This window comes from Paenibacillus polymyxa (assembly GCF_018614975.1).
GTDB lineage: Bacteria > Bacillota > Bacilli > Paenibacillales > Paenibacillaceae > Paenibacillus > Paenibacillus polymyxa_E.
Window position 1 is genome coordinate 1 of the sequence record NZ_JAGGNR010000040.1, and the last position, 103,696, is coordinate 103,696.

At 44.9% G+C, this 103,696-nt stretch carries 80 protein-coding genes and 1 pseudogene; 13 read left to right on the forward strand and 68 right to left on the reverse strand.

The window, feature by feature from the left end; all coding sequences use genetic code 11:
* Positions 1–216: 216 nt before the first annotated feature.
* From J7E78_RS24510 to J7E78_RS24555, 10 genes are all read right to left on the reverse strand, one after another.
* A complete protein-coding gene (locus J7E78_RS24510; protein ID WP_017688457.1) occupies positions 217–1,119 on the reverse strand; it encodes a carbohydrate ABC transporter permease in 903 nt (300 codons plus the stop codon).
* A gap of 12 nt (positions 1,120–1,131) precedes the next feature.
* A complete protein-coding gene (locus J7E78_RS24515) occupies positions 1,132–2,097 on the reverse strand; it encodes an ABC transporter permease (protein ID WP_215078824.1) in 966 nt (321 codons plus the stop codon).
* Positions 2,098–2,209: 112 nt separating this feature from the next.
* The gene (locus J7E78_RS24520) at positions 2,210–3,865 is read right to left on the reverse strand and encodes an ABC transporter substrate-binding protein (RefSeq protein WP_215078826.1); all 1,656 of its coding nucleotides are present in this window, start codon (positions 3,863–3,865) and stop codon (positions 2,210–2,212) included.
* Between the two features lie 139 nt (positions 3,866–4,004).
* Entirely contained in the window at positions 4,005–5,546 is a 1,542-nt protein-coding gene (locus J7E78_RS24525) for a response regulator (RefSeq protein ID WP_215078828.1), read from the reverse strand.
* 13 nt (positions 5,547–5,559) lie between these two features.
* On the reverse strand, positions 5,560–7,341 hold the full coding sequence (locus J7E78_RS24530; RefSeq protein WP_215078830.1) for a sensor histidine kinase: 1,782 nt from the start codon (positions 7,339–7,341) through the stop codon (positions 5,560–5,562).
* A 4-nt stretch (positions 7,342–7,345) separates the two neighbouring features.
* Complete coding sequence (locus J7E78_RS24535; RefSeq protein WP_215078832.1) at positions 7,346–8,461, reverse strand: response regulator transcription factor; 1,116 nt, start codon at positions 8,459–8,461, stop codon at positions 7,346–7,348.
* 304 nt (positions 8,462–8,765) lie between these two features.
* The gene (locus tag J7E78_RS24540; RefSeq protein WP_215078834.1) at positions 8,766–9,605 is read right to left on the reverse strand and encodes a formylglycine-generating enzyme family protein; all 840 of its coding nucleotides are present in this window, start codon (positions 9,603–9,605) and stop codon (positions 8,766–8,768) included.
* A 133-nt stretch (positions 9,606–9,738) separates the two neighbouring features.
* The gene (locus J7E78_RS24545; RefSeq protein ID WP_215078836.1) at positions 9,739–10,374 is read right to left on the reverse strand and encodes a glycoside hydrolase family 11 protein; all 636 of its coding nucleotides are present in this window, start codon (positions 10,372–10,374) and stop codon (positions 9,739–9,741) included.
* Positions 10,375–10,445: 71 nt separating this feature from the next.
* A complete protein-coding gene (locus tag J7E78_RS24550) occupies positions 10,446–11,219 on the reverse strand; it encodes an alpha/beta hydrolase (protein WP_215078838.1) in 774 nt (257 codons plus the stop codon).
* 41 nt (positions 11,220–11,260) lie between these two features.
* Positions 11,261–12,538 (reverse strand): SGNH/GDSL hydrolase family protein, encoded by a 1,278-nt coding sequence (locus J7E78_RS24555; RefSeq protein WP_215078840.1) that lies wholly within the window; start codon positions 12,536–12,538, stop codon positions 11,261–11,263.
* 289 nt (positions 12,539–12,827) lie between these two features.
* On the opposite strand from J7E78_RS24555, the gene J7E78_RS24560 reads away from it, so the two are divergent.
* A complete protein-coding gene (locus J7E78_RS24560) occupies positions 12,828–13,970 on the forward strand; it encodes a glycosyl hydrolase family 8 (protein ID WP_215078842.1) in 1,143 nt (380 codons plus the stop codon).
* A 205-nt stretch (positions 13,971–14,175) separates the two neighbouring features.
* On the opposite strand, the gene J7E78_RS24565 is transcribed toward J7E78_RS24560, so the two are convergent.
* From J7E78_RS24565 to J7E78_RS24630, 14 genes are all read right to left on the reverse strand, one after another.
* A complete protein-coding gene (locus J7E78_RS24565) occupies positions 14,176–15,834 on the reverse strand; it encodes an ABC transporter substrate-binding protein (RefSeq protein WP_397330615.1) in 1,659 nt (552 codons plus the stop codon).
* Positions 15,835–15,855: 21 nt separating this feature from the next.
* The gene (locus tag J7E78_RS24570; protein ID WP_215078846.1) at positions 15,856–16,785 is read right to left on the reverse strand and encodes a carbohydrate ABC transporter permease; all 930 of its coding nucleotides are present in this window, start codon (positions 16,783–16,785) and stop codon (positions 15,856–15,858) included.
* A 27-nt stretch (positions 16,786–16,812) separates the two neighbouring features.
* Positions 16,813–17,787 (reverse strand): ABC transporter permease, encoded by a 975-nt coding sequence (locus J7E78_RS24575; RefSeq protein WP_251035245.1) that lies wholly within the window; start codon positions 17,785–17,787, stop codon positions 16,813–16,815.
* A gap of 155 nt (positions 17,788–17,942) precedes the next feature.
* Positions 17,943–20,294 (reverse strand): helix-turn-helix domain-containing protein, encoded by a 2,352-nt coding sequence (locus J7E78_RS24580; RefSeq protein ID WP_215078848.1) that lies wholly within the window; start codon positions 20,292–20,294, stop codon positions 17,943–17,945.
* 294 nt (positions 20,295–20,588) lie between these two features.
* The gene (locus J7E78_RS24585) at positions 20,589–22,295 is read right to left on the reverse strand and encodes an RICIN domain-containing protein (protein ID WP_215078850.1); all 1,707 of its coding nucleotides are present in this window, start codon (positions 22,293–22,295) and stop codon (positions 20,589–20,591) included.
* A gap of 275 nt (positions 22,296–22,570) precedes the next feature.
* Complete coding sequence (locus J7E78_RS24590) at positions 22,571–23,518, reverse strand: carbohydrate ABC transporter permease (RefSeq protein ID WP_215078852.1); 948 nt, start codon at positions 23,516–23,518, stop codon at positions 22,571–22,573.
* 17 nt (positions 23,519–23,535) lie between these two features.
* A complete protein-coding gene (locus tag J7E78_RS24595) occupies positions 23,536–24,381 on the reverse strand; it encodes a carbohydrate ABC transporter permease (RefSeq protein WP_215078854.1) in 846 nt (281 codons plus the stop codon).
* 53 nt (positions 24,382–24,434) lie between these two features.
* Positions 24,435–27,011, reverse strand: coding sequence for a DUF5696 domain-containing protein (locus J7E78_RS24600; RefSeq protein WP_215078856.1), 2,577 nt, complete (start codon positions 27,009–27,011; stop codon positions 24,435–24,437).
* Positions 27,012–27,028: 17 nt separating this feature from the next.
* Positions 27,029–27,664: a YIP1 family protein gene (locus J7E78_RS24605; protein WP_215078858.1), complete on the reverse strand. Its 636-nt coding sequence runs from the start codon at positions 27,662–27,664 to the stop codon at positions 27,029–27,031.
* The gene (locus J7E78_RS24610) at positions 27,648–29,111 is read right to left on the reverse strand and encodes an NHL repeat-containing protein (RefSeq protein ID WP_215078860.1); all 1,464 of its coding nucleotides are present in this window, start codon (positions 29,109–29,111) and stop codon (positions 27,648–27,650) included. The genes J7E78_RS24605 and J7E78_RS24610 overlap by 17 nt, the downstream gene beginning before the upstream one ends.
* Before the next feature lie 15 nt (positions 29,112–29,126).
* Positions 29,127–30,002 (reverse strand): carbohydrate ABC transporter permease, encoded by an 876-nt coding sequence (locus J7E78_RS24615; RefSeq protein WP_215078862.1) that lies wholly within the window; start codon positions 30,000–30,002, stop codon positions 29,127–29,129.
* Positions 30,003–30,004: 2 nt separating this feature from the next.
* Positions 30,005–30,961, reverse strand: coding sequence for a carbohydrate ABC transporter permease (locus tag J7E78_RS24620; protein ID WP_215078864.1), 957 nt, complete (start codon positions 30,959–30,961; stop codon positions 30,005–30,007).
* Positions 30,962–30,980: 19 nt separating this feature from the next.
* Complete coding sequence (locus J7E78_RS24625) at positions 30,981–33,878, reverse strand: extracellular solute-binding protein (protein WP_215078867.1); 2,898 nt, start codon at positions 33,876–33,878, stop codon at positions 30,981–30,983.
* A 105-nt stretch (positions 33,879–33,983) separates the two neighbouring features.
* Complete coding sequence (locus tag J7E78_RS24630; protein WP_215078869.1) at positions 33,984–35,339, reverse strand: extracellular solute-binding protein; 1,356 nt, start codon at positions 35,337–35,339, stop codon at positions 33,984–33,986.
* Positions 35,340–35,614: 275 nt separating this feature from the next.
* Between J7E78_RS24630 and J7E78_RS24635 the strand changes: the two genes are divergently transcribed.
* Positions 35,615–36,382, forward strand: a complete 768-nt coding sequence (locus tag J7E78_RS24635; RefSeq protein WP_047842955.1) for a helix-turn-helix domain-containing protein — start codon at positions 35,615–35,617, stop codon at positions 36,380–36,382.
* Between the two features lie 124 nt (positions 36,383–36,506).
* Here the strand turns inward: J7E78_RS24635 and J7E78_RS24640 are convergent, their stop codons facing one another.
* The 5 genes from J7E78_RS24640 to J7E78_RS24660 form a co-directional block, all read right to left on the reverse strand.
* Positions 36,507–38,132 (reverse strand): response regulator, encoded by a 1,626-nt coding sequence (locus J7E78_RS24640; RefSeq protein ID WP_215078871.1) that lies wholly within the window; start codon positions 38,130–38,132, stop codon positions 36,507–36,509.
* Positions 38,117–39,874, reverse strand: coding sequence for a sensor histidine kinase (locus tag J7E78_RS24645; RefSeq protein WP_215078873.1), 1,758 nt, complete (start codon positions 39,872–39,874; stop codon positions 38,117–38,119). The genes J7E78_RS24640 and J7E78_RS24645 overlap by 16 nt, the downstream gene beginning before the upstream one ends.
* Positions 39,875–39,931: 57 nt before the next feature.
* Positions 39,932–41,611 carry an extracellular solute-binding protein gene (locus J7E78_RS24650; protein ID WP_215078875.1) on the reverse strand — a complete coding sequence of 560 codons (1,680 nt, stop codon included), beginning with the start codon at positions 41,609–41,611 and terminating at the stop codon, positions 39,932–39,934.
* A 126-nt stretch (positions 41,612–41,737) separates the two neighbouring features.
* Entirely contained in the window at positions 41,738–43,288 is a 1,551-nt protein-coding gene (locus tag J7E78_RS24655; protein ID WP_215078877.1) for a glycoside hydrolase family 43 protein, read from the reverse strand.
* A gap of 7 nt (positions 43,289–43,295) precedes the next feature.
* Positions 43,296–44,813 carry a glycoside hydrolase family 43 protein gene (locus tag J7E78_RS24660; RefSeq protein WP_215078879.1) on the reverse strand — a complete coding sequence of 506 codons (1,518 nt, stop codon included), beginning with the start codon at positions 44,811–44,813 and terminating at the stop codon, positions 43,296–43,298.
* A 162-nt stretch (positions 44,814–44,975) separates the two neighbouring features.
* On the opposite strand from J7E78_RS24660, the gene J7E78_RS24665 reads away from it, so the two are divergent.
* Complete coding sequence (locus J7E78_RS24665) at positions 44,976–45,845, forward strand: AraC family transcriptional regulator (RefSeq protein WP_215078881.1); 870 nt, start codon at positions 44,976–44,978, stop codon at positions 45,843–45,845.
* Between the two features lie 120 nt (positions 45,846–45,965).
* Here J7E78_RS24665 and J7E78_RS24670 read toward each other — a convergent pair whose 3' ends face one another.
* The 4 genes from J7E78_RS24670 to J7E78_RS24685 all read right to left on the reverse strand — a co-directional run bounded on the left by J7E78_RS24670 (position 45,966) and on the right by J7E78_RS24685 (position 49,678).
* Positions 45,966–47,660, reverse strand: coding sequence for an ABC transporter substrate-binding protein (locus tag J7E78_RS24670; RefSeq protein ID WP_215078884.1), 1,695 nt, complete (start codon positions 47,658–47,660; stop codon positions 45,966–45,968).
* A gap of 274 nt (positions 47,661–47,934) precedes the next feature.
* On the reverse strand, positions 47,935–48,210 hold the full coding sequence (locus J7E78_RS24675) for a barstar family protein (RefSeq protein ID WP_215078886.1): 276 nt from the start codon (positions 48,208–48,210) through the stop codon (positions 47,935–47,937).
* A 14-nt stretch (positions 48,211–48,224) separates the two neighbouring features.
* Positions 48,225–48,659 (reverse strand): ribonuclease domain-containing protein, encoded by a 435-nt coding sequence (locus tag J7E78_RS24680; protein WP_215078888.1) that lies wholly within the window; start codon positions 48,657–48,659, stop codon positions 48,225–48,227.
* Between the two features lie 257 nt (positions 48,660–48,916).
* Positions 48,917–49,678 (reverse strand): alpha/beta hydrolase, encoded by a 762-nt coding sequence (locus tag J7E78_RS24685; protein WP_251035246.1) that lies wholly within the window; start codon positions 49,676–49,678, stop codon positions 48,917–48,919.
* A 138-nt stretch (positions 49,679–49,816) separates the two neighbouring features.
* Between J7E78_RS24685 and J7E78_RS24690 the strand changes: the two genes are divergently transcribed.
* The 3 genes from J7E78_RS24690 (at position 49,817) to J7E78_RS24700 (ending at position 52,726) form a co-directional block, all read left to right on the forward strand.
* Positions 49,817–50,428, forward strand: coding sequence for a TetR/AcrR family transcriptional regulator (locus J7E78_RS24690; protein WP_215078889.1), 612 nt, complete (start codon positions 49,817–49,819; stop codon positions 50,426–50,428).
* A gap of 27 nt (positions 50,429–50,455) precedes the next feature.
* Complete coding sequence (locus J7E78_RS24695) at positions 50,456–51,337, forward strand: AraC family transcriptional regulator (protein ID WP_215078891.1); 882 nt, start codon at positions 50,456–50,458, stop codon at positions 51,335–51,337.
* Positions 51,338–51,445: 108 nt separating this feature from the next.
* Positions 51,446–52,726, forward strand: coding sequence for a glycoside hydrolase family 27 protein (locus J7E78_RS24700; RefSeq protein ID WP_215078893.1), 1,281 nt, complete (start codon positions 51,446–51,448; stop codon positions 52,724–52,726).
* A gap of 58 nt (positions 52,727–52,784) precedes the next feature.
* Here the strand turns inward: J7E78_RS24700 and J7E78_RS24705 are convergent, their stop codons facing one another.
* From J7E78_RS24705 to J7E78_RS24720, 4 genes are all read right to left on the reverse strand, one after another.
* Positions 52,785–53,141: a hypothetical protein gene (locus J7E78_RS24705; protein WP_215078895.1), complete on the reverse strand. Its 357-nt coding sequence runs from the start codon at positions 53,139–53,141 to the stop codon at positions 52,785–52,787.
* 125 nt (positions 53,142–53,266) lie between these two features.
* On the reverse strand, positions 53,267–53,995 hold the full coding sequence (locus tag J7E78_RS24710; RefSeq protein WP_215078897.1) for an amino acid ABC transporter ATP-binding protein: 729 nt from the start codon (positions 53,993–53,995) through the stop codon (positions 53,267–53,269).
* The gene (locus tag J7E78_RS24715; RefSeq protein ID WP_215078899.1) at positions 53,988–55,433 is read right to left on the reverse strand and encodes an amino acid ABC transporter substrate-binding protein/permease; all 1,446 of its coding nucleotides are present in this window, start codon (positions 55,431–55,433) and stop codon (positions 53,988–53,990) included. Before J7E78_RS24715 ends, J7E78_RS24710 begins: the two co-directional genes overlap by 8 nt.
* A gap of 344 nt (positions 55,434–55,777) precedes the next feature.
* Positions 55,778–57,883, reverse strand: a complete 2,106-nt coding sequence (locus J7E78_RS24720) for a serine hydrolase domain-containing protein (protein WP_215078901.1) — start codon at positions 57,881–57,883, stop codon at positions 55,778–55,780.
* 285 nt (positions 57,884–58,168) lie between these two features.
* Here J7E78_RS24720 and pdxR point away from each other — a divergent pair, with 285 nt between their 5' ends.
* Together pdxR and J7E78_RS24730 are read left to right on the forward strand one after the other, a co-directional pair.
* The gene (gene pdxR / locus J7E78_RS24725) at positions 58,169–59,599 is read left to right on the forward strand and encodes a MocR-like pyridoxine biosynthesis transcription factor PdxR (protein WP_215078903.1); all 1,431 of its coding nucleotides are present in this window, start codon (positions 58,169–58,171) and stop codon (positions 59,597–59,599) included.
* A gap of 45 nt (positions 59,600–59,644) precedes the next feature.
* Positions 59,645–60,265: an NAD(P)-dependent oxidoreductase gene (locus J7E78_RS24730; protein ID WP_215078905.1), complete on the forward strand. Its 621-nt coding sequence runs from the start codon at positions 59,645–59,647 to the stop codon at positions 60,263–60,265.
* Between the two features lie 135 nt (positions 60,266–60,400).
* Here J7E78_RS24730 and J7E78_RS24735 read toward each other — a convergent pair whose 3' ends face one another.
* The 9 genes and pseudogenes from J7E78_RS24735 to J7E78_RS24775 all read right to left on the reverse strand — a co-directional run bounded on the left by J7E78_RS24735 (position 60,401) and on the right by J7E78_RS24775 (position 69,639).
* Entirely contained in the window at positions 60,401–61,645 is a 1,245-nt protein-coding gene (locus tag J7E78_RS24735; protein ID WP_215078907.1) for a serine hydroxymethyltransferase, read from the reverse strand.
* Positions 61,646–61,670: 25 nt separating this feature from the next.
* A pseudogene (locus J7E78_RS24740) lies at positions 61,671–62,875 on the reverse strand (benzoate/H(+) symporter BenE family transporter).
* A 19-nt stretch (positions 62,876–62,894) separates the two neighbouring features.
* Entirely contained in the window at positions 62,895–63,638 is a 744-nt protein-coding gene (locus J7E78_RS24745) for a YggS family pyridoxal phosphate-dependent enzyme (RefSeq protein ID WP_215078908.1), read from the reverse strand.
* A gap of 323 nt (positions 63,639–63,961) precedes the next feature.
* On the reverse strand, positions 63,962–64,894 hold the full coding sequence (rbsB, locus tag J7E78_RS24750; protein ID WP_036615972.1) for a ribose ABC transporter substrate-binding protein RbsB: 933 nt from the start codon (positions 64,892–64,894) through the stop codon (positions 63,962–63,964).
* 14 nt (positions 64,895–64,908) lie between these two features.
* On the reverse strand, positions 64,909–65,871 hold the full coding sequence (locus J7E78_RS24755) for an ABC transporter permease subunit (protein ID WP_397330616.1): 963 nt from the start codon (positions 65,869–65,871) through the stop codon (positions 64,909–64,911).
* 10 nt (positions 65,872–65,881) lie between these two features.
* Entirely contained in the window at positions 65,882–67,363 is a 1,482-nt protein-coding gene (locus J7E78_RS24760; RefSeq protein WP_215078910.1) for a sugar ABC transporter ATP-binding protein, read from the reverse strand.
* A gap of 14 nt (positions 67,364–67,377) precedes the next feature.
* Positions 67,378–67,779: a D-ribose pyranase gene (gene rbsD / locus J7E78_RS24765; protein ID WP_215078911.1), complete on the reverse strand. Its 402-nt coding sequence runs from the start codon at positions 67,777–67,779 to the stop codon at positions 67,378–67,380.
* A complete protein-coding gene (gene rbsK / locus J7E78_RS24770) occupies positions 67,779–68,657 on the reverse strand; it encodes a ribokinase (protein ID WP_215078912.1) in 879 nt (292 codons plus the stop codon). Before rbsK ends, rbsD begins: the two co-directional genes overlap by 1 nt.
* On the reverse strand, positions 68,650–69,639 hold the full coding sequence (locus tag J7E78_RS24775) for a LacI family DNA-binding transcriptional regulator (RefSeq protein ID WP_215078913.1): 990 nt from the start codon (positions 69,637–69,639) through the stop codon (positions 68,650–68,652). Before J7E78_RS24775 ends, rbsK begins: the two co-directional genes overlap by 8 nt.
* Positions 69,640–69,920: 281 nt before the next feature.
* Here J7E78_RS24775 and J7E78_RS24780 point away from each other — a divergent pair, with 281 nt between their 5' ends.
* Positions 69,921–70,889: a DMT family transporter gene (locus J7E78_RS24780; RefSeq protein ID WP_215078914.1), complete on the forward strand. Its 969-nt coding sequence runs from the start codon at positions 69,921–69,923 to the stop codon at positions 70,887–70,889.
* Positions 70,890–70,991: 102 nt separating this feature from the next.
* Here the strand turns inward: J7E78_RS24780 and J7E78_RS24785 are convergent, their stop codons facing one another.
* Positions 70,992–72,125 (reverse strand): serine hydrolase domain-containing protein, encoded by a 1,134-nt coding sequence (locus tag J7E78_RS24785; protein ID WP_215078916.1) that lies wholly within the window; start codon positions 72,123–72,125, stop codon positions 70,992–70,994.
* A gap of 295 nt (positions 72,126–72,420) precedes the next feature.
* Between J7E78_RS24785 and J7E78_RS24790 the strand changes: the two genes are divergently transcribed.
* Complete coding sequence (locus tag J7E78_RS24790; protein WP_251035247.1) at positions 72,421–73,635, forward strand: DUF418 domain-containing protein; 1,215 nt, start codon at positions 72,421–72,423, stop codon at positions 73,633–73,635.
* 204 nt (positions 73,636–73,839) lie between these two features.
* On the opposite strand, the gene J7E78_RS24795 is transcribed toward J7E78_RS24790, so the two are convergent.
* From J7E78_RS24795 to J7E78_RS24865, 15 genes are all read right to left on the reverse strand, one after another.
* Positions 73,840–75,873, reverse strand: a complete 2,034-nt coding sequence (locus J7E78_RS24795) for a peptidoglycan D,D-transpeptidase FtsI family protein (RefSeq protein ID WP_215078918.1) — start codon at positions 75,871–75,873, stop codon at positions 73,840–73,842.
* A gap of 228 nt (positions 75,874–76,101) precedes the next feature.
* Positions 76,102–79,461 carry an S-layer homology domain-containing protein gene (locus tag J7E78_RS24800; RefSeq protein WP_251035248.1) on the reverse strand — a complete coding sequence of 1,120 codons (3,360 nt, stop codon included), beginning with the start codon at positions 79,459–79,461 and terminating at the stop codon, positions 76,102–76,104.
* Positions 79,462–79,506: 45 nt separating this feature from the next.
* A complete protein-coding gene (locus J7E78_RS24805; protein WP_215078922.1) occupies positions 79,507–80,499 on the reverse strand; it encodes an LCP family protein in 993 nt (330 codons plus the stop codon).
* 41 nt (positions 80,500–80,540) lie between these two features.
* Positions 80,541–81,236, reverse strand: a complete 696-nt coding sequence (locus tag J7E78_RS24810; protein ID WP_215078924.1) for an SGNH/GDSL hydrolase family protein — start codon at positions 81,234–81,236, stop codon at positions 80,541–80,543.
* Between the two features lie 43 nt (positions 81,237–81,279).
* On the reverse strand, positions 81,280–83,112 hold the full coding sequence (locus tag J7E78_RS24815) for an acyltransferase family protein (RefSeq protein ID WP_215078927.1): 1,833 nt from the start codon (positions 83,110–83,112) through the stop codon (positions 81,280–81,282).
* A gap of 178 nt (positions 83,113–83,290) precedes the next feature.
* Positions 83,291–84,439 carry a WD40 repeat domain-containing protein gene (locus tag J7E78_RS24820; RefSeq protein WP_215078929.1) on the reverse strand — a complete coding sequence of 383 codons (1,149 nt, stop codon included), beginning with the start codon at positions 84,437–84,439 and terminating at the stop codon, positions 83,291–83,293.
* Positions 84,432–85,898 (reverse strand): HAMP domain-containing sensor histidine kinase, encoded by a 1,467-nt coding sequence (locus tag J7E78_RS24825; protein WP_215078931.1) that lies wholly within the window; start codon positions 85,896–85,898, stop codon positions 84,432–84,434. Before J7E78_RS24825 ends, J7E78_RS24820 begins: the two co-directional genes overlap by 8 nt.
* A gap of 1 nt (position 85,899) precedes the next feature.
* Entirely contained in the window at positions 85,900–86,598 is a 699-nt protein-coding gene (locus J7E78_RS24830) for a winged helix-turn-helix domain-containing protein (RefSeq protein WP_215078933.1), read from the reverse strand.
* 150 nt (positions 86,599–86,748) lie between these two features.
* The gene (locus tag J7E78_RS24835; protein WP_215078935.1) at positions 86,749–89,403 is read right to left on the reverse strand and encodes an ABC transporter permease; all 2,655 of its coding nucleotides are present in this window, start codon (positions 89,401–89,403) and stop codon (positions 86,749–86,751) included.
* Entirely contained in the window at positions 89,396–90,085 is a 690-nt protein-coding gene (locus J7E78_RS24840; RefSeq protein WP_215078936.1) for an ABC transporter ATP-binding protein, read from the reverse strand. Before J7E78_RS24840 ends, J7E78_RS24835 begins: the two co-directional genes overlap by 8 nt.
* 80 nt (positions 90,086–90,165) lie before the next feature.
* Positions 90,166–91,440, reverse strand: a complete 1,275-nt coding sequence (locus J7E78_RS24845; protein WP_215078937.1) for a HAMP domain-containing sensor histidine kinase — start codon at positions 91,438–91,440, stop codon at positions 90,166–90,168.
* Position 91,441: 1 nt separating this feature from the next.
* On the reverse strand, positions 91,442–92,137 hold the full coding sequence (locus tag J7E78_RS24850) for a response regulator transcription factor (protein ID WP_215078938.1): 696 nt from the start codon (positions 92,135–92,137) through the stop codon (positions 91,442–91,444).
* 425 nt (positions 92,138–92,562) lie between these two features.
* A complete protein-coding gene (locus J7E78_RS24855) occupies positions 92,563–92,757 on the reverse strand; it encodes a hypothetical protein (RefSeq protein ID WP_017688524.1) in 195 nt (64 codons plus the stop codon).
* Positions 92,758–92,911: 154 nt separating this feature from the next.
* Complete coding sequence (locus J7E78_RS24860) at positions 92,912–93,784, reverse strand: YitT family protein (protein WP_215078939.1); 873 nt, start codon at positions 93,782–93,784, stop codon at positions 92,912–92,914.
* 90 nt (positions 93,785–93,874) lie between these two features.
* Positions 93,875–94,231, reverse strand: a complete 357-nt coding sequence (locus J7E78_RS24865; protein WP_215078940.1) for a MerR family transcriptional regulator — start codon at positions 94,229–94,231, stop codon at positions 93,875–93,877.
* Between the two features lie 111 nt (positions 94,232–94,342).
* Between J7E78_RS24865 and J7E78_RS24870 the strand changes: the two genes are divergently transcribed.
* Positions 94,343–95,116: an SDR family NAD(P)-dependent oxidoreductase gene (locus J7E78_RS24870; RefSeq protein ID WP_215078941.1), complete on the forward strand. Its 774-nt coding sequence runs from the start codon at positions 94,343–94,345 to the stop codon at positions 95,114–95,116.
* Between the two features lie 164 nt (positions 95,117–95,280).
* On the opposite strand, the gene nspC is transcribed toward J7E78_RS24870, so the two are convergent.
* The 6 genes from nspC to J7E78_RS24895 all read right to left on the reverse strand — a co-directional run bounded on the left by nspC (position 95,281) and on the right by J7E78_RS24895 (position 100,388).
* Positions 95,281–96,408, reverse strand: coding sequence for a carboxynorspermidine decarboxylase (gene nspC, locus J7E78_RS24875; RefSeq protein WP_215078944.1), 1,128 nt, complete (start codon positions 96,406–96,408; stop codon positions 95,281–95,283).
* Between the two features lies 1 nt (position 96,409).
* Positions 96,410–97,648: a saccharopine dehydrogenase family protein gene (locus J7E78_RS24880; protein WP_215078946.1), complete on the reverse strand. Its 1,239-nt coding sequence runs from the start codon at positions 97,646–97,648 to the stop codon at positions 96,410–96,412.
* A 531-nt stretch (positions 97,649–98,179) separates the two neighbouring features.
* On the reverse strand, positions 98,180–98,326 hold the full coding sequence (locus J7E78_RS24885; protein WP_215078948.1) for a hypothetical protein: 147 nt from the start codon (positions 98,324–98,326) through the stop codon (positions 98,180–98,182).
* Positions 98,327–98,390: 64 nt separating this feature from the next.
* Positions 98,391–99,131 (reverse strand): cytochrome P450, encoded by a 741-nt coding sequence (locus J7E78_RS24890; protein WP_251035249.1) that lies wholly within the window; start codon positions 99,129–99,131, stop codon positions 98,391–98,393.
* Positions 99,082–99,399 carry a cytochrome P450 gene (locus tag J7E78_RS29545; RefSeq protein ID WP_251035250.1) on the reverse strand — a complete coding sequence of 106 codons (318 nt, stop codon included), beginning with the start codon at positions 99,397–99,399 and terminating at the stop codon, positions 99,082–99,084. The genes J7E78_RS24890 and J7E78_RS29545 overlap by 50 nt, the downstream gene beginning before the upstream one ends.
* Positions 99,400–99,494: 95 nt before the next feature.
* Positions 99,495–100,388 (reverse strand): TetR/AcrR family transcriptional regulator, encoded by an 894-nt coding sequence (locus J7E78_RS24895; protein WP_215078950.1) that lies wholly within the window; start codon positions 100,386–100,388, stop codon positions 99,495–99,497.
* Between the two features lie 234 nt (positions 100,389–100,622).
* Between J7E78_RS24895 and J7E78_RS24900 the strand changes: the two genes are divergently transcribed.
* A complete protein-coding gene (locus J7E78_RS24900; protein WP_215078952.1) occupies positions 100,623–101,270 on the forward strand; it encodes a TetR/AcrR family transcriptional regulator in 648 nt (215 codons plus the stop codon).
* 19 nt (positions 101,271–101,289) lie between these two features.
* Positions 101,290–103,614: an MMPL family transporter gene (locus J7E78_RS24905; RefSeq protein WP_215078954.1), complete on the forward strand. Its 2,325-nt coding sequence runs from the start codon at positions 101,290–101,292 to the stop codon at positions 103,612–103,614.
* The last annotated feature ends 82 nt before the right edge of the window (positions 103,615–103,696 follow it).

Here is a 103,696-nt window from a genome sequence, read left to right on the forward strand (position 1 = left end):
TGTGGATTTGCTCGCACTTCGTGTTGAAGTTACTTTGTCACGGGGCTTCAACCTTAGGATTTCTCCACCAGCTGCCCGTCAGCTACGAGGCGACTTGGCTCTTACCTCGACCGGACTTTCACCGGCTAGTTGTGTCTAGCTTGGCTAGGCGCGCAAACATGAAAAAACGGTCACCTAGTGACCGTTCATGATCGGTTATCTGGAACTGCATTTAGTTTACTCTTTTACCCCTCCAAGCTGCAAGCCATGAACGAAATACTTCTGCAAAAATGGATATACAACTAAGATGGGTAATGCGGCAACAATCGTAATCGCTGCCCGAATAGATACAGGTGTGACCATGTTGCGCGCAGCGCCAAGATCTGCACCATTGGCAACGGCTGCACTGCTGTTGGAATTCATGGAAGATGATAATAGCTTCATCAACTCATATTGCAGCGTGCTGAGGTTTTGTTTGGAAGATGCATACAGAAACGTATCAAACCAAGAGTTCCATTGACCGACTGCAATGAACAGTGCAACAGTAGCAAGAACCGGTTGGCACAGCGGTAGAATAATGGAAATGAATGTTCTGAAATCTCCAGCACCATCAATTTTGGCGGATTCGATCAATCCCTCGGGTAGTGTCTGGATATAGGTTCGAATAACAATCATATTAAAGGCACTGATCAGCCCAGGAATAATGTACACCAGGAAATTGTTTAACAAATGCAAATCTTTCATTAGGAAATAAGTTGGAATAAGACCTGCACTAAAATACATCGTAAGAACAACTGTAATGGTAATGGGCTTTCGTAATATATAATCTTTTCGGCTTAATGTGTAAGCCAGCATGGAGGTTAAGAATAGACTTAAGACTGTCCCCAAAACCGTTCTCGCCACAGATATACCAAAGGCGCTGAAGATGGTCCCTCCTGCAAATACTGCTCTGTAGTTTTGATCTGTCCATACCCGAGGCCACAGATATATCCCACCCCGGATGGTGTCATTACCGGCATTGAATGATACGGCGAGTGTATTCACAAACGGATACAGGGTAACAATCGCGATTGCGATCATCAGTATACCATTTAACGTATGGAAGACAATCGGTTCAAGCCGAGATTTATTGATTCCCATCTCTAGTCCCCCTTATATTAATCGGTCTTCCCCGAGTCGTTTGGAAATTGAATTCGCCGCAAAGATCAGCGTGATACTAACTACTGTTTTGAAGATACCTGCCGCAGTAGCCAAAGAATAATTCCCGATCTGTAGTCCGTATTTCAGGACAAATATATCTATCGTCTGTGACCAGTCGACAACCACACCATTACCTAACAGATACTGAACCTCGAATCCAGCTTCCAAAATCCAGCCCATATTCATGATCAGCAAAATGATAACAATGGATTTGATTCCGGGTAAGGTCACATACAGCATTTTCTTATATCGGTTCGCACCATCAATCTCTGCCGCTTCATAGAGGGAAGGATCGATAGACGTGATGGCCGCCAAATAAATAATGGCATTCCAGCCAACTTCTTTCCATACATGCGATGCGCCTACAATGCCCCAGAAGTATTCCGGAACGCTAAGCCACATGATAGGTTCTTGAATGATATGCAGCTTCATGAGTACCACATTCACAATCCCACCATCTACAGATAGTGAACTTGCTACGATACCTGTCACAATAATCCATGAGAGAAAGTGAGGTAAATACGATATTGTTTGAATGGTTCGTTTATATAACTTATGTTTGATCTCATTAAGTAAAATGGCAAATATAATTGCTGTCGCAAATCCGAGCACCATATTGATGACGCTCATCGCAATGGTATTACGAAGCACGTTAAGAAATGCATCGTCTGTTAGCAAAAACTTAAAGTGTTTGAGCCCGACCCATTCCTGCTGGGTGAAACTCTTCGCAGGACTGTAATTCTGAAAGGCCATAACCCAGCCCCAAATGGGATAATACGAGAATACGAGAATGTACGCAACGATGGGCAATGACATGAACATGAGTTGTCTTTGTCCGCGCAATCGTTTTAACAGTGGTGCTTTGGTAACGACTGTACGGGTAGTTTGCTCTGGTATGGCTCCAGGCGTGTTCGCCATCTTTCACTCCTCCTATTGGCTTGCAGCGACTTTAAGCATGATCTCCCCGGAAGGCACTAGCCTGAGTAATCCTTTGGTTGATACCTTCCGAGAGAATCATTGCCGCATTTTTTTATTTAACAGACCAGTTCTCGATTCTCCATTTCAGTTGTTCATTAATCCGGTCTTCATAGGATTTAACATCGATCTTCTTGTAAGCGTCTACATATTCAGTCCAAATGTTATCGAACTCATCCGGTTTTGACATGATCGCTTTAGGCAAGAATTTTAATGAAGTGTCTGTCATTTGTTTGTTCGCTACCGCAGCATCAGAGCCTTCTTTCAGATCGACCTGCCATGCTGGATAGTACACTGGATTCTCTGGTGCAGGAGAGAAGAAGTCACTCCACGTTTTGAAGCCATATGCATCCAGAAGTTCTTTATCTTCCGGTTTGAGGTTGTCATAGAATTCCTCAGGTTGGTTGATCGCTCCAATTGCATTGCCATCTTCAAATGTTCCTTCGAGCTTTGGTGCCGCAGCATAGAAACCTTCTGCTTTGTTAACCAATCTCCATGCCGGATCATCCTGCTCTTTACGTTGCTCTGGTGTACGATAGAATCTTCCCTCTTCATTCACCTGATAGTCTACACCCTCTTCACCCCATGACAAGAGCTTCTGGTACTTCTCGTCCATAAGCTTATCGAGGAATTTGATGAGTGCGACTGGGTCTTCGGCATCTTTACTGATACCAAAACCATTGTTCAAGTTAATGACCGGACGATCCAGATAATGATCTGTGATACTTGTATCATAGACTAGCGGGAAGCCTACGTAAGTCTGGCCAATTTTCCCTTGTGCTACGAGTGGGTCTTCGCCGGCTTGGAAATTCCAGTGCTGGTCGAACATACTAAGCACACGTCCCGAAGAAATTTTGGCCAGATATTGATCATAATTCTGAACAAAGGCTTCTTTATCCAGCAATCCCTCATTATACAGATTGTTTAGTTCTTTATAATACCGTTTGGAGATATCTTTGTCGGCAAAAACGGTTGCGACTCCACTATCATCTACGACTACGCCGCCGTCATTGGGGTGACCCATAAGATGTTCAGGTGGGTTAAGCAAAGGGAACGTCCGCCAGTCTGAAGCCAATGTAGTGAAACCAATCGTCGGTTGACCATCAATCGTTGGATTCTTGGCTGCATAATCACGGATCAACTTTGTGAAATCATCCAACGTTTTAGGAGTCGGGTACCCGGCATCCTTCAGTATGGACTTTTGAATCCAGAATGCAGGACCAGAATAATAGTTACTAATGAACTCCCCTGTATACACTCCATAGTTAGGCAACCAGTAAATATGTCCATCACTGGAGTCTTTCATCCGGTTCCAGTCTTTACCGAAATGTTTCTTCAGATTAGGTGCATGCTCTTCAATGAGATCTTCGAGCGGAATAACCGCACCGGCTGATACCAATTTGGTATCTGCTGTGATCAAGTCAGGGAAATCGCCACCGGCAATCATAACGCCGAGCTTCTGTTGAAGATCACCCACGAGAAACTCCATCTCAAGATTGACGCCGAGTTCATCCTGGATCTTCTTGTAGATTCGGTTATCTTTAGCTGGCGCCTGATTTGGCGTTCCGATAAAGGCCGTGATGTTCAGTACCTCTTTCCCATCCTTTGTAGTCGCTTTCTCATTGTCACCGCTGCATCCTGCAAGTGCCAAACTCAAAGCCAGAACGAGTGATACGGAACCCCAAAGCTTCTTTTTCTTAAGTCCCCCCATGTACTTGCCCTCCTTGGAAGTGGTATGTCTTACTGTTTTTAGTATGAAGAAATGTATGCGGTTACAAAATATATATATTTAAGGTCCACCCCCCTGTAATTGCAGGTCTTATTCAGGAGGGGTTCTTCTTTTTCATGGATCAATTCGCATACTTTTTCCTGTATTCTACAGGTTTCATGGCTGTTCGTTTTTCGAAGTGTCTGAGAAAATGCTGGTAACTGCGGTACCCTACCTGCTCTGCAATCGCACTTGATGTTTGATTCGTCTGCTGGAGCAGACGCTTCGCTTCTTCCATTCTTAGATCATGTACTACCTCAATTACACCCTTACCATACTTTCGCAAAAAGGATTGCCCTAAATGGACAGGATTCACGTAGAATCGTTCTGCGAGCTCCTGGATCGTAAATGTCTCCCTGTAATGCATCTGCACATATTCAGCAACCGTCGCCTGGATGCCACCCATTTGCCTCTCCCGGAAAACAGCCAGTTCTGACTTGCATTGCAAACAGAAATGTTCCAGATTGCTAGCAACCTCTTCTATGTTTCGATGGCCCTTCTCCAGAATTCCGCTCGCCAATTCGTTCATTAGAGCATTAGGTTCTCCTCCTAATTCTCTACACAGGGACAGTCCGCGGAATATAATATGGGTAGAGAAAATATGTACAATCTCTGGCGCAGCCTTCATCTGTATAAACAGTTCAAAAGCACTCCGAATCGCAGACGAGAGTTCCTCTACAGAACCGTTTTCAAGCAAATCGCTAATATGGTCCACCTCTGACAGCGTTTCCGGATCAAACTGCCAATTCTCCAACTGAATATCTTCGGCAAACAACAGACGCTCTTGATTAAAAAACAAATAACGCCCAACTTCCTGAGCGGAGCGGAAGGATTCAGATAAATGCTCCAGTTTGTTGACCGTTAATCCAACCGCGATATGAATATCTTCACAGCTGTTATGTTGCATGTTGTTCATCAAACGCTGGGTAAAAGCTTTAATTGCTTCAAATGTCTCATTTCTATCATTCGTTTCCTCCCCCCATACAAGTCCCAATGAGTCTCTTGTTCTGTCAATTACATAACAGCAAGTTGTTTCTTCAGCCGTTTGTTCGGCTACTGAACAGGCTTCCTGAATATCTCCCTGAAAGGCTATTCGCAAGTATGCCCAATGGGACTTGTTTAAACGAGGAAGGATCTCTGACATCTCCTGCTCCGATATGTTCTGTTTATCCTTAATCAGTGCAGACAAAACCGCTTTGATCCTTTGCTCATTTGCCTGTTCCCGATTGCGCTCCTGGTTTTCACGCTCCTGCAATTGCATACGTAGACGGATCAACATATCCTCTGCTTCTGTACTATCAACTGGTTTGGTTAAATAATTGGAGACACCTAATCGAATAGCTTGTCTGGCATAATTAAAGTCACTGTATCCACTCGTGATGACAAACAGCACAGACTCATGTTCCAATCGTCGTGCTTCTTCTACAAGTTTCAGCCCATTCATCAAAGGCATACGAATGTCTGTCACCACGAGATCAGGTCGATCTTGTTCCATCATCTGAATGGCTTCCTCACCGTTGGCGCACACGCCTCTGATTTCAAAACCATACTTTTCCCAATTGATCAGAAGCTGTAACCCTTCAATAGCATACGGTTCATCATCGACTAACAGTACTTTATACATGAGAGTTTACCTCCTAGTTCCTCTGTTCCAGCTTGGAGATCGGTATACGGTACCCTGCAATGGTTTCCTTTCCAGGTACACTGTTTAGATCAAATATCGCATTTCCTTCATAAAAGAGTTCCAACCTGCGGTAGACATTGCGGAGTCCTACATGCTCGCCGTTCCTGGGTCTTTCAGAACGAATATCTCGCAGGAGCTCGGTTAGTCTCCCTGCATCCATACCGATTCCATTATCGATCACCTGAATAACCAGTTCAGTAGCGTTTCTTCTCGCCGTTATCTTGATCTCTCTTCCATTTTTTCGCGCCTGCAAGCCGTGTTTGCAGGCATTTTCGACGAGCGGTTGAATACTCATGCGGGGAATGAGCAACGAAGCTGCATCAGGATCAACCTCGAAGGTGTAATCAAACAGCTCTCCAAAGCGAAACTTCTCAATCTGGAGATAAAGATTCGTAAATTGCAGCTCTTCTTGCAAAGGAATCAGATTGTCAGAATGACTGAGCAACTGTCTCATCAGCTTGGACAGACTTTTAATAATCTCAATTACTTCCGTATATCCATTCTTCGTACTAACGACCAGCAAGGCATTTAATGTGTTAAATAAGAAATGTGGATTCATCTGACTCTGGAGCATAGACAATTCAGTCCTCACTTGATCCAACTCCAAATCTTTTTGACGGATTTCCAGTTTATATACGTCATTAATCAGCGTATGAATTTTACCAATCATGATGTTAAATGTACGAATAAGCCCGCCGATTTCGTCGCGGCCTTCGTGAATTTCAATCAGATCAAATCGTTCGTTACGAACCTTCTCCATATGTCTGGATAGCTTGCGAATCCGATAGTGGTAGGAACGCAAAATAATGTAGATCAATACAGAGGGGACCACGATACTTAGTGCGAGCAAACCCAGAATTGATTTAAAAGCTTCTTGCAGCAGGTGGTCAAGGTGACGCGTATCGGCAACTCCAATCAATTTCCATCCCTTTAGGTAGGCTAGATTCCCTAACGACTTTTCGAGCGTGTAAGCAGAATTTCCAGATTCCTGGAGCATTGATTCATTATCAAGGGAGGATAAGTCGGTTTCGCTGAATCCCCCACTTGAAACGACAGTTCGATTGTTGCTGTCCACCAGACGCAGCTGAAGACTGTCTGATTCACGATTTAAAATGCTATACACCCGGCCAAGTTCCAGATCAATCTTGGAATACTTGTTGTAATTGGCATAGGAGGTATAAGTATCCATTACACCAATCACACTGATTCTTCTTCCCGCGTTAAATCCGGATGGCTCAATATAATCAACGACAAGAATGCCTCCACTGGTGGATTTCAGTTGTTTCAATCCAGGGAGTACATTCTTGTCTTTCATCACGATATAATGACTGCCCGTTTGAATGGTATCGTTATCCGTATAGATACGCACCTCCAGAATATTCGCTGACATATACCGTGTTAATTTATCTCGCAGGAATGCATGATACACGTTGTAATAATCAACGGGCGAGTGATAGGTCCGATCCAGTGCCTCATAGAGCGAATCGTCTGCTGCAATAATTCGGCTCAGAGCAACGCTCTCATCAATCATGCCAAGCAGTTCCCCCGCAGCCCTGTCGATGGATTTACGCAGATTTTCCTGTTCTCTAATCTTGATATCCGCGGAGGTTCGTTGATAAAAGAAGATATTAATCGTTATTACAGGAAGGAGAATACTAAGGACATAAATAAGCAGAAATTTGGATCGGAGAGGAATATCATTAACCTTACGGAACATCCAGAATTTATGACGCATATGATCACCCTTGATTTTTGTTTTTATAGACGGACGGAAGCTCCCCTGTATGCGCTCTGAACTTTTGGGTGAAATATTCAGCATCATGATATCCTAACCTGAATGCAATGTCAGTGATCTTCATATTGGTACGTCGCAGGAGTTTACGGGCCTCCTCAACACGAAGCTTGTGCACATAGTCACTGAAACTGACCCCCATCTCCCGCTTGAACTGTTGACCCAAGTAGGCAGAATTCACGTGAATACGATTAGCTACATCTTGTAATTTAATTTTACTTCGATAGTGTTGCTTCAATTCATTCACTGCTTCTGCAACAAGCCCTCCCGTACCCGTCTTTTGCTTCAATTCAGACTGGGAAAGTTGCTCGGACAGTCGAATACACAGGTCTTGCAATGTGCCTGAAGACCAACTCGCAGCCTCGTGCCATTCTTTTGCACATAGTATTTCTCTGCAATCCTCTCTTTTTCCATATCTCCTTAGCAACTCCCCATGGATATATCGGATGACATGATGTACCCATTCCAACGAAACCTCTGCTTTCTCACTCTTCTCTAACAGTGCACTCACTGCAATATTGATGGAATACGTGTTTTCTGCTTCAATCAACGCCAAGATCTCTTTAGAGATGTTCATCATTTGCTCTAAATCATATTCTTGGCTTATTCGATATTCATTAAGATGATTTTCATAGGCTTCATCTGTAACCATGACTCCATTTTGCTGTTTTTGCTCATTTCTGCGTTTGTCCAGAGGTTCAATCATTTCCATAAGGATTTGATGAATCTCCTCGGGAACAAGAGGTTTAAGCACGTACTGATCGACCTGATACCGTATGGCTTGCTTTGCGTAATTAAAATCGGAGTATCCTGTAACGATAACAATTTTAGAGGTATAGGCGAGATCTTCTCGCAAGGTGTGAATCAAACCTAGACCATCCATAACAGGCATTTGAATATCAGTGACGACAAGATCCGGTTCAACCGAGTTGAATAAAGCCAGTGCTTCCTCCCCATCCGTTGCCGTTCCGCAGAGTTCATATCCACAAGCTCGCCAGTTAATCATCGTTCTCCATCCTTCTAGCATAAACGGCTCATCATCCGCGACAATGACCTTGTACATTAGCTCACCTCTCTTTTGTCCGTGATCAGCTGCATGTATTTTATCTATATCTATGGGTAGATTCCAGTTGCTGTGAAAACGCTAAACAGCAGAACAACAGCAGGATTGTTGTCTGCTCGCACAACTTGGGGAACAAAATTTCCACCAGACCGTACTATAAGAGCACTCCGATTGCAGCGAAGCGTCGGATAACAATTCAAGTGTAACGCTTACATTTTGGTACAACAACCTGATAAACTATAGGTTTTCACCCGACAAAGTATAGATTTAACTCAGAAGTAATCTACTGTCAGGAAAAAAAATTTCATTCTCCACGTACAATACGGAATCCTTGATCGGGACCAAAACCATTAGCATCAAATTTGCCACGGAATGATATTTCATTGTTATTAACACCGCCAATCCAGCCTCCGCCTTTCACAACTCGCCAAGTTTGATTTGGACTCTCCGAATCACTGTACCAGTCCCAGCACCATTCTCTCACATTCCCAGACATATCATAGATTCCTAACTCATTCGCCTTCTGAGTTCCGACTTTTTTGGTTTGATTACGGTTGCTCTCAATAGCTGGCCAGCTCCAGTCACCCGTCAGAATGTTGTCGCCGGCATTTACCCAGTACCAAGCAACTTCATCAGGATTATTACTTCCACTGTATGTGTAATTCAAGCTCTTTTGACCTCCGCTTGCAGCGTATTCCCATTCTGCCTCTGTGGGTAATCGGTAACCGTTGGCGTCCTCGTTGATCGTTACATTCCATTTTATATTGTCGTTTTCATTGTGATTATTCGTGTCCTGATTTTCCTTGTCTATATTGTAATAAGGTTTCAGGTTTTCTTTTATACTTTTTTGATTACAGTATTCCACTGCGTCATACCAGCTGACCATTTCAACAGGCAGGTCATCTCCCTTGAAGCCAGAAGGGTTTTCCCCCATAACTTCCATCCATTCTTTTTGGGTCACTTCGTATTTACCAATATAGAAGGAATCCAACGTTTCATTTTTATCAATCTGACTCGGCTTACTGCTCTTGAAGGCTCCCCCTTCGACGAATACCAAGTCATCGTTTAATTTGGTATTACTTGCTGAACAAGCACTTAGACTAACAACTATAGCGATTAAGGTTAACCATACCAGCTTCCTCATTCAATTATTCTCCTTTACTAAGCTTAAATCCGGCAACGTCGAGGTCCGTTAGTCTGGAGAATAACGTTACCCAACGCTACCGGAAAATTGAATTCAAATGCAGGTGCAGAAGTTGAACTGCATCACATCATTTTTACCAAACCGTCACGTTTGCACTTCCGCTGCTTTGATAACCTTCCGTTGCCATCACCTGATAGGACCAGCTGTTGCCTAAGTACATCCCTTTGCTCGCCCATGCATTCACATGATTACTAAACGTGATGGTAGAATTGACTCCAGTCGGTCTCTTGGACTGTCTAACACTCCAATACTGAGGGAAAGTCTGAGTACCATCAATGGAAGGTGCATTGTATCTCATCGTTGTATAGATGTCATATGTGCCGCCATCACTAGTCATCGAGCCCTTATACGTTCCGGTAGGACGATACGTTCCCCAGCTATCCACCACGTAATATTCAATTAGAGCGTTTCTAGTCCAACCATAGAAGGTGAGATAGCCGTTACCTGAAGGAGAGAATACGCCGGCATTATAATTGACCACTCGATTAGGCGTACCGTATGTCCACCCTTTCCCGACAACAAAGTTCCCGGTATTTTGCCAATTCACGCTGTAATTCCCGCCCGATCCATTCACGGCGTTGACCGTTCCTCCGCCATCTGTCCAATTTTGCCAATAATCTGTTGCTGCGCTCGATGTTGCTGCGAAGACACCAAAACTCATGGAAGCTGCAAGAACAACGGTTAACAATTTTTTGCCAAATTTGAACATAGATGATACCTCCTGATATTTTAATAGATTTGGTTGATGCTACAATCCGATATGAATGTTCCTCAGCAAATTCACTTGAAAAGACGTTGCGAAAACAGATACAGATCGTTCTTCCATACGGGCCAATCATGTCCTCCACTTTCCTTATGCCAGATGTGAGGCACTCCGTGTTGCGCCAAATATTGGTGAACCCCAAGACTAATCTCTATAAGATTGTCCTGTTCACCGCAAGAGATCCATAACAGCGAGAGTAATGAAGGCGCTTTCGAAAGATCAGGGACAAGTAGCTCCGGGCTTCTGGTGTTTGGGGCTGCGGAGAAAGCACCGATCCATGCAAAATGGTCTAGATTACTTAATCCGATATTTAAGGATTGACCTCCGCCCATGGATAAACCAGCAATCGCCCTTTTATCCCGGCTTTTATGCAAAGGGTAGTTCGACTCCATGTAAGGTATCAAATCGTTGAGCAGATCGGATTCAAACCGTTTAAATGCTTTGATTTTCTCAGGTTCAAACAGGTCTCCTTCGGCTCGGTCATTCGACATCGCGCGACCGTTGGGGAAAACAATAACCATCGGCTCAAGCAAGTTATCGTTGTACAGATTATCGAGAATAATTTGCGGAGAACCATGAGTATGCCATTCGGTTTCGTCTCCACCAATACCATGCAACAGAAAAAGTACAGGATACATCGTTGTCGAAGAAAATTCTGGCGGGGTGTACACCATCGCTTTACGGGAAATGCCAACCGTGGTGGAAGGATACTCTACCGTCTCCATGACTCCACGTGGTATATTCTCCCGATACTGGTCATATCCCGTTACTGCTGATGAGATCAATTCCATTCTCTTTTCCTCCGAACATATGAGTGACTATCAGTCTTCAGTTAATCCACATAGCCAAAACCCAGAATGGTGAAGCATTTATGTTCATGACCTTCCGCCATTTCGATCTCGATGGAGTGCTCCCCCACATGCTCTTCGTTAAGCAGAAGTGTGGCATGGCAATGGGTCCAGTTCACTTGACGCGGATCGACTTTTTGGACGAATACCCCATCTACCTTGATATGTGCGGTTCCGAATTCGTCGTTACCAGAGTCCTTGAAGATCAGAATGAGGCGTTTGCACTGCAAACTTATCCGAAAACTGCTCTGATCCTCTTTTCCCTCTCCTGTACGCATCCAGTTGTTGGGAAACTGAGGTGTACCATAGTCATGAGCATCCATCTCAGCCATCTGCAGATCCGTGTCCGTTTTACAAAAGGAGCCTGCATCAATTCGGGCAATGTGATTGCCGTTTTTCCGATCCAGCAGCTTCACATGAACAAATTCATTTCCAATTAGCGGAGCTTTTTCAATATCATGATCTTTCTCATCCCACTCAGAACGATTTGTCACGTCGAACAAATATTCCAAACAATCGGCCATAATTCGATGCCCTGTGTTAGTCGGATGATATATATCATGGAAAAATTGCTTTTTGGAAATAACGTTACCCTCACCTTTTGTTTTGTTAAACTGATCTACGACAGCATCTTTCACACTTACCATTGGCAGATCATAATGCCAGCCTACCGGAGCGAGACGATCCTGTAGATTCCAGTCATTTTCGAATACACTGAACAACAAGATCACCGCTGGCTTGTTATCGGCCGCAAGTGCTTTAAGCACCAGACTCTCGTAACATTTACCCTGGGTTTCATCATCTGCGTCATTGACTGCGAATTCGATTATGACAATATCCGGCTGAACGGCACCTCCCCTCAGCACATCCCGATCATAACGTACAATCCCCAGTTCTGAAGGAGTTCCACCCACACCTGCTTTAATCAGATGAATCGGACTATCTTTTGAAAGCGCAAACATAAACTTGAACGACTCATACGACCGATAAGCGTAACTTTGAAGATGAATAGGTACTGAACCAGCACCTTGGGTAATGGAGCCTCCAATATAAGCAATAACAACAGGTTCGCCGTTTTTTGCCTTCTCAATGGCTCGTTTTAATCTGACATTACTCCCTTTGTTCAGAAGAGATCGGCCAATCATATCGCGATATCCATGTGATTCAAAGTTAATAGCGGCTGCTGACGCTGTCACTCCGACTGGATCGCGCGGTGCAGTGAATTCTGTGTTTTCACCTGCATCTTCTGAATCCTGGAGCATAAATCACCATCACATCCTTTCGGCTAGATTCTGATCATCCTCAAACAGCATTTAAAGGATCACAGCTTGACTATGATTGGATCAAGTGTGATCCTTCCCCCAAAGTGTATCCCTTACATAATTTTACAACAACCTGACAAAGTATAGGATTTCCACCACTATATCATTTTAATTCGACTACAATCACATGCAAATTAGAACACCTATAATTTTTCATGTAAACGCTTTAATTTGTATACTATTTCCATGTTATAATTTTGAAAAACCGCATTGATAAAGGAGGATTATCATGAATATCACGGGTCAAGGCGCGTGGGATACGGGTACATATACAAATCTGTTTCTGAAGCTAGGCTACGATGAGAATGAGATTACGAACAGATTGGAAGAAACATGGAACGAGCTGTTTTATGGCGATGAACATACTCGAATATATTACCCCATGGGTGAGGACAAGGGTTATTTACTGGACACTGGTAATCTCGATGTTCGCTCCGAGGGCATGTCCTATGGCATGATGATGGCTGTTCAGATGGACAAAAAGGAAGAATTTGATCGACTCTGGAATTTCTCCCACACGTTTATGCAACATAAAGCGGGACGTTATAAAGATTATTTTGCCTGGCATTGCAAGCCTGACGGAACCCGACTCTCGCAAGGTCCTGCTCCTGATGGTGAGGAGTTTTTTGCCATGGCGCTATTTTTTGCCTCCAACCGCTGGGGCGATGGCGCTGAACCTTATGATTACAAGGCACAAGCCCGCAAGATCCTTTGTGCATGTATACATCAGGGCGAAGACGGCGAAGGCGATCCCATGTGGGACCCGGAAACAAAACTGATCAAATTCATACCAGAAACACCGTTTAGCGACCCGTCCTACCATCTGCCTCATTTTTATGAACTATTCGCGAAATATGCGGATGAAGAAGATCAGAGCTTCTGGAAAGAAGCGGCGGCCGCTAGTCGGACTTACCTGCATACAGCCTGCCATCCCGTAACCGGACTATCACCTGAATATGCGAACTATGACGGCTCTCCAGCTCCAATACAGCCACATGGGGATTTCAGACATTTTTACAGTGATGCATATCGTACTGCTGCAAATATTGCGCTGGACTGGGAATGGTTCCGCAAGGATCACTGGCAGATCGAGCAATCCAACCGGATTCAATCCTTCTTCAGTGATATTGAAATGTCCGATTATCGTCGTTATACAATAGAAGGTGAACCTTTCGACGAACCTTCACTGCATCCTGTAGGTTTGCTGGCTACCAATGCCATGGCTTCACTGGCTGCGGACGGTCCACATGCTGACACATTCGTTCGCAAGTTCTGGAACACACCTCTGCGTCAGGGAGAGCGACGTTATTACGACAATTGCCTGTATTTTTTCAGCATGCTGGCTCTAAGCGGAAGATATCGCATGTACTGAACTAAGAGAATGTGCACGAGCCGTTGAATCTGTCCTGTGAACGTTTGGCTTGCAGGACAGGTTCAATCACAGAATTTTAAGAGGATGCAAATGATATTACGATTTAATCTATATCAACAAAAAACGTTCCCGGCTCGCATATGCTTACTGCGAACCGGGAACGTTTGTATGTGCCAATACAGGTAATAACCTCTATTCTCTTCAATTATTTGGAGACAGAAGAAGTATCATAGGAAGACTGCATAATCTCCAGATATCGATTAATGTTCAGTCCCTCCAGGCCTTTCACATATTCGTCCCAATCCTTATCCAGACTTTTGGCGCCAGTAATAAATTGCAGAGCGTTCTGATCGATGTAATCCTTGAGATTGGTCTGCATCATGCTGGCTTCATCAGCTTGGGACGGATCTACCCACAATGCCCAATGAGGGAAAATCTCTTTCGGTTCCTTGCCCTCCATTAACAATGTCGCCTCATAGAGACGTCGCTCACCACCATCATTGGCATAGATGTCTGTCCCCTGTACTTCGGAGTCCCGATATGCCTGAAAATGATTGTACTGACTCAATGCAGCCCAACTGTCATTACGAGGTTCTTCTCCAGAAGGAAGCGGAATGGCTTTATATAACGGCTCAATCTGATCATTGAGCGCCACTTCTCCTTCTTGTGGTTTGCGCCAGCTTACGCCCTCTTCTCCCAGATATGATGCCATGGTTCCTTCCTGGGTATAGAGATAATCCAGCAGCTCTATGGCCGCGATCTGCGTTTCCTCACTGGCTTTGTTTGTCAGTACAAAAGACGCTCCGGGATCAATCGGATAGTTGTACGTAGCATAAGCAGCATGGGGTCCCTTCAATGGAGGGATGGGATTGTAATCATTGCCGTAAGGAGAACCTTCGGCAGTCGTTACGAATAACGATGGATGCATGGCTGCTCCCGCACCCAGAAGCTGTGCATCAGCGTTATCTCCAATTTTTTTGAAGGCCCCGACGTTTTGGGTAAATGCCCCTGGATCAATCAACCCTTCATCGTACAGGGATTTAATATAGGCAAGCCCTTCTTTCCACTCCGGTTTGTTCACTACGGTCTCCACTTTCCCCTGATTGACAATGAGATAATTCCGATCGTCGTCATAGATAAAACCGTTCATCAAGTACGGAATAATGTGCACACCGAAATTTTCAGTCGAACCGCTTAGCGGTACTTCGTCGGCTTTGCCGTTCCCGTTTGGGTCTTTCGTTTTAAATGCCCGAAGCATTTCCTTAAATTCTTCTGTCGTCGTGGGTTCGCTCAGGCCCAGTTGTTCCATCCATTTGGTGTTGACCCACATCTTGTTCGGGTATGAACAGTGAAAGCATTCATTCAGACCCGTCAGACCATAGATATTTCCGTCGGGAGCAGTGTTCATGGCCCGATAATAGTCATTGCTTTCAAGCACTTTTTTAATATTGGGAGCATGCTCCTCAATCAGATCATTCAGCGGCAAAATAACCCCCTGCTGACCAAACTTCAACAAGTCTGTCTGAGAGAAACGATCTACCCAAGGGATGAGCAGATACAAGTCTGGATAATCACCGGAAGCCAGTGAAATCTGTCTTTTCTCCGCTGCACCGTCGAATGGAACCGTAGTCCAGTTGAACTGAATATCAAACTTCTCTTCCATTTTCTTCGTGAATTTATTAGTGGACAGGTTGGTATCCGAACCCTGGTGGGCAAACACATTAATGGCAATCTTGCCTGACGGATCGCTGCCTTCCCCGTTCCCCTTATCAGAACTTGAACATCCGGCAAGTACCAACGAGGTAAACAGCATACAGGCAAGAATGATGAATCCCGCTTTTTTCAATACAATCCTCTCCCTCATGAATAATAGAAAAAAATGAACTTATCCTTTGACTGAGCCAATCAGCATGCCTTGCACGAAATACCTTTGAACAAAAGGATAAATGATTAGCACCGGCAAGCTGGCCATCACAATTAACGAGTACTTCATGAGTTCAGCCATCTGCTGCTGTTTGATCATTTCCGATGCATCCATACTCCCCGTACTGCTGTTCAGAATAAGAATACTGCGCAGTATCAGCTGTAGCGGATAGAGCGACTGTGATTTCAAGTAGATGAGGGCGTCAAAGTATGCATTCCACTGACCGACAGCGTACATAAGTGACAACACGGCGATAATCGGTTTGGCGAGTGGCAGGATAATACTGAAGATAAACCGGATGTCACTGCAGCCATCGATGTCTGCTGCTTCGGACAATTCTTCCGGTATCGAATTCTGAAAAAAGGTACGGGCAATGATGACTTGCCATACCCAAACGGCATTGGGAATCAGCAACGCCCAGCGGGTATCAATCAGTCCCATGGTTTTGACCACCAGATAGGTAGGGATCAAACCGCCCGAGAACAGCATGGTGAAGGTAATAAACATCATTAACGAACTGCGACCAACAAACGTTTTTTGGGATAATGGATAAGCAATCATAATGGTCAGTGCCACGCTGATGAAGGTGCCGCAGGCTGTATAGAAAAGGGAATTGCCATAACCGGTAAGGACTTGATCATTCCGCAATACAGACTTGTAACCGTCAAACGTCAGGTCAATGGGCCACAACCAGACTTTTCCCGAGGAGACGGCAGCAGGGCTGCTGAGCGAAGAACTCACAATATATATCAAGGGATACAGCACGGCAATCAGCACAACTGTCAGCATGAAGTAAACAACCGTTATAAATACGCGGTCTCCCCAGGATTCACGAATCGTACTGCTGCTCTTGATCCGCGAACGTCCTGCATTTGTCTGTGTGTTAGGCATGGGTTGGTTCTCCTCCTTTCGCTCCCGTTACCATAAGCTTGTATTGGACAGTCGCTTGGCGACCGCGTTTACGATTAATAGCAGAATCAGGTTAATCACCGAGTTGAACAGGCCAACCGCAGTAGCGAAGCTGTAATTGGCATTCAGCAATCCTATTTTATAGACATACGTGGAGATGATCTCCGAAGCAGACAGGTTGAGCGGATTTTGCAGCAAATATATTTTTTCGAACCCAACAGCCATGATATTTCCTACACTCAGAATCAGAATGATGACGGCTGCCGGAAGTAGTCCAGGCAGATCAACATTGATGATTTTCTGTATTCGGTTGGCTCCGTCCACTTTAGCGGCTTCATACAGGGATGGATCAACACCTGCCAGAGCGGCCAGATATATCACAGCGGAGTACCCCATTCCCTGCCACACATCAGAGAATACGTAGATGGATCGAAACAGTCCGGGCTCACCGAGAAAATTCACCGCTTCGAAACCAAGGGCGCCTGCAATCGTGTTGACAATACCCAGCCTAGGAGACAGAAATAGCATAATGATGGAGACCATAACAACGGTAGAGATGAAATATGGAGCATACGTCACCATTTGCACCGTTTTTTTGAATCGTATGTTTTTGATTTCGTTCAGCGCGAGCGCCAGTAATATAGGAATCGGGAAACCAACGATCAGGCTGTAAAACGAAATGTAGAGTGTGTTCTTGATTAGCATGACAAACGCCGGATTTTTAAAAAGTAATTCGAAATACTTGGTTCCGGCCCACGGACTGCCCCAGATCCCCTTGATGACGTTGTAATCTTTAAATGCCAGAACCGCATTCACCATGGGTACATACTTGAAAATAATAAAGTAAGCAATCGGTGGCAGGATCAGCAGATACAGCTGCCAATGTCGCCTCCAGCTTCTGGATAATGCTTGCTTCAAGAGAGACGGTTTACTTGGTTTCACCACAGACTTTGATTCCCTGCTCATTGTTGTTCTCAGAATCATCCCCCCATTCATGTCTCCCAATCGTGCTGAACTTCAGCCCAATTTGGTAGCGCTTACTTTTTTGAGTAATCATAAGTTTGCGCTGGGGATGCGTAAAGGTACAGTTACGCTGAGAAGTACAAAAAGCGAATATAGTTCCCGAGAAACAGCCTACATTAACCGCTATGAACGTCCATTTTCCGAAACACACTCGGAGAAATCCCGCGTACCCGCTTGAAAGCTCGGCGGAATGAATGTGCACTGTTATACCCGGTGGCCTCCGCTATCTCGTCAATGGTCTGACCGGTGGACTGCAACAAGTTTGAGGCAGCATCAATGCGTACCCGTTCTACATAATCGGAAAGATTCTCTCCCGTATGTTCTTTGAACAGTTGGGATATAAACTTCTCGGACTTGCTCATGTGCTCCGCAATCCGATAGATCGTCAAGTTTGCATCCCCATAATGTTGTTGGATAAAACATATCATTTCGTTTACAGTATCTGCATGTGCTCCTGCTCTTCTTCTCTGGAAATCACCGCAGATGTCTTCTGTTAACTGTTTGAATTTTTCACGCAGCGAAGTGATCGTTTCTGTCATCTGAATGGATGTCACCCGAGTTTTATATTCCTCCAGCAGGGAAGCATCCAGCTTGAATTTTGGTTCGTCCAGCTTCAGAAAAGTCCCCTTCAGCTCCATAATGAACTGCTGCGTCATCTCGTAGGAAAGTTCCCGCTCCTCTAAATTGCGAATAAACAATTGCTCCAGAATACGTATCGCCTCTTCAGGCTCACCGACTTTGATTGTGTTCAGCAGGCGCTGTTCAGACTCAATCGGATAATAGAACATTTCATTTTCCTTCATCGTATCTTCAAATCTCACCAGATGATCTGTTCCCATATGAATGGCATAATCCAGAGCTTGTTTGGCTTCGTCAAAGGAACGCCCTGCATCATTCCAGACCTCGTAAGCTGTACCTGTGCCAATTGTTGTGGATATCCGATGCTCCCGGTAGATCACTTCCATCAAGGTGTTCAGCTCTTTTTCACATCTCCCTATAGCTTCATTTAGTGGGCTTCCATCCAATGGACAGGCAAAAGCGATCTGGTCGGTTCCCCAATCCGTGATCAGCAGCTGCGCATTCCATTCTGTAAGTACTTGTTTGACGAGCAGCCTTGCGACACCCAGTTCATGGATAGTTTCTTCACTGTCCGGATTGGCATATCCGTTTACCTTCACTAAGCCTGCCAAGCCCTTGCTGCTATGAAGAGAAATGTGCGCTTGGGATGAGATAACCTCCAACTCAAGTGAGGTATAGACTTCTCCGGTTAACAAACGTTTGATAAAACCGTCTCTCAATAACGGAATCTGCTCATTCATGGCGTTTTTAAGTGAGTCATTATTAGCTATCAGATTGTTAATATGGCTTGCCAAAAAATCATATTCATTGCCCCGTCTGCCTGGAGAATCGGTGATTTGTTCCCGAAAAGAGGCCAACAACCTGTATATGGGTGCACTATTCCGATAAGCCAGAACCAGCCCGAATAGCAGTCCCAAGGCAATGGTTGCCAAAGTAAAGGCCAGCGTGACTTGTTTGATTTGGTCCGCTTTTGTCATGAGTGCTTTCTCCGGAATCCCTGCCATGTAATTCCATCCATTTTGACTGGACTGCATCGATATCAGCAGCCGACCATCACTTCCAGGCTGCACGTTCTGCACGTTCAGCTCCGTTTCCGCAGCGTTACCTTCTCTCCGGTGAATCTGTGCCATTTGCTCGGCCTCGGTTTGTTCCATGCCAAGGGAGAAAATAATCTGCCCTTCCGCATCGGTGACGAGAGTCCAGCCGCCATATTGATCCACAATATTTTGAGTAAGGCTGGCCATCTGACCCTGATCAATCATGACACCAATTGTTGCTTGCGGTTTGTTGAAGCTGTTCAAAGGCAGAGATTGCAGAAACGTAATGGCGGGAACGTCTGCAAGCACAGTGCCGAGTATTTCACGTTTATAGTTTCGAAGCGGTATGATTTCGTTAAAGTGTGGTTGTTTAAGAATTTGGTCATGCCATTGTTCAAACGACATACCGTCCAGCTGATTGGCAGCATAATAATGCTCTGGACGATAATACACGGTTCTTGGTGTGATGATGGCATTGTAGTTCGGAATGTGAATGAAGAAATGGGACAAGTAATCATTGGTACTGCTGTACATGGAGAGACTCCGCTGCATGCGGTTCATACCGTAGACATTGTAGAGATCATACGGCTTCGGGCCAGTAATTAAATTTTGCAAATCGGGATTGACAGCAAGCTGCCTGGTAAAGGCTTCAACTTGAAGAAGGTTACGCTCAATGATCTCTTTCCCGAGACTCAGCGACTTCAAGCTGTTCTCAATGGAGCTGGAACGAGCCGCTTCAATGGAAGCTCGGTAAGAGGCATATCCCGCAATTTGAGGAATCATCAGAATGACAAGATACGAAATGAGGAATCGGCGGAACACGGGTGAAAATTTGGACCATAGGAGCTGCATATGTACCCTCCCTTTTTTATCAAGCGCTTACATTTCTCTGTGATAAGGTAGCTGTTCAATGATACACCGGGCATTTCTTCCTGGTGAAGGTACAACTTCTTCCTTATGGTACATTTACGTACTGCAGCCTACAATGCATACTCGAAAATAATTGTCTCTCTGCTGTTTGGCGCACAAATATAGTTGTATCTTACCTTGGCATGGCCTCCATGCCAAAGTATCAAAAAATAAACGCAAAAAACCTCCCCGAGACATGGAATGACTTGGGGAGGTTCTTGTTTAACGTTTTGCTTATTAATTGCTAACGGCAACAAATTTCCATTGTTGGTTTGTAGCACCTGTGTAGGTGTTCTGCTGCAGCTTGGCTCCATCCGAAGTGGAAGCGTTTGCCACTTCAATCGCTTTATTGCTGTTCACGTTGATGATACTCCAGTACCCGTTACCAAGATCGTTGACCTTAAAATGCTGAGCAGTTGTGTTCAGATTGCTCATGAGTTGAACCGCTTCCCCATTGGTGAGGGTACCATTGCGAATGTCGATGACTTTGTCCGGCGAGTTCACACTTGTCAGTGTATAGTTGCCGCTACCGATCGAAGTCAGAACCCACTTCTGAGGGTTACCGCCCAGATCACTCCACTGCTGGAGCTGAAGATTATTTTCATTTTGACCACCAGGGACATCAATAACTTTGTTGGAATGCCGGGCTACGATTTTATAAGTTGCACCGGATACAAGACCCGTTGTTGGTCCGCCGCCTTGTCCACTGCCCGGGTAAGTCTGAGCACGTTCATGGTACCAGTTAAACAGGAATCGTCCCATGGCACTCCGTGAAGCATCTCCATCCCATTTCAGGCCAGCTGTTGGGTCGGCAAAAGAGCTTCGTGGTCCTTCACTTAGAATGAATCCGTTCATATGAGCTGCAATGCTGACATTGCCTGCTGCGTTGAAAATCGTTTTGGTATTGGTGCCAAACCCTTCATTGCTGCCATTAAACAAGTTCCAATAGGCTGAATCTCCAGGTTTGTTTTTGAACCAGGTTACCTCGGTAATGTTAATCGGATATTTGTCAGCGGCTGCCTTCACGTTGGTATTCCACTGGTCTTGCAGGATAGAGAAGTTGTCATATGCGCCATAACCAGGGTACCAGTGAACCGCATATCCATAGTTATTGAGCGGATCAGTCAATGGATGGCTTGCCGTCAAGCTGTAAAATTGGTTGTATCCCAGACCTGCCGCCCAGATAACGTTGTCTGCACCTTTGCTGCGAATTGTTGAAATCATGGAATTTTGGAAATTACGCAGGTCATTCCAGTGATCCACAAAGTCATTTTCCCCGTTGTATCCACCCCAATGTCCATTGGCATAGGATTTCACCGGTTCGTTGATCAGTTCGAAGTGAACGTTGTCTGCACTTTTGATCTCCGGGCGTGAAGCGAGATAACCCCAGATTTCGTTGAATTTTTGCAGGTTGGCAGGTGTTGTTGCCTGATCATCCTTCAATGTGAAGTCCAGTCCCAGGACAACGTAGACACCTTTTGTTTTGGCATATTGAATGTACGGAATAATTACATTTTGCGTAACGGTCTGCACACCGGCAAAGTTATATGTACCAGCAGCCACATCTCCCATGTCCTGACGATCGATGAACAGACGTACCTGATTCATATTCCAGCCATGATTGCTTCCGTACTTCGCGCTGGTGTCAGCAAAAGTATCGGTAATGTCTTTCAGATAAGCCAGTGTAGCTGCATGACGGTTATTGCCGTGCAGATTGAGATAATAATTGCTGTCCTGATATGTCCAGTAGGCACCTGAGGGTTGATGCCAACCGTTCAGTAGCACAGGCTGGTTGTTGCTGTTCACTAGGTTTTTGCCGTTTACGTGCAGCTTGCCCATCGGCATGCCCACCCATGCTTCGGCGCGACTGCCTCCCCATGGAGCAATTGTGATCAATAAAGCCAGAATGAGTACAAGTTTACAAGATGTCATGAACTTCTTCACTATAATTCCTCCTGATCTGATATATTGTCTTGCAATATTGCGAGGTAAGCTCCGTCAGAGTATCTCTGATCAAACAGATCGCTCAGGTCGGAGCCCGCTCCCGCAGCCCGTTCCACACCAGCAGGGGAATACTGCGCAGGTAAGGATCACGGTTCTGCTGTGAGCAGACGTTCATGAGATCGTTACAAGCCCCCTTTTGACAGGTGGAATGTTGCATGAAATTCCTCCTTCCTCTTCCAGTCTGATCCCACTCCAAACGTACAGGAAAACTTAACTTAACCGACGATTCCCGTACGCTCTACACTCTCTACGAAATATCGTTGCACAAACAGATAGATGACGATCAAAGGCAGTATGGCAAGAAGAATTCCTGTATCCTGGATCATGCTCAGATAGAACGGATCGGCCTGGGAAGCTGCACCGTCAGTAACCTGCTGGGCCAGATTATACGGAAGGGACGATAACTGGGTCGACATGACTTTACTTGAAGTCAGATAAGTCGTCGTATAGAAGCTGTCGTTCCACTGCCATACGAAGGAAAACAGCATGACTGTTACCATGGACGGAATGGCATTGGGCAGCATGATTCTTGAAAATGTTCGTCCGATGCCCGCGCCGTCCACATAGGCCGCCTCCTCCACTTCCTTCGGAATACCTCTGAAGAATTGCCGGAAGATAAAGATGTACAAGCCGGCTTTAAGTGAATTGGCCGTAATGGCCGTCAAAATAAACGGCCAATAGGTATTAAGCAAATTAACAGGTTTGCCGGCTATAAGCGTCATAAGTCCCATCAGGTCAAAGCTTTTCAAATTCAGGTATACCGGAATGAGAATGGTCGTTGGCGGTACAAGAATCGTCAGAATTACACCGGCAAACAGCCAGTTGCTTCCCCTGAATTTCAGTCTGGCAAATCCGTATCCTGCGAGTGCACAGGATGCTGTAGTCAGCAGTGTAGTCGTTGCAGACAGGGCAAACGTATTAAACAGCGTTGCCCAGTAATCCATTACGCGTATCGCCTGCTTGAAATTGTCGATGGAGAAGTTCTGTGGAATCCATACCACCACTGCCGAATACAGATCGCCTTTATCCTTGACGGATGTGGAAACCTTCTGAAATATGGGAAACAGGATAACGAAGGAAAGTCCGGTAATCAGAACGAATCGGATCATGGCCCACAGCCAGCCTTTCCAATGCTCCAGCGATAATAATCGTGATGTTGTCACGTGGGACACCCTCCTTTCTAATCTTGATAGAAGACTCGCTTCGAGAAAATGATGTTTACGATAACCAGAATAATGGCAATGGCCAGAAAGTAGACCCATGCCATGGCAGAACTTAATCCAAAGTCAAATTTGACAAAGCCGGTATCCCGGATCAGCTCTGTCATGGCGTTATTGGCAAACGAATCAATGATTGTATAGATCGCATTGACAAAAATAAGCGGGCTGACCATTGGGAACGTAATTTTCCAGAAGGCTTCATACCCCGTCGCGCCTTCCATCTTCGAAGCCTCATACAGTTGAGGGGAAATCGTCTGGATCCCTGCCAAAAAGATCAAAATCTGTACACCGGATTGACTCACGATCTGATAGATCCGATCTACGGCGCTGCTCAGATACGTGACGATCCAATCGCTCACTCCGGCGTTAACCATCAGATTTTCGAGTTCAAATGTCCCGAGTGAGCTTCCACCTGTGCTGCTCTGATTAACCGCTTCAATCAGGCTGGTGCTCTCCAGTGTCATAATCACTCCCGATGCCAGAATAACGGGCAGGAAAAAGATCGACCGCGCTACAGCCCGGCCCCTGAACTTCTGATTCAGGATGACGGCAAGGAACAGACTGAATATAACGATAAGCGGTACGTTGATGAGTACATCTGTGATCGCCTCAATTAACGCACGGTTAAAGCTTGTATTGACGGTGAGCGCCTGAATGTAATTGGCGACACCGGTGAACTGAATCGCTATGCCTTCCGCGTTAGCCTGAATTGTACTCATGCTGTATCGCAGAGAGGCTAACAGCGGAATGAAGAAAAACAACACAAAACCAATGAGCCAGGGAAGCACGTAGATTACACCCCACATGGCTTTCTGCTGAGCATACGTACGACTTCCCCATTTCCATTTCAGGAGCGTCTTCAGAGCTGCTCACCACCAGTCACATAGCTTTGGGCTTCCACTGTATCGTTGTCAACTTCTACAGGGAAGTCGTTATAATTGACGATTACGAACCCGCCACCTTCATATGTTGTCCGGAAGACGCCCTCCTCCAGGGATTCATGGGACATCATGGAACGTCCGGCAAACGGCTGGTTCACCTGGTTCACCTCATTGTAGATTTCAGCAGCCAGATCGATCCACTGTTCATAATTCGCCGCGTAGAGATCATCATAATCCGTTTCTTTCACAACATGGTTTGGCGCATTAAACCATGCAAAGTATGGACTGGCTCCATATTCAATCAGTTTCAGCACATATTGCCTTGCATTGGTATATGTGGAGAGATTGTATGGCGTCCCCGTATAACCGATGCTGCCGTGTACAACGAGCTGATAGAACGGAATCTCTTCATCCTCTAGTTTGAAACGGCTGCTGGTCATCGGCGCATCTGTCAGACCAGTTACATACGGCAGGGCATAAGCGTTCCCGCCTTCAGCAACAAGCGAGCCAGCCTGCTGCTGAATCTGTTCAAGTGCCTTCTTCACGGAGCTGAGCGCTTGTGTTCGGTCCACCAGCTTTTTCGGATTCATATCGCTGTTTAACTGAGCTGCCAGATCATTCAGGCTCAGCGACAGTCCGTCCTTTTGAAGGGACATGAGCTCATCTAACATGTCTGCCGTCACGGCCTCCAGCAAGTTGGGCGAAAGCACATAGGAAGGTGAACGATCCCGGTCCCGCCGCTGGATGGCCTGGTTCATCGGATACATGACCGCCGGTTCCTGAGTTAATGTGCGTGAAGCTTCTTTGGACGGTTTAAACCCTTTTTTGGATTGCACATTCAGCAGAGCGATATCTGGATAGAAGCCGATGCCCGCTTCTTGTGTGTAGGCGCTGAATTCCCGCAATCCCTTTTTCCCGCCTACCGCGCCGTCTACCTGGATGGAATCCGGCAGTCGATGATGAAGTCCGCCGTTAAACCATCCCGCATAGCGAACCTGAATATTGGATACCTTCTTCTCCGTCAAGGCGGAGAGAATGTTTTGGGCTTCATCAAACGTCGTCAAAGCCTCCGTCGAATCGTACGGTATGCCCAGCATATGCTTCCGTGTTGTCATGCCGCCGAACAGTTGCAGGTAAAAGGGAACGTTACTCTGCTCCTTGCTGGCATTCAGCTCGGGAAGTCCGCCGTTCTGCATCAGATAATCCCGATAGAGAGATGCAAGCCCCGAATACGAGGCCTTATCCGCCCCGACAAAAGCATATCGAACAACGAAGTCGGACACAGTCGGTTTCTTCTGGAATTTCGGAAGTGTACGGACCATATCGCTTGCCTGAAGCGTCACATCGCTCTTATTAACAACGTAGAAGCTTGGATATACGTTGTTGTAACTGTTCAGCTTGCCGCTGATATCGGCATTCACCACTGCAACGGCATCCCCTTCTTCAATAATGCCCAGGAAAGCTCCCTCTTTCCGAATCAGTCCAAATACCGGCAGCCTGGCTCTGGCTTCATTCGAACTTGCTTCCCGCAGTTTCATGGTCATATCCGGTCCGTATATGTCTTGTTGATAGGCAGGATACTGCAACTTGCGATTGTTAAAATGGATCAGCGCTCCCGAACCGTCTGGCACCAGTATGGAGCCCTCTTCATCTGAACCCCCGGCCCCGAAATAATCCAATACAGATATGCTGTTGATCGGATATTCCTCCGGAAAATGAATGCCTGAGGACGGAACACGCACGAGCAGATCCTCTCCATCCAGCTCATATTCCATCGTAAGCATAAACAGACGTGGTCCACTTCGTTCCTCTTCAATGCCAAACTCGGCATGATCCTGAGCCAGATCCTCCGATGTGTAACCGGCTGTGTCAAAAGCCTTCAAGGCCCGGGACAGCTGCAATCCTTGCATCGCCTTATCAATCCGGACATAAGCGCCTTCATCCTTGTCTTCCGCATAGCCCACCTTCAAGGCCCGCTGCCCGGCCTTGTCTAGCTGTGCAAGCAGCTTTTGTTCAAATCGCTCCTTGCTGATCTTCATCGGCAAGTCTTCGATGGATCGCTCAGTGCTCCCAAACTGGTAGTGGACCCGCACGCCGCCTGGCAGCACCTCGTAGCTTATCTGCTTGTGTGCAACACTATCTGTGAAGGAATTCACGGTGCTGCTCTGTCCAAGGCTGTTGAAGAAGCTGAGCTTCGTTTGTGATGACAAAAGGTCTTTATTTATCCCGGCTGCAACCCCATCCTGCTCACGATCTGCAGGGTTGCTGCGCCAGATCTGGCCGCTATGCGTGTGAATCACTGCAATCTCGGCAGTCTCTTCGTGAATAAACAACTGCAGCGCAGCATTCTGCGCAATGCCTACCATGCCGGGAAGGCGGACATCGCTGAACGATGATTTCAGTTTCTCTCCGGGAGGCAGGGAGGGAAAGTCCGTCGAATCAGCGGCAGTCACTGTCTCGTAAGCGAGCGGTGTTGGCGAGAATTGACAACCGCCAAGAAGCAGACTGCCCGCGAGTAGCATTCCTGTTATTTTTTTGGCTACGGTATAATTCATAACAATTTCCTCCTCCCTTAGCCCCGAAGCACTAATTCCTGATAGATGGTTACGACAAACGATACAATCTGCTGTACAAGACTGAAGAATAACAGGCACAGAAATGCCATAAACGCCATCGCTACAAGTGTAAGCAGCATCGTGAGCACCGTTTTGGCTGGTGTGTACTGATGAACCGTCATATTCCCCACAAATAACAGATATACCGTCCATGCAACGGCAAGTGCATTGGAGAAATAATAAAAGGCAGTTTCCTGCGCAGAGATCACAAGACTCAGCCAAATCCATGGAAAATGAATGAGGAACATCGGTACCAGTGCAAAACATGTTGACATGAAAATTTCGGAGAACTTCCCTTCTCCGTCCATCAATGTGGTTAACGACCAGTTAGCCACACACCAAAACAGCACCGGTATAATGACATACACCATTTCAAGCAGACTGTTCAGGTACTTTGGATTACTGAGGTTAATGAGAAAACCGCTGTACTGGGCATGCAAAATTTTGGTGATGACCAGAAGCACCAGAATCATAAAAGCAATCAGCAGTGAGTTTCTCTGGTTCCGTTCATATTTCAATTCCCAGTATCCATCAAACGGATGAAAAATCAGATGCAGTGGGTACTGGTATAGTTGCTTACTTGATGCCTGCATTCGTAGTCCTCCTTTTCTGCCTGCGAACGATGATGACGGTGACAATCGCAGCGACAGCCAGGAATAGTCCGGACATCATCCATGAAAAATGCTCACGCATCAGCTCTTTGCGGTACAAAAGAAAAGCTTTGGAATACCCTTTGGGCTCCATGCTGCGCTTGAAATATTTCGCAGACTCGGCGTATTCCTTCTGACGAAGCAATGCTTTGCCAATTCCCGCATACGCATATTCCAAGTTAGCGTTCATCTCGGCAGCTTGGGCAAACAGCACCGAAGATTGATCTTCATCACCGTTATAGTAGCTGCGCACCGCTTCGTGAAGCGTACGTCCGTATTCAGTTGTTTGAAAGACGGTGATTTCACCCAGCGCTTTATCCAGAACTAACATCCGGTCTCCCGCACGTTCCAGGGCAACAGGTGTATTGAATTGGCCCAGCCGGTTCCCGATGCCGCCATAAATATGGAGCAGATATCCGTCTCCATTGTAGGTGAAGATTCGGCCCTTGCTCGAATCCAGTACGGAATACATGTCACTGTCACCCACATCCACATCAATCAGGCGAGATGGCCCTGCTTCCTGGGTATACAGCAAGTCACCCTGCGGAGTCTGATAGCCTTCTCTGCGCAAAATGTCTGTGCCCTGGGCATTCAGCTTCTTGACCGGATCTTTGCCGCGATCCCCGCTAGTGGCGTAGATAAAGCCCTCTTCATCCATATCCAGATTGGTAAATTCCGTTGGAGTGAACATCACCATCTGGCTCCGCTGCTCCCGTGTTGCGAACCGTTTCCATAGATACTCCACCGGGTCCACCTGAACTCTGTTCGCTCCAATGAAGGAAGAGAACGTACCGTCGACGCTGAACTCCATGAATCCATCAAATACGCCTTCGGCCATGACGTAGATACGCTCCCCTTTGTCCATAACAATCCGTATCGGTTTAAACTGGAAGTCTGCTTTTAGCAGATCCGATTTTGGTTCAGACACGATCTTGACCAGCTTCCCCTGTTTATCCAGATGCACCACCCGGTGATTATCCGAATCAGCGACCAGCAGATGGCCTTTTTCCGTGACGTACAATCCCTGTGGATTTTTGAAATGATCTTCCTTGCCTTCCTGCTCAAATGAATCAATTGTCCGTACCAGCTTGAAATTGCGATCCATCTCAATGATGCGGCCATTGCCCGAATCGAGCACAAAGACGTGCTGATTGGCGGTAACATGCATGTCACTTGGCTCTTTCATAGGAGTTGTGTTCAGCTTCTTGCCGGTGATAATGGTTGTTGCCTCATATGCCGCGGGTGAAGGAACTGCGTCACCCCAGAAGGAATAATGATACGCATCTGTTTTACCGTCTGCATTCACGTAGGGCGCCTCTTGAACGAACAACAGGAGGCAGATCATGCCCATGATGATCGATTTACGTTTTTTCCATGTGCTTCTCCGCACCTCGCTGCCTCCTTTCTACTCTTTCATGCCCGAAGTGGCCATCGTCTGTATAACACTGCTCTGAGAGATGATAAACAGGGTAATTGGTACGATCATCAGCAGCAAGGCAACAGCCGCACCTACACCGGCTCTTGCAATCCCTCCCTGCACAATCTGACTGAGCGCATAATGCAGCGTTTTGAGATTTTCACTGTAAATGAAGCTCCCGCCATCCGTTCCCCATAACGCTGGAAACTGCAGGATCATGAGCGTGAGCCATGCCGGCTTCACATTGGGCATTACGATGCTCCAGAATATCCGATATTCATTGGCCCCGTCGATTTTGGCCGCCTCCAGCAAAGCATCGGGAATCTGCTCCATGAACTGTTTCATCAGGAAAAGTCCCAGCGAGAACGCAAGTGATGGCACAATAATGGACGCGTGAGTGTTAATCCAGCCAAGCCAGGACATGACCATGTAGTTCGGAATCGCCGTAACATGCGGCGAGAACATCAGGGACAGAATGACAATGGTGAACAACACTTTGGAACCCGGAAAACGATATTTCGCCAGCGGATAAGCCGCTGCAGATGCAAGAAGGATATGCCCCGCTGTGCCAAGTATCGTAATGAGCAATGTGTTGGCAATATAGCGAGATAACGGCACCCACGAATTGCCCATGAGGTTGATCAGATCGGAAAAATTCTCTGTTGTTGGATTGTTCACCCAGAAGCGCGGCGGGAAAATAAACAGCTCATCCAGCGGCTTGAATGCATTGTTGACAGCATAGATGAGCGGAAGCACCATAAAGGAGCCGAACACGCCCAGCAATGCAAATAACATCAGGCTGACGGTAAATGACCGATTAAGCCTTTTTGGCATGCCAAACACGGCACGTACTTTGCTGGTCATCGTCATTCACCTATCTTTCTAAGCATTTTTTGCGTGAAAACGTTTGTACCCAGCATCAGGGCAAACAGAACCGTTGCGATGGCCGAGGCATACCCCATTTCGAAACGGATGGTTCCGAAGTCCATCAAATGCGTGACAACTGTGTGTGCCGCATAGTTTACGCTCGGAAAACCTGCCAGCGCGATGGAGATCTCGGCTACGGCGAAGGAAGCCGTAATCTGCATTACCGCACCAAACATCAGCTGCGGTCTCATCGAAGGCAAAGTGATGTACCAGAGCTCCTGCCAGCGGTTTTTGATCCCGTCTACGGTTCCTGCTTCAACCAGAGAACGATCAATGGTTTGCAGTCCTGCAATAAAGGCCAGGAAGCTGGTTCCCAGGCTCAGCCACAGCTGTACAATAATGACGATTGCCAGTACATACTTCTCGTCTGCGAGCCATTGGATCGGTTCCAGTACGACGCCAAGGCGCATCAGGAAGCCGTTCATATACCCGTAGCTGTCACCCGAGAAGATGATCAGCCAGATGAAAAAGACGTTGCCCGATATGGATGGGGCATAGAAAACCAGCGTCATGACCGCCCGAATTTTAGGAGACAGCTCATTGATGATCCACGCAAACAAAAAGCAGGCAATATAACTGAGAGGACCTGTAATTACGGCAAAAAGCAGCGTGTTTTTGAGCGCGATCAGAAATACGTCATCGTTCAGGAAAAGCCGGGAATAGTTCTGCCAGCCGACAAATCGCGGCAGCTCCAGCATATTGAAGTGAAAAAAGCTGAGCCCAAGTGAAATGCCAACCGGAATGACAGTAAACATGAAAAAAATCAGCATAAACGGTGCCATCAATACATAATAATGCCTGCTGAGATACAGATCCCGCTTCAATAGGGACCACCAGCCGACCTGGCGGGTCTGGACGGCAGGAGCGGCGGCTGTCTTGGTAGTTTTAGCTTGCAACCGTTACCCTCCCTTTCCTCTATTTCAGATTAAATTCCTTACGTTTCAACTCTATTTCATCATCAATGTACAACACATAGTCCGATAAGGCTTCACGCGGATTTTCATTAGCATTGACCACCTTGCGGAAGGCGTTGTCCAGATGTCGTCCCGTGAAATAACCTCCAGGAAGCTGCGGGATTCCCTGTACCCATTCCCATTGTTTCTCGAGATTTTGATAATCCTTCACAGGCCAAGGCAATTGCTTCAAGGCTTCGATATTGGCCGTCGGGTAACGGGCAGCCGCTCCCATAAGACCTTCCATTTCTCTCCCGTATTCAATCTGGGTCTGCTCAGCAGTCCACCACTTCATGAACTTCCACGCCGCTTCCTTGTTGTCGGCATTTTCGAGCATCATCACCGCACTCGTAGCGCTGGCCACTTCATGCCGTATGGACCCATCCGGAAGCTGTGTACCCGGAACAATCGTAAAGTCCCAGAGATTGCGGATTTCCGGAGCCATAACCGTCAGCATGTTATACGTGGTGTAATCAGCAATTCCGATCGGCATTTCCCCTGTACGGAAGCGGTTCGGAAAATCGGCTTTGAGTGGAAACTTGTAATTGGTATAAAATTGCGTCCAGCGTTTGAACGCGTCCATTGAAATCTCCGAATCCAGTGCACTTTTCTTCTGGTCTTCGGTGTAGAACGTTCCGTCATTCTGATATAACAACATGGCAAAGGTTGAATTCGGAACCAGGTTGGCATTGTTCAGCGTATCCTCTATCGGCAGATAAAACTCCATGTTATGCTTCTGCAGCACGGCGATGGCGTTATATACGTCCTGCCACGTTTTCGGCGGTTCGAGGCCCAGTTCGTTCAGAATATCTTTGCGGTAAAAGAGCATTGGAAAATGCTGCTGCTCTGGAAGGGCATATACCCCGTCGTTGTAGCGGTAAGGCGTCAATCCGCTCTCACGGAACCTGCCTGAAATTTCCTCGAAATCGGGGAACTGGCTCAGATCCGCTGTTGCATTCCTCATCGCATAGTTGACTGGAATGTCTTCGCCCATCTGCATGGCTACATCCGGTCCTTCTCCCGAGAGTGTTGCGGGCAGCAAAATATTAGGCGGAACGAGACGTAACTGCACGGACACATCCGTATCCGGGGTAAACGAATCATCGATCATGCCTTTCAGTACTTGGGCCTGATCCCGTCCGGTCGTGATCCATACGGTGATGGCATCCTTCTTTTGTTCCACGTTACCAATGCTGTCATAATCTTCAGTATACGAGGCAATATATGCGCCCAGTTCGTGCTTCACCTGCTGGACGGTGCTCGCTTCCGCTTTTGGCAGCGATTCACCCGGCGGAGATACGACAAGGTAATCCAACGTAATCGGCTGTTCACGTACCGATAGAATCCATGTGCCGAGACCGCCTACATTAATTTTGAACGTATCCAGCCGTTTGGGAACCGTCTCTGGTCTGGCCGCCATATCTTCAAGCTGTAATACCATGGCGTGCAGTACGGCCACTTTGTCACTTTGCTCACCCGTGGCTTTTTCCAGGTAATCTGCAACGGAGCGCAAGGTGACGGCTTGTTGTTCAAACACCTCCGTCATCTCCGGAATACGCTGTTCCAGCTGGTAATCCCGCAGTGGGTCCGGACTGTTGGAGGTGATCATTAATATTTTGCGATACATCTCATTCAGTTCCAGCACGCTGGATTCCACGGTCCGAAGCAGCGGAGCGATATCGCCAAGTGTAACCGTCATTCGGATTCGGTGTTTTCCTTTTTCCAGATGAAACTGATATGGCTGATCTTCTCCCGAACCCAACACCTGAGTTTGCCATGCCGGGCTGTAGTTAAATCGGATTCGTTTCATTTCTTTAAACGGAACTTCGCCGTTAATCGTCAGACTACGGGTGGCATAGATGCCACGCAATTGATCCTGCTTCACCTTAAGCGCGATTTGATACAATCCGTCTTCAGGCACGTCAATTTCCCATTCAATCCATTCGCCCGGCAGTTTCCAGTTAATGCCCCCGATGGCGTTCATCCGAATTTTCGATACATTATAAGGCTCGAGTGAAGGGCTTGATCGGTCCGAGACTGGTGCCAGTGTAGGGGATGACTTACTGACAGCTTCCTCCCCCTGTACTTTCAGCATGACAGGAGCGGCTTGTTTCAAGCCGAGTGAGGCATAGGTCTGCTCCAGCTCTGCATAGGAAGGAACTTCGCTTTCTTGATACAGCTCGATATAATCAATCGCCATGCTTTCTCTTAATGAAGTGAGCGATAACTTCTGACTGCCTTTCTCAAAATAAAACTGAAACGGTTCCTCGAAGTACCCTGCGCTGTCCTTGAAGGAAGTCAGTTGCCATTCGGGCTGTTCCACTTGTCTTGGTCTAAGCTCGTTGCCACGATCGTCCTGTCGGACGTTATCCTCACGATTCCCCCATACTCTGTCAAACAGAAGAATATCGGCCCCTCTGAACGGGACCTTGCCGTTAAGCTCAAGCCTGCGTTCGATCCCGGAGCTTTTGCCTTCTACGGGATAATAGTGAATGCGAATGTTGTACAAACCGCTCACTTGAACGGGAACATCCCAGCGAATGGTTCCAGTTTCTGGCGTAATTACGGCACTTCCGTCTAATCCGGCGTACCCTTGCACAACCTCAAATTCCCCATCCTCTGCCTGAACATAAGATTCGCCTTCGATGCGTACAATATCATCCGGTTTGGCCGTATTGTCATAAGCAGTCAGATAATGCTCATAACTGAATGAATCCTCGGTTCCCGATACCGCCTCAAAGTCCTCAAGCGCATGTACCGTTCCCGGATTACGATCCCGCGATGGATATAGTGTCCATATGGAGAGCACCAAGGCCAGGACAAGCACCAGGATTAGTCCCTTTTTCTTACGTGACCGCATGTTTGAATGTATCCCCTTTCCTCTAAGTGTTGCGAGAACTGGACGATTGACTAACCCGGACAGACCGCACCTTCACTGGTGCGTTCTGCCCGTGTAACGTGATACTTATTTGTATACCTCATCAATCGAAGCCTGGAAAGGAGCCTTGTATTTCTCAATCAGCGTTGACACGGATACCCCTTCTTTGAGCTCCGCATCAAAGTCCCAGAACGGCAAGGACGGGAATGTGTTATGGTCGAGAACCAACATACCTTCCGCGACCTCTCTGGCATTGTTGATATCTGCTTCATCGGTCAGATGTGTCTCCAGTGTCGATTGTCCCGGATACTCATAGATCGAATCGATCTCGTTAATTTTCTCCCAGATGTACATCAGTTGTTCCGGATTTTCTACCGCTTTTGGAATCGTTATAGCTTGGTAACGTGACTCACCGGAGTGATACGCTGTTGCACTTGGACCTTTTGGAAACGGTACAAAACCAATATCGTAGTCCTTCATATCCGTCATAATGCCTTCGACTTCGTACATGGCACCTGAATACATCAAGGTGTTACCTTGACGGAAGAACGTGGATGGCTCTGTCCAGTCGCCGCCCTCAGAAGCCCTTCCGACCTTCTCGGTAGCCAGTTTGGACAGGAAGTTCAACGCTTCTTTCGTTTTTGGATCTTCCAGGTTCTGCTTATCCTCTTTGGTCAGAGAAGCCTCGTTGGAATACAGAATCGGTTCCAGCAAGCCCGTTTGAGCGAGTCCCCAAGTGTCAAGCTTGCCATCATTGTTTCGATCCTTGTTTGCTTGTTTGGCAACACTGAGGAACGTATCCCAGTTCCATTCATCGGCATCCACATACTCCTGAAGTGGCTTCAAGCCGAGCTCTTGCATGAGCGTGCGATTATAGAAAATCCCGTTGATAAACGAGGACTGGTCCTCGGTAAAGCCATAACCTTTGCCTTCATACTGCATGTATTCCTTGGTTGTTTTCTGGTTGAATACCTTGTCGTTTTTAATATAATCATCCACCGGCCATAACAGATCCTGTTTGGTCAATGCCGGGATGGCATAGTTTTTGCCCAGTCTCACAAGATCGCCAAGCGGTTCACCGGCCATCAGAGAAGCAACTACTTTTTCCTGATATTCACCAAAATCGATGGAAACATATTCAATATTAAAATTGTGTTTTTTCTTCAGTGCTTCGAGATTCTCAAGGCGTTGAATGTTGTCCGGGTTGTTCCCCTGTATTTCCATGTCCCACCAAGCAACAACCTTGATCGTTCTGCCGCCCATGTCAAAATCCATTTCTGGCGTTGAGTTTTCATTCTTGGGCTCGGTTTCCGCGGATGTTTGTTCCTCCTGTGGTGTTGTCTTTTCCGGCTCGGGTTGAGCGGTAGGTGCAGAACTGCATGCAGCAATCACCAACAAGACCGCAAATACCAGGCTCAGTAGCATAAACTTGTTTTTTCTCATCGTCTTCCCCCCTGATTGTCGTTTGCTATCACAGTGTATCGTTCAAATGAAAGCGTAAACAACCTGCCAGAATACAGATGTTTACCCGGGCTGAGTATAGATTCGCGTAATTTTGTGCGAGCAAAGTGCATTATAGGTTTTAATTGGTAAAGAAATGCACTGTCTACAAAAATATGCACATTGTATGCGCTTTCTTTTATTACCATAATGAAATTAAGTCAAAATTTCAGTTAATCTAGCGCATTACAATTCAGCAGAAGGTGAGGTATTGCTTCATGTATGATATTTTACTTGTGGATTTCAGCCGTCGTTTGTGCGGAGAGTTGCAACAGATGTTGCTACGGAGCAAAGCTCAATATACTATCGCAAATTGTGTGTTCTCATCGGCCGAGGCTTTGACCGCATTGTCAGAACGAGACTTTTCCCTTGTTATGGTACATACAGAGAGGTTTGATACCGCAGGGCTCTGGTTATGCAACGACATTCGAAAAAAAAGTCAGATACCCATCCTCCTGATGGGTGGAAGAGATCACTTCAGGTTTGTACGTAAAGCCCTGACGTATCAGGTAAATGATTATCTACCGTATCCTGTTAGTCCCTCTTCTTTACTTAACAGTCTGCATGGACTTAGATCCCACCTTGAAACGGACCCGGCACACAAAACGTCGTCGTTCTTCAAAACCCCCGTTCAAATGAATGGTAAGCCCATGCACTCCAGTCATGTTATTCGTATCGTCAAGGCTTATGTAAGGGATCATCTGAGTGATGAAATCACGCTGAAGAAGATCTCTGACATGCTTCATTTTAACTGTGCGTACCTTGGACAGAAGTTCAAGCTGGAAGAGAAGATGTCTTTCAATGATTATATGCTCCAGCAACGTATGGAAAAGGCCCAGCAGTTGTTGTCTTCCACGAATCTGCGAATATATGAGATTGCTATTGAGGTAGGTTATAAGGATATTGATTGGTTCTATAAAAAGTTCAAAGCGTATGCCGGATCAAGTCCCAATGCTTATAGACGACAAAAAATCCACACGGCCTAAAGGTGGATTGCCGAATCGGTTTGTTTATCAATTGGATAATAACCACAAAAAAACGCAGGATGTATTCTTCTTCCTGCGTTTTTTTGTGGTTATTTGGGTTTGGTCAATTCCAGAGTATTCACCATTAACGTACCAAAAGGGATTCCCGGTATTCTTGGGGAGTCATTCCCGTTATTTTCTTGAAAAGTCGGGTAAACGAATGTGCAGCCTCGTACCCCACTTGAAGTGCGACCTCACGTACCATAAGATTTGTGTTCTGAAGCAATTCTTTGGCCCTCTTTATTCGGCAGTCGTCAATAAATTCTGACAGGTTTATTCCCATTTCCTGCTTAAAGAATCGCGACAGATAGGATGGATTAAAATGATGAAGTTCTGCCAATTTCACCAGAGAGAGATCTTTCTCCAGGTTCTCCTTGACGTAACTGCATAAGGAATGAATGACAACGTTAGCGCGTTCCTGTTCATTTGATCTTTTGTAGCGGACTAATTCATCGGCAGCACGATATAGAAATTGTACTGCATCCTTCATGCATGTATACTCCCCTAAGTGCAGCAAGCTTCGTTGATCCGGGATCTTCTGTTGAAGACCCCAACGATTGATTGTTGAATGCAATAATAAAGCCAGATTGTAGTAAGTCTCCATGGCACGTTCCATCGTAATATCCTGTTGCAGCAGTTCGCCTGCAAGCTCCTCAAATATATCGTAAAATGGCTGAATTCGTCCCGTTTCCAAATATCCTGACATAATCTCGATCCGGTTTGAGATCCGCATGGATTCTTTGGGTACATCAGATGAGAGATCATTGCGATGATCCGTGAGTACCATGGATACACCATCCCCAATTTTCATCCACTGGAGTAATCTCAGACGTTCATATTGTTTGGTTAACACGGACCAATTGCAGCTTCGACTACTTAATGAAAAAGCAATGGATACGCCGAGTGATACCATGCATGCTTCCTGTACCAGTTCCAGTGTACCTTCTAGAAATCGCACAAGTTTATCATTTGTCATCTCTTCCTCCTGCTTCGGCTGAAGCAGCCAGATCGTATCCCCATAATGGTCCGTTACACTTGCGCACACTGTACGCTCATTCATCAGAGAAGAGCCGATAATGCGAACAGATTCCTGAACTTGTGTGAGGTCCGAACCTTTTTCTGGCAGATTATTGAACCGACCCAGTATGAGATAAACAGGCGAGTGGACCTGTAATTTTATATCTCGTCTGAATAATTCGTCCTGCATATCCATAGTAGAATCTATAACCGCTGTACAGTCTTGAAGTAGTTTCCGCAAATATTCTTTTTGCTGAATCAGTGCAAGCTCCGAGTTGACTTTATGAGAATGTTCCAACAACTCAACCATGCTGTGACTTCGCCGGATCTCTTCCATCACATCTTCTACAACCGACATCACCTTGTCATAGCCCTCCGTTTTGAGCAAGTAACGCACATTGGCCATCTGAAAAGCTTGATATGCATAATCAAAATCGCTATGTCCTGTCAGAAAAATGACGCGACAATTCGGCCAACTGGCTTGAATCCGCTCTGTCAGTTCCAAGCCACTCATGCCCGGCATACGGATGTCCGTTAGAACAATGTCAATTCTCGAACGCTGCATCCAGGACAAGGCTTCTGTTGCAGAGTAGGCCTTACATACGTCAAGCTGGTCGGGTATATGTCTGGCGAACGTTTCATAGAGACTATCCGTAATAATCTCCTCGTCATCTACAATCAAAAGTCGATACATTCGTTTTCTCCCTCTTTCCACTGGATTCGAATTGTGACTTTTAATCCTTGCAGTTCACTTCTGGATAGGAAAAGGCCACTTCCTTCTCCATACGTCAGGATCAGACGTCGATGAATATTTGTTAACGCGGTCATTTCTTCTGTACCTCCGTCCTTATGCAAGCGTTGTTGAAGAGTTTGAATGTGTTGCTCGTCCAACTCATTTCCATTATCCTCTACGGTGATCTCGGCATATGAACCTTCCATATTAAACCCAATAATGAGAAGACCGGAGTCCGTATTCTTTTCGAGGCTGTGTTCGTAGGCATTCTCAATAATGGGTTGAATAATGAGTCTGGGGACTTTAATGTGTTCCATCTCAGCAGGTAGTGACCCAAAATCAACTTTGATTCGTCTGGAGAAACGTAATTGTTGAATCTCTGTGTAGATTCGTGAATGCTCAACTTCCACTTTCAACTTCACATGATCGGTTTCATTCCGGGTAATGAACCTGAAATACTCTCCAAGCATGTTCGTGAATTGCTCAATACGTTCGGTTTCTCCTGTCCTTGCCAGTGAATTCAGAATAAAGAAGCTGTTGTACAGAAAATGAGGATTAATCTGCGATTGAAGCTGTTTCAACTCGGCCCGCTGCATCATCAGTGTTTTCTTGAAATCACGGTCGATCAGGGATTGAAGATTTTCAATCATTAGATTGAAACGGGTGTAGAGGAAGCCAAATTCATCCTTTCGGTTATGCGCAATGGGGACATCAAGCATGCCTCCCTCCATTTTTTTGAATCTTTTCACCAACAACAGTAACGGGATATGAATTAACTTGTAACTTGAATAGAGATACGCCGTGATGGCAACAAATGATGTAATTGCAAACAGCCAAGCCCAATGATAGAACTTGCTAAGTGGCTTGGTAACAATTGCCTCGGGTAGATATGTAGCTACGGATAAGCCCAGGGAGTCCATATGCAACTGACTAACATGGTACATGGTGTCCCCCACCTTCATCCGAAATCCATCAAGTGTGCCCTTTACACTGTGCTCACGGTAATTCGCGAGAATAACACTAGCTTGATGTTTATCTGTGATGGCATGCCCCGTTTTGTCCTCAATCAGAAAAGTTGAACTCTCCGGGTACAAATTAAGCCGTGTAAGTTCATTCTGAAAATGGTATGTATCCAGCTCCACTTGAATGACAAAAAGCGGGGGGTCTCCTCTCGTGCCTGTCAGCCTGACGGCACTTAAGTTCAAGGCGTCCTCTTTCACAGTAAAACGTGTACCTTTTCCTTGCATGCCTGAACTGAAATATAGATATGAACTTTTATCGAAATCATCGATGCCTTGGATCGCGGATATACTCTTGCCAACCGAAGGGATATGTACATGAACGTTTTTGATATAAGCAGTACTATTCTTGAATGAAGCGAGTCGTTCAGTCAGGTAATTTAATGTATCACGCCGCTCAACCTGATCCATCATGTCCCAGAGAATGGCCAGACGATTGAGTTTTCGATCCTCAACGATATCAAACTGCTGTAATTCCATCCATTCCATCTCTCTGTTCAATTCCACCACGTATTGGTTCAACCGTCTCTCCGTTGACAACGATATTTCCTGGCTTGCATTGTCATAACTCCAATGATACAGATACACGCCAAGAAGAATAAGGGGGAGCACAAATACCAGATAGGTGATTATCAATCGCGCAAATATACTGTTAAGCCATGATTTAGCAGGGATCTTGATCAATGCATTCACCTCCAATGCCAAAGGCTGAGTTGGTTCCTCGTATGAGTAAAGTGAACATTAGTGCTCCTTTGGCTTACTGGTGCGAAACCACGCGTTAACTTCCGATGTGATCTGATCTCCCCCCAGCTTGCGCCAGTTCTCAACGAATTGATCAAACTCATCTATCGACCTGCCTAGAATAATGTTCATATAGGCTTCCAGCTGAAGATCCCGAAGAATAATTTGCCGATCAACCATTGTGTCCGTAATTCCACCCGTGAACTGATCATAGAGAAGTTGGCCGTTCTTCTCGTAAGAATCTGCAATGCTAAAAGCACCCGAAGGCCCATAGGTTTGTTTCCAGCCCCAGCCGCTCTCTACATCTTCCAATTCATAGGCCACAATGCGTTTGTGAATGGCGAGAGCTTCATTCTGCAGAGCCGAGAAGTCTCCTGTACTTCTGGCATCACGAATTTGTTTGTATGCATCTATGTTTTTATTACCGGGAAATGGAGTCACCGGTGAAAGCATCCATACAGCTCGGGAGTCGTCATTATAGTACGTTTCGTACTGTGCCTGATCGCCCCAGTTGATGTCCAGATGCAGATTCATGAGCTTTACAACTACCTCCGGATGAGCGAACCCCTTTTTTACAGCAAAGTATTGCCCGGTATTGGAACGTAGCGGTACGAACAGTCTCCGGTCCGACTTGGAAACAATGGGATATGCCTGCCATTCTACATCTATATCTGTATCACGGGTGGTCTGAAGCATAAAGGATGTCCACTGTTCGCCGTAGAGCATCCCTATTTTTCCATCCTGAACCAGACGAAAGGCCTTGCTTCCACTTTTATAACCGAAATCCGGATCAAGTTGGCCTTCACGATACATCGTTTGCAGTGCTTTCAGAGACTCCCGAACTTCAGGCTGTATGCCTCCATAAGTGAGGTTTCCTTCTGCATCTTTAACCCATATATTAGGGTAGGCACCGTAGCCTGACATCAATCCTGCTGCTCCCATAACTGGATCCCATAGATGATTCGTTAGCGCAAGTCCATACGTATCCTGCTCTCCGTTCCCGTCGGGATCACCCTCTGTAAACGCTTTCGAAATCTGGAGAAGTTCTTCCATCGTTTCAGGTGGCCGTAGCCCCAGATGCTCCAACCAATCGGTTCTAATCCACAGGTACTGTGCAGTCTCAATGGAGGAAGATGATTCAGGAATAGCCATGAGTTTGCCATCAATGGTTGCCGCATCAAATGCGCCTCTTCCCTCCGCCTCCAATATACTCTTCGTAAGTGGTGAAGCATGCTCTTGGTACACATGGGTTAAATCTTCGATCATTCCAGCGTTGCTCAGTTGTCTAAGTTGATATGGATTTACTTTTACCACATCTGGGAAACCTCCTGCAGCAAGGGATACACCCAATTTCTGATTGTATACATCTCCATTAGCAATCCAGTCATAGTGAATTTGAATACCTAGCTCTTTCTCGTACAAACGAGTCCAGCGATTATCCAGTATCGTCTCACCAGGTAACTGACTAATCATGCGCTCAAGGTCATCTCCGGTTTCCCTGACAAAAGAGACCACGATGGGAGGAGAATACTTCTCATACGTACCTGGAAGTTGAATCTGCTGCCCATCTTGCTGCGGATGATGTTGTTTGGTATTACCTTCAGTATGACCTGCTGGTATGGACACAGCAAGGAACAGAATGAAGGTCCATCTTGTTATGTCCAGACATCTCTTGTACATGACGACATGCCCCCAGTTCGGTTTGAACAACTCTCTTCTCTCTGTCAACTTTGAATCCATATCATTGTACAACAACTTGTACTCATTGAATATGAAAAGCCGCCGTTGGGCGGCTTTTACGTATTTTCATTGTTTCTCATCAGGATTAATCACGCGATATTCGAAATTTGAAAAGTCAGCTGTTCCTCCAACCATTTCAGTTGAATATACAAACACCCCCGTTCGGCAACCCATAAAGTGATCCAGTTTATATATCATTTTGTGGACAATCCCTATATCTCTCCATTCATCCCCATCGAAATAGGCAAAAGAGCACTCATCCAGATTGTTCTCAAAATTTCCGAATGCTTTTAGTTTAACTACTGGATCTGAAACCGGGATACGTTCATGTTCAGTGGCTGGCTCCTGGTCGATCAGATTGCCAAATATGGTTGAATCCTCACTATCTCTGGCATGCATGACCAAGTAAAACTTGCTGTCCTGCTTCGTAAGAGCGATCATACCGTACGAACCGATCAGAAAGCACAACCCGGCATAATCCCCATCATTCAGACGACTGCCGTCAAGCGTAACCATTGCTTCGCAAGCGGGTCCCATTGAACGCTGGGTCAGTGTGTTTACCGCAAACGTCAGATTGGGGCTGATCTGTCCCGTTCGAACACGATACACCCCCGATTTCTCTGTGACGGACCAGAGTTCATGATTAGGTGTATGATTCCATTGCCAAAAATCACGGAGGCGGATGCTTCCATCTTCCTCAGGTTCATAATTGAAACTGTCGCTACCCACTAAAGGGTTATAACGGTGCTCTGGTCTAGTGCTCGGGATATCAATCTGTTTCGGCGCTTTGCTTGCAAAGACCGGTTTACCTTGATCAAAGTGTAGCGGAACCAAAACAGGAACCCGGCCAACAGCCCCATGATCCTGAAACAGCATTGCATACCAGTCTCCATCCGGCGTATCCACGATACCGCCCTGAGCAACACCTGAATTGAAATAATCCATATCGTCATTGAATACTTCTCCACCAGTGAAGACATCTTCCAGAGAGTCTGCCATATAAAACGCCTGTGTTCTCCGTCCGGAAGCTTTTGTTATATGAATCAGGAACACAATATATTTACCATTGATCTTGTAAAAATGTGCTCCTTCATAACCAAGGTGATGAGGCTGCTCGTCTTTTACAATCAAGCGATGCACTCCACCAGGTTTGGGCCCGGACAGATCAGAGCTTAATTCGGTAAGATAGATCTCGGTATTACCGTACACGAGATATGCTCGTTCATCATTGTCAAAAAATAAGGAGCAATCATGGTAAAACCCTTCCACGATCTGTTTCTTCCACACTCCCGAGATGGAAGTTGACGTATACAAGTATGTCTTACGGGTATCATTCGCCACAAAGATCACATAGAACATCCCTTGATGATAGCGGAGCGATGCAGCCCACATGCCTTTGCTATAAATGTGCTGACCATCCACCAGCCGCTGAGCAGGCGTATCGTCCAATGTGTCGTATACATATGTGGCTACTTCCCAATGGATCAGGTCATATGAACGCAGGATGACACATCCCGGCATCATATGCATGGTTGTACTAACCATATAATATGTGTCCTCTACACGAATAACGTCAAGATCCGGGTAATCAGCCCAAATAATCGGATTCGGATACATGTTTCAATTACACCTCATTTTTTCTGTTAAACTTCCATTCTCTTAAAAGGATGGTTGAGCTGTCTGTTGAATTTTCAAACTTAATATACAAGTCTTGCACACCTTTCGCACCCGTAACATTCGTTGTTAGTTCCATCCATTGAAGGGATTCGGTCGCAGTCGGAACAATGATTTCGGCAATTAATGGTCCGTCTGCACGATCAAGCCGAAGTTCCAACGTACCTTCGCTTCCTTGATTCGCAATAATGGCCGTAAAGGTTGTGGGTCCTTCACTTTCAAAGTCGACCTTGGATAGAGCTATCCAGCTGTCATTTTGCAGCTTAGCGGACATGATATTCGAGTCGGATGCAGATATCTCAGCAGAGTCAAGATATTGCTCTGTTGTTACGCTACTGCTCCATCCAATCGTCGAACCGCTTACCCACCCATAGGGATTGAAGCACTTGATTTGAGGTACGCCCTGATAATCTGCATGTACCTTCTGGATCTTACCCGTGACCTCATCATGCTCGACTCGATTCAGATGTGTCGAACGGTAACCATCGGGAATATTCATGGCCTGGCTTAATGTCTGAGCATGATAGGCAATGTACCACTGATCGGCCAGTTGGAATATAGCATGATGGTTATTGCCGCCAACATCAAAAAAGTGGCCCGGATTCTGGAGCAACGTTCCCTGATATGTCCATGGCCCCATCGGCTGAACACTGGTCATATATGCAATTTCACCGGGTGGTGGACTGCCCTCTGGCCGATTACCCTCAACAAAATTGGAACAATACGTAAAGTAGTAACTATTATTATATTTATGTATCCCTGCATCTTCAAACATATAAGGCGCCTGAATCACCTTCGCTATGCCAACAACGCTGATCATATCGTCTCCCAATCGCATAACTCTTGCCGTATCCGGTCTTTCTGCTTTCCCCTGTGGAATACCACCGCCGAAGTATATGTAGGCCTGATGATCATCATCTACAATGACAGCCGGATCGAATAGCCAGGTTACTTCCTCCACTCCCGGAGTCTCTCTTGTAATAAGTGCTTTTCCTATAGGGTCTATCCATGGACCTACAGGTGTGGGTGCAGACAGGACACCTATTCCACTGGCATTGTTGGCGAAATAAAGAAAGAAACAGTCCTCGCCATCCAAAATTCGATGAGCAGCTGCCGGAGCCCAAGATTGCGAAGCCCATGTTGCTGCGCCTTGAGGTCCAGCAACTCTAATCTCCCCATGATCGGTCCAGTTGATTAAGTCATCCGAAGAAATGACCGTAATCCGGTTGATTGAACTGTAGCTGTTTTTCTGAGGAATACCGCCCTTATCATATTCCAGCTTATCACTAGTCATATATAAGTAGACTCGATTGTTAAATACCAAAGCATAGGGATCGGCTCCGAATTTGTGGGCCACCAGAGGGTTACCGTTGGGACGAAGCTTTCCAATCTCACCTGGAATACTCTCCAGATTGGCGGCTTGGTCTTGCTTTTGCTCACCAGCATGTGGTGTAGAATGATGATTCATCGAAAGAATCCCCCTATAATCGTTTTTAGTTGTTCTTTTTACAAGAAAGCGTTTGCAATACAAAGGGTATCATGATAGGATGATTACATTTTAAGGTAAGCTGAGTACAATTTCATTGCGTTAACCGCTCTATTTATTGCTTGAAATGACGGGAGGTACTTCATGAGTGGATCCTCTGAGTGTTTTTATGATCCCATCCAGCCTGAGCTTTTATATCTGCACCGCGTAACAACGTATAAGCTGGAAACGATCTATCATCGACATAATGCATATGAGATCTACCTGTTTCTTCGTGGCAACGTTCACTTTTATATAGAAAATCGATGTTACCATGTACAGCCGGGGGATTTGCTTGTGATGTCACCCGAGGAGATGCACCGAGCCTTTATTCTGGATGAATCTGAATATGAGCGAATTACCATCAATCTCAAAAAAACTTATCTATTTCAGCTTTCCACACCATCAACCAATCTATCGTCATGTTTTGATCATCGCCCCAAAGGAACAGGCAACATCGTACATTTAAACGACTATAGCTTGAACCAAATGCTGCAATGTACGAACGAACTGGAAGGATTGCTTGCTTCCGATGCTTATGGTACTGATATCAAAATAAATGCAGCCGTCGCCCAATTGTTGGTCATGATTAACGTCTGGTTTCATAACAACTCCTTTGTTCCCAATGACATCATGCCTGAACTGGTTCGTGAAACCATGGATTATATTGAAACACATCTAAATCAAGACATTACACTTCGCAAACTTGCCGAAGTGTTCTACATGAACAGTACTTATATCAGTCGCCAGTTCAAAAAGCATACTGGATTGACGATCCGTTCCTACATTTTGGGTCGTCGTATTGAACGGGCCAAATTCCACCTGTCTGAAGGAATGAGTATTACGGATGCATGCTTTCAATCGGGCTTTAGTGACTATGCCAATTTCATTCGCAGTTTTACCAAAATGGTCGGCATCTCCCCCGGTAGATATATCAAACAAAGACGTGATGTAATTGAAGCTTTGCCAAAATAATGACTAGCTCATTCAATGTAAACTAAAAAACATCAAGCATCCTGCATGGCTCGATGTTTTTTTAGTTCTTGACATACTTCGTATCTGCAAACAATTCATTGTTGTGATTATATCCGCAAGTTAATTGATCTCTTTCCCCGTCCACAATCGAACGCGATCTTTAATCCACTCTGTATACTGCTCTTCCATAGCTACTGCACCTGCATTATCAAGTTCGGTAATCATATTGTCATATATGCCTTCAAAGGCACTCGGAGAGGATGTAATTGCTTCGGCGATCCGTTTCTGAATAATATCCTGCGTTTTCTGATACACAACGTTATAATCCCCGCTATCCGAAGGAATCGGCATATTGTAAGCAGCGCCCCACTCTTTCACTGGAAACTCCTCTTCGGAAGGGAACAAGTCCTTCCATGTGGTGATGCTATAACCTTTCAAAGCTTCTTTTTCCTCATCGGAATAACCTTGCTGAATCTGTTCAGGATAATTCGTAGTATAGTAGTTATTCGTTGAATCTTTGACGCCATCCCCGTAGTGAGCACCAAAAATGTAATACAAGCCTACTCCGGTTTCTTTGGTGAATGTGTTATTGTCTTTGTTTTTACGTTCCTGTACATCGGCCGGGATGGTGCGAACACCGTCTTCCACGTTATATTGCTCGCCTTCAACGCCCCAGTTTCTCAATACTTGCCCTTCTTCAGAAGACATCCAGTCCAAAAATTTGATGGCACGGACAGGGTCTTCACAATCGACTGTTATGCCAATGCCATAACCATCAAAGCCGATATTTTGGAAATCTTTACGCTGAAAACTGTCATCTAGCGTTACCGGATAGAATCCGTAGGTCATATCGTCCTTTCCAGCGCTTTTCAACGCATTTTCCGCATCACTGAATCCCCAGCTTGGATCAAGCAAGGATAACACGCGTCCACTGGCGATTTTGGACTTATACTGGTCATCCTTCTGAACAAAACTGTCCTTGTCCAGCAAGCCTTCATTGTACATCTTGTTCAACCACCGGAAATATTCCTTCTCCTCGGGACGTTTGTAATGCAGAACGGCTTCGTAGGTGTCAGGATTGATGAAATACTCGCCATCTCCAGGTCCTCCAGTAGACATGACAGCGGGATCAGTAACCGTGATCATTCGCCGCCATCCATCTGCACTAAGCGTCAGTGGAATCGTGGGTTGGCCATCATCTGTGGTCGGATGTTTCTCGTAATATTCACGTAGCACATTTTCGAAATCGTTTAAGGTTTTGATCTCAGGATACCCGAGTTCCTTGACTACACGATGTTGAATGGCGGTACCATTCGTGGCATCGAAGCTGACCTGATCGATCGCACCATTTGTCGGAATCCAATAGATTGAAGGATCGTTATTGCTGTATTTCAACCGATTGAATTGCTCACCGTAGATCTTTTTCAAATTGGGTGCGTGTTCTTCAATCAGATCCGTCAAATCAATCATTGCACCGGCATCAACGAGTCTGGTCAAGTTACCTTTGGGAAAGATCAAATCCGGATAATCGCCACTGGCAGCCATCAGGGAAATGCGGTCGTTTCCGCCTCCGCTCGAAATATCGAATTCTGCATCAATACTTACACCGGTTTCTTCCGTAATTTTCTTCCCTACCGCATCCTGCATTTTGTTCCAGTTGGGACTTGCATCTGCGCCGAAGTAGGTGAATGTGATTGGGCTGTTGGGGTCACTCGTATTAGATTCGGAATTCTCTCCAGCGTTTCCGCAACCGGTGGAAACTAGCACAACACTTGTTACGAGACATGCTCCTAGCATTTTTGAAATGGCTTTCATTATTTTTCTGCCCCCTAAATGGTGTTAGTCGTATAACCAATCCAGACATTACGATGGTTCGCTTTGAAATAGTATACGCTTACATATTTAACTGTTAGTAAACGAATACAATCCTGCCTACCCTATTCCATGTTTAAAGTATAAGGAAATCTAATAACCCCAACCTTGATTATTAAGCCATGAAAATAGCATGATCTAGACATGAGTCTCCGTAAAAATGTGAAGACCAAAAAAGCGATGGTTGCCCATCGCCTCATAAAGCCAAACCTACTTTTCAATAATATAATTCCACCGTAAATCCTTGGATCTCCCCTTCCACATCACGCAACAATTCCATGACTTGGTCAGCGTAATCTCCAAGAATCTCTTTGCTTTTCTCAAAACCAATCCATTGAACAGTAAGCGGCATGCTTACAGCCCCAGTTAAGACATCCCATAGTGCGTCCAAATTGCCTCCATAGCTCTCGTCTAACTCAAGCTGGTTCTGCAAAATTTGATGAAGCTCTTCCTTGCTGTGAAAGTCGTTTCCGTTAATCTGAATGATGCTCATATCATTTCCTCCGTTTATTTTAACTGTTCAAATGACTTATAATGATCTGTCGTCTGGTAGATTAGACCGTCATTCGAGTATAGAATTCGGTCGCTTCCGCGCCGTCCTCCTGAGTAATTTATATCGGCTTCGTACCATATCCTGCCTTTTTTGTTGGGGAGTAACCCTTCCCGGTTCCTGAACACGTCGCCGCCGATGCTTTTGCCTGGGGCTACTTCATGTAAATTCCCTTCACTTGGTTCCCAGCCCAGTTCTCTGGCCTCTTTCTTGGTCATGTAATTTGGTGGGAGCTCATTGTGCTCCGAGATATAATTCGCAACCTCATCAAATCCCATATCCTTCGAAACTTGTGGTGCTCCGAGATCAAGCACAGACTCTGATGTACAACCCGAGAACAATAATGCGGCGATGACGATCAATAATGTGTAAGCAAATTTTCTGAAAAACATAATCTTTTCTCCTTTTGATGTTGTTGCTCTTGCTGTCTTCCGTTTTGCTACTATTTCGATGACAATGCTTATAATGTTAACGATTTGTGGTAATTAAAGCAATTCTGTAAGCCTATTATGAAGTTGAATTTCAATTAATAAAAGCAATTAACCCTGCTCTATTGAGGCATACTCGTATGCCTACAACAAAAAAGCCGCTAAAATAGCGACTTTAATCGTACCGCGATCATTACCATTCAATACATTCATTTAATAGTTTATTTTAATTTATCCATCCAGTTCTCCAGTGCTACGACAACCTCTTCCAACTGCTTTTCTTCCGTAATTGCAGGTTGATTATCTCCTTTTTGCATGCCATATGAGCCAAATTGACCGTGATTTCCACCCTCTATACTCACATATGTCGTGTCTTCCGGAAGATTTGCTTTGGCCTTCTCCCAGTCTTCCCTGTTAAGGACTCCGTCATCCGAGCCTGTAATCTGTAAGATAGACAATTCCGTAGTTTTCAAGCTGCCTCCTTCATCAGCATAGGAAGCCAAGAAAAAGACGCCTTCCAGCTTATCGCTGTGCTCTGCAGCATACCGTGCTGCGAATGACCCTCCCAATGAATGGCCGCCAATAACAAACGCTTCGTTAGGATGTTCCTCGATAAAGGAATCAGCTTTATTTTGACCGAAAATCGCCAAGTTTATTGGCATGTTTGCGATATATACACGGTGACCCTGTTCTGCCATTTCTCTCGCAAGTGGAGAATAACTTTCAGGTTCAACCAGACCGCCTGGATAAAAAATAATATTCGGCTCTGTTACCTTGGTACCCACGGGTTCAAATCGGTAACCGTCCTTAATCTTGGTGACATTAACCTGAGCATCACTTGTCATCGCCGTTTCAGCTCGCTCAGAGGGACTATACGTAACCGAATTGAGATATACGTATACACCGGCCACGATGATAACGATGGACAAGATTGCCCACATGATTATCTTTTTCCATTTGTTTGTACGTTGTGCTGTTTTCAACCTTAAAACCACCTTAGTATGAGGATAATGATATGTCTTTTTTAACTCTTCATAATTATACTTACCGGTAAGTATAATAACAAGATGATTTTGCTTACTATCGTTATTTGTCATAAAATATTCATGGAGGGAAATCCAATGACAGAAAAATCAACGAAACGTTTACCTGGAAGACCGAAACACGCTGACGACGATATCTCTATTCAGCAAACCATCATTCAAACAGCTTCAAAGCTATTCATGGAGTATGGCTACGAAACAGTCACGCTTCATCAAATTGGCAAAGCATGTAACGTGTCAAAACCAACGATTTATTATCATTTCACCAGCAAACCAGAGCTTTTTAAGGTTGCCTTTACAACGATGCTACAGAATGTGAGTCGGTTAACCTCGCATATGCTTGATCAAGCCGAGAATCTGGAGTCGGGGCTTGTGCGATTGGCAGAGGCCAGACTGGGAAATCCACATGCGGAGATTGAAACCATGCTCAGAGAAGCTGAGCCTTTTCTTGAACCAGCTCAAATTCAGGATATACGCAACGCGGAGCATCAGATTCACGAAGTGTTAGCCTCCCATTTCCAACGGGCAATGGATGAAAACAGACTGCGGAAGGACGATCCGTATTTCCTGGCAGAGACCTTCTCGACATTGATGTTAATGGGTAATCGGGAAGATAACCTGCATAAATATGGTTCCAATTTTTCACTAGGCCAAAGACTAGTTGATATTTTCATTCGCGGAGCGCAGTAAAAATTCAGGGCAACAAGGAGAGCTGACATGAATATCCCTAGAGGAACCTATGGGTTTCGATTTGCGGAAGACAAGGAGCTCCAACTATGTGTACTGTATGCGGCAGGATGTGATTCAATAACCGATCCTTCTTATCATTGGGATGGACTCGAACGTTCGGACGGGCCTCTCCTGTTATTCCAATATACAATCTCGGGTGAAGGGGTATTTGAGTCGAATAATCGCATTCATCATGTTACCGCAGGACAAGCTTTTTTGGCAGAAATTCCAGGAGCACATCACTATTACTACCATTCAGCATCAAAAGAACCTTGGGAGTTTCTGTTCCTGCTGTTCAGGCCAACTCTTATTCTGCCCCATTGGCGAAAATTCCTTCGGGAAGCTGGAGAAGTTCCCAATTTACCCGCTGATTGTACACCGATCCGACTGTTGCGGATGATCGTGACTGATGCGGCGGCAGGTAGAATCACTGATCCTCTGATCGCATCATCGAGCGTATATCAATTCATGACAGAATTGACGCGATTACAGAAAACAACATTGCGCAACAGGGAGAATTGGTCTGAAAACATTCAAATAGCCGTTGAATACATAGAACACAACTACTCCAAGATGATCAGTATCGATCACCTTGCGGAGCATGTTTCCCTTTCCAAATATCATTTTATACGTCGCTTTTCCTCCAGTACAGGTTTGACGCCAGGTGTTTATCTGACCCGTCTACGTACCGAGAAAGCAATGGAACTGCTGCGCGGAACTACGCTTAGCATTGAAGTCATCGCCGAGCAAGTCGGGTATTCCAGCGGAAGTTATTTTATCAAAGCCTTTCGCAGCTTAACCGGCGTTACGCCAGGTGAATTTCGTAGTGGAGGAGAAAGCCTTGTGTACCGTAAATTGTTCTTCGACTAACCGCAATATTTTGCTATTCCACACTCAACATTACTGTAGATATTAATAAAATCCTTTATTATGATGAATTGAGCGAGAGCAATAATTAATCCATAAAGGAGCATTCCCATGAATCATACGCTTGCAGCATCAACTCCACCGCTTGGCTGGAACAGCTGGGATTGTTACGGCGCGGCCGTTACGGAAGACGAAATTCGTGGCAACGCCGAGTACATGGCAGAACATCTTAAAGACTTCGGCTGGAGCTATATTACAGTCGACATTCAATGGTACGAGCCTTTGGCCAATTCTTCGCAATATCGTCCGTTCGTTCCACTAATCATGGATGAATATTCGCGGCTTATGCCTGCCGAGAATCGGTTTCCCTCCGCTGCGAATGGACTGGGATTTAAGTCATTAGCGGATTACGTCCATAGTCTTGGGCTGCAATTTGGCATTCACATCATGCGTGGTATTCCACGTCAAGCTGCACATGCGGGTACTCCGATTCTGGGTACAACCGCCACTGCGCGTGATATTGCTCATCCGAACTCCATATGCCCCTGGAATACAGATATGTATGGTGTCGATAGCTCAAAAGAAGGCGCACAGGCGTATTACGATTCGCTTTTTGAACTGTATGCACAATGGGGCGTTGACTTGGTGAAGGTTGACGATATTGCCGCTTCCCGGCTGTATGATACCCATCAGCCCGAGATCGAAATGATATCCAAAGCGATTAAGCGCTCCGGCCGACCGATGGTACTTAGTCTCTCTCCTGGGCCTGCTCCGGTGGAATACTCGGAATTCTTAGCCAAACATGCGAACATGTGGCGTGTCACGGACGATTTCTGGGACCTTTGGCCGCTGTTATTGGATATGTTCGACCGCTGCCGGACGTGGCAAGGTGTTCCCCAAGCAGGCTGCTGGCCAGACTGTGATATGTTACCTTTGGGTCATATCGGTATCCGTTCTGTAGACGGTGGTGGAGCAGATCGCTGGACTCGGTTCACGCCTGACGAGCAGTTGACCATGATGTCGCTGTGGAGCATCTTCCGTTCCCCGCTCATCTTTGGTGGTGAACTGCGAGATAACGATGATTGGACACTATCCCTGTTGACCAATCGTGAGGTTCTGCGAATGCATCGCGAGAGTTACGGAGCCAGAGAAGCCTTACGCAAAGAAAATCTTATTGTGTGGACTGCCCAGCATGCGGATGGCTCCTCTTACGTCGCTGTGTTTAACATCGGTGAGAATGCTCTACCTGTGGATCAGTCCATTGATGAGGTCGGACTGTCCGGCATTACCGAAGGCACCGAATTGTGGAGCCGAGAAGCAGCTGAATTTACAGAGAATTCATTAGTTACTAATGTACCTGCGCACGGTGTGCGTCTCTATCGGTTTTCCTAAGCTTGCAAAAGAAAAAGAGAGGTCTGTCGTTCATTAGACTGACCTCTCTCTCATTTCATCAGTATGTATCCATGGCTTGAACGGCCAGATGAAATGCTCTAATTCTTCTTTCCAGTAGAGTCTTTTGAGGGCTACCTTCTTTGGCCTTGGCATACATGCTCTCAAGAGAAGGGAATAAACCGGATAAGACAAGACGAGCTTCTATTATATCTTCCTTGGTGTATGAATGAGCTTTTTGATTCCATACCTTTTCCAACAGTGCTAGTCCGATGTATAAAGCTTGGAGACGTTTCTGTAACAATGTCGTGTTATTCCTTTTCTGAGTCATATTCACTAAGGCATTTTCCGATTTGCGGATCGTTGATTGAAAGGCTTTAATGGATTGCAGTTGTTCTTCATGTGACACGTTTTCCATAGAGAACAGACCTCTCTTTCTTCGCTTGATTTGGTCGGTATTCAAATATATTAATTCACCTCATAAATATAACAAAAAAAGCCGCTTAAATAGCGACTTCCAATGTGTTCATTCTCGATTTAGTGCTAGAGTACCTTCTCCAAAAAGCTGATCGTCCGCTCATTCTTCGGATTTCCAAATATCTCTTCCGGAGTGCCCTGCTCGACGATATAACCACCGTCCATGAAGATCACACGATCAGCTACTTCGCGGGCAAAACCCATCTCATGGGTAACAATGATCATCGTCATGCCCTCACTCGCAAGATCTTTCATTACACCCAGAACTTCGCCTACCATCTCTGGGTCAAGCGCCGAGGTCGGTTCATCAAATAACATCACATCCGGATTCATGGCAAGCGCACGAGCGATAGCTACACGTTGCTTTTGTCCACCTGACAGTTGTGTTGGGAAGCTATCTGCTTTATCAGACAGACCCACACGCTCAAGTAATTTGAGTGCTGTATCACGCGCCTGCTGTGCATTTAATATCCCAAGTTCTCTTGGCGCAAACATGATGTTCTTAAGTACACTAAAATGAGGGAACAAATTAAAGTGTTGAAATACCATGCCAATATTTTCGCGAGCTTTGTTCAGGTTGGTTTTAGGGTCATTCAGATCCTGATCATCCACGATAACCCGGCCTGCCGTAATCACATCTAATTGGTTGATGCAGCGCAAAAAAGTACTTTTCCCTGAACCGGAAGGTCCGATGACACAGACGACTTCTCCTTCGTTGACCGCCACATCAATTCCCTTGAGGACCTGATTCGAGCCGAAATTTTTCTTTAAACCTTCAACTTTTATTTTAGCCACGACGAACCTTCACCTCCAGATAATCAGCAATTTTGGTCAATGTGATGATAACAATCAGATACATAACCGCAACCGTTAACCAAATGTCAAAAGAGGAGAACGTTCTTGCAATAACAATTTTACCCGATTGTGTCAACTCTACGAGCCCAATAACGGACAAGATTGACGTATCCTTCAACGTGATAACCATCTGGTTAATGAAAGAAGGAATCATAACACGTACCGCCTGCGGAATAACGATCTTTATCATCGCTTTGCGATAAGGCAGGCCCAATGAACGGGCAGCTTCCATTTGACCACGATCAATCGATTGAATCCCGCCTCGGATAATCTCGGTTACGTACGCCCCTGCATTCAGACTAAGTGTCAGAATAGCCGCCAGGAACAATGGCATCGTGAAGCCCATCGCCTGTGGAATCCCGAAATAGATAAAGAATGCCAGGACAATCAGCGGAATACCGCGGAAGATATCCACAAATACGGTGGCAACACCACGAAGGAATTTGTTCTGTCCCACCTTCATGAATCCGAAGATCAGACCGATGATAAATGCGAAAAACAGGGACACAATCGTGTATAAAAGTGTTTTCCCCAGACCTTTCAAAAGTGAGGGAAGGGATTTCTGAATTAGCTCCCAACGCCCCAGATTTGCGACTTGGGCGTTCTCTCCAACATATTCTTCGATAATGCGCTTGTACTCACCGTTAGCTTTGATATTAACAAGACCCGCATTGAACATCTCCAGAAGTTCCTGATTTTTACCCTTACTTACCGCAAATCCGTAGGAAGCCCCGTCCTCTTTGTCGGTAACGATTTTCAATCCGTTATTTTGTTTTACCCCATATCTTAGAACGGGTTCATCTTCAAAACAGGCCACCGAATTACCGGTCATTACATCATCATACATTTGATATGATTCGTCGAATGGAACAATCGTAAATCCATACTTTGAGGCGATGGATTCAGCAAAGCTGTACCCTTCTGTTCCCGTTTTTACAGCGACCTTTTTACCACGAAGATCTTCGTAACTTTTAACAGTATCATTATTTGCGCTAATTCCCATAACTACGCCTGAATCATAATATGGCTCTGAAAAATCAAATTTTGCTTTTCTCTCATCCGTAATACTCATCCCTGCGATTACACCATCGACCTGATTAGCCTCAAGTGCCTGTACAGCCGCGTTAAATCCCAGAGCTTTGATTTGATACTTGAAATTTTGATCTTTGGCGATGGCATCTAGCAAATCCATGTCGATACCAACAAAATCCCCATTCTCATCTTCATATTCGAATGGAGCAAATGTGACATCAGTTCCGATAATATACGTTTTACCGGAATCGGACGCTGTAGCAGCGTTCCCTACCCATCCTGATAGACCGCTCACCAGGAGCAGCATCAGTGAAAGTATAAAAAATGAGATCTTCGTTGTTTTCATGTGTCCTCCCCGTCTCGGTATTGTCCGAATAATCATTATTTTCTTTAGAATCGGTATTACGGTTATGCTTTTTTGTCGATCTACTGCCCATTTGATTGTTATTATTTACTGTATATTAACAATCAATGCTTTGCCTTTCCACTTGCAACATTTTCCTCCATCATTTTTTCCAACCAGTAAAAGCCCTCTTAATACTTACCCTCCAGGTAAGCTTTGCGAAACCCAATATTACATTGTAAATCTGAAAAAAGGTGCATTTACTTCAAAACGTATTATTTAAAATTTAAAACTTAAAAAAAGCCGCGTTATCCGCGACTTTCTGTTGTACAGTTTTTTATCATCTATTAATTTTCTCTGGTTGTCAATACAATCTCGAACTTCGAACCAGCTTCACCCGCGAACACAATGGTTCCGTTCTTAGGCAACACAATTTTGTTTTGTCCACTGACCACTGTATGATTCATGCCTACGCCCGCTTGGTCGTATACAGCAAATGCGCTGTTTGAAGACATCTTTACCGTCATTTCTTTACCTGCGGCTGATGCCGGAATCGAAAACCATGTGGCATGCCCATTCGCTTGAATCGTTGTCTTTGATTGTCTTCCCGTATAGATTGGTTTTATAATTTCTTGAGCAGCATAGACGTTGCCTCCAGCTGTAACGTATTCCACGCCATTTTCCTCATAGAAATTAAACTCCATCGTGTCACGGCCCGCCAATCCAGGAATTTGCAATTGGTTCACAGCTTGGTTAGCTCCAACAATTTTATTGGTGTAGATATAACCAGGCAGCTCATTAAAAGTATGAATGGGAATCATCGGCATCGCTGCGTTGTACAGTGTTGATGTGTATTTTTCATTGACCAACACGTAGGCTTTGCCTTCCCGTTTCTGCCATGCAGCCTTTACTTCTGCAGACAATTCATTGGTTTCAAGCTTTTCTGCCTTATATTCCGAGGAAGCAACTTGTCCAAGTCCGGGAACAGACTGATATGAGCGAGACCATAAGTATGTGTTCCCATTGACTTCCTGAACGAACTTCAGCTTTTCCGTACCCGTATCATTAACAAATGAGCCATCAGTGGTGTACGTATAGGTCTGATCAGGACTGTTAGGAGACGACAGATTAGATATTGTTAATTGTCCGTCACCTTTTACATCCATCTTCATTAACATGTTTGCCCCACCAGCGTACATGCCTGTGTGCTGTGCAAGTTCCTTCGGCATGGTTGTTTTCACCGATGCATCATGTGACTTCTCCGGTTTACGCTCTGGAATGATATTCTTCTCCTCAAGCGCACCAAGCAACAGCTCAGTTGCCAGCAATTGATCGGTTGAGCTATGACCTCCAGAAGAAGTTACGGCAGCAGCCATATTATATTCCGGTAACACAATCAAGGAGGAATGATAGGTGATTGTATTGCCACCTTTGCTTACTGCCTGGATGCCGTAATCATTAAAAGGAAACAGGTTCACGCTGTCCCAGCCCAGGCCGTAACCAATAGAAGAATCGCCTTCTTCTGGCCACATGCCTCTCTTGTATTCTTCTTCCTCCATGGCCTCTACGGATTCCTCCGAAAGAACATCTTCAACCTCACCTGTAAAGATTTTCGAGAACTGAACCAGATCTTCAGCGGTGGAATAGATGCCTCCCGAGGCAATCATATTGGTAGTCTCTAATGGGAGTTGCTCCTCATGCGAAGGGGAATATGTCGCTGCCATCTGGCTAAAGTCCACAATATCCTGTGGTGTTTTGGTATGCTCCATACCAAGGGGTTCGGTTATGTACCGGTGCATGAAAGTTGTGAAGCTCATGCCGCTGACCCGCTCAACCAGAATTTCAGCTAATGTAAAACCGTCATTACTATACACCGAGTATGCACCAGGATCAGCCTTCAGATGTTGAGTTGCCAATTGCTCAAGTAACGTATCATGTGCATAGGTATCATTATCTCCAAACAGTATTGCACTGTTACTTGACGTTCCGAGAAGTCCGGATGAATGATTCAGTAACATGCGTGGTGTAATCTGTTGGTAACGCTTGTCTTTCATTTTAAAGTCTGAAATATACTTCACGACAGGTTCATCGAGATCGATCTTGCCTTGGTCAACGAGCTTCATTACGGCGGTTGTGAGCACCATTTTGCTGGTTGAACCAATGCCATACATGGTATCTGAAGAAAGCGGAATGTTGTTTTTCAGATCATTTTTGCCTGCCTGACCGGAGATCACAATCTCGCCCTCATCCATCAGTGCGTACTGCACACTTGTCGTAGCGTATGATTCAGTGAGTACCTTTGCCTTAACGCTTACTGTCTTTTTAGTCAGATCATAAGTAGGGCTACTACCGTTACTGGTAGCGGGTGTGGCCATGGCCGACATTGGGGACATCATTGCAAACACCAAGGTTACGGCGGCGATAGACGTTCGTTTCTTTCGTGTCAATCTCATCTTCTCCTGTCTAGTCTATGGAATAGGAATCTCTGTGGTAGTACTCCCGTAGTGTAACCGAAGAAGATGAACTGTCTGTGGCTTGAATATGAATCGAATATGAACCAAGCAGGACCGACCGAAATCGGGTGGACACACGGTAAAAATCGCTTCAGTCCAGCTTTGTTTTGTTTGCAAATTAAACTTTTGCTATAATGGTACATCAATCAATGGATTGCCAATAACATGGCTAAGTACATAAATAAATGCAATCCATAGTTCAGCATGAGTAATGGAGTTGAAGCAATGCTAAAAGTTAATCGGAATGACCAACGCCCGATCTGGCAGCAACTTTTGGATCAAGCGATTCATAATATCACAACCGGGAAATGGCAACCAGGTGAATTGCTGCTTCCATCACGTGAACTTGCTCAATTAATTGGTGTTTCACGGTCAACCATACAGATTGTGTACGAGGAATTATTCAGCCGAGGGTATACGGTAACTTCCCGTCGGGCCGGAACAAGGGTTAGTGATTGGACATATACACCTCGTTCATCAGAAGGCGTCACGATGCAAGGACCTATTCCTCCTGAACTGCCTACACTAAACGAATCGATTGGTCATCTGCATAGTTGGTTTGGCAATAGAGACAATCGCAAAATAGAAATTGATTTTAATCCCCACGAGCCTTATCTCGATGAAAGTTTCACAAAAGCCTGGAGGCAATCTTTTTTACAAGCTTCCACTGAACCTGATCTGGATCTTTGGGCTTATGGCGATGCCAGAGGTTTACTGGCGTTAAGAGAACAGATTCAGCGTTATTTGTCACTTGAACGAGGCATTCATATCGATGTTGATCAAATCTTGTTAACCTCAGGTGCACAACATAGCATTGATTTAATTGCGCAGGCACTCTTAAGTGAAGGAGACAGAGTTTCGGTAGAAGATCCCGGCTTCCCTGCCGCTTGGATGGCGATGAAATACCGCCGGATGCAAGTCGATCCCGTTCCAGTCGATGAGTATGGATTATGTGTAGATCATATTCACCCACAGACTAAACTCGTATTTGTCACACCTTCTCATCAATGCGCCGTTGGTGTTATTATGTCGGAGCCACGCAGGCAACAATTGATGCACTTGGCGTCTCATCATCGATATTGGATTGTTGAGGATGACTACGACAGCGAATTTAGGTACCGTGGAGATCCGCTTCCAACTATATTTAGTCAGCAACCTCAGAATACGCTTTATATGATGAGTTTTTCCAAAATGGTTGCACCTGGCATTCGACTATCCGCTATCATCGGCCCCCAAATAGCCATCGATCGCCTTACTCAAGTTCATGAATTAACCTATCGTCATCTGCCGATTATGGAACAATTAACGCTAACTCATTTTATTGAGCGTGGTCATTTTATGCGCCATATGAGAAGAGTTCGGAACATATATCGACGCCGACACGAAGTCATGACCAAAGCCATTGTTGCTTCTGGGCTAGGCTCACGATTTACATTAAGTGGTGTGGAAACGGGATTACATATGCTGCTAGAATCTGAAACGTCATTTGACGAAGAAGCGCTGACGAATGCTACCCTTGATCAAGGTGTGCGGGTGTATCCGCTTAGTAGATATTGCTTGGAGAGTCATCGAAAAGGATGGATATTAGGTTTTGCGAAAGTGGATGAGGAGCAGATTGAGGAAGGCATACAACGACTTGCAAAGATTGTATTATGATGGAGAACATGCTCTCCAATCGGATTCGAAAGGATGTTTTTTGTGATGAAAATTTTAGTGTTAGGAGCCACCGGACGGGTTGGAAGTCATTTCGTCTCTAATGCCCTACGTTCCAATCATCATGTAACTGCACTGGTTAGAAGCCCGGAAAAGGTACAAATCAGCGATGACAATTTTGTTCTGCATCAAGGGAACGCTTTAGTCAAAGAGGATATTCATCACGCCATACAGGGTGTGGATCTCGTTGTTAGCGCCTTAAGTACAGATGGAACGACTACATTATCGCAATCCATGAGACATATTGTTGAGGCTATGGCTCAGGAGCGTATCATAAGAATCATTACCATTGGTACAGCAGGAATATTGGAAAGTCGAACGCATCCTGGCTTGCTTCGTTTTCAATCCCCTGAGTCCAAACGTAAGTCCACGCGAGCAGCTGAAGAGCATCTGGAGGTGTACAACATTCTCAAAGCTTCAAAGTTAGAATGGACCATCGTGTGTCCTACCTACTTATTTGATGGAGAATCTCTCGGTAAGTACCGGGTTGAGCGCGACTACTTGCCTGACGGTGGAACTTCTATATCTGTAATCGATACTGCGGAGTTTGCTTATCAGCAATTAATCTCTGATGAGTATGTACAGTCGCGTGTAGGTATAACCTACTAGGGCGTCTCCTATATCTCAATTAAGGTATATCTCTTCGTTCAAAAAAGTAAGTTTCAATATAAACAAGCAAATTACGAGCCTGCAATTGTTATCCATTAGGAACAATTGCAGGCTCTATTCGTGTCTGCTATTGAGCTATTTAAGCCCTTCATATAGAGGGAATTGCGAAGTGATTTCACGGACATTTCCTAATATCTGTTTTTTCACATTCGAGTTCTTTGGATTTTTAAAAGCAAGTCCTATCAGCTGAGCAATTTCTTTCATTTCCCTGGCTCCAAGTCCTCTTGACGTCATAGCTGGAGTTCCAAAACGAATACCGCTTGTGACCAACGGGCTTGCTGTATCGTGAGGGATTGCATTTTTATTCGCCGTAATCCCTACTTCATCCAGTAAAGCTTCGGCTTCTTTGCCTGTAAGGCCCATAGTTCGTAAGTCAACCAACACGATATGATTATCTGTCCCACCCGTTACAAGGGTGAGTCCTTCATTCATCAAAGTTTCTGCCAATACGTTGGCGTTACTCAGAACACCTTCAATATATGTTGTGAAATCCGATTGCAATGCCTCACCTAATGCCACCGCTTTCCCCGCGATAACGTGCATGAATGGCCCACCCTGGGTTCCTGGGAATACAGCTTTGTCGATCGCCTGTGCCCACGACTCCCGACACAAAATGGCTCCCCCTCGTGGTCCTCGTAAGGTCTTGTGTGTGGTTGTTGAAACAAAATGTGCATGTGGTACCGGGTTAGGATGCAGACCTGCCGCAATAATTCCTGCTATATGCGCCATATCTACAAAGAAAAGAGCTCCCACTTCGGCGGCAATCTGGGCAAATAATTCAAACTCAATGGTCCGCGGGTATGCACTTCCACCTGCAACAATCATGCGTGGACGATACTTATAAGCAAGTTTACGTACTTCGTCAAAGTCAATGCGGCCCGTCTGTGCATCGACACCATATGGAACAAAATTGTAAAACCTACCTGAAAAATTAACAGTACTTCCGTGTGTTAGATGACCACCTTGGGATAGATTCATGCCAAGTATTGTGTCACCAATCTCAACCGAGGCAAAATATACTGCCATGTTGGCCTGAGAACCAGAGTGAGGCTGCACATTCGCATGTTCAGCGCCAAAAAGTGCTTTAAGGCGGCTATTTGCTATCTCTTCGACTGTATCAACATGCTCACACCCGCCATAATATCTTCTGCCCGGATACCCCTCCGCATATTTATTGGTCAATACCGAACCTGTTGCTTCCATCACAGCTTGACTTACAAAATTCTCTGATGCAATCAGTTCAATCGTACCCTGCTGCCTTGCAAGCTCTTGCTGGATAGCATTTCCTACGACTTTATCTTCCTTCTCCAAATGTTTCATGAACATCTTCCTCTCAATATTACGGTTATCTATTCGTTCCAAATTGTTTTTTGGGGAATTTACTATTCATCAGTAGATGTGCCATCATTCCTGCGAACAGTCCCCAAAATGCACCACCGACACCAAGCAAAGTCACATTCGCTGCTGTCGCCAAAAACGTAATCAATGCAGTTTCACGTCCCTTAGGATCCGTTAATGCATTGGCAAGACTGCCACCGATGGTTCCAAGTAACGCTAGTCCCGCTAATGTTGCAATAAAGGTAGCAGGAAGAATCAAAAACAGAGCAGCCAATGTTACGCCAAAAATGCCGACAAAAATATAAAAAACACCACAAGCAATGCCTGCAATATAACGTTTGGTTGAATCCTCATGTGCATCCTTTCCTGTACAAATCGCTGCTGTAATAGCTGCCACATAAAAGCATGTGATCCGAATGAGGCTGCTAGAAGCGAACCCAAACCTGTTACAGCTAAAATAGGATTGGCACTTGTCTTGAATCCATCATTACGCAGAACAAGCATTCCGGGCATATACTGCCCTGTCAAGGTAATAATGAACAGCGGTAGCGCAACGCCAAGTAAAGCATTTAACGAAAATGCTGGAACAACAAATACAGGCGATGCTACAGCCAATTGGATCGTACTGAAGTCTGTTTTCCCCATGCATATCAAATAAATCAAACCGATTGCCAATATGCCAACAATGGCGTAACGGGAAGTAAACCTTCTTAGCACGATATAGCCTGCAAACAGTACAATCACAAGCAAAGGATCTACCTTCGCCCCTCCAAAGGCCGAAATACCAAACTGTAGTAAAATGCCAGCTAACAATCCGGAAGCGATGCCTGGGGGAATAAGTCGAACGAAACGTTCAAACATGCCTGACAGACCTAAAATAATAAATCCGACTGCTGAAATCATGTAAGCGCCAATAGCTTCTGGATAAGGGGTTACCGCTAATGCTGAAACGAGAAACGCCACACCCGGTGTAGACCAGGCTGTAATAATCGGTTCCTTGTACCGATAACTGAGCCAAATTCCTGTCACTCCTACCCCAATCGAGATGGATCAAATCCAGGAAGCGGTCATTTCCGGGCTTAAACCAGCCACTTTTGCTGCTTGAAAAACAAGAATAAACGTACCCCCGTAATTAACAATTACGGATATTAAAGCGGCGATCACCGGCGATATCAAATCGCGACCACGTAACGAAGCGGATGCTGTCTTCATATTTAACACTACCTCCCACTTAATCATCGATGCGTGTGTTTTCATTCCAGTAATACTCGTCCGGTAAGTAGCGTTGACCAAATACACTTGTCCCTACACGTATCAGTGTAGCTCCTTCTTCAATGGCGACTTGGAAGTCACCAGACATACCCATCGATAAAATATCCATTTCTACGCGTGGAATATTTTTCTCTTTAATCTGTGTACGGATCTGGTTTAACAGTCGAAAACAATGTCGTGTTTCTTCGTTCGTCGCATTCAGTTTTCCAATGGTCATTAAACCTTTCACGTTTAATGTCTCGAATTGAGACAACTGTTCTACAAGCTCAACGGCTGTTTCTGGAGAGGCACCAAATTTACTTTCTTCGTAGGACGTATTAATTTGCACAAGAATGTCTAAGGTCTTATTCTCTTTGAGAAGCTGGTTATGTAACGCTTGACCCAGTTTCAGACGATCTACGGAATGGATGAGCGTAACATATTTAACAACGTCCTTTACTTTATTTCTTTGCAGATGTCCGATAAAATGCCATTCCACCTGTTCGTGTTGCTGCATAAGTGGAAATTTGTCCCGAAGTTCCTGAGCTTTGTTTTCTCCGAATAGAACCTCACCTGCTTGAATCGCTACCTCTAGTTTCTCAAGCGGTACCGTTTTGGTCGCGAGCAACAACTTGATGTCCTCTATGTTGCGACCTGAAGCCTGGCAGGCCAATGCCATTTGCTGTCTTACAGCTTGAAGATTTTCTTCTACTAGATGTTTCATGTCAGCCACCTTCTTTCTATTCCGAACAGGAATGAATCAATGAGATTTGCTCCTCCTTATGTATTGTGAAGACTGTGTGGAACGTCAAGCTAGTATAGCAACGCATGGATTGGATATACATATCCAAAAAGGCTCTTTTTGAGCAGTCCAAAACGACTAAGTGGACATTAATTCAATTGGGGCACACTTTAATATGCTTTTAAAAGTCAATAATCTGATTGATATGTGCCCGCACGCTTCTTCCAAAATGAAAAAAGCCGCTGATTTAGCGGCTTGGTTTAGTCCTATGTTCATGTCCAAGAAGATACATGTTTTATGATGATTTACTCATTCACATTTTCCTTGGTTACCAGCTTCAATTCAGCGGGAATCGATGACTCCACCTGCTTGCCACTGAGCACATCCAGAGCAGCTTGCAATGCCAGTTGGCCAATCAGTATAGGCTGCTGAGCGACTGTTGCCGTCAGTTTCCCATCCTGAATAGATTTGATTGCATCATCATTGCCATCGAATCCGATGACCGGAATGTCTTTACCTGAGCTTTGAATCGCTTCAATTGCACCAAGTGCCATCTCATCATTATGGGCAAATACTGCCTGCACGTCAGGATTACCTTGAAGCAGATTCTCCATGACATTCAATCCTTTGGACCGATCGAAATCAGCAGATTGTTTGGAAACTACATCGAGTTGCTTATCAGCCACTTCATGGAAGCCTTTACCCCGTTCTCTTGTTGCGGAAGCGCCAGGTACACCCTCAAGTTCAATGACTTTTGCTCCCTCACCCAGTTGTTCCACAAAGTATTCAGCTGCCATGCGTCCACCTTTAACGTTATCCGATGCCACTAGTGCCGCCACTTCGCCTTTATCGGCGGAGCGATCCAGCGTGATCACGGGAATGCCCACACTATTAGCGGATTGAACCGCTGTGGAGATCGCTGCAGAGTCCGCGGGGTTAATCAGAAGTGCACTAACGCCTTGCTGAATGAGATCATCCACATCATTGGTTTGTTTGGCCGAATCGTTCTGCGCATCAACCACGATGACCTGTATTCCCTGTTTTTTGGCTTCAGCCATGACTCCATCCTTGAGTGATACAAAGAATGGATTGTTTAGTGTAGATATCGACAAACCTATTTTCTTCTGTCCATTACTTTTGTTTGGGTTAGGTTTCGCCCATTCCGGTGGCTCCAGAGAGCACCCGGCCAGAACGATGATCATCAGCATACTTATGAGTGTTACAGTCCACTTTTTCATATTCGCTTCTCTCCTTATGCTGTTTTCTTGCGGTCCAGCAGGACGGCAATGGCAATGACGATACCTTTCACAACCATTTGGTAAAATGAGTTTACTTCAAGCAAGTTCAATCCATTATTCAACACGCCGATAATCAGAACACCGATCAGTGTACCAACGATGCGTCCACGTCCTCCAGCAAGACTTGTACCACCCAATACAACTGCTGCGATCGCATCCAGCTCATAGGATGTACCTGCCGTTGGCTGCGCTGAATTCAAGCGTGATGTCAGAATTGCACCTGCCAGAGCAGCGAGCATACCTGTCAGGGAGTAGATCATAATTTTCACGCGATTAACTTTGATACCCGAGATAATGGAAGCTTTCTCATTACCGCCGATGGCGTACGTTTTGCGGCCAAAAGCCGTTTTATGCAAAACAATCCACAGAATCATGAAGGTAATCAGCATCGTGATTGCAGGTACCGGAATACCCAGCAGGTAACCACGGCCAAACAATTGGAACAACAGGTTATCCCCGAGTCCTGTAATTGGGTTACCGTTCGTGTATACCAACGTCAGTCCTCTGAATATCGTCATCGTTGCCAATGTAGCGATAAATGGAGCCATTTTACCTTTGGTAATCATCAGTCCGTTCACCATACCCATGACACCACCGAGTGCTACACCAATAATGATGGACAAGATCGGATCCAGACCGGACAACATCATGTTTGCTACAAAAGCACTGGATAAAGCCAGGATTGAGCCGACCGACAGATCGATTCCACCTGTCAGGATAACAAATGTCATACCGAAGGCAATCAGCGCATTAATCGAGACTTGGCGCAATAAATTCAAGATATTAAGCGGTTCCAAGAAACTTGGATTCAACACCGATACGATGAGAATAAGAATGATTAAGCCAAGCAGCGGTCCCAGTTTTTGGATCATATTTGAGAAACGAAAGCCGCTTTTAGCCGTTTTGTTTTCCTGCATTGTTGTCATATCACTGTCCCCCTGTGGCCAATGTCATAATGTGTTCTTGTGTTGCTACGTCCCTTGCAACCTCACCATTGATGTGTCCCTCATGCACAACCGCGATCCGGTCGCTCATGCCGAGCACTTCAGGCAGCTCCGACGATACCATGATGATTGCAACGCCGCGGTCTGTCAGTTCATTCATCAATTCATAGATTTCCCGCTTCGCCCCGACATCCACTCCGCGCGTAGGTTCATCCAGGATAAGCACGCTTGGTCCAATCCCAACCCATTTCGCGATAACCACCTTCTGCTGGTTACCCCCGGATAGATTCCTTGCCGCCGTCTCGGAGGATTGCGTTTTGATCTGTAGACGTTTGATTAGTGTATCTACGAAGTCTTGTTCTTTTGAAGTTGAGATGAAACCTTTGCTTGAGAAACTGAACAGATTCGTCAACGCCATATTTTCGCGAATAGAAAAGTCTAATACCAGCCCTTCGTCCTTGCGGTCTTCTGTAATAAACCCGATTCCATGTTTCACTGCATCTGCCGGTTTACGAATGTTTGCTTTTTTGCCGCGGATGAAGATTTCACCGCTATCCAGCGTATCCAAACCAAAGATGGTTCTCATGATCTCTGTTCGTCCAGAACCCATAAGTCCTGAGAAACCAAGGATTTCTCCCGCTCTCACGGTGAAGTTAATATTCTCGAACAACCCTTTGCTGCTTGCATTCCTTACTTCCAGAACAACTTCACCATAAGAAGGATTCCGGACAGGATAACGCTCGGTCAGTTCACGACCTACCATTTTCCGAACCACTTCATCAAAACTTGTTTGTGGAATGGTCTGCGTGTCTACCGTTCTTCCGTCACGCATGATGGTAATCCGGTCACAGATCGTAAATATCTCCTCCATTCGGTGAGAAATATACACGATGGATACGCCTTCCTTCTTCAGCGAGCTGATTACACCAAACAGCTTCTGGATCTCTCGCTCCGTAAGTGCTGCTGTTGGCTCGTCCATAATGATGACCTTGGCATCTGTCATTAGCGCTTTGGCAATCTCGATCATCTGTTGCTGCCCGACAGAGCACTCTCCCGCAGGACGTTCCAGTGGTATGTCTACGGAAAGCTTGGCGAACTGTTCTTTGGCAAGCGCTCTCATTTGTTTTGTATTGAGCAATCCAAACGATGATGTCAGTTCCTTACCGATGAAGAGATTATCCAGCACCGTCATTTCAGGCCATACATTCAGCTCCTGATGTATGAATGTGATACCCAGTTTTTCGGCTTCCTTGGGACTTCCAAAATAGTTTTCTTCTCCGTCGATCGTGATGGTCCCTTGGTCTCTCTGATGGAGACCAATCAGAATATTCATCAGTGTAGATTTGCCGGCTCCATTCTCCCCCATCAGGGCATGAACTTCACCATCCTTTAGTTCAAAATCCACCCCGCTCAGCACCTGATTCGTTCCAAACGCTTTATGAATGTCTTGCATCTGAATGTGCATTACGCAACCTCCTTTTAACCGAAATGGACTCCCGATTGTAAAATGCAATTGGCATAAGGTGTGGCTTCACCTGTGCGGATAACAGCTTTCACCTGCCGTGTTAATGCTTTGAATTGTTCGTGGCTGACGGAAGCATCAATTGCTTCTACCCCAAATTTCTCTGTGATGAATTGCATGGCTACGGGATTGCCTTCGCGAATCTCTTCAGCCACAATGACTTTCTCAATGACCATATCTTCAGCAATCACTTCCACCACTTCGCGAAAACTTGGTGTTCCCAGTTTAAGGGCCAGATCGATTTTGAGTACCCCGTCTGGTACGGGTAGACCCGCATCCGCAATTGCTATCATGTCCGTGTGGCCGAGATCAGACAGAATCTTGGAAATGTGACTATTCAGCATGCCGTTTTTCTTCATTACAGACTCCCCTCCACTTCATCACGCATTGGCATGCCGCCCTGTGCTCCGAACTTGGTCACGGACAACGATGCCGCCCGATTGGCGAAGCGTATGCTCTCTTGTAGCGGTTTACCTTCAGCCAAAGCGACTGCAAATGCGGCGTTGAACGTATCCCCTGCCCCAGTAGTATCAACAGCCTCCACTTTATAAGTTGGGACTAGAATTTCCTCTGTACCATCAAAGTAACGTACACCTTTACTCCCCTCCGTAATGAATAACTTGTTCGGATATTGACGCAATGCCTGTGCCGGACTCATGCCCTGAAACAAAATCTCGGCTTCGTGCTCATTCGGCGTGATATATGCGGCGTTGTCGATCACTTCTTGCGGCAATGTTCTCGCCGGAGCAGGATTAAGCAGCAGCGGTGTTCCGAATTCTGCACACAATGCACTTACATGAACAACTGTTTCCTCCGGGATTTCCTGCTGAATCAACACGATATCTGCATTTCGAATGACCTCAGCCGCCTCATCGACATATGCAGGAGTGACTTCGCGATTTGCCGCTTCTACGACTACGATACTATTATCACCTTCTGCCAAAATGATATGAGCCGTTCCACTTTCTAAATGTGTAACCGGTTTCACATTTTGCGTATTTACAGCATTTGCTTTAAAGTTCTCCAAAATGTCTTCGCCGAAAGTATCGTCGCCTACTCGGCCGATCATCGCTACCTCGGCACCCAGTCGTGCAGCGGCAACAGCCTGGTTGGCTCCTTTGCCACCAGGAACTGTTTTGAAGCTATCGCCAAGAACGGTTTCCCCCGCTCCCGGCCGTCTTGACGAAGTAACAACCAGATCCATTGAACTGCTTCCAATTACACATATTTTAGCCATCTGATCTCACCTTTCTCGTAGTGCCCCGTTCGATGAAACTTACGGGCAACTGTATGTTTTTATTCTCTATTGCAGCTTGTTCCACAAGCTGGATAAGTAATCCCGCCGCTTCTCTTCCCATCTCGTATGCTGGCTGATGAATGGTGGACAATGCCGGCGATAACAGGCTGCTCATCGGAATATCATCGAAACCAATCACTTGTACGTCATCAGGAACCTTTCTTCCGATCCGTGATGCCTCATGCAGTACTGCCATGGCTGCGATGTCATTGCTGGCAATGACCCCGTCTGTGTCCGTATACTTCCTGAATAACTCTTCAGCCCATACACCTGCCTCGTTAATTGAAAATGAGGTCGTCTGAATTACCCGGTAGTCTAACCCAGCATCACGGATGATTTCAATTGCTCCTTCAAAGCGATCTTGAGCGGGTCTGATCTGTGACGGTCCCTGCATAACTGTGATCCGGCGACTGCCACGTTTGATAATCTCCCTTGCAGCTAGTCTTCCACCTTCCCTGCCATCCGCATACACAGATGGACGATCAAGTGAAGTTCTGTCCAGAAACACAACGGGAATCTTCAGGTTTTCATATATTGAAGAATGAGGGTAGTTCGTTGAAGAGATCACACCGACCACGTTGTTCTGGATAAACGTCTGGATGTAATCCTGCTCCTTCCGTTCATCCTCATCACTATTTCCAAATATCAGTCTGTAATCCTGTTCCTGCATCCGGTCCTCTACACCGCGGGCCAACTGCGGGAAGTAAGGGTTGGCAATATCCGGCAACAACAGGCCAATCAGTTTGGATTTACGCTTATATAATGAGCGAGCCACTTCATTTGGCGAAAAGTTAAGCGCCTTCACAGCATCTTCCACTTTCTTGCGTGTGTCTGCATGAACATAACCTCTATCATTTATGACTCTGGATACGGTGGCAACAGATACGCCAGCCAGTTGAGCTACGTCTTTAATTGTTGTCATGAGCTGCTCTCCTCTATGTGTAACCGGTTACAGACATTAAATTATCATATTATTTTCACTTTGACAAGCGTTTTTATTCTGGAAATTTCTCCAAGTCTATTGGAAAATGCACTAAAACCCACGCCAATCAAGCCTCATGACCCGTTCTTTTTTCTGTTTGATCCACCTGAAGAACGGTTCATAAATTTATGATACAAGAAGTGGCGATATGTGATATGGTCAGTGAGGATATTAGATTCGTACATAATATATGTGCAAGAAATGCGAGGAGAAGATCGAAAGTGATAGAGAGAAATACCCTTCAGAAACCGAGTAAATTTAGTGATCCCATTTTTGTTATGCTCGTGGCAAGCCTGTGTTGCTTGTTATGGGGAAGCGCGTACCCATCCATTAAACTTGGATATATCGCGTTTAACATTCTGCCGGAAGATATTGCTTCCAAGTATGTATTTGCCGGATACCGATTTACACTGGCAGGCATGCTGCTCTTGCTCCTGTCTCGTATCGTTAGAAAACAGAAGCTCCAATTAACCATGCCTCAGTGGACAGGCCTCATCATGTTAGGTATACTGCAAACGGGTTTGCAATATATGTTTTTCTACGTTGGCGTAGCCAATACGACAGGTGTCAAAGGCTCTATTATGAACGCAACTACGACCTTTTTCAGTGTTGTTCTGGCTCATTTCATCTACAAGAACGACAAATTAAGCAGAAATAAAATCGTTGGCTGCTTGCTTGGATTCGTTGGCGTAATCATCGTAAACTTCCATACGGATCTGCTTGCTTTTTCCTTTTCATTCACAGGCGAAGGCTTCGTTATTATAGCGGCACTTGTTTTTTCCGTTACAGCCCTTTACGCAAAACGTCTCACCGCTACGATCGATGTTCTGATCATAACAGGTGTCAGCTTATTCGTCGGGGGACTGGTACTTACAATGTTGGGTCTATCACTTGGCGGTCGGGTCACCCATTTCACCTTGGAATCCACCAGTAACTTAATCTACCTCGCTTTGCTGTCATCTGTCGCATTTTGTCTATGGAATATGCTTCTCAAGTACAACAAGGTCGGAAGAGTGTCTGTCTACAACTTCCTAATCCCTGTGTTTGGAGCTTTATTATCAGCGTTATTCCTGGGGGAAACGATCTTGGAACTGAAAAATCTGGCTGCATTACTGTTCGTGTCGGTTGGCATTTATTTAGTCAATCGTGTACGTTCTGTGCAAAGTTCTAATAACAATCCAATGAAATAGATTACGCGTCCACTTCCATGGATAACAAAAAAGGGGCTGTCCCATAAGTCATAAAAATGGCTAGGGACAGCCCCCTTCAAGTAAATACGAATACAATATGATTTACATACAGGAATACACGACATTACGTAAACGTCGTTGAACGTATGGTTCCTGACTGTTTAGCAAGTGCTGTGCATACATGACTGTAAGCTCTGAATCTGGATCAATAATAGCCATACACCCCGCTGCGCCGCTCCACCCAAACTCACCAAGGGGGCTAAGTGAACCACTGCCTGCTTTGGAGATATGAGTACGGACACCCAGTCCATAGCCGTATCCATACATATGATCCCAGGAATAATCACCGCGGGTCATCTCGTTCAGGTGATCCGTTCGCATCAGTTCCACTGAAGCTTGTGACAGAATGCGTACGCCTTCAGGACTTGTACCACGCCCAGTAAGCGCGTTCAGAAACAGTGCATAATCGCTAACGGTTGATAGCAACCCTGCACCGCCGCTCTCCAGCTCCGTACCCACACGGAATCCATTACCATCCAGACGGACAGCCTTCTCAAGCTCATCATTATAAGCATATTGCGGAATCAGACGTGTCTGCTGCTCATCGTTCAGATTAAACGCTGTATCGTTCATACCAAGTGGTCCGGTGATTTCGTCTCGCAGATACATACCAAAACTTTTGCCACTTACCACTTCCACTAAGGCTCCCAGCACATCATGACACATACTGTAATTCCAGTGTGTCCCTGGTTCAAACAGCAACGGTTCTTTCGCAAGTGCTCTCGCGAAATCGCGTGTCGGCAAGGTTCCGTTGGTGCTTTTTACAGCTTCCTGAATGCTTGGAGAACCTATATCATAGGAGAACCCGGCAGTCATAGTGAACAAATCACGTACGGTAATGGCTCTTGTTGCCTTTTCGAGTCGGATCTCCCCATTAGCCATCGTTTTCTTTACCGTCATATCAGCATACTCCGGGAGATAATCGGACAGCGGATCACTTAACAGCATTGCCCCTTTCTCCACCAGTTGCAGCCCTGCCACGCAAGTCATAATTTTGGTCATGGAGTAGAGATTGAAGATTGCTCCATTCGTGATGGGCGTTTGCTCTTCTAGATTAGCGTAGCCGCTACGGTAACGGAAAACGGGTTCATTTTGATGAATGACCAATACTTCTGCCCACGGAACACGCCAGGATGTAATGCGGTCGATAAATGAAGCAAGTGGTTTAAAGTCCATGTTTTCCCGTCCTTTTATGTATTATCGTTGATCAAGGTGGATGTTCTCTATGGTTTATCCCATAATCCACATACTACTAATATACGACCATTCTCTTGTGATGACCACCATCAATCTTACGCCTCTTAGACACTTTTGATCTTCTCTGTTTGTCTCTTCTCAGCTACTCTCCTGTTACATTTTGTTTACATGTTGATCAAACTTTAGCGACATCTTGCCGTTACTGTGGAAAGTGTGGAATGGATAAGAACATCTGTTATTCGCCGCTATACGACATGTTGAGGAGGAACAAGAATTGTCAGTTCAATCGCAATCGCCGGATGAATCCGGAAATGACAATGAAAAGCTAGCAGACAACAACGAAACCGTTCAACGAAAGAGGTCTGCTCAGGAGAAAAAGACACAAGGTAAAACGTTAGGATCGGGACGCCTTATGGCCCTCGATGCCGTGAGAGGTCTGGCTGTAATCGGCATGTTTCTACAACACTTTGCAGTATCAAATGAGAGAACTGCATTCGTAGCCGGGAATACAACGCTGTTATTTGTTCTCTGTGGAGGTATTTCTTACTCGATTATGGCTCAACGAATGAAGGAGCGTGGAACAGATGCATCTATTTTTCGATCAAAGATGCTTGCTCGTGCAGTATTTGTGGATGTAATCGGATATTTGCTAATTATGCTAAATACCCCTTATGGCATCATCTTACCTGCTTACGCTGCCATGTTTGTATTCGGATTGGTGCTAGTTCACCGCTCGACTCGCGTACTTGTGTACACCACAGTTGCCCTATTACTGCTGGCTCCGCCACTCATGATTCTCGGGATGAGTTACTTATCTGGAGCATATCTTCTCAAAGATATTGCTGGTGGTCCGATGTCTGCTCTCGCACTTGCTCCTGCTTTCGTTGCAGGAATGACTATTGCGCGTTTCAATTTAACCAGTAAGCGAATCGCAATGACACTGGCAATCGCCGGTTTCATTATGTTAGTCATCGGTAAGTTACTTGGGACTTATGTTCTCCCGGACCTTACTATTTCCTTCGAGTCGTGGCTTGTTAGCATTTCGGATTTAAGCCAGACTCCACCTGACGAATATGCAATCTGGCCACTTAATATAACGCCGCCACAAATGTGGCACATGCTCCTACAGACAGCTCCGCATACGGCTTCCACGTTCCAAACACTTAATGGACTTGGACTTGCATTCTTGGTATTAGGACTTGCATTCCTGATTCCAAGAAAAATAAGCGTTCTGTTAACTCCTTTTGCAGCAGTCGGGCGTGTCGCCCTCACGATGTACGCTGCTCAATTCGTCATTGTGTGGGTGCTGACAATCTTGGGAATTGATTATGATTTAAGTTGGATTCCACTTAATGATGTACTCGTTATGTTCATCACACTTCTGATCGGCTCTATCATTGCTCGTATGCCCAATGGTCCGCTTGAGTCAATGATGCGACGCTTCGACCGGATTTTCAGTTCCTTCGGTCCCACATCGACCTCCAAATAAAAGTCTGATGAATTGAACATGCTTCTAACGAAAGAGTCCACCCTCTCGGGTGGGCTCTTTAGAGCTTTTATATCATGGTTAGTCCATCAGCCTCAATTTCAGCCATGTCCAGAACGGACTTGATCCGTTTCTTATCAGGCGTTATTACAAAAATGCGACATCTCAGTATTGTATAAGATGTCGCATTTATTCTTGTTTTTTCGCTTATTCACTCTTTAAATCATCGTTAGCAGTTTTCTTAACGTCTTTCTTAGGTACAAGACCATATTCCTGATCATACTCGTCGAATATGACACGGGCTATAGGTGCTGCACTGGTTGATCCGAAGCCGCCTTCAGGTATAACCACCGCTACAGCCAGCTTTGGATTTTCACGAGGAGCGAAAGCAATAAACACTCCGTTATCAACTGCCTTACCACCAATCAACTGTGTAGAAGTTCCTGTTTTCCGAGCAAAATCATAAGCGAATCCATTGAAAGACGATACTTCTGTGGACATGCCTCGTTGCACTTCGTCCCAGTATTCATCCTTGAATTTGACTTGATCCAGTACCTTTGGTTGTACTCTCTCTATAACATTGCCTTTGGAATCACGAATTTCGGAGACTAGATGGGGTTCCATGCGCTCTCCTCTATTAGCTAGCATGGTTGCGTATTGTGCCAGCTGTAATGTCGTATATTTCCCTTGTTGTCCAAAGGAAGCATATGCTAGGCGTGTCAGAGAACTCTCCTGGTCATTCATATACTCACGATACCCAAGATATTCGTTAGGTAAATCAACTCCGGTAGACACACCAAGCCCGAATTGTTTCATGTACGTATCCCATACATCGATTCCTTTATTGCTATATTTCTGATATAGTTTTTTACCGATCTCATCGATCATAAATGGGTTTGAAGATTGGCGAATGGCATCTCGTGGACGTAAAACCCCGTATACGTGTCCTCCAGCGTTCTGTACCTTACGGTTGTCCCCACCAAACGTTGTATATCCTTTATCGCTATAATACGTGTTTGCGTTGAAGAAACCTTCTTTGAACCCAATAAGCACGCTGAGAGGTTTAATTGTGGAACCTAGCAAAACAACAGATTCTGCACGTTTGTTCGAATTATCCTGTGGGAAAGCTCTAATCGTCCCATTCTGATAAATATATTTAAGATCATCATATTGATCCTCCGTGATACTGCCCGTTCTCCAGATATTCGTATCGTAATCGGGCAGGCTTGCCATGGCTACGATCTTCCCTGTTTCTACTTCCATTGCAACCGCAAAACCAGTTTTGGCATTTGGATGAAGTTTGCCTGAAACAGGATTACCATGAAGCCACTTTAACTGGTCCGTAATTGCCTGCTCTGTTTTAAGCTGAATTTTTTTGTTAATTGTCGTAAACAGGTCATAACCTTTCTTTGGCGGACTTGAACCAGGAACACCTTCTGGAAGATTACGCAGGTTTACGTTGACTGAACTATATCCATTTTTCCCACGCAGGATATCCTGGTACTGAAGTTCCAGTCCATCAACTCCAACAAATTCATTCTCAACATATTTTAAGCCAGGATCTATTTTCTGTTTATTCTCTTCATCAATCTCCTTATACTTCTTTAGCGTTTTTGAGCTTTTGAACTTTCTCATGTATCCAATTGCTTGTACTGCAACTGTATCAGTGTCATAATATCGAACACTTTCTTCGACGATCTGAATACCCTTGAATTCATCTTTGTGCTGTAAAAAATAAGCTACTTCCTTATCTGAAAGGTCACTCTTGATCAGGCGTGGAGTATAACCATTCATTTTTTGATAGTTCAAATCCATTGCTTCAATAATTTCATCTATAGATATAGAAATTGAATCTTTTGTCTTATATTTTTCAAGCACACTATGGATCCGTTTCGCCAAGTCTTTCGCTTCATCAACATCAGGATTGGGCTTGTTCTTTACGTCCGCATAGTTTTTGTACAGAGTCAGATAAAGCGTTTGAATCGGTTTGGAATAGGCTAGCTTCACTTCACCGGTAGCATCATAGATGGTACCTCTTACGGATGAGAGCGGTACAACTTTGGTAAGATTGTTTTCTTCCAGTTTACTTAGTTCAGGTCCTAGCACGAATTGCACATGAGCCAATCGTAAAATAATAACCGCAAATATAATAAAAGAGGCAAAGAAAAATACGTTCATCCGATAAATTAAGCGTCGTTTCTCCGAGATCTCTTCCTTTTTGTTGTGATCTTCACTGTCCATTTCTGTACCTCTCTCATTCTTTTTTTGTATATGGCTTATATCTCTTATAAAAATATAATCAATGGATGTCGCGAAAGTTTGATGACGATGTAAACAACTTGTCACAACAGATACCTCTCTTTTTGTGACTTGGAAAACACCTGTAATATGGGTCAGTTCCGTAATAAAGGTGTTTAAAAACTCACGAAAAACCCCACTCGAATTCGAATGGGGGTTACATTTTTGTGTTTATGTCGGTTCTTTCTTCAATTGCATCATCCGATGGATGATCACCGCAGCTTGTGCCCGGTTGGCAATTTCTTTAGGACCGAAGGATGATGAAGTGAAACCTTTAAGAATATTTTTTTGGGTCAACCATGCGACAGACTCTCTCGCATACGGAGCAAAGGTGTTTCTATCCGTAAAATGGGATAACGCTTCATCCCTGTTGCTACTCGTATTCTGTTGAGTCAATTTCAGAACATTCGCAGCCATTTGAGCCATTTCTTCTCGCGTAATCGCACGATTGGGCTCAAACTGTCCGTCTCCTACGCCATTAACCAGCTTGGATTCAACGGCTGTGGATATATAGGGATAATACCAACTTGACGATGGAACATCACTAAACGAACTTTTGGCTTGTAAATTAGTCTGATTGAAGCCTCTTACAAGCATAGTCAGAAATTCTGCACGGGTCAGTGATTTCAATGGCTCAAAACGATTCTCGTTTGTACCCTGTACAATTCCCTGACTTTCCAAGTCACGAATTTCGTCTCCTGCCCATGCTTCAACGTTGTCCAGATCACTGAACCCCACTGTTGGTTTTACTGAGTCAGCATGCCCTGTAGCATTGAATATTGAATTTGCCAGCAATCGATATTGATGTTGAGAATGTGCGTTGTTCGTTAAATCGTTAGCAAAAACGGTCATATTTCTGTTTTTTTCTTGATAGGTGAAAGCCATGATCTGTCCCTTGGCGTCGTCATGTCCTGGCCACCAGCCTGATTTGTAAAAGTTGTCCTTGTTGCTGAATGTAGCAAGTACTTTTGCATTTTTCGGAATGGACTTAATATATGATCCTGTTACAGTGTATAGATACTCCTCATCATTGTAAGGCCCTGTAATTACATTATCCTGCTTGACGTCTGCCAGGAATACCCCTTCATAACGATCCCATTCAGGTCCGCCATAAGTGAATCCGGGAATCAGATCTTTCACAATCATCATGCCCATACTTCCATACGCGATAAAAGGTTTCCCTTTCTCGATCTGATCGTTAGCTTCAAACATATTAACGAGTACATCTGCCTTCTTCGGATCTGCTGTGACATCAAAGCCCATTCCTTCCAGAACAAATTCGTCTGCACCTAAGACCCCTACAGTCGTACGTTTCAGCTCCTTTCCATCGGCTTTGCTGTCTCCAAATGCATTCACTTCAAGTAAGTATTTGGAAGCCAGCGGAACCAAGTCAGTATAGGAAACGACAAAATCACCTGTTTCGTACGCTTCCCCACTTGAAGTCAGCATGGTTACATCCTTGCCTGACGAAAGTAACTCATTGACCGCTTGAATTGCATCGTTATTCGTATTATGGATGAGCACATATCCGGTTTTCTCTGGCATTGTTGTTGTCGGAACCGATACAGCGGTTACGGGCGAAGTCTTACTTGCAAAAGCACGCGGCTCACGAATTGCATAAGAATCAAAACCGCGCAAATCAGGGAAATCTTGAATAATCTCTCCAGTTAGCGCTTCAAAATCAGATACATTAATTCCGTCATACAAAACGAGGTTAGCCATTCCCCTCAGTGCTTGATGCATATTGATAACAAATGATCCTGCGGGGTACGTCTTCTGATCAACGGTGACAGCTTCGGTGGAACGTTCGACCTGAACTCCGTTGCGGAGAAGATACTCTATCATACGATAGGATTCAAGTGCATTTTTTTGAACGCTTTTGTCCGTTGGCAACACATAATATTCCGGGAAGAAGTTCTGGTTCCCTTGACGCGGACGTCCAATTTTTTCATTTTTGGCATTAACCAAATATGAATCAACTGCTCGACTGTCTATATTTTTAACTCCGCGCTTATAAATTTCCAATTGGTTCGTAAACAGCTTTTCTTTATGACCCATGACATACGATGTAGCTCCTGCAATACTGTAGTATAAGGCGTTGGTTGATTCTTCGTTATTTTCCGGAGTCTCGAGCGTATGTCCTAATGCCCCATGATGCATGGCGAATACCGCAGTATAGGCGGGTGATGCATCATCCCAGTTCGTAGCAGTACCTTTTGACACATAATTGGGGTCTTTCACAGTTTTCTGATGCTCTTCATAAGGAATATGATAATAATCATATTTGGTATTGGCTATTCCTGCCTCCCCCATCGCTTTCGCTTGTTCCAGCATGTTATCGATCACCAAATCATATTCGATGTTCGGATCATGCGGCGGCGTACTCGGTTCAATCAGGAAGTTGGAATCGAATCCATGCAAATCGAGAAACGACAGAGGAGACCATTTGGCAATCTGCTCCGTAACGCTGCGAGTCTCCGGTTGGGTCTGGTAAGAGTTATCCCGATTCAAATCGAAATAATTGGCATTTCCGCGTGTTGTATTAACGCGTCCGTCCGGATTTTCCGTGTATACGAACAGAAAGAAAGCTTGATTCAGGACATCATTGACATCCAGAGAAACTTTGCTTGCCTTGCCACTCGGCAAAGTCGTGTTGTAGGCGATCGTCTTATCCAATGCCATGGATCTAAAATAATTAAAGATGGCATCGACACCTGGAGATTCATTCGGGTGAATATTATTGATCCAGATCGGTACAGCATAGTCGCCGAATGCACCTGACTTGATTTCATCCTGTAACTTCTCGGGGTTATTCATCATGGCAGGATGAGTAACCTTTTGATATTTATCAACCGTTGCCTTATCCTTGGAAACAATCGTAAGATAAATATCTCGACCTTCCACTGACTTTCCAATGGATGTCGTTTCAACATATCGGTTATTTTGTTCAGCTGCCAGAGCTGTAACGTTGTCAATCTCTGATTTCAATTCATCATAAGGAATAAAGCTATCATAAGGTGTCAATTTCACGGGTGCCTGGGCAATCACTTGACCGTTATTGGCTACCGCCGCCAGCTCATATGTGCCCATCAGTGTTCCAAATAACTGGGCCTGCAAGCGTGCTTCGGCCAGATTGGTTGAACCATAAGCCAGATCAAAAGTAACATTGGCCGTTAGTATTCCTTTATCCACCTTCACAGCGCTAACTTTGATGAACGACGGACCGGTATAGTCCCCTTGCTCATACGTTTTCCATTCAGATAAAGGCTTTCCATCATACGTCCAGCTGATGTTTTTTGCACTCACATTTGCAGGCAAATTGAACTTGACTTGAAAGGTTCTTTTCTCCGTCATCGATGCGATATTTTTATTCATCATCAGCTGCTGAGGCTTGGGCACGTTTCGCGCCGTATCCGTCACTGTATTCTGTGCGAAAGCAGCCATAACTTTACCATCAATTGTTGTACTCATCACAAGCAACAGTGAAACCATTAGTGTAGTTAAACCTCGTTGTACCATTTTCTTAAACATCTTGCTCCTCCTTCTCATTTCCCCATCCCTCCGGTCCCTGGCTAACTATTGATGTACAGAATCCTCAGTTTCAGCAGGCTCGGAATCGTCGGCTTCCAGAATGTCCCGGACATAATCCTGCAAATCCTTGCTGCTTGTTACGCCCAATACCGCTGCTCTTCCAACATATTTCTCCTCCAGTAGCTTCGTTGGCGGGATTTGCTCGCTTGCCTCCATCTTGCTTTTATATCCGACCGATGCCAGTTGCCACATATCGTTCACCGACAGATTCGTATCCATATACGGACTCACTTCTTCCAGAATCGTCGGAAGCTTCATGATGGATGTGGTGCTTTTCATTTTCTCAACGATCGCATTGGTGAAATCACGCTGACGCTTCGTTCGGGAATAATCCGAGAGAGCATCATGACGGAAACGAACATACTGAAGTGCTGTCTTGCCATCTAAATGTTGCTCCCCTTCTTTCAGATTGATATCGTACTCATGGTTATCGGCTTTGCTCTCGTAGGTCATATCTTTCTCAACATAAAAATCAACCCCGCCTACAGCATCTACAAGTTTGATAAATCCCTGAAAATCTGTGTATACATAAAATTGAACTGGAATACCCAGCAGATCGCTCACCGCACGCATAGCGGTTTTGGGTCCATGGGTGACCGCTGTGTTAATACGGTTCTTGCCATGATCAGGGATGTCCGTATAGGTATCCCGGAGAATGGAGAATACATGGATACGCTTTTGGACAGGGTCCAGCGAAACGACCATCATACTGTCCGATCTGGGAATCTCATTTCCCTTGTTTCCGCGTGCATCTACGCCCATTAATAAAACATTAACCGGCTCCGTACCTAACCACTTCGGAGGTTCTACGGCTTCCTCCTCACTCGCAATCACATCAGAGAAGGGAGAATTCCCCGACGTTTTTTGCAAACTTTGCAAACCTTTATATAAGGACAATGAGTAATAGAGTCCAAAAGCAACAACAGCAATAACAATAATGCTTAATACCACTGCAATTCTTTTCTTGTTTAACGACATATGCTTACTCCTTTTCTATATCTTCAATTGAGGAATTCATGCTATTTATCCTGTAAGCCTTGGATAAGCAGTGAAGCATAAAATCGGCTACCATCCGGCTTGAGATGTACCCCGTCTTTATAGAAAAAATCATCTTTCCCTTCGCTTGCGGCATACCAATCCACCACTTTTGTATTATCGAACTCCCCTCCCCCTACAACATCCTTGATGTGCGAATTCACCGTATCTTGCCAGCCTCTGGGAACTCGAGTTGTTACAACCAAAACCTGCTTGGCTTCAGACAGGGATGTGAGCAAATTACGCAGTTGATCTTTCGAGAACGGACCGTTGGTTCCAAGTTCTATAATGATGTGGTCTCCCAACTTCCCTTGTGCACTTAATTCTTGAATTAACTTACTGGCCTGCGACATCTGTCTGCCGACCTTTCCCTCAACGATTGCTTTTGGAAGCTTCTCCTTGAGGTACGGCTCTACTCCAATGATGACAGAGTCTCCAATAACCGTAACGCCTTGCCCATCGATTGACGCAGATTCCGACACTTCAGTCTTTTGCGAATTAACGTGCTCTTTTGGCTCTGATTGCGTTAGGTTTGAAGCATTATGGAACGATTCAAATGATTGACTATCCGCTTGTTCATGTCTACTTTCGGAGGAGGCTAGCGAATGAAACCCCAAGTATCCCAAGACGATGACCAGGAGTGTAAGCCCCCATACCATCCATGCTTTTTGTTTTTTCATTTTCAATTCCATCCTTTCATTCATATCTCTCTTGTATAATTATCTATGAATTCGGTTTGAGGTGTTCAACCAGTTGAGACGCATAGTAGCGAGCGCCTTCCGGGGTCAAATGAACACCATCATCCGTGAATAACTCACTTCTGTTCTCACTGGCTGTATACCAATCGATAATGCTGACATTTCGATAGCCAGTTGCAACTTCTCTCAAAGCATCATTAACAGTATCTTGCCAACCTCTGGGCACCCGAGTCGTTACCAGATAGAGCTGTTTGTCCTGCAAAGAATCTAACAACGTTCGCAGTTTGCTATTGTTAAAGACTCCATTACTTCCAAGTTCAATGATGATCCGGTTTCCTAATTGCCCTTTGGCTCGCAGTTCATCCACTACCTCTTGAGCACGAGACATTTGCCTGCCAACCTTACCATCAACCACAATGCCCGGAAGCAACTCTTTCATATGGGACTCCACATCCAGTGTGATTGAATCACCGATCAATGTGATACCGATTCCCTTATTAGAAGAGCCGTCCAGATCATCGTCCTGACTTGTTTGTTGATTGTCATCAGCGACCAACTGATTGTCGTCAGAGTCTGCTTGAGCATGATCTTTGATCTCCTGATCGTCATTTTGTTCAGTACTTTGAATGCTCACCGGTTGAGCTAAATCAGGTTGAGCCTTGGTTCCACTCGTTATCCAGGATTGAGTAATAAAGAACATGATTAGCGTTGCACTCAATCCAAGCATGGGTTTAAACCGCTCATGACGCCAAATGTCACGCCATGTTGCACGGAAATGCCCCTTGCGAATCGGCTCTTCGATCAACTCATACGATACGATGGACAATCCGACAGTGATGGCGAGACGCAGCAGAATTTGTGTTAATTCGAGTCCTTCACTACTGCCCTCTGGTTTCATCAAAATAATCACGGGATAGTGCCAGATATACAGGCTATAGGAACGCTTCCCCAGCCAGGTCAGTGGTCGACATCCCAGAATGTTGCCCAGACGGCTTGCCGGATGAACCAGTACGGCAATGATTACCGCTGTGACCAAGGACAGACTAAGAAAACCGAACTGGTACAAAGAATCATCATATTGATTCGTACCATGAATCCGTGTGATCAGGACGAATACTCCCAGTGCACCAATCACATCAAGTGATGTACGTGCTACAGGTGAAATCCTAGTACCCAGTTTCCAACTCGGCCATACAACGGCCAAAGCTGCGCCAATCAGTATGGCGAAGGCCCGGGTATCTGTTCCGTAATACACTCGGCTTGGATCTGTACCGGGCACATACATCAGAGTCATGGCCAGCGCAGATAGGAGAGCCACTCCCAACATGCACAACACCAGCTTCCCACGCCGTGGTGCGAACTTCAGACCCAGAAGCAGTAAGATCGGCCATACCACGTAAAACTGTTCCTCAATGGAAAGTGACCATAGATGTCCAATAGGCGAAGCTGGACCGAAACTCTCGAAATAGGAAACTTCATGAAATATGAGATACCAGTTATTCACGTAAAATACAGAAGAGATAAAGTCACCTTTAAGTGACAGAAGTCTGGCAGGGTCCGAGGCTAATAACCACAATGCAACCAGCACAAGCATGCTCAACATCGCAGGTAGTAATCTACGGAACCTTCTCATCCAGAAGTTCCAAATCGATACGTAATGGTTCATTTTCCACTCGATGAGCAGTTGATCCGTAATGAGATATCCGGAGAGGACGAAAAATACGCCTACTCCCAATAATCCGCCTTGGGCCCACTTCAAATCCAAATGGTAAGCAATGACAGCCATAACAGAAATAGCTCGTAAGCCATCAATTCCAGGCATATAACGCTTCATCGGTTGATTCAGTTTCCCACTCATATGCTTCATTCCTTGTCTGTATATGGGCTATATCTCTTTTATTAATATAATCAGTGGATGTCGCCAAAGTTTGATCAAGATGTAAACAAGTTGTCACAACCGTGCGATCTTGATTGACAACGAAAAACACCCTTGTCACGGACATACTCCGTGACAAGGGTGTTTAAATAAAGTGATGTTACTCTAATTCGATAATGAATGCAGGCTCCCCTGTTGTGGGATCATCATTTTGGATGATTTTTGGGTTGGTATAGATCTTTGGCCCTTGAATGAACAAACTTGTATTATCTGGACTCCATTTAATATTGAGCGGTAGAATCCCATGATACACGGGTTCATTGTAAAGCACATTTCTACCTTGCATTTTGCTGACATACACAACATCCTCATCTTGCAATGTGTATGCAATAAATTTTTTGTCGCGCGAGAATTCAAATGCAGACACCCTTTCCAGTATTACGGAAAGCTCCCCGTTTCGAAGATCATACTCGTACAGCGTCCCGTCCCGACCCAGAAAGGCAAACTGATTGTTTCCAATCCAGTTCGTTTTATTATCGGCAATTTCACGTCTATACTTGCTCTCGAAGTGTCCATCTATCAGTTTGCCGAGCACGACAGTTATTTTGCCCGGCTGAGTGGAGGCATATAGCTTAATCAATGCACTACGCCCATCATTCGATACTTGAACACCAAGAAGCGTGTCACCCGCATTAAATTCATTTAATACGTAAGAATTGGATGCCTTGGATGTAGTGTCATAGATCCGCAGCGTATTTATATTACTTTTAGCAGCGTCCAGGATCAGATAACTTATATATTGGCTATTGTCAGACCATGACATACTCTGAAAGTACATCTGACCTTTTGAGCTGAATGTGTCGACTGCAGTTTCTTTCCTGTCCTTAATGGAGAATAACTCCAAAGTGGCAACAGTTCTGGTTGTGCGAATATCAGCGACATGGGTACCATCGGGCGAAAATGTCATTCGGTCATTATCCATGCTGATCTCCGAAATGTTTTCACTTTGTTCAAACGGATAGGACAGCTGTTTCAACATCAAACGCTCAGGATAGCCTGGGGATTTGAATGCACCAACCATCGCGTTCGTTGAAGACCATCCCCACCAATAGCCCTTATCCATATTCTCATCAGGAAGACGATAGATTTTTTTGACTTGAACAGGACTTAGATCCTGATGTATTTGTTCGGATGTTTCGTTTCCCGATATGATAATGGTTTCGTTCTGGAACCCGGTACCGCAGCCTGTCAGCAGAAGAAACAGCAGCACCAGGAAACCCCATCCCCCTGCTCTGTATTTGCTAGCCATGACGATTCCCCTCCTCTACGGATATTAAACGGTTAAAATCTACAGTAACTGCGGTATGGTTATCCTGATTGACAATAGAAATTGTACCTTGCAATTCATCCACAATGGATTTGACGATACTTAAGCCAAGCCCTACGCTGCCCTCTTCTGAGTCCTTGGGATGAGCCAGATAGAAGGGTTCGAACAACTTGGAGAGCTGCTTGGCATCGATTGGATCACTTGCATTCTCCACGATAAATCGGATTTTCCCGTCCACATGTAGTCCTTTCACCTTGATGTCCGAGAAGTCCAAACTGTATTTGATGGCATTATCCATCAGATTAATAAAGAGTTGGCGAATTCTGTCCTCCTGGGCGAGCAGGTATAATTCGTTTTCAATATCTACCTTTATGCTTTTTTTGTAACGTTGTGCACGGATCGACATGGATTCACAGACATCACGAAGCACGGCTCCGGCTTCAACGGTGTCCATTTCCTGGATCGTTGCATGACGGCGGGAGACTTCAAGTAGCTTGAGAACCATCTTATGCAGACGCTTGCTCTCCTCGATGATGTGGTTCATTCCCTTTTCAAAAAAGTTTCGATCCCGTTCTCCGTTGGCCTTAATTAACTCGGCATATCCTAAGATAGAGGTTAACGGCGTCTTGAGTTCGTGGGTAATATTATCAAAGAAAAGCTTTTCTTGCTGATGCAGCTCTTTGAGATGATCGCGATCCTTTTTGATAATGCTCATCTGCAGGTCAATCTGATTAATCATGTCGTTAAAATTATCAGCGAGCCTGCCGATTTCATCCTTTCGTTTGAAACGAATGCGAACGTCCAGATTACCATTCTTCACCTCGGAAGAGGCTCGAGCAAGTTTGCCCAGTGGAAGGGTAATGTGTCTGGACAGGATGAAGGAGAACAAAAAGGTTACCGCAAAAATGGCTAGCGTAATGTAGAGCGTAGTATCCAGAATCCGACTGCTTTGCTGATATAACAAGCTGAAATCTTTGTAAAAACGCAGAATCCCTACTTTGGACCCATCGATCACCACGGGGTATGAGAATAGAACAGATGTCTTATCCTCGTTATAATTGATGTTATATGCGGTCTTGCCATGGATGGCCTCTTGCAAATCAGTTCTCTTCGGTTCTGCAAATAAAGACTTGTCCGTTGCATACAACAGCTCTCCGTTAACCGTGTATACACCGACACTATTCCCTGTGGCATAATTCAAGTTATTGCCCAATTCCTCAGCCATCTCTCCGAAATACAGTTCATTATTGGTAAAATGGTTAATCAGGAAGGTTTGACGTACATAAACGTTACTATTATTTTTAAGTCCAACGAGTTCTGTCGTAATCAAATTTTGATTGCTGGTGTGAATGATCTGCTTCACCGTTTGACTCAGCACGACAAAAGAAAAGGAAAAAATCAACAGGAATCCCACAAGAAATTTGATGCTGATTTTATGCATGTTAATCACCCATTTTTTTGAACTTGTATCCGATTCCGAATATCGTTGCAATGTAGTCCGTTGCATCCAGTTTTTTGCGAAGTCGCTGGATATGTGTATCCACAGTTCGAGTATCCCCTACAAAATGATAGCCCCATACAACATCAAGCAAGTCAGAGCGGGTAAAGGTTCTCCCCGGGTTCTTCACCAGAGTCATGAGCAAGTCATATTCCTTCGGCGTTAATTCAATCGGCTGACCTTTCTTGTTCACGACGCGTTCTTCGACATGAATCTCGATATTATGAAAACGAATGACTTCAGTATGTAGATCATGTTGATCCTTGAGACTGGATTGCTCCAATCGACGAAGAATCGTCCGAATGCGAGCGATCACCTCACGAAGATCGAAAGGCTTGGTGATGTAATCATCGGCGCCGAATTCAAGGCCCAATACCTTGTCGGTAATGTCTGATTTGGCGGTAATCATGAAGATCGGGATGTTGTACTTTGACGTAACCTTTTTGCATATATCCAGTCCGCTCTGATCAGGAAGCATCCAGTCCAGAAGTAACAGATCAGGTTGAAACAACTCTATCTCACGCATACCAGCTGCTCCACTTGAAGCAATACGTGTTTGAAAACCCTCCATGGAGAGCCCGTATGAAAGCAAATCCGCAATCGGCGCATCGTCTTCAATGATTAAAATTTTGGCATTATTCATTCTAGTCCTCTTCTCATATAATTAACTTATGTCTCTTCCATCGATGACATTGTTTCTTATGTTAACGATTTGCAGAGAAATAATCAATTTCATTGTTTATCCATAATCCATTAATAGAACGAAAGAGCCGCTATATTAGCGACTCTCCTCTTAATTTTCCTTTCTTAATGAATCCACGATCGTTGACTTGGTTATTCTATACAGCGGCCATGCTGTCGCGATAAGGGCTGTAACCACTGCACCTGAAGCAGCAATCCCCACACTGAGCCAAGGCAAAGACCATTCGATATCAAGCATACCCCGCAAAAGGTAATGGACGCCGAAGCTTAAACCTGTTCCGATGATGCTTCCATAGATCGCTGCATAGACTCCATAAAATATGCCTTCCAGCAGAATCATTTTGTTGACTTCTCTCTGTGTCATACCGATCGCTTTCAGTACAGCAAACTCTTTGGTACGTAGTATGAGATTGGTACTGACTGTATTCAGGATGTTGAGGAAGGCAATGAGAACAATGATTCCAACGAACCCGTAGAAAAAGATCTTCGCTGTGATAGCATCATTTTGAGCTTGTTCAAGTTCTGCAACTCGATTCGTATAATTGAACCCGGCATCTTTCTGAGTCAAAGACTTAAGGTAGTCCGTAATCGGTTTATTAGACAGATCGGAATGGGCAAGTATGAATATCCGCGAATACGTGTCATCTCCAGTTAAGTTCATTATGACTTTAGGTGTTGTCAGGTAAGTAATACCTGCACTCTCGTTATATTCGTTCGTTAAAGGTCCCTGATCCGCAATACCAAGAACTTTTACATTCTGATACGCTTCTCCCCTCCCTCTATTCGAACGAATTTGAATATAATCGCCAACTTTAAATTGAGTCTGATCGATGATAAGTTGTTTTCCGTTCTCCGTTATCATACTTAATTTCTGAATCAGAATGACTCCATTCTCACGATCCATGATTTCCTTATCCACTGTTCCTGTCACCAGCTTGGCATTGAGCATCTTCAAGGCATGTTCACCGTAAGACTGAAGGTAATTATTATCTGTGCGATACCCTTGCCCTTCATCCACTTGGTACATTCCCTTGGTCAGCTCGTAGTACTTCGGATTGATTTTATTCTTGGGAATGATCGCTGTCATCTGATGATTGTAGAATGGATAAGCCTGGTCTACTGCATCCAGCTTGACCAGATCCGTATACACCGAGTCATCAATTCGCCGGGAAGAACCATCGTACTGTAATGAATAGGAATAATCGATTCCGGAATGTGTCGTTAGCGTCAGCAACCCAATGAGGCCGTTGAAGACGATAAATAAAACCATGCTAATGATCATTGAGAAAGCCGTGATGCGAAACCGCTTTTTATTACGTTTAATGTTGCGAATAGCAAATTGACCCTCTATCCCGAAAATCCGTTTGATGATCAGCGACTTGGCAATATTGTTTACCTGCTCGACTTTTGTAACTCCCGTACTCGTTATTGCCTCAAGTGGAGATGTCTTGGCTGCTGATCTGGCGGGACCAATAGCAGACAGGAATACGGTTAACAATCCCAACACACCTGCACCAGCTAGTATCGGAAGCGATATCACCATCTGCATATCATTCAAAAAACCGAGTGTTAGCAAGCTGATATTATAGAACAAAAGCTTCATTAAGATGGTTCCAGTAAATAAGCCAATGGGAATACCTATCAAGCTCAGAAGAGCAGCTTCTTTGACCACAATATGACGTATTTGAGCTGGTGTAGCACCTATGCAACGAAGCATTCCGAACTGTGAAGTCCGCTCCAAAACTGAAATATGGAAGGCATTATAGATCACAGCACTTGTACAGCCAATAATAATAAGGATTACCGCAATGAAGGCGAGTATAATACTCTGATTTACACCTTCATGCGTACTTTTTCCATATAATTCAAGCAGTTCATTGTTATACTCCACTCGCATATTCTTGATATAATTCTCACGACTTAGCTGCTGAGCAGACCCTTGATCCATATCATTCATTTGTAATGAGGAAATGATATTTTTTGTTTTCTCCTTCATGTGATCCATCGATTTCATTTTAAGGTAGATAAAATACGTTTGATCTGGATCTATCTTTTGATGGTTAACATACGTAATGGCTTGGAAAATGAATCTGGAAGACCATGAACTGTTGTTAAACGGTTTGGTGAAACCAACGATGGTGAATTGCCTCTGGAACTGTGGATGAAAGCCCTCATCCAGATCCCAGCCAAAATCGCCAAGTCCGCTAATGGGTTTGAGTTCTCCCGTCGAGGCAATAACCCGACTTCCCACGTTTATAGTCATGTGCTCGCCAAGTGTGGGCTTGCTCTTAAAGTAACTCAAACTCTCCGCTGAAAGAATTATTTCATTCGGATTCTGAGGCAGCCTTCCTGAATCCAGCTGAACTTGGAGCTTGTTCATTGCGTCAGGATCGTACCCCTTAATATTCAGGTAGCGGTAGGGAGCCGCATTCGGATTTTCACGTTTTTCTTTAGAGCTAGTATTGCTAATAACCGCATATCCGATACGATTAACGGTCCCCGCACTCTCTACGGTTGCCTGATTGACGATTTTGGAGACGAAATCACCTGGGACTCCGTTAAACGAAACGTGGTAATCACCAAAATCATGAGTTGCCTGCCGAATCAGCTTATCTCGATAACTAAGACCGATGGTTCCTATGGCTGTAATCAGAGTTACCGATAAAATAATGCCTATGATGACAAGCAAGGATCTTTTCTTCTGCCCCAATAAATATCTCTCTGTCAGACCGGTGTAGTTATTCAATGAAATTCACCCCGTTTTGTTGCCATAGCGCACCATCTTTAATACTCAACACTCGATCTGCCTTTTGAGCTATATTCAGGTCATGCGTGATCATAATCAGGGTTTGATTATATTTTTTGACGGAGAAGGTAAGTAGATCAACGATTTCTTTACTGTGTTGACTGTCCAGGTTACCCGTGGGTTCGTCTGCCAAGATAATGGATGGTTTGTTGATTAGAGCCCGTCCAATGGCTGTTCGTTGTTGCTGGCCGCCTGATAATTGGGAAGGAAGATGTTTTCTGCGATCACTCAGTCCCAATACATCCAATAACTCTTCAATGTAACTTTTATCCACTTTTTTGTTCTCTAACAGCATGGGTAGCGTTATATTTTCTTCCGTGGTCAACACTGGAATAAGATTATAGGATTGAAATATGAAACCGATTTTGCGTCTGCGGAATAGGGCGAGTTCAAGTTCGCTCTGTGAATACAGATCGGTATTATCAATGATAACCTGGCCTTGCGTCGGCTCATCCACGCCCCCGAGCAGATGTAATAACGAGCTCTTCCCTGATCCGCTCGCACCGACAATAGCGACAAATTCCCCTTGATTAACAGAAAGATTAACCTCTTTGAGCGCATCCACTTTTGTCTCAGCGTTTCCGTATGTCTTACATAAATTAATGGTCTTCAAAATTTCCACCTGTATACCTCCATCTGTTGGTCAACTGTTTACTCTATTGAGTATAGAAGGTCTACCTTACGATAAAGTGAAGAAGAAGCTTACGTTTTCGTAAGCTTCCCTTCTTCACTCCATTCATTCCGTTTAAAGAACGAGATCCTGAATTCAGAACCTTTCCCGTATATGCTTTCAGCCGTAATCATTCCATCCTGTCCTTCAATAATGGATTTGGTCAAAGATAGGCCTATACCAATACCTTCAGGTTTGGAATGACTTTTACCCCGGTAGAATCGTTTGAAAATATGTGGTATATCCTCTGGCCGAATACCTTCGCCATGGTCTCGAACCATGATCGTATGAAATAGATTGCTCTCTTCCAATGAAATCTCAATTCTGCCCTCTTCCGGGCTATATTCAATTGCATTTTTAATGACATTCATCAAGGCTTCCTTGAACCATTCTTCATCCGCCAGGATAGCCATTTGCTCGCCGCCCACGATTGTAATGACTTGTTTCTTCGGTTCAGTGATGGGTCGTAACGCATGTACGACATTGTCTATTGTCTCTCTGACCTGAAAACGGTCACGACGGAACTGAATACCGCCAGCCTCAACACGTGCCATCTTCAGCAGATTAACGATGAGCCAATCCATTCGGTCAAGCTGCTTGCGGCTTCGTGTCAGGAATGCTGTTTTCATCTCTTCTTTCATTCTATGATCACGAAGCAGATTTTCATTAAACAAAATCAGCGATGAAAGTGGAGTTTTGAGCTGGTGTGAGATATCAGATAACAGGTTGCGCAAGAACTTCTTCTCCTGATGCAGTTGCTCCAGACTATTGGTTAATCTTCCTGCCATGGCGTTAAAACTTCGACCAAGCAGGCCAAAATCTCCTTCCATATTCTCCGGCAAGGTGCCCGCAAACTGACGCTCCACCACCTGCTCGGCCGCATATGAAATGGCTCTGATTTTGGAAAATATTTTGCGATACTCCCACATGATCAATACTAAGATTGGAATAACGAAGATCAGCACCTGGGCGGCAGTTTTAATCGGTAACAAGGTACCGGCTAAGACCGGTTGTTCATGAACGGACAGGTTCGTTGTATATCCATATTGGGAAAGAATCCGCTTACCTTCTATGATGGCCTTCGTTTGTGCTCCTTGAGTAATATCATGAATAATTTCATTTTCACTTTCAGGATACTTTAATAACAGATGCCCCACCATAGATGCATTTTGATCCACGATGGCCAGATTAATACGTCCGACTTGCGTGGATATATACATGAACATCAGTAGTGACAGCAGTATCTGTACTATAATAACTTTGACGGTAATGGACTTCCATTCCGGATTTCGTATCACATGCATCATGTCATTTCCCCTCAACGTTTGCATTCCATTTGTAGCCGACTCCGCGAACAGTCACAATGTACTCTGGGGTTGCAGGTATGATTTCCATCTTCTCTCTAAGCCTTCGTATATGAACGGAAAGAGTGTTATCATCGACAAACTCACCTGACATATCCCATAGATGGCTTAGAATCGAACCTCTTCTGCAGATCTGTTTGGGATGAGTAATTAACATAAGCAAGAGCCGATATTCAAGCGCAGTTAGTGTAATCTCTACATTATTTTTGAATACGGTCCCTTCCAACATACGCACTTGAATGTCACCAGAGTACCATATATTCACTTCCTGCTGACTCCGTGGGTTCCGTCTTAGAACGGCTTTAATTCGTGAAAGCAGCTCTTTGGTGCGCACAGGTTTCGTAACATAGTCATCAGCCCCTATCTCAAGTCCTGCAACGACGTTGGCTTCTTCATCCAAAGCCGTCAGGAATATGATGGGTACTTGTGAGGTTTCTCTTATCTCACGACACAACTGATATCCTGACCCATCCGGCAAATTAACATCCAGCAATATGAGATCAATCGCTTCATTATGCAGAGCATGCCTGGCTTCTGCCAGGCTTCCTGCGTGACTAACTTCATAGCCTTCACTGGAAAGAGTGTACTCTATGCCAAATACTAAATTTTCATCGTCTTCTACGAGTAATAATCGATTCATTCTAACACCTCAACTCAACTTGTACTTTTAATATGGTAAACTAACATGATTCTGATCTAGTATACAGTATAAACGCACCCTGCTGATTACTCCGCTCAACACCTGCTTGTTACAGTTCTCTCGACGATAGAATGAAGTCAGTAATTATAAGGGGATCTGACGGTGTTAACCACAAAAACACCCCTTAAATTCATTGGCTAAACTGGAAGTTTACCAACGGCTTTTCTAAGGGGCATTTAGCGATACTATTCTCACACTAATGGATTATAATGAAGAACATTATGCATCTTCCATCCATCGCTTAATGTACTTCGACCGGGGTCGTCATTCAGCTTACTCGTTGTAATTGCCCGAACTGTTCGGTTTGATAAAAGGCTTGCATTAAAAAGCCGATCCAATAAAGGATCAGCTTATGTTGTAACTTTTTAGACTTCGCCGCGTCTGTTCTCAACCGATTTCATACGGTTTTGATCATCTGGTACCCGGTCAACACTGAACTCTTGACCAGCTTCAACCTCACCATGACCTGAAATATTTCGGGAAAAATTAGTGAACTGCCTTTTTTGCTCATCCAGCTCGTGTTTTTGCTTCAAAAGCTCTTGCGGGTCCTGCTTTGTCACTATGCTAACCTCCCATAGAAATCATGCTATTTATTCACACTACAGAAGTTTTCCATAAGAGAGTGGTTCTTATGCATGAAGTACAACAAATTACTATTAAACAAGGTAAAAAAACGCACTGACAAGAGTGTTCCTCCTGCCAGCGCACTTTTTGTTAATGAATATCTTTCTTTTTGAAATTGCCGCCTCTCACTTCAGCTACATCGTATACAACTACAAAAGCAGCCGGGTCAATTTCATGAATGATATCTTTAATTTTACTCTCTTCCATTCGGTTGATGACACAAGTGATTTCCTTGAATTGCTCATTAGAGTAGCCACCGTATGCATCGGTATACGTTGCTCCACGACCTAATCGGTCACGAATGGTTTCAACCATGATTTCTGGTTGATTCGTAATAATTTTAAACGTTTTGGAGCCGCTCAAGCCCTCTTCAACAATATGTATTACTTTGGAAGCAATGAAATACGCAAGTCCTGACAAGATCGCACCTTGAAGACCAAATACGGTAGAAACGACAATAAAGACAAACATGTTAAGGAACAGAATGAGATCACTGGTTCCAAAAGGTACTTTGCGCGATAGGAGTACAGCCAACATATCTATACCATCCAATGCGCCGCCATTACGCAGTGCAAGTCCCATACCAAAACCGATGATAATCCCGCCAACAACCGTAACGAGCAAGGTATCACCTTCAATAATCGTTGGTACATGGTGCATCAGACTGGTGCTGATTGCGAGTGAAGCAATACCGAGGATCGAATATAACGCAAAGCTTTTTCCGATTTGCTTATACCCGAGCCACACAAATGGAATGTTAATAATCCCGATGAGCATCCCCAGTGGTAATCCGAACAGCTGTGATCCTACGATACTCAGACCTGTGACACCACCATCTGAGACATTATTCGGGATCAATATGGCTTCGAGACCATATCCCGTTATAAATCCCCCAATGATAATCAATAATACTTTGGAGAGGATCTTTAACTTGTTTGACTTTTGTTTTCTGTTTTGATGCATTGCATTTCCCCCTTGATGAACAACCGATAAAAAACAGTCTATAATAAAAATCACTGTTTTGGCAATAGATCGTCATTTGTGTGAGTTACTTCATTTTCCGATGAGCGTTCGATACAACGAAATTTTATGCTCAAGCATCTCATCTGCTGTGTGAAGTATGTGCATCTGTTTTTGAATCGACTCTTTATGCTCCTCCAGCAACTTTAAACGATCTGTCGCTGTATGCTCCCCTTCCTGAAACAAGGACGCATACTTCTTAATCGTCGCAATGGGCATCTGAGTCTCTTTTAATTTAATTACAAATTGCAGCCATTTCAGGTGTGACTCGTTGTATCGCCTGTCTCCACTCGCATCTCGGAGAGGAGTTACAATCTGTTCCTTCTCATAATAACGTAACGTATGTGCACTGATATGGAGTAATTCTGCCACTTCACCAATGGTATGCATGGTTAACCTCCCCTCCATTTTCCCGCTTGACTTAGAGTAAGCTCTAATCAGTATAATCAACTCGTGGTCACATCACAATAAATAATGAAATCAGATCCAGGAGGAATTCCCATGAAATACACAGTGATTACCGGTGCAAGTTCAGGCATTGGATATGAAGCGGCTTTAGATTTTACAGCTCGTGGCAAAAATATGATCCTGGCAGCTCGCCGAACCGATGAATTGGACAAGTTAAAAGCAAAAATAGCTGAAATCAATCCTGATCTGGATGTTGTCATTCGGACAGTAGATCTGTCGATTGCCGCTAATGTGCATGAAATCTATGAAAGTCTTCAGGCTTATTCCATTGAAACGTGGATTAACAACGCCGGATTCGGGAATTTCGCTTCCGTTGGCGAACAACACCTGCCCAAGATTGAGCAGATGCTTCATCTAAATATAGAAGCACTAACGATTCTTTCTTCCCTGTATGTACGTGATTATGCAGATGTTGATGGCACACAGATCATTAATATTTCCTCTGGTGGAGGATATACGATTGTAGCCGATGCAGTTACCTACTGCGCAACCAAGTTCTATGTAAGTGCCTTTACCGAAGGACTTGCGCAAGAATTAAAAGGTAAAAACGCAGCAATGCAAGCCAAAGTACTCGCTCCGGCTGCAACCGAGACCGAGTTTGCTAAACATTCCTTTAATGTAGACGAGTTTGAATATGAGGGCAGAGTTCCCAAGTTCCATACGGCGGAACAAATGGCTGGATTTTTACTTGAGTTGTATGACAGTGAGAGCGTAGTCGGCATTGTAGATGGATTGACGTATGATTTTGAACTGCGCGAACCCCTCTTTCCTTACGCTGCAAGGGCAGCATCGAAACCACAAAATTAATCCGTAATCGAAATCGAGTTGTCTGAGTACCGCAAACATCATCTAACCTCACTGATAAACATCATTAAATCTAATCGTTAAACATCAGTTAACGTTAAGAAGGGAACCTGTCTCCAGGTTCCCTTCTTTGTATTTATAATCAATGTTTACTATATAATGAAGTATTATGCCAGCCTCATTTTGAAATCCTGATATCCGAATTCGCGAACAACTTCGCAATCGCCGTCTTTTCTTTTGACTGCAATCGCTGGAAGCGGCATGCCGTTGAACGTGTTGGTTTTCACCATGGAGTAAATCGCCATGTCCTCGAATACAAGACGGTCACCTTCTTGTAAAGGCTCATCGAATGAATAATCCCCAATTACGTCACCAGACAGACATGTTTGTCCACCAAGACGATACAGATGGGCTTTCTCGCCTACTTCTCCCGAACCGATTAGCGGCGGGCGATATGGCATTTCCAGCACATCCGGCATATGACACGTTGCGGAAGTATCCAATATAGCGATGTCCATACCGTTTTTATGGAAGTCCAGTACAGAAGTTACCAGATAACCCGCGTTCAGCGCAACAGCTTCTCCTGGCTCCAGATATACTTCCAGGCCATAGTCGTTCTGCATACGTTTGATGCATGCTTCCAGTCTTGGAATATCATAATCTTCACGTGTGATATGGTGTCCACCACCGAAGTTGATCCATTCCATTTGCGGCAACCATTGTCCAAACTTCTCGACAACTGCATTCAACGTAGTCTCCAGATCGTCTGAATTTTGCTGACACAGTGTGTGGAAGTGCAGTCCAAAGACACCTTCCAAAAGATCTGCTTGGAAATCCTCTTGTTTCGCGCCAAAACGCGAACCCGGGGAACACGGATCGTAGATCTCGTGTCCTTCTTGGGTAGAGCATTCAGGGTTGACGCGCAAGCCGACCTTACGGCCAGCTTGAAGCGCCTTATCCTTGAATTTTGCAAGCTGCGAAAAAGAATTAAAAATAATATGGTCGCAGATGGAGATAATCTCGTCGATCTCTTCTGCGCGGTATGCCGGAGCAAAGACATGATTCTCTTTGCCCATCTCCTCGTGGCCCAGGCGTGCTTCATACAAACCGCTCGCTGTAGCCCCGCTCAGGTATTCTCCAATCAGCGGATACATCGCAGTCATGGAGAATGCTTTTTGAGCGAGCACGATTTTGGCACCTGTACGCTGCATAACACCGTTCAGGATTTTCAGGTTTCTCTCGATAAGCCCCTCGTCAACAACAAAACATGGTGTCGGTAATTGCTCGAACTGCATTTTAACGAACAAGCTCCGATTCTTTAACTTCTTCTGGCAGCTCATCAACGAGTACCGGGTTGAAGTCTTCTACCCATGGGAGACCCCATTTGTTCAACTCTTCCATGAATGGATCTGGATTAAATTCTTCTACATTAAATACGCCTGGTTTGTTCCATTTGCCTGTCATGACCATTGCTGCACCAATCATAGCTGGAACGCCTGTAGTGTAAGAGATCGCTTGGGAACCCACTTCTTTGTAGCACTCTTGGTGATCACAGATATTGTAAACATAATATGTTTTGTCTTGACCGTCTTTTTTACCTTTGAAAATACAACCGATGTTTGTTTTACCAACAGTACGTGGTCCAAGGGATGCTGGATCAGGCAGTACTGCTTTCAGGAATTGCAGTGGAATAATTTGTTTACCTTCATATTCAATAGGCTCGATTGAAGTCATGCCTACATTCTCAAGTGCTTTCAAGTGAGTCAGGTAGCTTTGACCAAATGTCATGAAGAAACGGATACGTTTCAGACCTGGCATGTTTTTCGCCAAAGATTCCAGTTCCTCATGGTACAACAGGTACATGTCTTTCTCGCCAACTTCCTTGAAGTCGTAGACACGTTTGATTTCCATCGGTTTTGTTTCGATCCATTCACCATTCTCCCAGTATCTTCCGTTCGCTGAAACTTCGCGAATGTTGATCTCAGGGTTGAAGTTTGTTGCGAACGGATAACCGTGGTCGCCGCCATTGCAGTCCAGAATGTCAATGTACTCGATTTCGTCAAAGTAGTGCTTCAGGGCATAAGCAGAGAATACGCCAGTTACGCCTGGGTCAAATCCACTACCGAGCAATGCAGTGATGCCTGCTTGTTCAAAACGCTCTTTGTAATCCCATTGCCAGCTATATTCAAATTTCGCTGTATCATGTGGCTCATAGTTTGCTGTATCCATGTAATTCGTTTTGGTTGCAAGGCAAGCATCCATGATCGTCAGATCTTGGTATGGCAGAGCCAGGTTCATTACGATATCCGGTTTAACTTCGTTGATCAGGGCAATCAGTTCGTCAACATTGTCCGCATCCACTTGTGCTGTCGTGATTTTTGTTTTGCCGCCGTCCAGTTTCGCTTTGAGTTCATCACATTTGGATTTGGTACGACTCGCGATGCAAATTTCCTCAAAAACTTCGCTGTTTTGAACGCATTTGTGTACTGCCACTGAAGCTACGCCGCCGGCGCCGATGATTAGTGCTTTTCCCATTTTACATTCTCCTATCCCAATTGTAATTTTTGCATTGACATCCATAATTTTATCGTTTTTTCAACTTCGGTCCGGTCTTGAACCAACAAAAAAAGCAAGGTGAACAATGCCGCAATCACGCATCATCACACTTGCTTGTCGATATACATCATTAAAAAGACGCAAAGTCTCCATAACTAAACAAGTTCAAAAGAACTCCTCCAGTGGAAAGCTTCTTCATGTATATCAATATCGGATCAGAGTCTATATAGCAAATAATTCGCCTTTACCACTCTTATTGACCGTTTCACAAGTTGATGTGCAATTGCACTGGTTGTAAAGTAACCAACTTATAAAATTTGAGCTTTGAACTCAATCAATAAGGCAACATAAGTTGCCAATCGGCGTTTGACCCGGCTGTCCGTATGGCCTTAACTTCCTGTGGAAGTGGTCAAATTATCTGCTGGAAAGCTCCAATTCATATTGATAAATCCACTTTCCAAAATCACAGGTCTTACACTATCAGACGTCGGAATAAAAATCAAGCATTTATCACAAATTATTTTTATCCAACGCGATTATTATGTTTCTTCCAGCAATTTCCGCTAATAGATCATGGGCCAAATGGTTCGTTTCCTTCTTTGCGAGCTTGCAGAAAAGCTCAATGGCTTTATGCATAAAAAGTTCATCTTTATTCATAAGGTTTACCTCCACAACGAAAATTATGTACTCGATTTTATGTTCTGCATTAAGAGTGTATCTATTAAAATTTTACGGGCAACGATGCCAATCCCTGTGATGACAAAGCAGAGTGCCAATGAATCTCTTCCTGAGAAACACTGAGCTGAATATCCGGTAGCTGACGTAAAAGCGTAGTAAACGCCACGTCCCCTTCTACACGAGCAAGTGGAGCGCCAAGACACATATGGATGCCGTGTCCAAAGGCCAAATGCCGTTTTATTTTGCGCTCAATATCCAACTCTTTGGGGTCAGTGAACTGCTGCTCGTCCCGGTTCGCTGATTTCAGAAGTGGAATTACAACATCTCCCTTTTGAATCAATTGTCCATCCAACTCCGTGTCCTGTGTTGCATAACGAGGACCTGAAGAAGTGGCGGGTCCGTTATATCGTAGCAACTCCTCCACTGCAGAAGGAACCAGATTTAGATTTTTTTTCAGTTGTTCGGGATGTGTCAGAAGAAGATAAGAGCCGGTTGCAATCAGATTGGAAGTTGTCTCATGTCCAGCAAATATTAGTAACGTGATCATGGATATTAATTCATCTTCATTCAATCGATTACCCTCCTCCTCAATCGCAATCAATTGACTGATGAGATCATCTGAGGGCTCCACTCGTTTGTTCGCGACAAGCTGTGAGGTGTACTCTGCGAATGATTGCAAGTGCTGCGCTACTGCAGGGTCCTGTTTACCAAAACCAAGACCTTTTGCAATGGCTTCAGACCATACATGAATCTGAGGTCGGTCTTCCTGAGGTATACCCAACATCTCGGAGTGAACGCTTTCGAATATCATTGCCACTATCAATAGATTTCATATCTACCGTAAATCGATAGTGATCTTTCAGCACTTCCATAGCAATGTCCATCCGAGTTACAATCCAGGTTTGCCCTGCTCCACCCATTGGATTAGGAATAGGGACAACGGAACCTTTGGCACGCATTTGTGCAAACATGGCAAATGGGTCTTTGCTATTTTCTTCGCTAAATAAACTAAATTCTGCTTTTTCATATGTCTGGTTATTCGAGTTATTCATATAAATCTTCCTTTCGGAGTGAAGTTATTCGAATCTATGGAAATACTACAAGCATAAAAAGCAAAAAAAGAGGTCGGCTTCGAGCCAACCCCCGATTAATTACGTTGCTTCACCAGTTCCAAATACCACCAACAGGCTTCGGTCAGTCTATTGGCTTCAGATTGAAATGCACTTGATTTGTACTCTTTGTGAAATGCTTGAAGCACCACTTCGATTACAGGGATATTTAAATCCTCTTGATCCTGTAATAGCGCTAAAAGCCCCTTCGAAAGTTGCTTTAATGATGCAGATTCCTTGGATTTTTGAACACGGTTGTTGAACTCATCAAATTCGATCAATACATTATCGATGTCCAGACCCATATCATGGTTACGCTCATCGGCATTCAGGAAATAGAGAGACTGAAAGTCGAAAATATGTTCATTTCTCTGGTGCATTGTTCTTAGGATCACTTCAATGTACGTCAATACTTTTGGAACCACTTCGCTCCATACCGGTTTTTGCGTATTTAGACTTCTTGATGTGTTCGCAATCTGATGTAGTATGCCGTAGCACAATATTGCCCCTTCGTTGGCATATAAGCTAATGTCGTTCCCGTACACTTGAATCAAGCGTGTAGATAGCCATTTTAGATGAACTGTAGCCAGTTTGGCTGAGTTAATCTCCCCGGAATAAAAACCCGTCCAATATAATTCCCATACTCGCTCTTTATTAGGTACAGACATAGGAATCGCAATCTGGTCTACGAGCAGGTCATAATCCGATGTATAGTGATTTTGTTCAAGTTCCTTGCGGATGAAAACATCCTCTTGCATGCGCTGATCAATAATCGAATATAAACAGTCTTCTTTTGAACTGAAGAATTTGTAGAATGTGCCTTTGGATACACCCGATTCATCCAAGATCATCTGGATTGTTGTATTTGCATAGCTATGCTCTAAAAATAGTGCAAGTGCTGTTTCCAATAAACTTTGTTTACGACTACTCATGTCCCGTCATCGCCCCAAGTTTTTCTCTGATTTTAACATTCATTCCTCAGGAGTTGAAGCATTGATTCGCAGTATAGCCGTCACATAAAATAATTGCACAATGAGTAAATTTGCACAATGTGCAACTTGTTGTTATGATAAACCTCACAAAGTGCATATTCAGTAAGTGTGCTCTTCTTAAAAGAATTAAACCATAGTCATTGGAGTTGGAGGTGAACGCATAAGCGGAGAATAATGATCAAACGAAACTTGCGACATTTGAAAAAAGAAGCAACTGAAAAAGCACTTGCTGGTACTGCATTTGAACTTACCCTTGAACATGGGCTTGATGGCTTTACGGTTGAAGATATCGTGCATCAGGTGGGTTGTTCACGTAGAACATTTGCAAACTATTTCACATGTAAGGAAGAGGCAGTAGCCCGAGGCGCAATATCTGTCCAGAATACAACGGAACTCGAGGAGTTACTTACCGAATTGCCCGACAACGTCTCCTTGCTTGACGTACTGTATAACCTGATCAAGATGCAGCTTACAACAGAACTAATTGGAAGGCTTCATCAGCTACTCTCCCTATCTCAGACTTATCCTGTGCTAGAACCGCATTACCTTGGAGCCATGCACCGGATGCAGACGCAGGCACAAGATACCTTATTAGACTTATCTAACGGGAAATATGACGAGATCTATACTTATCTACTGATTAACGCACTATATGGATCGATACTGCCATTAATTGATGGAAGACTCAATGTGTTGCTGCCTGGACAAGTCATTACTGAAGATACCAAGCCCGGTGCTTTAACGTTCGATCAATTTTTGGAAACCACGTTTAATCATTTGCGTGCAGGATTCGAACATGCCAACCATCCACATTCATCATAGAGGAGTGTAAAATAGAGAAATGTCTACATTATTATACAAAGTGGGGAAAACCGCTTTTAGCAAACCTGCAACCTTCATCATAGGCTGGGTTTTAATTCTGGGAATTGTCATCTCCATGATCAGCATCAATGGTATTCACATCAGTTCTGAAATGAAGATTGAAGGCACAGAGTCACAGAAGGTTCTGGATCAATTGGCAAAAGAACTGCCAGCAGCCTCCGGTGGTCAAGGAAGTGTTGTGTTCAAGGCACCTGACAACGAGCGTTTGGATACGCCTGAACGTTTGGCTGCCATGATGAAAGGTGTTAATGAAGTTTACGGATTAGACAAAGTCATTAATCCTGCGGACTATGCAGCTGAAGCGAGTAACTCAGGTGCTTCCGCTGAGATGGCTCAGAATGCTCAGGCTACCGATACGGCACAATCCGCAACAACCACGCCTCCTCCCTATGGACCTTTGATGGTGGATGGTGTTCCTGTACCTGGTATGCTGATCTCTTCGGACGGCAGCATTGCACTGTTCCAGTTCCAATTTACAATGGAGCAGTCTGCCATAACACAGGATGTATTTGATTCCGTTATTGACTCCGTTATGACGGTAGAGCAAGGAACCAACATCACGGTCTTGCCAGGCGAAACGCTTAAAACGGTATCGATTGGGGTCGGCTCGGCTGAGATTGTCGGATTGGTGATTGCTGTCATTGTATTGCTGATCACCCTTGGCTCCGTTGTTGCAGCAGGTCTGCCTCTGATCACTGCACTTCTCGGAGTTGCCATTGGAGTTGGTGGTGCGTTCTCCATCTCCAAATTCATCGAAATGCCTAGTGTTACCTCCGTCCTGGCTCTCATGGTTGGATTAGCTGTTGGAATCGATTATGCTCTCTTCATTGTTAATCGCCAGCGTCGAATGATCATTGATCAAGGCTTGAGCGCAAAAGAAGCAACGGCCAGAGCCATTGGTACATCGGGCAGCGCAGTATTTTTTGCCGGATTAACCGTCATTATTGCACTGTGCGGTATGCTGGTCATTGGTCTCACATTCTTGTCTACGATGGCTTTGGTCGCAGCTGCCACCGTGCTCATTAACGTATTCGTTGCTTTAACCCTGTTGCCGGCTTTACTGGGATTGGTAGGAGAACGCATCTGTTCCGCCAAAGCTCGTGAGAAAAGCACGAAACATCCTAAAGCCACTAGTCACGGAGTCGCGGACAGATGGGTGAAATTCGTTATCAAAAATCGTTGGGCTACCATTATCGCCATCATCGTTATTCTTGGTTTTGCCGCGACCCCGATCACCAAAATGGAAATGGGTATCCCCGGCGCTTCCTCAGCGAATCTGGATACAACTGCAAGACAAAGCTATGATGCCATCTCCGAAGGCTTCGGGGAAGGATTCAACGGACCCCTTATTCTGGTCGCAGAGCCTAAACAATCTTCCGCAAAAGTCACGCCGGAACTCTTGGGCGGTCTGATGATGGAGCTGCAAGGTCAAAACAATGTTGCACAGGTTACACCGCTTGGTATGACAGAAGATTTGGCTATCTTTAGTCTCATTCCAAAAACGGGTCCTAACGATACTCTCACTAAAACACTGGTCACTGATCTACGCGCGGCTGATTTCAGCATCACACAGACCTATGATGTGAAACTCGGCGTTACAGGACTTACAGCTGTTAACATCGATATGTCAGCCAAACTGGCGCAGGTGTTCCCTATTTATGTAGGCATCATCATCCTGTTGTCACTGATCATCCTGTTACTTGTATTCCGTTCAATCATCGTTCCCATCAAAGCAACAATTGGCTTCCTGCTTAGTATCCTGGCTACATTCGGGATCACAACTGCTGTGTTCCAATGGGGCTGGCTGCATTCGCTCTTTGGTTTCGATACAGGCGGCCCGCTGCTGAGCTTTATGCCGATCATCGTGACAGGTATCCTGTATGGCCTCGCGATGGACTATCAAGTCTTCCTTGTGAGCTCCATGCGGGAATCCTATGTGCATGGTCATCGCGGGACCGAATCCGTCGTTCATGGATACAATCAGGTCAGTCGCGTGGTTGTTGCCGCAGCAGTGATTATGGTCTCTGTATTTGCAGGATTTATATTCACTGACGATGTCATGATCAAGCAGATTGGTTTCACTTTGGCTGTAGGCATTCTAATTGATGCTTTTATCATCCGTATGGGCTTGGTCCCTGCCATCATGGCTATTTTCGGAGACAAAGCTTGGGCACTTCCAAAATGGCTGGATCGCATTCTGCCAAACCTGGATGTTGAAGGCGAGAAGCTGATTGCTTCCCTGAATGCTGAAGAGCATGCCAACACGAAGTCTGGATTAAAATAATCATTTCAAATACCAGGATTATTTCACGATTCCATTTACCAATACTAGGACCTCCTCTGTTTTAAAGTGTACCCTTTGTAAA

What these genes read in the sequence shown, in the direction of transcription:
- J7E78_RS24510 (WP_017688457.1), bottom strand. Translation starts at nt 1,119, where the DNA reads ATGGGAATCAATAAATCTCGGCTTGAACCGATTGTCTTCCATACGTTA.
- J7E78_RS24515 (WP_215078824.1), bottom strand. Translation starts at nt 2,097, where the DNA reads ATGGCGAACACGCCTGGAGCCATACCAGAGCAAACTACCCGTACAGTC.
- J7E78_RS24520 (WP_215078826.1), bottom strand. Translation starts at nt 3,865, where the DNA reads ATGGGGGGACTTAAGAAAAAGAAGCTTTGGGGTTCCGTATCACTCGTT.
- J7E78_RS24525 (WP_215078828.1), bottom strand. Translation starts at nt 5,546, where the DNA reads ATGTATAAAGTACTGTTAGTCGATGATGAACCGTATGCTATTGAAGGG.
- J7E78_RS24530 (WP_215078830.1), bottom strand. Translation starts at nt 7,341, where the DNA reads ATGCGTCATAAATTCTGGATGTTCCGTAAGGTTAATGATATTCCTCTC.
- J7E78_RS24535 (WP_215078832.1), bottom strand. Translation starts at nt 8,461, where the DNA reads ATGTACAAGGTCATTGTCGCGGATGATGAGCCGTTTATGCTAGAAGGA.
- J7E78_RS24540 (WP_215078834.1), bottom strand. Translation starts at nt 9,605, where the DNA reads ATGAGGAAGCTGGTATGGTTAACCTTAATCGCTATAGTTGTTAGTCTA.
- J7E78_RS24545 (WP_215078836.1), bottom strand. Translation starts at nt 10,374, where the DNA reads ATGTTCAAATTTGGCAAAAAATTGTTAACCGTTGTTCTTGCAGCTTCC.
- J7E78_RS24550 (WP_215078838.1), bottom strand. Translation starts at nt 11,219, where the DNA reads ATGGAATTGATCTCATCAGCAGTAACGGGATATGACCAGTATCGGGAG.
- J7E78_RS24555 (WP_215078840.1), bottom strand. Translation starts at nt 12,538, where the DNA reads ATGCTCCAGGATTCAGAAGATGCAGGTGAAAACACAGAATTCACTGCA.
- J7E78_RS24560 (WP_215078842.1), top strand. Translation starts at nt 12,828, where the DNA reads ATGAATATCACGGGTCAAGGCGCGTGGGATACGGGTACATATACAAAT.
- J7E78_RS24565 (WP_397330615.1), bottom strand. Translation starts at nt 15,834, where the DNA reads ATGAGGGAGAGGATTGTATTGAAAAAAGCGGGATTCATCATTCTTGCC.
- J7E78_RS24570 (WP_215078846.1), bottom strand. Translation starts at nt 16,785, where the DNA reads ATGCCTAACACACAGACAAATGCAGGACGTTCGCGGATCAAGAGCAGC.
- J7E78_RS24575 (WP_251035245.1), bottom strand. Translation starts at nt 17,787, where the DNA reads ATGATTCTGAGAACAACAATGAGCAGGGAATCAAAGTCTGTGGTGAAA.
- J7E78_RS24580 (WP_215078848.1), bottom strand. Translation starts at nt 20,294, where the DNA reads ATGCAGCTCCTATGGTCCAAATTTTCACCCGTGTTCCGCCGATTCCTC.
- J7E78_RS24595 (WP_215078854.1), bottom strand. Translation starts at nt 24,381, where the DNA reads ATGTGGGGTGTAATCTACGTGCTTCCCTGGCTCATTGGTTTTGTGTTG.
- J7E78_RS24600 (WP_215078856.1), bottom strand. Translation starts at nt 27,011, where the DNA reads ATGAATTATACCGTAGCCAAAAAAATAACAGGAATGCTACTCGCGGGC.
- J7E78_RS24605 (WP_215078858.1), bottom strand. Translation starts at nt 27,664, where the DNA reads ATGCAGGCATCAAGTAAGCAACTATACCAGTACCCACTGCATCTGATT.
- J7E78_RS24615 (WP_215078862.1), bottom strand. Translation starts at nt 30,002, where the DNA reads ATGACCAGCAAAGTACGTGCCGTGTTTGGCATGCCAAAAAGGCTTAAT.
- J7E78_RS24625 (WP_215078867.1), bottom strand. Translation starts at nt 33,878, where the DNA reads ATGCGGTCACGTAAGAAAAAGGGACTAATCCTGGTGCTTGTCCTGGCC.
- J7E78_RS24630 (WP_215078869.1), bottom strand. Translation starts at nt 35,339, where the DNA reads ATGAGAAAAAACAAGTTTATGCTACTGAGCCTGGTATTTGCGGTCTTG.
- J7E78_RS24635 (WP_047842955.1), top strand. Translation starts at nt 35,615, where the DNA reads ATGTATGATATTTTACTTGTGGATTTCAGCCGTCGTTTGTGCGGAGAG.
- J7E78_RS24640 (WP_215078871.1), bottom strand. Translation starts at nt 38,132, where the DNA reads ATGTATCGACTTTTGATTGTAGATGACGAGGAGATTATTACGGATAGT.
- J7E78_RS24650 (WP_215078875.1), bottom strand. Translation starts at nt 41,611, where the DNA reads ATGTACAAGAGATGTCTGGACATAACAAGATGGACCTTCATTCTGTTC.
- J7E78_RS24655 (WP_215078877.1), bottom strand. Translation starts at nt 43,288, where the DNA reads ATGTATCCGAATCCGATTATTTGGGCTGATTACCCGGATCTTGACGTT.
- J7E78_RS24660 (WP_215078879.1), bottom strand. Translation starts at nt 44,813, where the DNA reads ATGAATCATCATTCTACACCACATGCTGGTGAGCAAAAGCAAGACCAA.
- J7E78_RS24665 (WP_215078881.1), top strand. Translation starts at nt 44,976, where the DNA reads ATGAGTGGATCCTCTGAGTGTTTTTATGATCCCATCCAGCCTGAGCTT.
- J7E78_RS24670 (WP_215078884.1), bottom strand. Translation starts at nt 47,660, where the DNA reads ATGAAAGCCATTTCAAAAATGCTAGGAGCATGTCTCGTAACAAGTGTT.
- J7E78_RS24675 (WP_215078886.1), bottom strand. Translation starts at nt 48,210, where the DNA reads ATGAGCATCATTCAGATTAACGGAAACGACTTTCACAGCAAGGAAGAG.
- J7E78_RS24680 (WP_215078888.1), bottom strand. Translation starts at nt 48,659, where the DNA reads ATGTTTTTCAGAAAATTTGCTTACACATTATTGATCGTCATCGCCGCA.
- J7E78_RS24690 (WP_215078889.1), top strand. Translation starts at nt 49,817, where the DNA reads ATGACAGAAAAATCAACGAAACGTTTACCTGGAAGACCGAAACACGCT.
- J7E78_RS24695 (WP_215078891.1), top strand. Translation starts at nt 50,456, where the DNA reads ATGAATATCCCTAGAGGAACCTATGGGTTTCGATTTGCGGAAGACAAG.
- J7E78_RS24700 (WP_215078893.1), top strand. Translation starts at nt 51,446, where the DNA reads ATGAATCATACGCTTGCAGCATCAACTCCACCGCTTGGCTGGAACAGC.
- J7E78_RS24705 (WP_215078895.1), bottom strand. Translation starts at nt 53,141, where the DNA reads ATGGAAAACGTGTCACATGAAGAACAACTGCAATCCATTAAAGCCTTT.
- J7E78_RS24715 (WP_215078899.1), bottom strand. Translation starts at nt 55,433, where the DNA reads ATGAAAACAACGAAGATCTCATTTTTTATACTTTCACTGATGCTGCTC.
- J7E78_RS24720 (WP_215078901.1), bottom strand. Translation starts at nt 57,883, where the DNA reads ATGAGATTGACACGAAAGAAACGAACGTCTATCGCCGCCGTAACCTTG.
- pdxR (WP_215078903.1), top strand. Translation starts at nt 58,169, where the DNA reads ATGCTAAAAGTTAATCGGAATGACCAACGCCCGATCTGGCAGCAACTT.
- J7E78_RS24730 (WP_215078905.1), top strand. Translation starts at nt 59,645, where the DNA reads ATGAAAATTTTAGTGTTAGGAGCCACCGGACGGGTTGGAAGTCATTTC.
- J7E78_RS24735 (WP_215078907.1), bottom strand. Translation starts at nt 61,645, where the DNA reads ATGAAACATTTGGAGAAGGAAGATAAAGTCGTAGGAAATGCTATCCAG.
- J7E78_RS24745 (WP_215078908.1), bottom strand. Translation starts at nt 63,638, where the DNA reads ATGAAACATCTAGTAGAAGAAAATCTTCAAGCTGTAAGACAGCAAATG.
- rbsB (WP_036615972.1), bottom strand. Translation starts at nt 64,894, where the DNA reads ATGAAAAAGTGGACTGTAACACTCATAAGTATGCTGATGATCATCGTT.
- J7E78_RS24755 (WP_397330616.1), bottom strand. Translation starts at nt 65,871, where the DNA reads ATGCAGGAAAACAAAACGGCTAAAAGCGGCTTTCGTTTCTCAAATATG.
- J7E78_RS24760 (WP_215078910.1), bottom strand. Translation starts at nt 67,363, where the DNA reads ATGCACATTCAGATGCAAGACATTCATAAAGCGTTTGGAACGAATCAG.
- rbsD (WP_215078911.1), bottom strand. Translation starts at nt 67,779, where the DNA reads ATGAAGAAAAACGGCATGCTGAATAGTCACATTTCCAAGATTCTGTCT.
- rbsK (WP_215078912.1), bottom strand. Translation starts at nt 68,657, where the DNA reads ATGGCTAAAATATGTGTAATTGGAAGCAGTTCAATGGATCTGGTTGTT.
- J7E78_RS24775 (WP_215078913.1), bottom strand. Translation starts at nt 69,639, where the DNA reads ATGACAACAATTAAAGACGTAGCTCAACTGGCTGGCGTATCTGTTGCC.
- J7E78_RS24785 (WP_215078916.1), bottom strand. Translation starts at nt 72,125, where the DNA reads ATGGACTTTAAACCACTTGCTTCATTTATCGACCGCATTACATCCTGG.
- J7E78_RS24795 (WP_215078918.1), bottom strand. Translation starts at nt 75,873, where the DNA reads ATGGACAGTGAAGATCACAACAAAAAGGAAGAGATCTCGGAGAAACGA.
- J7E78_RS24800 (WP_251035248.1), bottom strand. Translation starts at nt 79,461, where the DNA reads ATGTTTAAGAAAATGGTACAACGAGGTTTAACTACACTAATGGTTTCA.
- J7E78_RS24805 (WP_215078922.1), bottom strand. Translation starts at nt 80,499, where the DNA reads ATGTCGTTAAACAAGAAAAGAATTGCAGTGGTATTAAGCATTATTGTT.
- J7E78_RS24810 (WP_215078924.1), bottom strand. Translation starts at nt 81,236, where the DNA reads ATGAAAAAACAAAAAGCATGGATGGTATGGGGGCTTACACTCCTGGTC.
- J7E78_RS24815 (WP_215078927.1), bottom strand. Translation starts at nt 83,112, where the DNA reads ATGAGTGGGAAACTGAATCAACCGATGAAGCGTTATATGCCTGGAATT.
- J7E78_RS24820 (WP_215078929.1), bottom strand. Translation starts at nt 84,439, where the DNA reads ATGGCTAGCAAATACAGAGCAGGGGGATGGGGTTTCCTGGTGCTGCTG.
- J7E78_RS24825 (WP_215078931.1), bottom strand. Translation starts at nt 85,898, where the DNA reads ATGCATAAAATCAGCATCAAATTTCTTGTGGGATTCCTGTTGATTTTT.
- J7E78_RS24830 (WP_215078933.1), bottom strand. Translation starts at nt 86,598, where the DNA reads ATGAATAATGCCAAAATTTTAATCATTGAAGACGATGCGCCGATTGCG.
- J7E78_RS24845 (WP_215078937.1), bottom strand. Translation starts at nt 91,440, where the DNA reads ATGATGCATGTGATACGAAATCCGGAATGGAAGTCCATTACCGTCAAA.
- J7E78_RS24850 (WP_215078938.1), bottom strand. Translation starts at nt 92,137, where the DNA reads ATGAATCGATTATTACTCGTAGAAGACGATGAAAATTTAGTATTTGGC.
- J7E78_RS24860 (WP_215078939.1), bottom strand. Translation starts at nt 93,784, where the DNA reads ATGCATCAAAACAGAAAACAAAAGTCAAACAAGTTAAAGATCCTCTCC.
- J7E78_RS24865 (WP_215078940.1), bottom strand. Translation starts at nt 94,231, where the DNA reads ATGCATACCATTGGTGAAGTGGCAGAATTACTCCATATCAGTGCACAT.
- J7E78_RS24870 (WP_215078941.1), top strand. Translation starts at nt 94,343, where the DNA reads ATGAAATACACAGTGATTACCGGTGCAAGTTCAGGCATTGGATATGAA.
- nspC (WP_215078944.1), bottom strand. Translation starts at nt 96,408, where the DNA reads ATGCAGTTCGAGCAATTACCGACACCATGTTTTGTTGTTGACGAGGGG.
- J7E78_RS24880 (WP_215078946.1), bottom strand. Translation starts at nt 97,648, where the DNA reads ATGGGAAAAGCACTAATCATCGGCGCCGGCGGCGTAGCTTCAGTGGCA.
- J7E78_RS24885 (WP_215078948.1), bottom strand. Translation starts at nt 98,326, where the DNA reads ATGAATAAAGATGAACTTTTTATGCATAAAGCCATTGAGCTTTTCTGC.
- J7E78_RS24890 (WP_251035249.1), bottom strand. Translation starts at nt 99,131, where the DNA reads ATGTTGGGTATACCTCAGGAAGACCGACCTCAGATTCATGTATGGTCT.
- J7E78_RS29545 (WP_251035250.1), bottom strand. Translation starts at nt 99,399, where the DNA reads ATGAATAACTCGAATAACCAGACATATGAAAAAGCAGAATTTAGTTTA.
- J7E78_RS24895 (WP_215078950.1), bottom strand. Translation starts at nt 100,388, where the DNA reads ATGAGTAGTCGTAAACAAAGTTTATTGGAAACAGCACTTGCACTATTT.
- J7E78_RS24900 (WP_215078952.1), top strand. Translation starts at nt 100,623, where the DNA reads ATGATCAAACGAAACTTGCGACATTTGAAAAAAGAAGCAACTGAAAAA.
- J7E78_RS24905 (WP_215078954.1), top strand. Translation starts at nt 101,290, where the DNA reads ATGTCTACATTATTATACAAAGTGGGGAAAACCGCTTTTAGCAAACCT.